A 115,343-nucleotide genomic window follows, 5' to 3' on the forward strand; every position below is an offset into this window, starting at 1 on the left:
ACCATAAGCCTGATACAAGGCATATCCACTTTTAAATATGTGGAGTGTATGGGAAGTAAGCTTGTTTTCAGGTATTGATAATTCTGCAAGTGCTTCTTCGTCCAGTTTCACAAAAGACCATATTCTACCCTCCAATAACTCTGTGGAATCGGGGCATATCTTATCATCATCTTTATAAAATGTAATAGATGCATCCGAGTACATCATCGAAAGAAGCATATAGTCTTTAGAAAAGGGTTTAATTTTATCAATCCGTTTTTGTTGTTCTTGTTTCCAGTCCTCAGAAAGAGCAATGATGGCAAAATCACAACAGTCCCATTCGCTGTTGGTGTTGGCTTTTATCATTAAATATGATGTTGGTTTATCTGATCGTTTCATTTTTTATTTTTTTATATTATGAGTGATTATTTTTCAGGAGTAAAAACTCCATTGATATAGTAGCCTATGAGAATTTCCCAAAGCCGTATTAAGCCATTAGTATCTACATAGTAATTTTCTGACCTGCTACAATAAATGATATACACAGGCATACCCATGTAATCTTTATTATTACTATATGCCTTTGCTAACTTATTAGCTTCGGTTCTTGATGGTGTTTTCATAATCAGGATTTTTCATAGATGTATGTTCCGCTACTTTTGAAGGGATCAGTTCCCTGTGTCATTCTTATTTCCATGTCGAATTTCTTTGATAAGCTTCTTGCATAATATACCGCTGTTGTCCTGTCACAATGGATTTCTAGGTATACTTTTACCTGCTCCCATTCTTTTCGGTCACTACGGGATTTCATTTGAAAATTATATTGTGATTCCATAAATGCTTTTTTTAATTAATATTGAGGTAAACATTAAAATGGTAGATCATCATCTGTATCGCCTGCAAAAGGATGGATTGTTTCCTCCCCTGTATTTTGTTTCGGCTCACTTTCAGAATTTTTTCCACTGCTATGAAGCTTAATTGTTGATGTATGAAAATTCAGCCCTGAACGGATTTCTCCGTCTTTGCCTATCCACGCACTTGAGCTTATTCTTCCTGATAACTCTACCAATGTCCCTTTAGTAAGGATTTTGGCTACATTTGAGCTTACCCAGTAGGAACAACTATAATAGGTAGTTAGATCCCTGCGCTCTCCCTGTTTGGTCCTGTAGCTGTCATTGATGGCTACTGAAAAGTTCACAACCTGTCTGTCGTTTTTCAATGTGTTGATTTCTGCGTTTTTGGTAATTCTACCAATAATTGTGTTCATAATATTTTGTTTTAATTGTTGAGATTTCTAGGTTAATTGATTGGGTATCGAGGAAACTTGGCTTTTCTAATTCTTTATTCTAAATAGAAAAGGCAGTATTTATCCTTGTTTTTATTTATTTCTCCGTTGATGTCAAAGAACGTCTGCCATCTAATTGATTGGTTTAACTGAGGTTCCGGCTTTTTTCTTTGCCCATGATCATAGTATAGTATCAGGCACTTAAAACCGAAATTGAAAGCATTGAAATGGAGGCTCCTAAATCTTTTTGTCCGCAGGATTTAGGAGTGTCTGGAAAAATTATTGGAGTGAAACGGAAAGAATTTTTGTAGAAACCCAAAAAGATTTTTTTGAGTGCCTGACACTGTACTACATTTGCAATAGTAAAAAAGCCCTGAATCTCAGGCAAAACTTAAATTGAGCAGCGTGGTGTCATCCGGAAATAAGGAAAATCATTAATAAATACCGCCCATTCCTATAAATTAATTTTGAAATAGGGTTTTTACTTCGGAAAAGATATTCTGTAAACGATTTTAAAATAATACTTGCCTATAAAATCTATTATTTTAAATTTGCAGGCTTAAAAAACGATCTTTTATGAAAGAACTATTAGAAAAAATTAATGCAGAATTCGAAACTTTTAAAGCGGATTCAGGTCTTCAGTCTGAAAAAGGAAATAAGGCAGCCGGAATGAGGGCTAGAAAAGCAGCCTTGGAATTAAGCAAGCTTTTAAAGGATTTTAGAAAAATTTCTATTGAAGAAACTAAGAAATAGTTAAAAGCTCCCGAAAAAAATTCGGGAGCTTTATTTTTGATATACACTTGGGTATTCTTAAATGAATGATTCAATATTTTCTTTGACAAAACCATTCATTAAGATCCTTAAAATCTCTGTAAATTAGAGAACAGTCTTCTGCATTTTCATATTTCATTATTATTTTTTCCGTGATCTGTTTTCCGTTAGCGTCATTATCAAGGAAAAGTGAAATTTTATGATACTCACTTAATTTTTTTTCAATTTTAAAAAGCATTGCCGTAGAATTTAAGATAAGATAATCTGAAAGATGACTGTCTCTATTTTTCATATTCATATAGGTCAGAAAATCAAAGAAGCCTTCAAATACAGCAATATCATTAGCGTTATTCTTAATCAGTGTTATATCTTTATCCCCTAAGCAGATTTTAAAGTACTGATTTCTGATTTCAACCCCTCCGGAATCATTGGTAAAACCGACTGCAAAATAATTTTTCGATTTTAACCGAAAATGAATTTCCTTTACTAAGTGTTTCTGCTCATAAACTTTTCTCTCTTTCAAATACCTGACTAAAGCGGGGTGAATAATCTCTCGCATTTTAGAGATCTCATAAGTCCTTGTCCCCTGAGTTTCTTTTTCTTTCTCTTCAATTTTACACTGTGTAAAATCCAGCCTTTCAAGATATTTTAAGGCATCAGACACTGAGCATTTATTAATAGCCTGGACAATTGAGATTACATCATAGCTCTTCCCTGTTCCAAAGTCAAATGCTCTATTTTTCATAAAATCGACAGAAAGACTGGGCGTTTTTTCTTCCCGATCCAATGCAAAATAGAAAGCTATTCGAAGGTTTTCTTTTGTCGGAAACAAATTGAAGGATTCCAAAACCCTTTTGATTCCGATATTCTTTTTTATTTCTTCACAGTTCATTTTTTCTTTTTTCAAAGCAAATTTTCCTGTCTCTTTTCCTTTTAAATAAAAAAAGACTTTTAATTACTTTTAATATACTTTTAGTGATTAGCCACACTGCCCTATAACAAAGCATCCATCTTCAATCCGGAATGAGTACAATTCCGAATACCCCATGAGTACAATTCCGAAACAAAAATGAGTGCAATTCCGAAAAAACTGCTTTTACCAGATGAGTACAATTCCGAATCTGATTTTGTTTTCTTCTGCTATTTTTACCTTATCTACAATTTTTATAGGATTTACAATACCTACATGAGTGCAATTCCGAAATCAGCCTTATCAAAATCTAAATTTTAACATTTTCTTAACTTCAGCGAGTACAATTCCGAATTCCGAATGAGTACAAATCCGAAATACGGATGAGTGCAATTCCGAAATCAGAGAATAACAGGATAACCGTTTGGCAGTATTTCCGCCATCTTCGTTTCTCCATATAATTGTATAATATGTTCCTGTATTTTGCTCAAAAAAGCCACTCCCTGAAAATGTGTAGATTGTATCCCTTTCAGTCTGTTAATTCTTATGAATTCACTGAAAGCCTTTTCTATGAGCTTACGGGTTTGTGGTATCATCTTGTACTGATAGGAAAACTGAAGCATTTCTTGCTCCTGTAAACCATATCTTTTTCTGAAATAATATAACCTTCTTGTAATTTTTGACTTTTCTGGTGTATTCTCCAGTATATCTTTATCAGTTATCATTCTAATATAAAAAGGATGAATGAAAATAGAATCCTCTTTATAATGATAGTTGAATGAAAGGTTATTGTATTTGTTGAAATTTATTTTTGCAGTTTTGAGAAACTTGAAACAAAAATCATTAGCACTTTTATAGTTCAGTCCAAACTTTTTATTCAGTGAAGAAAGTTTCATCATTGTCCCTCCTTCAGGAAGCTTTGAAAGCCAGATGGCAAAAATAATATGTTTGTTGTTTCTGATATTATAAACCAGATTATAAAGGATATAGTTATACTCAGGAATAATCATCAGCTTTTTTAGCCAGTAGCTGCTGATCAGAAAGCTTGTATATCCACGCTGGTCATAACTTGGTGTGGAAATAAGCCCTCCAAAGGTTTTAATCTCCCTTCCCCCGGAGTTTAGTGATTTATACCAGCCCATCTTAAATCGGGCCAAAAACTCATACGCTTCTATAACTTGTTTTGTCGAGCCACTTGGAGATATTTTATTATTCCTGATCTTAATAGATGCAAAAATATTATTTTCAGTTTCAAACTCTTCGTCAAACAGAGAAAGCTGCTTCGGGCGGTCTTCAGGGCGGAACTGTTCACTACTGATAATCGAAATAATATTAAAAATAACACGAAGTGCATTAATAGGAATATCGGCAGCCTCCTGGTCTTCAAAAATAAAATCGTCTACAAAATGATTTCCAAAGCGTATTCTATCGGGATTTTTTTCGCCTTTATCTTCAAATTTCTTCCTGACAAGCCTCAAATCTTTTTCCAAAACAGCCATAATCTATATTTATGTGTATTAATGTTGTTTTCTTTGCAGAACGTTATTTTCATTGGGTTCTATAACAATTTAATACCCAAACTTTTGAGTGTTTTTGTTCCATCAATGATATTATAATATATATACTCTCCTGTTTCATCTGCTCTGAAAACTCTTTTTTCTACTTTCCCGAAGTTTGGAATTTTAACTTTGCGGATTCCCTGATACTCAGAAGGAATACCATTTATACTTACTTTTTGCCCGAGTTTTAAATCTGATAATTTCATTTTATTATTTTTTTAAATTTTAATAGATAAACATTTGTAATTTTACTGTTTAAGAGTTACTTTGGGTGTTTAATATTAGGTATTGACTCTATGGAAAACAGTCCGTTATCAGTTTTGTTTTTCATATAGGGTAAAATATTTTTCAATGAGGATTTCCAGTTGGTTATGGGTTTCCCCAAATTATTTCGCCAGCCATTACCCGCCCATAAAGCGTATTTATCCTCAATATCTGAATCCATAGAAGCTTCGTAAGCATCTAATGTATGTGCATACGCCATAAATTCTTCCAAAGAAGGTCCCTTGGTTGTTTTAAAAGGCTTAAGGGCACTATTGTAAAGAAGTGTACTCTCTTTTTGCTCTGTAGTTTTGGGAATAGGTATTTTAGATGGCTCTGCCAGAGGGGAATTCTCACTTTTTTCCACGATTGGAGCCTGGATGTTCTTTCCTTTCTGTTGAACTTTTTCTTGACCGGGGACTTGTAAAGGATAATCTAGTACGATTCTGTAAGAACAGGAAAGTCCTTTTCTATTTTCATACTGAATTAATCCTAAATTCCGTAGCGCTTCTTTAGCAGGTTTTAACGTTTTTCTCGTTAAACCCAATCTTTCACTCAGCATTACATCGGAAATGACGACATCGTATCCGTTATTATCACTTGCTTGCTTAAGAAGATAGAGATACACAACAGTAGCAGTAGTACTGAGCCTTGCTTTTGGACCAAATTCCCAAAACCTTTGTATGAGCTCCAAATAATACACCATTACTTCCCGGCTAAAAGCTCCAATACTTTTTGCTTATCAATAATGATAATCTTCCCCTTTTGAATAATAGCTTCATCCAGAATTCCTGAAGATTTTATTTCAGAAGCTTTTGATACAGAACATCCAAGAATTTTTGCCAATCCTTTCAGTCCGTATTCGTATTTACTCTCTAAGCCAAGACTTTTAGCTATTTCCAAAAATTCCTCAACCGTCAGTTTCCAAATAGGTGTTTGTGGATCTATCTTTTTCATTCTCTTTTTCTTTTACTGAAAATCTTAAATTTTAGCTCCCTTGCCTTCCCTCTTTAGCAATCCAGTTCCTTGCAGCAGCCTGCCAGCTGTTCATTAATTTTCCTCCACTTAATTTCCAATCCCGAGAATCGTAAAAGGAATAGAACTCATTTGCCTGGGAGGAAAGTAAATCACGTTCTTTAAAATACAACTCTACCTCACAGAATTCCGGTATACAAAAGTGATTTTCCTTTTGTATCGATAGTTCTTGCTCGCAAAATGCTGTATTTGAAAAAATTTCAGGATTGTCAAAATCAATAATCTCAACAAGACTTCCCTTATAAGCGTCATAACTGGGAGAATAAACAATGAATCCTGCCAAATGTAGTTCTTTGATACACCTGTGGTAAGTTCCAAAAGATTTTATCTTACCTAATTTCATGACCTCCGAACGGCAAATACGAAAAGGAGTCTGAAACCTGTTTTTACTCCAACACTGAAAAAGTGCAACATATATACTGATGTGAGAAGGATATAACCTATTGTCCTTAATGACATGCTCAAAAAAATTGATAATATCTTTAGTTTGGTTCATGATTGCCTTTTATCTGTTATTTTTTAGAATCCATAAGTAGCTTCTCAATATCTTTGTAATTATAATACAAGAGTCCCCCTATCTTCGTATAAGAAAGGGTTCCGTTAACCCTGAGATTCTGCAATGTGCCTGAAGAAATATTAAGCAACTTTTTAACTTCAGCAGTCCGAAGCCATAGTTTCTGCTCTGTTGTTCTTATCTGAAGCAGTTCTTTAATACCTTCCAGCAGTTCTATTTTAAACTGCTGAAGGTCTTCTTTGGTGATGATTGATATTGCCATGATTTCAAAAATTATTTTATGAGGCAAATTTTCGGAATCAGGCAGAATTTCTTTCGGTAGTTCTTCGATACTACCGAAAGATTTTATACCATACATTATGAATAAAGGGATTCAAGAGAAAGACAATTGGTATTATCTATGAAATCAGGAAAACTATCAAAATACTAAGCAACAATTTCATGATTTACCCTTTAGATCTATAAAAAAATCTAAAATGGATACTGAAATATTTTTAAATATCCAAATTATCCAAATATTGCTCTAAATTATTCTTCAGTAATATCAAAAATTTGGTTCTTTCAGATTTTCGTAATCGTATCTCTCCTAAAGTTTTGTGATAATTTCCCAAATTAATATTTAATGAGTGCTCAGCCCAACGGAAAAGTTCTGCTAAATCAGAATGCCCCCCATTAAAACATCTCGTCTGGTGAAGAGCATATAACAACTCTATAAGCGCAACTTTAGGAGCCGTCCATTCAAGATTTCTAATTTCGCTGATTGATTTTTCATCACTCCCCTCTGCATTAATTTTATTTGTCAAATAATAATCTAAAAGGTCGTTGGCAAGAATCTGAGAAACAATGTGATCATGTGAAGTAGAAAACTCCTCATCATAGCTGTAAAGCTCAGGACTTAGCTTTAATTTAAAGTCAAATTTAAAGCGAACAAAATATTTTTTATCCAAATAAGTTGATTTTCGGCGATAATAACTGATGAATTCTTTTTGCTCGTTATAGAAATACAAAAGATTAGATCTTTCGTTATCGTAATATGATTTTAATGCATGAGGATCAGCATAAGGTTTTGAGGCTTCTATTGCCAGGACTTTAGAATAGTAAATATATACTGCCGTAAATTGTGGTTTAGTATTTTTAAAAAAATGGATCTCATCACTCCAATCCGAAAAACGATATTGTTTCAGAAGATTCTTTAGCTCTCGAATGACCGTATCTGTCTCCATAAGGATTTCTTCACACTTAAGAACAATATTATTACTCCTTCTATTAATTTGATCTACAGTTGCTTGTAATTTTTGCCAAAGCTCATCAATTTTTTTTCTGAAATTTTGTCGATTCATACGTTATTTTTTTAATTGTGACGTAAAAATCGGCTTAAAATAAATCTTAAAGTTTCTTTAATTCCTCTTTTCTCTTCCTAATAAAGTCAATAGGTCTCATACCATTGATCTCCATAAAATGCTTGGAAAAAACCTGTCGGTTGGCCATTCCACACATTTGAGTCAACCCATCAATACTGTAATTAAGATATTTGGAATCTTCAAGCAAAAGATTGGTAATGTAGGTAATACGTAAAGTTTTTAGATACGCAGTAAATGTAAGATGATGGTGTTCGTTGAGAACATATGATAAGTGACTTCGGTTACTGCCAATCATTTTAGCAACAATCGGTAGTGTCAAATTGCTTTGGAGAAACTTTTTACTACTTTCAAAATTTTTTAGTTTTAATCTGACCTCTTCTATGAGTTCTAAACTGTAACCAACTTTTTCAGTTAAAGAAACGGGTAAAGATCTGTCAAAAGGTTCATATACAAAGGAATTATTGAATCTATCTAGTAATTCCTGATACTTTTTATTAAGTTCATTCTCTTTCTTTCGAAATCTTATAATTAAAAAATACAATATGATCGAACCAGAAATGACAGAGAAGCAAAATATGATAACACCAATATTTTGTTTTCTTTCCAGACAATATTTTTCTTTCAATAAAGTATCTGTATCATATTCACGGTGAATTTTTGAAGAAAGCATTGCAAAATCAGTATTAATAATGGAATCCGCCTTCAATAATTGATTAGTATAGTACAATTGTTTTGGGGAGTTTCTGCTTTGCTTGGCGTCATGAATTAAATATTCATAATTGGCTTTGATTTCAGGGGTAATAACCCGGAATCGATTCACCAGAGAATCAACTTTATTTAAGTAAAGTAATGATTCTGCTCTCTCCTCTTTTAACCAATAAACTTTTCCTATATAAAAATAAACTGTGATTAACGATGCGAAATCCTGATTATGACTTAGGATCTTCTCAGAAAGCTTTAAGTACTTTAATGATTCAGCTAATTTATTTTCTCTTAAAAGCTGTATTCCTTTACCTTTTTGAAAAAGACCATACTCTAAAGGTAACTGTTTAGTATCATACAATCTTTCCAAACCAATATTAATAAGAGAGTCTTCCTTATAGAATAACTGTAGGTTTTTATAACAGCTGCTTAAGCGGTAAATACTATTGAAATATCCGGATTCATTATTAAGCTTAAGATTATGATGAACGTTTTTCATCATTTCTTTTTCAAAATATCGGGCAGATATTTCAAAGAGTTCAGCTGCCTCTTTATAATAGCCTAAATAGCTTTTCACCATTCCCAAATGATAAATAATTTTGTTTTTAAGATAATTATCCTTCGAGTCCTTTGAAAACTGAAAAGCCAGTAAATACTGCTCAAGAGCAGGTTTGTAATGCCTTTTGTTATAATAATAAATAATTCCTTTACCCAGGTAGGCCCTGGAAATTTGGTTCGGATTATTGTATTTTTTAGCGGCTATAATAGCACTATCTGCATAAATGAGCTTATCATGAATGTCTTTACTATAGTAAATCGCCTCTTCATATCCCCAAATTAACTCTTCATAATTATCTTCTTTCCTTGCTTTATCAATATACATTCTCACAAATACCAAAGCCCTTTCATCGTTTTCAGAGTAAGCATCTATTAAACCCAAAATTTTCTTATAAGATTCTATCTGAGGTTTTTCAATGTGTTTTTGCCCTTGTATTAACAGCAAAAAACAATTAAAAATCAGCAATAATATTTTATTATTAGTAGACATATCAAAAAAACGTACACTAATTTAATTAAAATCATTAATTGGAGACTTATTTCTAACTTAAAAATAGACAAACATAAATTAAATACTGATTTTCAAACACATATAGTTTAAAATCATGGGTAGAATTGATCAATTCTTACGGAATAATTGATCAATTCTACCCACTATTGCTTTTTTCAACCACTTAGCCATTCTAATTTAGACCTCAGAATTCTAATAATAAAACCGGCCGGGATAACTTTTAAAACCATCGTTAATAATCATGAAAAAGTATATCTCCATTTTAAGTTTAGCTTCTGTATTATTTATGTTCTCCTGTGAAAGAGATGTTTTGGATTTGAATAATCCACAACAGAAAGAAAAGAGTATAAAAATACAAAGCGATAAAGTATCAACTGGGACCCATAACCACACTTCGCAAAAAATAGATCAGAATCTGGCAGCAAACAATAAAGAAGAGCCTAAACGAGACAAGCAGCATTGGAGGGGTAAAAACGATACAGTAAGATAATACATATAAATGTATTTAATCTTTAATAGCATAGGAGTGGAAAACAAAGAAATATCATTGAGCACCGGAAAAAAATGCACAGTTAGCGGGGAATGGGAAACTGAAGGAAAAATCAGCACAATCGTTTATGTCTCAAAAGGTGAAATAATGCCACCATATTGCGGTAAGAATGTAAAATGGATTTTAGTTAAAAAAGGATAATTTTTTCGATAATGGAAACAAATAAAATCAAAACAATACTTGTACAGTTTACGACTTTTTTTTTCATATCGCTGTTTATTTATGCCGCTATGAGTAAGCTCATGGATTTTTCTAAATTCCAGATGCAATTAGAGCAAGCATTTTCATTTCATAACTATGCTGCTATTATTTCATATGCTATAATTATACTGGAATTACTAATTGTCGGGCTACTGTGCTACCGAAGAACCAGAAAAACCGGTTTAGTATTTAGCCTCGTATTAATGACAGTCTTTACCTGTTACATATTTGTAATCTTAAATTTTAAAGAACACATTCCTTGTTCCTGCGGGGGAATTTTAGAAAAAATGGGATGGACAGAGCACCTATATTTTAATATTGCGAGCGTAATTTTAGCCAGTGCCGCCCTACTGGTAATAAATAAAAATAATTTAAAATCTTATTGAAACTCTTCTATGATAAGAGTTACGGTAAGAATTTATATGTGTCCTTAAATTTATTGTTTAACCTTAAAATTAGGCAGTCGAAAACTGTTTAAACCTAAAACTTAAATGTATTTATTAACCACAATTTGTTTGAAAAGTTTGAGGAATAAATAAAATTTGGTGTAGCAAGGTTTACTTATAGCCTATAGATACAAAGGATATATCTAATTTGTTATCTCATTGCTTAGCAGACAAATTTCTAAAGTTTTTATGGTAATCTTTTTTGATCGAAAAAAAGACCTGAATTATGAAAATTAACCAATTTTTTAAAACTAATGCTTTAGCTATTGCTGCCATCATCTTTGCTGGAACTACAATGTCATTCAAATTGGCTGAAAAGAAAGCAGCTCCTGTAACCTATTTTTATAACAGCTCTTTAACTTCAGCTGGTGCATTTGCTGATCCAAGCCATTGGCAAGCTACAGACCTTCCAGGTTGTGAAACTGAAGGAGAAAGACCCTGTAAAATAATAGTTCCTGATGGTTCTTCTATAAATGCCGTACTTTCCGGTAAGACAAATGCTCAGGTACTTTCGATCAGTATGGATCGTAGACCTTAATTTATAACAAAGGTTGGCAAAATTGCCAACCTTTAATTTTTTCAAGTAAGTCTATTATATATAATCACAATTCATTATTTCATCTGTGATTCTGAGGCATCCCCGACAATTTAATAATTTCCTCAGAAATAGCTACAGCATAGCGAGGATCATTAGGAGGCAAAGAATATTGTTTATTTTCAATAGTTCTTGTTAAGGTAATATTAGCTCCATCACGGTTGTATCTTTTTAAATCCGACCAACGAATTCCTCTGAACAATAGTTCCTTTTGTCTTTCTTTCCTAATAAGCTGTAATGCCTCTTCTTTGGAATTAGCCATAAAAGGGATAAATGTTTCAGCTTTCCATCTGGTGATTAGAAGATCATTAAGCATTTTCATAGATTTGGTAACATCACCAGTCTGAACGTAAGATTCTGCTGCTATCAAATATAACTCATCCACTGCAACACTGGTCATTTTCCCTGAAGAACCTCCTGTATAGTTTCCTTTAAATATAATATCCCCATTAGGGTTTACCCTAAAGTAAATCAGTTTTCTAAGATCATTTTCATGATATAATTGAAATAGATTTAATGGAACCTTAGCTACAGCAAAACGTACAGGTCCTGAAATACGCATCGTTGTTCTTAATAGAACCTCAGAATTCATATCCTTAATAGGATAAGTATCTGATGATTTCAGTTTATTAAAATCCATTAAAGTATTTTGCAGCTCTAATGCCTGCGATGCATATTGTAAAGCTTTTTCATAGTCTCCTATAAATAAATAGGTTCTGGCTAGATACCCAAGTGCCGTAATCTTTGAGGGTCTGCTGGCAGCGACCTGCTTTACAGGCAGTAATTCCACTGCCTGAATTAAATCCTTTAAAATCTGATCATAAGTCTGTTTAACCGAAGACCTTACCGAAGTTTGGTTCATATCAGAATCTAACCGGAGTGGTAAACCTAAATCCTGTCCTGCTGTTGCCTCATTATAAGCCACACACCATATCTGCGCAGCATCCAGATAGCGTATGGCACGCAGTGCTAATGCCTGACCTTTTACATTCTCAGCTCCTGAAATATGATAGGTTTCCAGATTGTCAAGCACTGCATTACTTACATAAATAGCCTTGTAACAAGAATACCAGTCATTTCCTACCCCTTGATTGGTTGACACATAATCAGGCTGCCACGTATACAATCTTTTATCCTCATTATATTCCAAAGCATTATAATCGCTATCTGATAAATAAAATTCATCAGAGGAGGTCATCCCGCTGGAAGCAAAATCTCCTAGTACATCTGTTATTCTATCCAATAATGCCTGATTATCTTCAAGGGTTTGGGGAGTAGCCAACTGTGAGTCAGACTTTTCATCTAAAAATCTGCTACAACTCGTTAACACTACTAATACAGATAAAAATCTTAATATTTTTTTCAATGTTTCTTTCATAACATAATAATATAGTATTGAAATAATCAGGTTAGAATTTGGCACGAAGCCCTATAGTATAAACAGCGGGAGGTCTCAGTCCGTTAACACCAAGGTTATAATCCGGATCTATTCCGCTTTTATTAGCCCTCCATAAAATACCCAGATTGCTTAGGTTCACAAATGCACTCAAGTTTTCAAAAACAGAAGACCCAAAAAGAGTCTTATCAAAAGTATATGTGAGGTTGATATATTGTAATCTTATATGGTCTCCTTTTTCAACAAGTACGCTTGATCCGCTATAGAATGCATCCCTGTTTGCATCACTCTGATAATTATTGGATGGAACATTGGTAAAGGCTTCATCACCCTCTTTTTGCCACCTGAAGGCATAATCACTATGCCCCGACCAACTGGTAAATAAGTTGGTATAGTTTATTGAATTTCTTCTAAACCAGTATCCAAACTTGTAAGAAATACCTATATCCATACTAAAGTTTTTATAGCTAAAGGAGTTCACAAATGAGCCATAGACTGTAGGAACCGCTGAGCCGTAGAACTCTAAATCCTGAACTGAAGTACCTACACCTACCATTTGAGAATAATCCTTACTAACCTGTCCGTTAAGATACCCTTGCGGGTCTCCGGTTTTAGGATCTAATCCAGCCCATTTATACGCAAATATGGAATAGACAGGTAATCCCTCTACTCCTGATATGGGTACAGAAGAGCCATTCCCTATGAATTGACTTGCCAGAGGATCTGCCAGATAATATTTTGTGACTTTATCCCTGTAAGTACTGAAGTTTAGAATAGTATTCCATTTTACTACTCTGTCAATATTCATGGTCTTTAGTTCAACGTCTATTCCATGTCCGCTTGTCTCTGCTACATTGGAAAGCATATAGTCTATACCTGTTGTGTAATCCATTTGTCTGGGGCCAAAAAGGTTGGTTCCTTTTTTGGTAAAATACTCAACAGAGCCACTTATTCTGCTGTTTCGAGAAGAGAAATCTACACCTGCATTAATCATTCTGGAAGTTTCCCAACGCAGCCTTGGATTAAAATAATTGTCAAAACGAGCCACTGATGTTCCGGTATAACGGGATTTATCCGTATCAAAAGCGATGGTACTTACAGCGACCATTGCTGGATCTATATTTCCATTAAACCCATAAGATGCTCTCAATTTTAAATAAGGAAGCCATTCTACGTGATAAAAATTCTCTTTGGAAATTTCCCATAGCGTTCCCACTGACCAAAAGGGGTTCCACTGGTCATTGGTATTTAACCCAAACAAATTACTGGCATCCCTGCGAAAGCTTCCCGAAATAGTATACTTGTTATCAAAAGTATAGGCAGCATTTGCAAACAAAGAAACAAAACGAGTTGTTCTCTTTCCAAGGGATTGCCCTCTCTGGATAAATTCCATATTACCCGTAGGAAGAAGTGTATACTGCCGGGTATAATCAACACTACTGGAAGCCATACTATTTTCATTATACCCATAGTAACGGTTATATTCGTAGCTTCTTACCGCATCACGGCTCTCTGCTCCTGCAATTGCTGTGACTCCGTGTTTATGCCATTTACCTGTATAGTTTAGTTGTCCTCTTACATTATTGATAATAGTTAATGCTCCTGACTTGTCTAAAATCCCGCCCTTTGGAACAATGAAATTTGTATTTCCGTTGGTATCCACCTGCGCAAAACTGTTTACATAATTTCTGGCAAAGTAACTTTGCGAATTATGAAGGTTTTCCGTAATATCATTCTGTCTCTGATATTGGTATTTAAATTCGGCTTCAAATCCTCTTATAATTTTATAATTAACAGAAGCATTAATCATCACTTCCGTTCCATTAGTCTTTGCACGGTCATTCTGCCAGTCTAAAAGTGGATAATAGTTCCAATCTAAAAGTTTTCCTAATCCAAAACTATCTTTATAATTCTGATCATAGCCCTTTGTCACTATACTCGGATTACCTTCGCTGTCTGCCAACTGCATATAAGGTACTGCTGAGTTTCTTGCCATTATAATCCCACCATAGCTTATGCGCCCACTTTCTGTACGGGTATCTGTATAATATATTCCGGTATTTACAGTTAATTGTTTTATTGGACGCCATATATTCTGAAAGCGAAGGTTGGTTCTGGTATATTTCTCTCCGAGATTTCCTTTGTTATCATCATAACCAATTCCGGATGTCCATGAAAATTTTGGGGCACCACCTGCAATGTTTAAAAAGTACTGCCTTTTTTCAGAGGGCAGATACATATACCGCCTGTACTGGTCTTTGGCATCAATATTCCTTAAAGCCCCAATCTGACGGTTAACTTCCTCCTCACTCATAAGCCCCTTTTTCTGCTTATTCAGTAGATCTACCACCGGAGATAAAGCCGGATGTGATGAAAAGTTAATATCACTATCATAGTAACCTCTTTTAAAGAGTTCCGTTTCAACATCTATAAAATCAGATGATGAAATGGTCTTTAGGTAATTGAAATCAGGTTTTGGACTTATGCTTGTATTAGCCGTGAACTCTAGTGACAATGGCTGGCTGAGTTTTCCACTCTTTGTTGTAATGACAATAACCCCATTGGCAGCTCTCGCTCCCCAAATACTTGCCGCAGATGCATCTTTTAGTACCGTAATACTTTCAACCATATTGGGATTGATATTACCAATGTCTCCCTCATAGGGAAAGTTATCCACGACAACCAATGGTGATTTAGGACCATTGATTGTACTGATGCCCCGAATCATCAATTGCGCAGTTCCTGAGGTTCCCCTGTCTATCGTTACTCCACTTATCATATTGGAGAGACGATCCAAAACATTGGTTCCAACCTGTTGGTTTAAAAGTTTGTTATCTGCATGAGAATAAGATCCTGTGGCTCTTTCCTTTGAAATTTTCTGATATCCGGTGGCTATATTAACAGTTTCTATGTCCGTAAACTTAGCTGTTAGCATAATTTTTACGGGTATGCTTTGAGGAAGGTTTAATTCTATAGTCTTGGATTCATATCCCAGAACTGAGGCCACAAGCTCAATTTTGTTTTCTTTTGTCTGAAGCCCGAAAAAGCCATTACTATCTGTGATTACTGCGGTACTGCTATTTTTTAGAGCTATGGTAACATTCCTTAGTGGCGACTGACTCAACTGATCAAGTACCTGTCCGGAAATAGTATGTTGAGCCATAAGTGATATACTACTGCATAGTATCAATGGCATGAGTATTTTTTTCATAGTATATTATTAGAGTTTTATTATTGAGGGCTAAAGAATAGTGGGTAGTCTCTTTATGATTTGTCCTTAATGACAAGTACATCTATATCCCTGTCAGCCTCAATGAGATCAAGATCATATTTTGAGAGTTCCTTACTTAAGGAAGCAGAATCTGAAATACCCAATAACTTTAAATCCACATTTCCGGTATATCCTGTTTCGTCTATAATGGGCAGTTTTATTTCAGAAATTCCATTAATACTGTTGACGAAAGCATACATGGAAATATTTTGTAAGTCTGATTCAGAGGTTGAAAATCTATATTTCATTTCACCTCCTTTGGTGGCAATCTTATCTTTTTGTGAGGTTCTTCTAAGAATCAGACATTTCACCTTTCTTTTTTCTATACTGGCGGAATAATCTGCGAATTGGCTAAGATTTTTAAGCATCATCGGATAGAGTGAATCGGATAGTGATACCGGAACAATGTATTCGTAATTATAAAGGTTATAATCCTCTACACGTCCTTCTGAATTCTTTATATAATCCAGTGCAGTAGGATTCTTCACTTCCATAACTATTCTTTTATTACTAAAAGATTCTTTACGTTGTTGAAAGATTTCATCGGTAATAGCGGTAAAGATCTCAAGTAAGGAGAGATTGGTAAACTGACGGCCATATACAATATTTCCTTTTCTATGGAAGCCTGAACCGAAACTTATACTTCTTATCCTTCCTTTTGAAAGAAGTGAATAATTTGTAAGGCTGGTCCCTTTCTCCTGATCGAAACTTTCTGATAACATTAAAGGTCTTTCCCTACTCATGTATACAACGGTCTGAAGACTGGAACTTTTTCCTTTTAATACTTCATTTATGGTATTTTCATTTACCTGAGCCCCATCAGTGGTATTAAGGAGTTTTCCGTCCTTAATCCATATAATATAGGGGACTCCTTTATGAGGAAATTGAGAATGCAGAATTTTATCTCCTGCTACGGAAAGTATCTCTTTATACCTTTGTCCGTTTTTAGAGGCAAAGAATTTTTCCAGAGTGGCTCTATCCTGATTGCTGACAGCCAGTATTTTTATCTTGCCACTAAACTTCTTTTGAAGTTCTTCCATTTTAGGAAAACCTGTAAGGCACGCACTGCACCATGTATTCCAGAAGTCAAGTAAGATCAATTTATCTTTATCTTCGGATAATTTTATAGTTTTCTGTGAATGATTGACAACCTCCATTGGGGCTGTCCAAACAGAATTTGGTACAGCATCACCTATTTTCAAAGATTTTTTTTGTGAATATGTTGTAGTAGCTATGGTTACGGCTAAAATAAGGGACACACGTTCCCTGCAAAAGAAATTTTTCATACTTTTACTTAGATTATTAATAATAATTATGACCAGCTCTTCTATGTGCTGAAGTAAATGAGAGGACTATAGCACAGGAAGGGCTTTTTTAGGGTTTGATTAGGATAAATGACTTAAGGACATAATAATTCCTTAAGTAAATGATGTTCATAGGCAGTTGAAATTGTATTTTGAAAAAGCAGGGAAAATATATCTCATAACTACATTTCCCCGCTAAATGCAAAAAATCTGGTTGATAAGAATGAAAAGAAAGATTTCATAAATAAGGATTGCTCCCGCAATGGTTGTACACCCATTGTAACTGTCCACAATGATACTTTTACGGTAGGAGCGTCTTAGAGGATTGTAGAGAGTGGACTGCATAGGAAACAAAAACGGCATGGGAAACTCTACAATATCCGTACTAGAGGCACTGGTATACCTTACATGCAGACAAGAGAGAAACCCACGCCTAGGTCGTGAGCCTCATTACTTATCATCTCGCATGTTAAAAATTACCAGTTTTCTAGCACAAGAATCTAAGCAATAGCTTCTATTTATTAATCGTTGAAGTATCGCAAAGTTACTGTTATTGTAACTTATAATGCAAATATAATAAAAATAACGACATATACGTCGTTGAGAATACAAGTTTTTATGAATTATTTTATAAAATGAATTATCAACTACAATCTTTTAGATACAGAGTAGCTGTAGGAATCACTTTCAAAAAATTGAGAGTGGCAATAAAGATTGATAATAAAGCGATGACTCAACAATACCTAAATAACGATATTTTTATTAAGTATTCTAAATCTTGGAATGCAGCAAGAGAAGAAGCATTACCAAATACAACACTTGAAAATCTTTTTATCATTGCTAATTACTTTAATATTAGTATTGAAGAATTATTTGAGCAAGTTGCTAAAGTGTCTAAAGCTGAAATTGATTCTGCTATTAGAGAAAAAAAGATCTTAAGAGAAAAATATAATATATTGAAATGAAGCCTATTATTCTGAATTAGGCCAACAGAATCCTGATGCAAGTTAGGATTTAATTTTTTATAGATTCCTATAAATACATCTATAAAATATTTTCTATATATCAACTATCTGAAAAAAGATAAGTCTTCTGAATCAAAACTAACGAGATAAAGATATTTAATGCTTGCCTGAATTTAATATATTGGAGTCTCTGACTAATATAAGAAGAGCTTAGAAGTCAGAATTCGAAGAAAAAAAATATTCCTTTCAGAAACAAAAAACATTATTGATGATTTTCTTCAAGAAATAGTGCATGGAAATTATATGCATTAAGGTTATCTTTCTATATAGATAGAAGGTTCGAGTTATATGGATTCGGGCTGAGCTTTTCTGATGGTCAGAGTTCTTCGCAGTACCTCCTAAACAATAGACTATAGCCCAAAGCTTTTTCTATTGTACCAAGTTCCTGCTTCTATTATTTATTCTGGATTTTATGATTTTGTATGAATTAAAATAAAATACGACATCCTTTGTCGCTTTGCTATTATAGCTTTGTTTTAATCTTAAGAACTGAAATACAAATTTTAAAAACTAAATTATTATGAAAACACTGTACCAGTCAGGGTAAATCAATTACCGTAAAAACCCCATATGAAAAATGGGGTTTTCCCCATAGAGGGAGCAATCAGCAATTTTTAAATTCACATCAAATTTCAAATGCCAATGAAAAAAATTTATTTGGGTGCATATACCTTATGCACAGTCCTGAGCATATCAGCTCAGGAAGTTGTCTGGCAGAGAGACGTTAAATTCTCTACACAAAATTTTCTTAGCCAGGTGATCACCACGATCGATCAGCAATATCTGATCACCGGAAGTTCTATTCGGCCTGACAAACTTCAGCTGGAGAACAAGCAAAACAACGGCTTTGATTTCCATTTAATCAAACTCGATCAGCAAGGGGAACAGGTTTGGGAAAAATACTTTTCCGGACAGAATCATGATTATTTATCGGCAACCGTACCAACACAGGAAGGAGGATTTTTACTTGCCGGAACATCCTATTCTGGAAAAGGGTTGGATAAAAAAGATGGTACCAAAGGTGGCTCAGACATCTGGCTCATTAGGGTTAATGAATCTGGAGATGAACTATGGCAAAAAACGCTGGGCACCACTGCAGATGAAGAAGCCAGAGCTGTGATCCAAACTACAGATCTGGGATTCTTTATCGCCGGAAACGTTCAGAATGCCTCAAAAGGATATGGTTCTAAAGATGTGTTGATCACTCGCCTAGATAAGAATGGAAAAATCCTTTCTGAATCTGTCATTGGCGGAAGAGGACTTGATGAAGTGGAAAAAATGATTCCAACCAAAGATGGCGGAGCATTACTTGGTATTTATTCCAGAAGTATGGCCAGTGGGTCAAAGAAAACCGAAAACTACGGTGAGGGTGATTACTGGATTGTAAAGCTGGATAAAGAAGGAAAGGTTCAATGGGAGAAAAATTACGGTGGTAAAAGTGATGACCATGTCCGGACGCTGGCATTAACCACATCCGGTTATATTGTAGGTGGTGAATCCCGCTCTGAAAAATCAGGCAACAAATCAGTAGGCGTTGAAAAGGGGACGGACATCTGGGTGGTTTCCTTGAATGAAAGAGGTGACGAGCTATGGCAGCAATCTTATAATTTGGGAAATCGTGATCTTTTGATGGGTATGAGCGTAATTAATTCCGCTGATGATAAGGAGACCAGGGGCGTACTAGTGGGTGGTTATACCCATGCAGAGCAACAGATAGAGAAAGATGATGAAACCTTCTGGATGTTGTATATAAACATCGACGGTAAAGAACAGTGGCGAAAGCATGTGACAGGAGAATCCCGCAAAAAGGAGGAAAGGCTTTCGGATATTAAGATGAACCGGGATGGCTCCATCATTCTGGCCGGAACCAGTGCTGAGGAACTGGGTAAAGAAAACTGGAAGATTATTAAGCTCGGCGATAAACAGGTGGATCAGCTTATTGAAAAGAAAGACATCAAAATTTATCCAAATCCGGTATCAGATTACGCTTATGTAGAAATTGGAATTGATTTCAAAGAAGCAGATATTCTTTTGTATGATATGAGCGGAAGACAACTTCAAAGTTTGAAAACAAAAAACAGTGTTACAAAATTGAATACCCAATCCCTTGTACAGGGTGCTTACCTGGTAACCATTAAAACAGACCATAACAAAACGGCGAGTGCCAAACTTATAAAAAAATAACACAATGAGAAAACAAATCATAACGGCTCTATTCCTGTCTACGATCTGCAATCAGCTCTGGGGACAGGTAGAAGGTAGATTTAATAAGAGTCTGGACAATATCAATAAGATGTTTCCGGCAGCCCCAACGGCTAATAACCTTATGAAATTTGAAGAGGTTCCCGTAAGCTACTATACGGGTATACCCGACGTGAGTATTCCTCTTTTCAATATGTCTACAGGTAATGAAAATGTTAATTTAGATGTAAGCCTGAAATATCATCCTTTAAGTGCAAAACCGGATGATAAAGCGGGAGAAGCCGGATTGGGCTGGAATTTATCAGCGGGAGGAACCATTACCCGTACAGTCCGGGGAGGTGTGGCAGATTCAAAAGTTGATCCTATTCTTTTCTCAGCCGTTCCAAGGAATAAATATGGGATCTATCACCATGACTACAACAATACATATAAACTCGTTTACGATGATACTGCAAATTTTGATTATCTCGAGTATGGGTACAATGCGGCAACCGGTAAAATAGATACAGAATATGATCTTTACCAATATAATTTTATGGGATATGCAGGAAGGTTTATTATTAAGAGGGGACTGAACGGTGTCTATAATGTAGAAAAGCTAGATAGGAACAATTTAAAAATAACAGTAACACAAGATTCTAACGGGGAGGTACAAACAGTAAATATTACCGATGATAAAGGTATTCAATACCTGTTCAGAGGTATGGAAGAATCTTCAAAAGATATTTCTAACATAAAGACCGGATTGTTACATAATACCAGTGATCTGATTAGCAGTGTCAGTGGAGGACAGTATTTTAGTGCTTATCATATCGAGAAGGTTGTAGATCAAAATAACAAGATCTTATTAACCTTTAGCTATGATCTTTCTCCAGTTGTAAAATACAAAGACCCTGAATCGAGAACCTCACGCCTTGCTTCGAATATTACGCATGATTATTTTAATATAGGTGCGATCGTTAACCCTGATATGCAAATGCCCGGAGCATTGGATGTTCAATATGTATACAATACCGCTTATACTAAACTCCTGACTGCAATTACGATTACTGATCGTGGAATTATAAAATTCAGTTACGAAAAAGGCCGTAATGATAGCAATTATGAAAATGCCGCTGATCTTTATAAATTAAAATCTGTGGAATCCTTTGCTGCGGGTGTGCCAAATCTGAAGGTGGATCAATTTATTTTTGACTATGGATATTCCAATTCTATGATGCAGGATGGACAAAATCCGATACTCAGCAAATTGCTTCTAAAAAAAGTGACAAATATTGGCCAACAGGGAACGAATACAAATAATGAATACACAATCAGTTACAATAACTTCAATAAGTCATTCAAAAGGGATGACTGGGGATTCTATAAAGAATCGCAACCGTCTGATATTACCCAGGATGTTTTGAGTTCTATCGTTTATCCCACAAAAGGTAAGGTCCAGTTTGAGTTCGGAGAAAATGATTATAGTTATTTTGCCGGATATACCGATCCTGTAGAAGAAGTTAAAGGGAAATGGGTCGATCAGGAAAATCACTTTTCCTTTAATGAGCTGACCGCTTTTAACTCAGCAGCCAAAGGGGAGTTTTTTACGATTCAGTCTCCTCAGGAGGTAATCCTTCATTTGGATCTGGGGTCTTTAACGTATTCAAACTGGAAATTCAGACTCTATAAGAAAAATTCGGATGGAACATTTTCACCAGAAATTGTAAGTTTTGAATATAGCTATCAATCCTGTGATAGCCCACCAGGAGGGCCTGCCTGCCCTAGTCAGGGACCAGGGCCAAATGGAGAAGCTATGACGACTTATGATCAGCCGACCCCTCTTCTGCAACCCGGCACTTACTTTGTTTCATTGGAAGCATCTCCGGGTATTACCTATAAACCTATTTCATACATTCTTTCCACTAAAACCAAGGAACGCTATTTTAATAATTATGCAGTTGAAAAAGGTGGTGGATTGCGCATTGACAATATTAAATATTACGATAAGCCAACGTCAACTATTCCTGCAAAAGAATATGTTTATGATTATAAAGATATAGATAGTCCGGGAAAAAGTAGCGGAGGTCTTGTTTTTCCACGTCCGGTCTTTAATTATAATGAAAGCATCAATTATTTTTATCAGAAAAGAAATGCGCTGGGATATGCGAAGTTTAGTTGTACAACAGCCACAACCACCAATGTAAATATCATTCCTACAGAAAAAACTCAGGGCTCTGATGTTGGATATAAATATGTGTCTGTAAAGCAGGTCGGCAAAGGACCTAATAATAGTACCATTGATAATGGAAGTACGGTGTATAAATTCCGCTCACCCGTAGAGTATGCCAATTATGAACGGATAAATCCGACCATGCCAATCATGCCGATCACAAATCAGGACTATTTAAGAGGGCAACTGATTTTTGAGAAAAAATATAACAGTGCCGGACAGATACTGTCAGAAGTGAACAACCAGTATATTACCCTTAATACACAAAAACTCGAAGGAATAAGAGTAAGAGATTATTTTTATAATAATATCAATCCTCGTTTTTACGAATATGAGAATTATGGTGCATTCAAAATTGAATTTCCCAATGAAACCTTATCTGAACCTTATAAATACTATTCTACATATGGTATTGTTTTGCCCGTAAAAAAGACCGAAACCTCATATTCTTATAAAAATGGTGTTCAGAGTTCTATAAGCAGTATAACGGAAACCAGTTACAATGCAAACGATTACCCTTCTATTGTTACTGACATTCATCCTGACAAATCTGCTACTGTAACCCGTACACTTTATGCCCTGGAAAAGCAAAATCTGGGTCTAACAGTGGCCAATATGATTGGAATACCATTAGAGGTAGAAACGATCGAAAAGCAAAGCACAACATCTACCGGGAAAACAGTAGCGAAAACAGAAGTGACGTTTAATCATTCTGCTGGCCTTTATCCTGATGTACTCAAATCTCTTAATACAGCTACAGACATAATGGAAAGCAAAATAAAATATGACCACTATGATGAAAAGGGTAACCTACAGCAGTATACCATTAATGATGGAACCCCAGTTACGATCATCTGGGGATATAATAAAACACTTCCTATTGCTAAAATAGAAGGTATAAAGTTATCAGATATAGCTCAGTCCACTATAGATACTTTAGTATTGGCATCTAACGAGGATGGAATAGACGGAATTGGAAATACAGAATCGGTTTTTCTTTCAGCCTTAGAGCAATTCAGAAATGATCCTGTATTGGAAAATACACAGATAACCACCTACTCTTATGATCCTTTGGTAGGGGTAAGAAGTATGACATGGCCTTCTGGCATCCGTGAATATTATACCTATGACCAGGAAGGCAGGCTTCAGGATATAACCAAGGAGCAGAAGAATGGCACTGGTAATATTTATATGAGGAAGGTTAAGGAATATCAGTACAATTTAAAACATTAAAAAACAGATGAAAAAAATAATAAGCGTTTTCGCAAGTATATTGCTGACCGGCAGTTTGAGCGCTCAGCTTAGTTCTACCGAAAATTATGTTTCAACAAAGACCTATCTGGATTACCCTGCGGGTGGATCTGTTAAGACAGCGCAGAAGGTTGAGTATTATGACGGGATCGGAAGATCCAAACAAGTGGTTGATGTACAGGCTTCTCCCGGGAAAAAGGACGTTGTTACCCATTTCGAATATGATTCTTTCGGGAGGAATGTCTATAATTATCTTCCCATCCCACAAGTAGATACCCAATATGGAGGTATATATACAGCTCCTCTTGTCAATGCCCCATCAGTTTATGGGTCTGAAAAAATATTTTCTGAAAAAGTATTGGAGAATTCACCATTAGGTAGAATACAGCAGCAAAAGCATGAAGGCTGGGACTGGAGTACTCGTCCTGTTTTCTTTGAAGAAGGGACCAATGCTGATGGAGAGGTTAGAAAGGTTGTGACTTCTACAGAAATTATTAACGGAATAATTATAACCAATATAGATTTTAATCTAAGTGGGGGAACTTATAATCCGGGGGAATTATATAAGAAAACGGTGATTGATGAAGATGGTAACAAAACCACAGAGTTTACCAACGGAAAAGGACAAAAGATTCTTTCGAGAAAAACAACAGGTGGTTCGGATACAGCAGACACCTACTATGTCTATAATGAATATGGGCAGCTTGCTTATATCTTTCCTCCTCTGCTTTCTATAAAAACAAGCTGGGGACCTAAGGATATAAATCCGGCGGCCTATTCTTATCGTTATGATGGAAGGGGCAGAATGGTGGAGAAAAAGATACCTGGAAAGGGAATTGAATCTAGGGTCTACAACAGACTTGACCGTTTGATTTTGGCTCAAGATCCAGCGCTTGCCGGAAAAAATGAGTGGCTTTTTACCAAGTATGACAAGTTTGGAAGAGTAATTTATACGGGTACTATCTCCAATAGCCAGACAAGAGAGGAGCTACAGGAATTGGCAGACAATGACACAGGTCCAACTGATGAGAACAGAAATGAGGCATTTGATCATTCAAATATAAAAGTTGAATATTCTAATAATGCCTTCCCAACAGATATAAAAGAAGTATTGACTATCAAATATTACGACAAACATATGGGGTTTGTAGATGATACATACTTTCCAACAGTAATATTAGGTCAGGAAGTCATATTAAGGAATTCACAGGATCAGGCAAAGGGCTTACTGGCTGATTCATTTATGAAAAATCTGGAAGACAATGAATGGACAAAAACGTTCTATGCCTATGACAATATGGGCCGGGAAATTGCTTCCCATTCTATCAACCACCTAGGTGGTTATACAAGAAAGGAATCTCAACTGAGCTTTTCCGGTACTGTAAAAAAAATGATCACTTATCATAGAAAAACCAAGTCCGGAAAAGAGAAAAAAATTACTGAGGATTTTGAATATGATCACCAGGACAGGCTTCTAAAACATTGGCATCAGGTAGATAGTGAACCTGTAGAACTGTTAGCGGAGAATACCTATAATGAAATATCTCAACCTGTCAATAAAAAGGTAGGAAATAATTTGCAAAGTATTGATTATACATACAATATAAGGGGATTTAGGACAAAGATCAACGATCCTGAAAATTTAGGCGGAAAGCTTTTTGGCTATCATATTAAATATGAAAAACCGGAAACCAACCTGTATCTCGCAAAATACAACGGAAATATTTCTGAGATAGATTGGAAAACAGCTGATGATGGAACTTTCAGGCGTTACAACTATACTTACGATGGTTTAGACCGTCTCACGCTAGCAGCCTATACAGAGCCGAACATCACTTCCCCATATAATAATGCCTACACTGAATCTCTTTTTTATGACCTGGAAGGAAATATTCAGAACCTGACAAGGAATACATATATACCGGGTCAGGGAGTAAGGCCGATGGACAATCTGACTTATAAATATGCTGCAAGAAGACTTCTTTCTGTTACTGATAATTCCGGGGTTTATGATGGTTATCCGGATAGTTCTGGCATTCCGATGACTTACGATTTGAATGGTAATATGAGTAGCCATGAGGATAAGGGTATTCTCAAAATTGGTTATAACCATCTGAACCTACCTAATAAAATTACTTTCAACAAAGCCTTTCTCAGTCATGATATGACGAATAGTTATAAGAGCTACTCCAAATATATCTACAGAGCAGATGGTATAAAAGTAAGAAAGGAGTTTGTCTATGGAACTGGGCCATCCAGTTTAGAAACTCATAAAATAACGGAATATCTTGATGGTTTCCAGTATACAGACGATATACTGAATTTTATCCCTACTTCGGAAGGCTATTATAATTTCGAGCAAAAGAAGTATATTTACAATTACACAGATCAGGTAGGAAACGTAAGGCTGTCTTTTTATAAAGGGGCAAATGGAACTGCTGAGATTGATCGTGTAACCAACTATTATCCCTTCGGGCTAGAGTTTAATGAGAATATAGTTCCTGTAAATTCAATTACTCAGAATTACAGGTATTCTACACAAGGGCAGGAAAAGCAGGAGGATACCAAGTGGAGTTCTTTTAAATGGAGAAATTATGATCCAACTTTTGGAAGGTTCTTTAATGTAGACCCACTTGCAGAAAGCTACCCAACATGGTCAACCTACGCTTTTAGTGGTAACAGAGTTGTAGATTCCAGAGAGTTGGAGGGCTTGGAGCCTTTACCAACCAATATGGCAAGGGTATATGAATCCCACTTAAAGGATGCGGATAGACTTGATCGTCAAGGAAGAAGTTATGAGGCTGCCAAAATTAGGGAACGTGCAGATCTTATGCAGGAAGTCAACACTGCTATAATATCTGCTCCTATATTTGAAATCGAAGAGGTTATTTTAACTTTTAGAGCAGCACAAGGTGCAGGTTTCTTTGCCAGAGCATGGAATGCCATTAAAGGAATTGTTACAGGAGCTGAAGCAAGTTCGGGTATTGCAGAAACAACCATTGGAAAAGTGCCGAACCCGTATGGAAAAGCAGGTGGCCCATTACACCAAGCAAAAATAGAAGAAGTTGGAAAAAAATTAGATGCTGATGGATTTACCGAAATAAAGACCGAGGTAAAAATAGATACACCACTTGGAAGTAAAAGTAAAAGGTTTGTAGACATTCAAGGAACTAATCCAAAAACAGGAGAAGTAAGGCAAGTTCAAGTTGGAAAGCAGAACCAAAATGGGACTCCAGTTTCAAGAGAAAGGAAGGCGCTTGATGACATAGAGCAAGCCACAGGAAAAAGACCTGAGTTTGCTCCATATAATCAATTAAAACCAAAAATAAAAATGGAAGAAGATAGAGTAATTCGTAATTAACTAAGACTATGGCCTCAAAACAATTAAATTTTTTTATTACACCTGATAACTTTGATAGAATCAATGATATGATTTTAGAAAGAAATATTGTAGTGCTTCTTAAGGAAAACATCTCAGATACTTCCGAGATTATTACAACTAAAACTTTACCTCCTATCGAGGATGAAATATTTCAAGTATATTTATCAACACCTCAATTCTTAGATAAGATAATAGTTCTTTCAACAGACAATGGAAAGAGATCCTTTGATGTTCTTAGAAGCTATTTGCTGGAATTCAGTTTAGGAGGCTTTTATCCTTATGATATAAACCTTTTGCAACGTGCAAGATTCTATTATGTAAAGTCCTTTTTTAATAAATATGATGAATTGGAAAAAAAATCTAATTCTTTTTGCGAGTGGTGTGACGACATAATTAGAAGCTTTAAAAAAGAGTTTTTAAAGAGATATTCTAATGATAAGGAAGACTTATATTCTCAATCTGCTATTGAATGGATTGAGAAAAATAATGCAGCAAAAACAGGTGGTGGACTTGGGTGGAGGAAGCCTTAATAATTTACTATTGGCCAAGCAGATAAAGTAAATTTGTTTGGCCATTTTTCATCAAATTAATGTATAATGTAAGTGATGGGAAAATAAGCTAATCCGTAATCAATGAAAAATATGGCCTCAAAACAATTAAATTTTTTTATTACGCCTGAGGAGCATAATAGAATTAACAATATGATTTTAGAAAAGGGAATAGTTGTATTACTTAATCAAAACATCAATTCGACAATCGAATTTAAAATTTTAAATCATTTGCCTCCTATGAATAGTAATATATTTCAAATATACCTTTCAACCACTAATTTTCTGGATCGAATTATAATTAATTCAGTAGATGAACAAATGTATTATTTTAATATTGATGAAAGTTATTTGTTAGAATTCAATTTAGGTGGATTTTATTCTGATGATGACAGCTTTTTAAGGCGTGCAAGATTTTATTATGTAAAATCATTTTATAATAAATATGATAATCTAGAGAAAAAATCTAATTCTTTTTGCGAGTGGTGTGATAGTGTAATAAGGGATTTTAAAAAGGAATTTTTAAAAAGACATGCTAATGATAAAGACTTCTTTTATTCTCAATCGGCCATCAATTGGATAGAAGAAAACAATGCTGTCGAAACTGGTGGTGGACTTGGTTGGAAGAGGTCTTAATTATCTACTATTGACCAAACAGATAAAATAAATCTGTTTGGTCATCTTCCATTAAAATATATGAAGTAAATAGAAGAAGATAGAGTAATTCGTAATTAATTAAAGGCATGGCATCAAAACAATTAATTTTTTTATTACTGGCAGGTCTTATAACGAGTTAATGTTCCTTTAGTGACATTCTCAAGAGGTTTTTTGTTGCAGAACACTCTTAGAGTTGACATATTTTTTATCCAGAATCTTTGCGTAATACTGTATAGTTCTAATGTTAATTATTATTCGAAGGATTACTTGAATTTAAATAAAATTTAGTTTTATAATACCTATACAAATAATCATAAATTACCATTTCAAACAATCGTTGTTGAGAAGTAAACAACCTATTTATAGACATATGAAATATACATTGAATGAAATATTGTAATGAAGTTGATACCGAATTTTGATTATAGACATTAAGAATATTCTGTAATGTTGTTTTACTAAAGGTAAGATTTTCCATAACCAAATCTCTGAACTCTTTAGATTCTAAAGACTGTGTGAACTCTAAAAATTTTGGATAGAATGTCCTGTATTTTTTATCCAATTGCCTGTTTAGATTTTTGTCCGCATTAAACTCTTCTTTAAAAGAAGCATCGTAGTCTTTTATCCATTGTAACTTTTGGTTTATAGATAGGCCAATTTGCGAAAGTAGCTGATCTATATAAAAAAGAATGACTATAATTTTTTCTTCATCATTAAAATGTAAACAATTTAAAATTAGTTCACTGTTCCTATGAAACAAACATTCGGCATACTCTATGGTCCCTCCTCCATATCTTTCTATTTCCCTATTATATGTGTCTAATTGGATATTGGCTATTTCTCCAGAGTAGAAATACGGTTGTAAAGCTTGATTTATAGAATTAAAAATAAAAGGATAATATTCTTGCTTTTTAAGATGAAATCTTATTCTAAGATGAGGCTTCGGATCAATATAACGAATAAAGAACCATCTTAAAATAAAATCATTTTCCTGAAAATATTGACTAAGTGGCAATATTACTTCTTCCAAAATATTGTCGGCAGTTTTTAGACCAGTATACAACTTTATATATAGCCATTCATTTCCAGGAATAAAGCTTCTCTCTACTATCATAAACTATAAGATACTATTTGGTTATTTATAAGTTTTATATATTGGAAAAACAAACTGCCGTATAAAATCATCATTGTTATTGCATAAGAATTCTTCTACAATAACTGATTTATGTTTTTTTATAATGTCTATGAAAATTTTGACCATGTCATAATTTTGCAAATTAAGAGTAAGCTTGTTATCTGCCTGTGCCCATTGTATCCATTGAGGAATCGACCTCTTATCTCTCCATATTTTAAAATTTGATAATATTTGTTCCCTATCATCTTCATTGTCTCTCAACAAACTAAATCTGATTATTTCTTTTTCAGAAATCTTCCACCGTGCTTTTGAAATGATTATATTTTTATATTCAACTCTTGGAAAAAAATTATAAAATTGTTGTAAATCCCCCCAATCAAAATGTAGTTCGGTTCTCAAATTCTGTGACTGGAGATCTGAAAGAAAATGATAAACTGGCAGTGTATTCGTATAATAATTATGGGCATTTGTCAAATATGGTTTTATCTCTTTATTGAGTTTCTTAGAACGAATAATTATCTTCTCATTTCGCAAAGAAATATACAGATCGTCAATATTTACCTTATATTCTGGAGCAACAATAGACTGTGCCAGATAAGGGATTTCATATTTCCTCAATGTAGGGCGTCTTATTATATTTCCTATACGATCATCTGGTAAATGAATAATTTCAGCCAAAATATACTCTGAATTAAGATCTTCTTCTACATGTGTAATGGCCCTGGTTAAAGTATGGACTTTTGATTTCTCAGAACAAAATCTCCCTAATAGATTAGCTGCACTACTACCATGACTCCCGTTTAATAATAATTGCTTCCCTTTATCTGTTGAAACTATCTCTCCTACAAATGACATCGTATCAGGAAGATCATTCCAGGATTCATTGAAATCTTTAAAGTCTTCATCAAATAGTTCAATTACTAATTGATTTTCCAACAAAGATTCCTGCAATTTATCAATAAGAATCTTATGAAAATCAGAAATCTTAATATTATGGATGACCTTAGAAGGAATATCCAAATCCTCTATATAAGGATGAATCCCTTTTATGTGTACATTTTGCTTATATCCAATTCCAAGTTCAATATCTAAAGCATATAATAATGATACCTCTTGATCTTCAAACCTATCTCTAAAAGCTTTTTTGAACTGTTCAAAGTCAATATCTTTCTGAGGCGAAACAATCTTATTTAGAAAAGAAATTCCCTTTCTTAATTCCTTTTTCAAATGTAAAGGTAGTATATGCTCGCTATTACTGTATAAATCCGTCTGAAAAAGATATTGTTTTTCGTATCCTATTTTAAATTTTTTAATCAGCTCTTCAATTTTAGAATACATTGAAATTCCATTTCCAAACTGTTGATCTAATTTTTCTAATTCTAATTTTATAGAGGTTAGAACTGATATTTGTTCTTTAGCTTCAATTCTTTTAAAAATACTAATTAGTGTATCAAGAAAGTCCCTTCCCGAAACATTAGGTTCGATTTCGCTAATTAACAACTGATTTTCTATGAGTTCCTGTATATATTCTCTGGCATCATACTCCGTTATTTCAGAATTTACCAAAGACTTTATAAGAGATTGCATATTTTCTCCATTTTTTGAAGCCTCTAATATCAATTTCAATTCTTCCGATAATGGAGCTGAAGAAATACTATAGCTCTTTTTTCCGTTATTACATTCGTATTCAATATACCGAATTTTATTTCCTATTTGATAGATACTATTATTGGGATAAAATAAAAGATTATCCCTTATTTCAGGAATTTTCAAAAAATGTCGAGAAAGCGCTACCAGAAAATGCATATCAAGTTTGGTCTCTCTTACATAACTCAGCGGTATATTTTTTTGGAGTCCCTCTATCCTGTTTGATTTGGATGATAAAGATTCTATATTGTTTTCGCCAAACTTACCTAAGCCAATCATTGAAAATAAACCGAAGGGTGTACAACGTGTGCCCATTCGAACATAGTACTTTAATAAAGTATTTCTAAGCTTTCCATATTGTTTTGTAGATAACTTCTTTCCTGAGAGCCATTCAATAGTAATTCCATAGAAATCAGGGGATGCTAGATATATAGCTTCGAGAAAGACAGGATCTTTGCAAATTTCTTCCAGCTCTTTATCCGAGACCTCTTCCTTATCAAATATTTTTTGAATTTTTTTATATGAAAACATAGGTGTACGGAACACATATTCTTCAAAGAACAGATAAGGAAACTGTGGCATTTTATTTCTTTATAGCTTTCTTAGGTTGATAATCTGGAAGTCCTAATTGCCATAGCGCAAAAGCAAACATATCACTTAGATTGGCATAACGCTGTGCAATAGGAACATTTCCTGCGTGGCCACCATCGTAATCAATTTTTAATAAGATGGGGTTCTTAGAAATATTATCCGCCATCAATTTGGCTGCAAACTTAGTAGGTTCCCATACAATTACTCTTTGATCATTAATCCCTCCTGTTATAAAAGTAGCCGGATATTTTATATTCTTTTCTATATGCTGATAGGCATCCATTTCCAACAATGCTTTAAATTCTTTTGAATCTTTTATTGTTCCAAACTCTTTAGGTTGTGCATTAGGAGTTGTTTCATCCCGAAGTGGATTCATTACACCAACTTCAGCAATAACAACTTTAAAAAGATCTGGTCTTTCTGTCATTGCTCTACCAACTGTAATTCCACCAGCACTTGTTCCCCAAATAGCAACCCTATCTTTTGAAGTATAATTTTCTTTGATCAAATATTCTGTACAATCAATTAAATCACGCCAGGTATTTGGTTTTGTTTCTTTAAAACCAGCCTTATGCCACTTATCTCCTTTTTCACCGCCTCCCCTAACATGAGCCACAGCTACCATTCCACCTTGATTAACCCACAACAGAAATGTCTTGGAAAATGAAGGACTATTTGATATTCCATAGGAGCCATAACTATCTATTAGCAGAGGATTTCTACCATTTTTCTTTATATTTTTATGATAAATCAGCGATACAGGAATTTCTTCTCCATCTCGCGCCTTTATCATAATCTCATTAACAACAATATCCTTAAATTCAGGATACTCAGTAATAGGTGTAAGATTTTCTGGTTTAAAAGACTTGTCCTTTGAATTATAAAGAAAACGTTGCTCTTCATTTGCCCAGCCTGAACATGTTATCCATAAGTTAGCATCCCCCCTGCTATTGCTTTGTAAATTTAAAGATCCTGAAGGATAAGGAAGCTTAATAGACTCAATTTTTCCATTTTTATGTGAATACAACTTAGCTTCAACCCCGTTTTTTGTTGTAGTATAATATATACCATCTTTTGTAAAACGATAGCTTTTAAGCGCTTCACCTTCTTTTTCAGAGACTAAAACTTCAGGTCTTTTAAAATTTGGATTACTTATATTAGTCTTGCATAGCTTATTAGCAGATGGATCAATGCCAGATAAAAAGAGAACAGAATCATTATCTATTATTTGTAGATTACGAACCTTATCTTCGGGAAATGAAAATGATTTCCAATTTTTTTTACCTTTTAATAAATCATCTTTTCTGATAATATATGTCTTTCTGTAATAATTAAAATCTACCAACATTCCTATGTAATATTGATCCTGAATATCAAAATCAAGAATCATAGGAAATTGATCTTCTGTAATATTTAGCTCAGGATTGTTGTTTGCAGAAAAAACATCTGTAATCTTCTTAGGATCTGTTCCTATTTTGTATAAAACTGTTCGTGTATTTTTATAAAAATCTTTAGATGTAGGGTCTGTTACAGTATAATACATATAAAAGAAACCACTATTATCATCTAACCATTTCATTCCTCCGCCACTAACAGGTTCAATATTAGTGATAGTCTCAGGATAAATGTATTTTTTCCTTATATCCATAATGATGACTTCTGAAAGTTCTTTGCCTTTTTCGGCCAAAGAAATGGCAATCTTACTTCCATCCCAACTCGGACTAATATAGTTGATTATATAATTATGTTTCTTTTCAGCATCTTTATAGTTAGCAGGGTCATAAAGTAATTCTTCATCTCCCTCAAAACCATTTCTGCTGTATAATTTGGCGACCTTTTCGTTGCCAGCCTTTTTTAAATAAAAATATTTATCATTACCCACTATTTTCAAATTAGATACCGAAAAGCCTTGTCTCTTATCCAATTCTAATCTTTTTTCTAAATAAAAGGTTTTCTTGGGAATCTGACTTAATACAGAGTTAGTGTAATCTGTTTGGGATTTCATCCAGTTAATTGTAGCCGGATCTTTCAAATCTTCAAGATTTCTATATTCGTCTACTACTTTGATCCTGTGATACTCATCTGTAGCAGGTATAGATGGAGCATTTTTTTTTATTTGTCCATTTACAAACAAAGTACCAAAGCAAGTAATGATAAATATTACAAATTTCATATAACCTTATAATTAATATGTTATTCTTAGTGGACTCGGAAGGGGATCATCATTACCATCCGCACCAGCATTACCACCACGAACTGTTTTCATATTACCAATTGTCATAATTTTAACTTTTCTTAGAGATAGTTTTTTTCCTGATTGCTCTTGCTCTTCTTGTTTTTTTTTCATTGCTTAAACTTTTATGTTAATTATTAGACAAATTAAAGCTTTTTTCTAAATTTTAAAAAAACATATCTATGGATTTATAAATCTATAGACAGAAAAACGACATAAACAACTGGTTTTAAAGTTAAAAGAAATATTTCCCCATAATAATCATATATCATTTTTTTACTACGGAAAATGATATAATTTTGTAAACCAATTCACTTTCTGATGAAGCATCTATTTCTTTTATTAGTACTAATATTTAGTAATTTATTTTTTTCACAAAGCAACATAACTGACAGCTTAAAGAAATTCAATTATAATGAGCTCAAGGAAAAATTTGATTATTATTATAATAATGATAAAAGCCTTGAAGCAAAAAGAATTGCAAAATATTACCTTCAAAAAGCAAAAAATGAGAAAAATACACTTCAAATAGCAGAAGGATATATTCTTATTCACTTTAATGAAGATTTTTCCACAGCCCTAAAGTATATTGATAGCCTTGGTATCATTACCAAAAATATAAAAGGCAGTCTTTATCCGGCCAGAACATATCGATTAAAAGGAAATCTTTATTACAAAAACGATGATTTAAAGAAAGCTCTTGAAAATTATTTTATAAGCTTAAATTATGCGAAGCAGCAAAATGACGAAAAACAAATAATGTATGTTAATCTCAATATCGCATATATCGATACCTACATGGGAAAAAATGAAGAGGCTGCTAAAATATTTAAACAATATTATAATTCTAAATTACTCTCGAAAGTAGAAAACAATCAAACAAGAATAAATCTGATTAATTGTTACATTGAACTAAACAAATTAGATTCTGCGAATATTTTAATTAAAGAAGGGATTAACATATCATTACCTACTAAAAATAAATATAATATTAGTCAATATTCCTATTTATCAGGCCTTTCTAATCTTAAACAAAAAAAATACGAATTAGCTATTTCAGATTTATCTAAGGCTTATAGTTATTTTTCAACCATTGATGATACTAATGCAAATTATGCTTTGTATGCTCTGGGTAAATCTTATGATGGACAGCATGACAAAGAAAAGGCGATCCAGCATTTCATTAAATTAGATTCCAACATACAAAAAACAAATAATTTATTTCCTGAACTTAAAGAAGTATATACCTATATTATAAATTATTACAAAGAAAAAGATGATAAAGAAAAACAACTTTTTTATATTGACCGCTTTCTGAAGGTTAATACAAAATTAGATGAACAGTTTAAATATTTGTCGACTGAATTACATAAGAAATACGAGATACCTAATCTTATTCATGAAAAGGAAAATATTATCACTGATCTTAAAAATAGAAAAATAACATTATGGATTTTCATTGGTGTTATACTAACTTCTGCTTTTATTTTGATCACATACTTTTATCTCAACTTAAAAAAAACTGAGAAGAAATATAGGAAAATAGCACAAGACTTGATTAAATCTCTTGAAGAAAAGGAACCCATAGTTAGTAACAGCAGTAATGATGTCACAAAGGTTTCTCAACCTAAAACTATTATAGAAAACAAAGTAGGGAAATCAATCCCTGAAGACGTTATACAATTCATTCTAAGAGAATTAGATAATTTTGAGAAACAAGACCTTTTTTTAAAAAAGGGTATTACATTAAGCAGTTTATCAAAACAAATAAAAACTAACTCTTCTTATCTATCTGATATTATCAATTCTTACAAAGGAAAAAACTTTGCAACTTACCTTAATGATTTACGAATTGACTATGCAATAGACAAACTATTAAAGGATAGAAAATTTCGTTCTTATAAGTTAACTGTAGTAGCCGAAGAATTAGGTTACAACAATGAACAAGCTTTCGCCACTGCATTTAAAAAGAAAACCGGAACAACATTTACCATATATATTAAAGAAATTGAAAATAGAAACCTTCCATAAGAATATTTACGTATAGATACATGAATTTATAGGCTAGGATTTATAAATCTATAGAGTATACATTTTTTTCTCTAAAAATTCTCCTCTATGTTTGTTTCGAAAAGCAAACAATTTATTTTTCTGTTTTTGTAGTGGCCAATACAAGAGAGGGAAACAATTAATGCTCTTCATTAATTTTTAATCATTAAATATTAATCTTATGAAAGCAAAAATTTCAACAATTCTTTTTTCAGGTGCTGCTGTTTTAGCAACAGGTGCAGCATTCACTTTATCGGTTAAAGATTCTTCTCTTGAGAGTCTTCGTGCTAATGCATTAATGGCTGCGGGAACAAAGTGCGTTGCAGCAAGTAATAGCGATTGCTTATCACCATCTACAGGAAATATCTATACAGGATATAAAGCTGGAACAATTGGAGGAAAAGCATTTGAAGAAGAACTTGCCAATTAATTGAAATAATATAATCCAATAAAATTTCAATAGAAAATTCTTGATAAGGAGATAGTGACTATCTCCTTATTTAAAATTTAAGTAATGATTCTTAATATCACCCAAACTATCTTAATCACAAATATAATTATTATGAATAAAAAGTATTTTAAAATTTTATTATCATGTTTTGTGTTAATTACTATCACAATCTTTTCTTTATCAGTAGATAATTCCTCTTTAGAAAGTCTGCGGGCAAGCGCAAAAATTGCTCCGGCTTACTGTAATTGTCCTTCAACTAATTCTGATTGTTTATCTGTAGAAACCGGTGCTCTTTATCCTAATCTTAAGAGGTGCACATATCAGCATGGGATTGAGTAAATATATATTTATTTTCACTAATACTTTTACCATTTATTTATGCTAAAATTCTCGAATCTTGTTCCTGTTTTCTTTACTTTCTTATTCATATCATGCAATAATGAAAATCCAAAATTAATTGAATTTAAAATCAATGATGCAAAATCATCCATTTCTATATTTCAAACTTCGGAAAGTAATACTAATAAAATAGTTCTACATCCAATAAATATTCACGGAATTTTTACTGATATTATAGCTGAAGATAGTTTATTAATATGTGGTAATTTAAGAGATCCTAAGCTTATTAATTTATATTCATTGAAAACGGGAAAATTATTGAATGAAATAATTATACGTGGTACAGGATCGAATGAAGGATTATCGGTAGCAAAGTTAGCCATAGAAAATAATTCTTTTTCATCTATATGGGCTTATGATATAACTTTAAGCAAATTTTTTAAAATTAGTAAAGATCGTTCGGTAAATTCTAAAAATTATATTCCTGAGAAGGAGTTTATTCTCGGTAAAGAATTAAAAAATATAATTTCACCCAATATTATTAATGATAGCTTGATATTGGCAACAACATTTTCATTCGATGATAACCGATACCTATATGCTAATACTGAGAAAATTATCAAAAAAGTGGGAACGCTTCCAGATGTTACTAATAGTGATATGCTTCTTGACCGTCCAAATACTAAATTTCCAAATAAGGCATTTATCTTTAAAGCTATAAGTATTAAGCACCCAACTGAAAATAAAGTTGCTGTTTTTTATAATAGAGCTGACAGAGCCGAATTTTATGCAAATGATAAATTAATAAAAATATTACATAGCCAAGAAAATTTCGGTCCAATTATGACGGTTACAAAGCTTGAAAGGGGATTTTCCATTGAGGAAAATGAAAAAACCAAATATGCTTATTTATCTATTGCCTCTAATAAAAAATATATTTATAGTTTGTATTCTGGAAATTATGAAGGGAAAACAACATCAAATAGAATTTTGATATTCAATTGGGATGGTAAATTTATTAAAGAGGTGATTTTAGATAGGGAGGTAAGCAAAATACATATTGATAGTAAAAACAGTATACTTTATTGCTATGATGACAAGGAGGCAAACATTTTTTCAGCAACATTAAATTTCTAAAAATGAAAACATTAATACCTTTCTTACTCGGTTTCATACTTCTATTTACTTCCTGTAAAAATGAGTGTGATAGTACAAGATCAGAAATTAGAGGAATAATGAAAACATGGTACAAGAAGAGAGTTGAATTCCCCTCAAATATGGAAATTTTAACCAATAGCTTAACTTCTGATCATCAAAATATAGAAAAAGCTCTAACAACAAAAAAGAGCTATACGATAGTTCATTTTTTTACAGCCGATTGTGACAAATGTGTAAATGAACTTAAAATGATACAATCGGGACTAAAGAATATGCCAGAAAATAAAGATGTTGATTATATTTTTATTGCAAGTGCACCGACTAAAACTTATGTTTTAGATGCCATAAAAAAAACTAACTTTCCTTACCCCATTTATTATGAGCAACAATACTTTTCTTTTAAAACAATAAACAAATTTGTTTTGTTAGATGATATTTATAACACAATGCTCCTTGATAAAAGCCAAAATTTAATTTTATTTGGAGCATTTTATGATAATGATAAAGCAAAAAGATTGTATTCTAAAGCTATTGAATGTGGATTATGAAAAAAAAGGTAATATTTTTTATTCTCTTTTTCTTAGTATTGATAGTACTCAGATTATTTTTTATTGAAGTATATACTATTAATCAGAGTTCAATGAAAAACACATATGAAGATGGAGATAGAGTTCTGATTTTAAAAAATTTATACACCTTAAAGCAGAATGATATTGTAATTTTTAGACGAAACAAAGAAAACCTCATAAAACGCTGTATTGGCCTGCCAGGAGACTCGATTAAAATAATAAATGGTAAAATATACTTAAATAATAAATTTGTTTCTCCTCCGGCAAGTGCCATCTTAAAATATAGTTTAGGTATCGATATATTTACAAAAGCTGACATTTATTATAATTTTGGTAAAAACTGGACTCCCTATAATATGGGAACATACAAAATACCCCAAAAGGGTATGAAAATTAAATTAACTCCAGAAGTAGTCTCTTTATACCAAAATTTAATCAATTCTGAAGTAAATAATAATTTAAATGTAACTAAAAACAAAAACTGGAAGAATAATAAATATTATACATTTCAAAATGATTATTACTTTCTTATAGGAGATAATAGAGCAGGTTCCATAGACTCCCGTACTTTTGGGCCTATCAATATTTTAGATTTAAAAGGAAAAGTAATCATCAGTTTATAAAAATTATTTAAAATGAAAAAAATATTTACACTCATCTTTATTATTATCTATGGCTTCGCAATCTCTCAAACACATAGATTTATTTATGAATTGGCAATTCAAAAGAATGGAGAGATTAACAAAACCAATATGGTACTTGACATTGATAAGAATTTTGTCAAATTCTATGATTATGAATTTCTTCAGGTTGATTCTCTCCGGAAAAAAAATGGAGAAGATATACAAACTAATTCTGAAGTGGATCAATTGATATTAAGAGGAACCAATAGTCCAGATAATAAATCTTTTCATACGCACACATATGACTACTTTGTCGTATCATCAAAAGATAAGATAGATTGGAAATTACAAAAGGAAACAAAAAAAGTCGACAATTATACACTACAAAAAGCAAGTACAAATTTTGGTGGAAGAAAATGGATAGCCTGGTTTAATTCTGAAATTCCATTTCAGGAAGGACCGTATAAATTTACGGGCTTATCTGGATTAATCTTTGAAATATATGATTCTGAAAATGTTTTTCATTATTCTTTAATAAAAAGCCTTAATCTTCCTGAAACATTTGATACAAATAGTTTTTTAGAAACACATTATGGAAAAAAACCAATATCTGTATCACTAAAACAGTATCAAAAAATCAAATTGGATTATTATACCAACATTGTTGAGGTTCTTCAGAGCTTTGCTAAAAAAGGAGGCACTATAGATTCAGAACAAAGTCTAAGTACCCCTGAAGAAATTAGTAGAAAAAGAAAAAGTTTACAAGACAACATAAAAAAATACTATTTACCAATTGAGAAAGATAATGCAATCCCTTATCCTTAGATAGTATTTTAATAATTGTATGAAATGTGATGGAATGACCGTACTGATTGATTCAATACGGTCTTTTATTATCCAAAAACGACAATCATATTGGGTAGTCTCACTAATCAAGTTTTATGGAAAATTTACCATTTGAAATAAGATCTCTTAATTATCATTTTTTAAATTAAATAAATTCCCTTTTTTTTATAAATTTCTGCTTTAACAATATCATATCCTCACTTACTTTTCTGTCCAAAATTTTTGCATAATGCTGAGTTGTTCTCATATTTTTGTGTCCCAGCATTTTACTTACACTCTCAATGGGAACTCCATTTGACAAAGTAATCGTTGTTGCAAAAGTGTGACGTGCTATATGATAGGTTAATTCTTTATTAATACCGCACAGATCGGCAATTTCTTTCAGATAAGCATTCATTTTTTGATTACTGAGAATAGGAAGTAATCTTCCACTATTTATACAAGACGGATGATTCTTATATTTTTCGATAATGTATTCAGCTTGAGTGAGCAATGGAATGTTAGAGGTTGTTTTCGTTTTTTGTCGTTTGGTAAAAATCCAACGAGCTCCATCTAATCCAACATTAATGTTATTGGTAGTTAACTGTCTTGTATCAATATATGCCAACCCCGTAAAGCAGCTAAATAAAAAAATATCTCTTACTAATGATAAACGCTCATTTTTGAAATCTTTGGCGAAAAGCTTTTCAAGCTCCTGATTATTGAGAAATATTCTTGTTACTTCATCAAATTTTGAATCATAATTTATAAACGGGTCTTTTTCTAGCCAGCCATGCGCCAAACAGATCCTTATGATCTTCCCAAAATTCTTAATATACTTTACTGCCGTATTATTACTACAAGATTTTTCAGTTCGTAGAAAAAATTCAAAATCATTGAGAAAAGCATAGCTAATATTTCTAATATCAATATCAGAAATATTATATTTCCATTCTAAGAATTCCTTAGCATGACTTAAACAGGTTTTATAACGGGTTAATGTTCCCTTGGCGTACTCCTTCCCCACTAACTTTTCCATTCTATCATTATGATCCTGAAATATAGGGACCAGCATTCGATTCTTTTGATCCTTCCCCAATAGTTTATTCTTAAGAATTCCACTACTTATCACCTCGTTTTCTCTTGCTAGTTTGTGATAAATATCAAAAACTTTCTGTTCAAAGGTTTTAAGATAAAAATTAAGAGATTTACATGCTTCTGAAGATCCTTTTACACTTTGAGCTTGGGAAACCCATTTTGAGGGCAATACAGTACGTTTTGTACTTACTTCGGAAATTTTACCATCAATAGTAATTCTCATGTAAATAGGGACTTCTCCCTGAGAGTTAGCTTTAGCTTTTTTGAGATAAAAAAGAAGATTAAATGTCTTGTTCATTTTGTGCCGTTTTTAAAAATTTTAAACATAAACTCATTAAAAACTTCCCACAAGATGTTCAATTTCTGAATAGGCCCATGAACAGGACTTTTTCTTACTTTTTAGTGACCTCTATTCTACCTTTTCAACAGGTCACTGAATAGGTCACTTTCATATTGTGATTTTTTAGCTCCTTTTAGAATCAGCATAAAACAAAAAAAGCTTTAAAACATCTGTTTTAAAGCTTTTTGTACTATTATGATTAAATAGTTGCGATCCGGACGGGACTCGAACCCGCGACCTCCGCCGTGACAGGGCGGCATTCTAACCAACTGAACTACCGGATCTTTTTAACAGTGCAAAATTACACTTTTTTTCATTAAACTCACAAACATATTTGCGATTATTTTACATCAACCAATCTCTGTGAAGCTTGTATTTGTGAGGTTTTCAAACCTAACTTAAACTTCAGGTTATCTTACATATTGTAAATATGGCATTTAGCTTAAACTGTTGCTGTAATAATTATTTTTTCGGATTTCTTTTTTTAGGTTTATAAATGAAAAGTCAAATTGTCTGGTTATGTCATCAAAAGTAAGGCATCCTTGATACTTCTTCCCGCTTTTATCTATAAGTCCGTTAACATATATATTGTTTCGTTTTTTTTAAAAATTTATCCGTCTGCTATGACTTTAATTTTACTCCTCTTAATTTTGTAGGAACTTCTTCTTGTAGACCTGTTTTTAAATCATTTACTTTCCGGCTTGGGATATTCTTTCTCAATAAAAATTCTACATACTGGTAATCAGTATTAAACTGGACGTTTGCATTGAAAAGTGTCCCTCTATTGGATAGCATATTTTCAATATAGAGAGGTTTGCCTTCTTTAAGGGTTTGTTGTTGCTTTGCATTTAGGGTAACGCCTTTTATTACCAATGGAATTTTGACAAATTCCAAACTTAAAGGGATTAATTCATTGGTAAGTCGGTCTCGGCTGATTAAAGAGGATGTTTTTTCTCCTGTAATAGGATGAATCAGATCCACTACTCTTCCCATATTACCGTTTTGCATTAGGTTTGACTGATCTTCCTTTGTGAAGTGGTGACCGTAGAACGGTTTACTGAAATCATAATCTTTTCGGATGGGGTGAAATCGGATTTCAAGAGTTCCTGTGATATTAGGTACCAGAGATAAACGAGCTTCCATATGACTTGTTGTCGATCCCAGTGAAAAAGCAATGGGTAAAAGCATAGGGGTTTTATAGCCTTTTAATAATGGCTCCATGGCTCCTGCTTTTTCAAGTTTTTCCTTAGAAAGGCCAACCTTATTAATTATGTTCCAGTCAATCTGTTTTATATCATAGAGGTAACGCTGTTTTTGATCAGCAGATAAAGGTTTATCTTGCTTTTGCTGACTTCGATAAGATTCTACCACTTCGATTGAAACCTCATATTCTTTGAGTTTTTCTTTTTCTTCAGCTGAAGCTGAATTGATATACTGTTGTAAGTCTACTGCAGTTTGCTGAGCCTCATATTCAGTTACTTTAAAAAAGGAAAATTCTGAAGGGTCTTTTAATTGATGATAGAAATGACTAAACATCTCTGTAAATGAATGGTCATCAATACTGTCATCAACAAGTTGAATGGCATTGTCATTATTCTGGCTATCAACTTTACAAATAATTTCTCCTAACTGATTAACACCATTTACTATTCCTATACTATTATTTTTGTGGTTTAATACCAGTAGTGAATCTTTAGTTTTGTTTGCTTGCTGTAAGCTACGATCTGTATCCATAAATTATTATTACTACCACTGAATTTAGGTGGTTTAGTCATCAGGTTCATAAGAATCATTATTTGAGGCATTATTTGGCTTAAGTTGTTCGTTTAAATTTCAACCGATAAAATAATTTTGAAGGAAATTTACAATGAAATGATATAAAATCTTTTCTTCAGGGCTGTAGAACAATAGGTACTTTTAGGTATATTTAGATTTTAAAAAAGATGGAAAAATACGATGAGATCATTGTAAACATAATAGAGTCGAAAGAATTCCAGACAAGATTGGAACAAATTAATTATAACTACAGCAATTTAAAACAAGAGAGTTTCATTCGAAATTATGTTCTGGAGAAAATTAATGAATACTTTATTTCAAAAGAAAAATTAGATATAAGGGCATTTGCTGAGCATCCACGGCTTAATAAGACTAGAGTTGATCTTTCGATAATTGATCAGAACAAGATCTCAGAACCTTTCAAAATAGAATTTAAATATCAATTTTCTGGTGATGACAGCAATATGGTTGGCTATTGGAAAGTTATAGAACATTCGTATGAATTTAGATCAAGTGACCTGTTCATACTTATTATCGTAGACTGGGATAAAAAACAAAAATCAGACTACGATAAAAAATGGGGAATAACTTCAAATTTAACTCGGTATATTTCAAAAAATGATGATTGGAAGCAAAATATTAGAGAATCATTCAAGAAGTTTACAAGTGGAATTTTGATTGAAACAGAGGTCTTAAAATTGAATACCCCTTTTTCAGCAGAATATTCCTTTTATATCCTAAAAAGAACCGATTATTAACAAAAATTAAATAATTCATATATGCAAAAAGCAACTATATCATTTTTGATGTTTGATCAGTTAATTCAAAATTATGAACAGGCTAAAGAAGCCAAGGCAAAAAATCTTGTAGATGTTGAAATACAAAATTGCATGTCCTCCATCCTCTTATTAGGTATTGTATTGGAAGGTATTGTTAATGAATTAGGTCATAACATATTAGATACATGGACGTATAACCATTTTGATAGAGGCACTCCTCAATTGAAATGGAAAATGATCTCAGATAAAATTGGTTTACAATTAAATCCGGGTTCCAAGCCTTTAGATGTTATAGATACTATTTTTAAAATTCGAAATAGAATTGCACATCTGAAGCCTTCTGCATTAGAAAATGATATCATTCTAACGACACAAAACGAACTTGTTAAGGATCCGGCTAACGACTATATTTTACCCGATGAGGATATCAATATCTATTTAGGATATGGTAAATTACATGATGATTTCAATATCAAAAATTTAAATTTATATATCACGGAAATTTTTAAATTTCTAAAAACTTTAAGGGATAACAATCACAAGGTTCTATTGGACTGGTTAAAACAATATGAAGAAAAAATTACTCTAGTATGAAAAACGAATTAGATATACATCAGTCTTTAAAGGATATACATCTTGCTATTGGTCAATTTATTGAAAAAGATTTCAAGTTATTACAACGAGGACTTAATGAAATAACATTCAACCGACAGTTAGCCGATTTTCTAACACCATTATTTCCTGATTTTAATGTTGACATTGAGTATAATGGAGATATTAATAAACCAAATGATAGAAAAGCTTTAGAAATAGCAAAAGCTGAAATGGAAAAAATTGGTATAAAACCAAATAGAAAAAACTATTATAAAATTAATCCAGATATTATAATCCATATCCGGGAATCTAACGACTATAACTTAGCAGTATTGGAAATCAAAAAAGACTCTAATCATAAAAAAAGGAAAGAATTTGATTTGCTTAAGCTTACACATTTAACAACGAATTATTCAGGCAATCACTACAATTATAGATTAGGAATGGCGATTGTCTTTGGAACTAAAGGAAATGCTGGAAAATATGAAATTAAATATTTCCAAAATGGACAGAATAGAGAATTTGAAGAACTTATATAAATAAAAATTAGCTCGAATAGTATTTTCTTTATAATGTAAATAATTTAATTTTTTCAAATATAAAAGCTTAAGAAATGGAGAAAAGAGATTTGATAATAATACAATATTTATCAAAAGGTTTTAGGATAACTGAAATTAAAGAACAGATAGAAAAAGACCATGCAATAATTATGAGTGAAAGCCTCATTGAAAAACGCCTGAGTTTAATTCGAAAACAATACCAAGCGAAAACACTTTTCCATTTAGCAATTATTCTTAAAAATAAAAAAGTAATATAAAATAGGTCGGAGTGTAGTTTGGAAGAATGTTTAAAATATTTTAGCAATCACAAAACCAATAATAAGAGCTATTACAGCAGCAATAATGACTTTTGTAAAATTATTTTTGTTTTGCTCTGATTCTGTTTGCAGCCTGTTGTTTTCTCTTTGTAAGGATTCCATTCCGGCTTTTAAAGAAGCGGTCTTTTCATTGATGGCAGATTGCATATTCTTTTCATGAAGATGGGTGATCTCTTTTTTATAGTTTTCCATTTCTGCCTGGCGTTGCTTTTGCTGATCAGTGAAGTTTTTATGAACATCCTGAAGTTGTTTGGTGGAGGATTCCTGAAGTTTTTGGAATTCTTCATTCCTTTTTAATAACTGTTCTGATAAGGTTTTTACCTGCTCAGAAAATTGTTTGCTGACATCTTTCTTAACCTCATCAATCAACAATGCCCTAGAGTTTGATTTCTCATGGGATAGCTTTTCGACGATCGCATGAAGACCTGCTCCATAATCATGTGGAAGATGAAATCTTTTATCAGCGAGCTTATCAAGAAGGGTTTCATCAACCGTATGACCAATTGCCGTAACTGTTACTGTTTCAAGATCAATGAACAATTCTGATAAACGGATATTGTCAAATGTTTCCATACTCTGTCGGTCTCCTCCTCCCCTCACTATTGCAATCACATCATAATCCAATTGGGAAATCTCTTCAAGCTTGCTAATAATGGACGTGGCAGAGGTTATACTACAGGTATATTCCGAGATTTGAAAATACTTTTGTGAAACATCTAATCCTTCTGCAAAGTCACGCTGTACAATAGCATTGTTTCCGTAAACATTGGCGATCTTAATAGGTTCATTTTTAAGTATTTTATTTCTTATTACCGTTTCCAAATCAGTGGATCCTTTCTCAAGTTTCTTTTGAATCAGTTCGTACCGTTGCAGCTCTTCCTCTGAAATCGCTCTTTCTTCCTGCTGAATAATTTCGTCTACAACAAATCTAAGCTCAATGGATGAGTTCTTCATACTTTTCTCAATGTACCCCCGAAGCGTGTAAATTTCATTATTTTGAATTTTCATTCGCAACAATGCAGAAATACGCAATCCTATAGAAATAGTATCAGACTCGGAGAACAGATGATCATAATAGTAACTTCCATATGCTTTACCTCCACCAAACGAATATCTTCCCTTTAAATAAATAAGGTTAATGGTGGCATTCAATTTTAAAGCATTGCTAAAAAGACCTAATACTGATGAAGGTGAATAAATTTGATACGTTTGTTCAGAAGGCTGCATATTGAAAATTGATTGTTCTGCAAAGTTATTATATTTGGATAGTAACATAATAACTGATAAACAATAATTACAAACTGATGAATGAACAGAATAGTCTGGATTGGAAAAAATATGAATCGATCACAAAATATATTTACCAGACCTTAGGTCAAGAATATAATATACATATTGAAGGGCATGGAAATGATTGCAAGGTGAAAGGAGGTTCAGGTGTATCTCATCAAATCGATGTCTTAACTTCAGAGTCCGACGGAATCAATACTTATCGAACAGCAATAGAATGTAAATATTGGAACAAAAAAATTAATAAAGATATCGTAATGAAGCTCTGGGCAATTGTGCACGATGCTCAATTAAGCCAGGGTATCATTGTATCGAAAAGTGGCTTTACTCCTGACGCTCAAAAATTCGCCGATTTTTACAATATTAAACTTGTTGAGCTTAGAGAAATCGGAGAACAGGATTCTCATATGGAAAAAGAAGTGGAACTGGGAGTAATCGAACTGTCTTTAAATACCCATCTCAGAAGACCCGAGGTAACAAAAATGATTGTTCAAACTACAGATGGTAGAGAAATAGTATTATTGGAAAGAAAACAATATCAGGTGTTTATTGAGGACTTAAATGGTCAAAAAAAGAGATTGTTTGATACCATCATGATTTTTAAAAAATATCTTCATCAACAAATTCCATTTCAATCTGTTACAAAACGCTATGACCATCTAGATCATACTTTATATCTTGAGGAAAGCTCATTTAAGATCAAAAATATAAGCTATACTGGATTATTAACCGTTATAAATGAAAATCATAAACGAACATTCTCTCTGGTTGATCATGTGTGGCTGATTATGAAATCTATTTTTGAACGACAGACTTTTTTAATTACTGATTATGGAATGATTGTAAAAAAGGAGGGGTAAAGAAAGAGCCTTAATCAAAAGATTATACGTAATTTTAAGCCAATACTTATGGGTGAAATTTACATGATCTTCCTTTTTTTCTGGCATTAAAGTTTTATCAATTGGTATTATTAAAAAATCCAATGAAAACTTCTAAAATTAAATATGCATACAGGAATCTTATACAACGATATCGAATTGGGATATTCTCCAATTAGTTCTTATCATTTAGGGTTATTAACACGTAGCAAAAAGTTCTTTGAAAGTGTTGATGATAGTCATTTATATATTATAGTGCAAAGAAAAGAGATGACATTCCACCGATTATCTTTCTCTAAAAATCGTATCTTAAAATTTGAAATTCGTCAGAAAGATAATGATCAGATCATTAACTGTGAGCTTCCGCTTGACCAAGATGGCTTTAGGCTAGATTTTAAAAAAGAGATACAACTTCGAGTACATGATAGAAGAAATACTTTAGAAAAAAAACTAGAATATCCTTTTGATGGAATGCAGGCATTTTCTATCATAGAAAAAGATCCCTCAACACAAAAAAGTGAATTAGCAGTTTGGTTTTCACCTGATAAACTTTTTTATCATCATTGGAAAGGTGATCTTATCGCTAAATTTTCCGATGACTATCGTGATATGCTTAATTTCAAGATACATTATGTAGGCAAATCTACTGAACAGAATATTTGCAAAAGATTGTCAAATCATTCAACTTTTCAGGAAATATTAATCAATGAGACTCCCTTCAGTTTTGGTAATATTCCATCAAATGAGATTATGGTTCTGCTCTTGAGAATTTGTGATAATAACAGTATTGTTAGCTGGGGTAATGAAGCCACGCCGGAGGAAATGGCTGACTTTATCCTAAATTATCAACTTCCTAGTGATAAAACGGTTTCATTAGATGCTGAAAAAGCTTTAATAAAACATCTACAACCTCAATACAATAAGATTCTTTATCACTCCTTTCCTCAAAACAATGATCTTGTTAATATGGATTATCATTCTGTAATCTTATATGCTTTCTGTGATCCGATTTCTTTATTATATAATCAAGGAGTTATGAAAGGTGGAAAATTTGGAGAAGAGCGGGACTATATAGCTGTAGAACGATGAACTAAAAATTAAATACTACTTTTATAGATAAAAAAACTAATCAATCAATAGACTACTTCTGTAGTGGTTCAAAATTTAATTAAAATATGAAATTTCAAATCCCACCCGTTGAAAATGCTATAGACTTTGAAGATTTGATATGTGATTTATTCAATGTAAAATACAATACAGATACTTTTAAAAAATTTGGTAAACAAGGTCATAATCAAAAAGGCATTGATATTTTTTCTGTTGAACATGATATCGCTATCCAATGTAAAAAGAAAGACTTGTCAAGAAAACATTCTCTTTTGAAAAAGGAACTATTTGATGATATCGAAAAGGATGTAAAAAAAATAATGAGCAGTGATCTCAAGATCAAATTTAATAAGCTTTTCATTGTAACTACTTTCGAAAATCATCCTGATTTTGATGAATTATGTGAAGATATAAAGCAAGAGTACAACTGTCATTTCGAAATCATATTTTGGGGCTGGAATACCATTCAGGATCTTATATTAAAGCATGAGATCATACTGCATCAATATTATCCTAAGTTTATAATCAAAATCGACCATGAGGAGCAGAATTTTTTACGAAATCAGGATTTGAAGAAACAGATAAAAAATGATTTTAAAGATTGGCTAAGCTATTCCATGGATAAAAGAAAAAGAAAGTCAAAAATGTTAATCAGAAAGTTCAATGGTGAAGGATATCCCTCGATTAATAAGCCTAATGAATTTGGAAATTACGATTGGTATAATGCAGGCATGTACCAAGAATATCATAAAGGATTAGAATTTATTGACCAAATACTTGAGATTGTTAGCCTTCCCAACGGTAAATGGAGATTTGCAGAACATGATGAAGTATCGGATGACAAATATATAGTCTATAAGATTGGAAGAATTAATTATTCTGATATTGTCAGCTATGATATTGATGGTGATGAATTCCATCTACAACCACATATTTTTTGTAGGTTTTTATATCAGGGTACTCCTTATGAAGAAATATATTATGTTGATGTTGATAAAATTTATAACAGATTTGAAGAGCAGGATCAGGAAAAAGGAAATTGAGTTAACATTAATTTAACTTGCTTGTAAGCCTATAAATTCACATCTTTACACTTTATATTATAGAAATTATGAGCAAGTCAGAAGAAATGTTTAGTGATGAAGGTGAAAAAATCATAAAATGTATTGATACTAAAATTGAAGAATTAAACGAAAAACATAAAGATTTTCTTTCACAAAACAATATTGATCATCTTAAAAACTCAATTATTGTATACCACCAAGAAAATGGAAGAATAGGTCTTGATAGGCTTCAAGACTTTTCAGATGAGATTGACAGTGAAATTAATAAAATCTTTCATCACTGTGGAAAGAAGTACATGAAAGAGGTGTAAAACACTGACTTTTTATTATATGGAATGTTGTAATTAACATTCCATAAATTTTGTCACAAAAAAATTAATCAAAGATTTTGCTCTGATTAATTTTTACAAGCTCTGTAGCTTCCATTCTCTTAATTACTCTAATTCTCCAACTATAGCCGTTTAAAATGATCTGAACTTTATCAATTATCATCTAAGATTATTTATTGAAAGTTTTTTAATTGCTTTTACTGCTGCAACACCATAATTATGATGCATAGAGAGCTCAAATAGTAAGTTGACATCATTACTATTTCCGAACCTTTCTATTAATGAAATTGCTTGTTTCATTGTATCATCTTTTCTACTAAAACTAAATATGTTCTTTTGTTTTATTATGTTAGAGAGAAAATCTCTTACTATGGGTAGTATTTTATTTTTATACTGTTCATATATAGTTACTAGGCTATCGTTTGGAAAACGTTCATTAATTGAATAATCAATTAACGCGTGATGTACTTCCGAAAGTGCATCAATTACAAATATTTGCTTTTCATCAAATAACAGGTCTACCAATTGTTCACAGTTTTGCTTTCTTTCTTCTATTTCCAAATCGCTTCTATTGAGCCAGTAAAATACTTGACCACACAAATGAATTACATTATCTTCCTCATTGATTTCAGTAGATTCTATTTTAAATAATGGAAAATTATAAATTCCGAGGATTATGTATGCCAAAAGACAAGATTTAAGAGCATCATAAGGAACAGTAGATTTGGAGATTGGGTGATTAAAGAATCTAGCTAAAAAATGACAACATTTTTCTTTTAATATTTTTTCAGAATCTATTAATAGACATACAGAAAATAGATCAGGATTCATTCCTTTTAGACACATTTTATAAAAAACTTCAGTCTCACTTTCTGATAGTTTTGAAATCGCTAAGAAAAAAGCATTTGAATAAGGATGATCAAACTGGCAGTAATAAAGATGATATGCTTCTTTACAAGATTCTTCATCGTTTATTTTAGGAATAATATTCTGTAGTTGAACAATTACCGTTTCTTCGTAAGCTTCTTCATCATCATTTAATGCTCCAAGTTCGGATAATGCATCAAATAACATTGTTGATGTAAACGCGTTCATAGTATTACGATGAACCGTTTGAAGATGTTCAATGATTTCTAATCTTTCTTCATTATTGCTATAACAAAAAGGAGCCACATATATAATTTCTGATGTCAGAAGAGAAGGACATCGCTTCCAATTTTTTATAGCTTCGATTATTTTAGGAAATAATAATTTTAATGTATCATCCAACCTACATAGGAAAAGCAATAAATAAAGCTGACCATTACTTATATTTCCTCCTTTTATTAGTTCAGCTATATCCTCGCTTGAAATTCTGTTTTTATTATAAAAAGAGAAAATACCTGAACGAAAATTAATAAATAAATGATTGATGATAGGGCGTGGCTTTGGATCATTTGAGAAACCAGAATAGCAGAGCGAAAAGATTTTAAAATAATCACCAAATGTAAATTTCTTTTCATTCTCAGAAAACAGATTCCCGGGATTAGTAATCGTTTGATCCATCAATCCAACGACCTTGAAAAATTCATTTAGCAATAGCCCCTTACTAATAAATTCAGGTATCGCTAACGCAAAAGCCTGTTCTTGAGATGTCCATTCAAGAAGCGATTCAGGAACCACATTAATTGGACTATACTCATCATTTGAAAAAGTAAACTTAATATTCTTGCACTCCTTTTCCATTTTTAACATGACGTATTCTAGCTTAGATTCTCCCCACTCCTTTGCCAAAACACCGCATTCTCCCATAACAATATCAACAATCAATTTCGAACTTGTTATTGAGTCAAATACATCTTTAAACATAATCCTGTTTTCCAGACCTCCTAATATCAGAATTTGTATAGGATCATTCTTAGGTAAAGTGAGTTGATAAATGAAATCGCCTGAATTTTTTGAAAATCGACTTACACTTTCAGCTACAAAGAAATTAAGAAAAATCTCGTGAGAAAAACTGAATTGATTAAGGCTTTGTTTTAGCAAACCGGATTTTAAACATTTCTGCAAGATATTTTTATCCGCTCCAATCTTTAAAAGAATATCTTCGATTTGGCGCTGAGAAATCACAAATGATATATTTTCAGATAAAAATGCTGCTAATGTTGATAAGAATGGTAAGCAATCAATATTGTTATTGAGCTTTTTTCTTACATAAAGTTCAAGGAGATTAAATCGTCCTGTATTTTCTAGTATTTGTAGGTTTAGAGAGCCAATCATAGCTGCTTCATAATTTGTTTCAGCGGTAATCAGCATAGATTCTACACTTTCATTGACTGCACCATTATTTTCAGCAATGGCGATTTTTGTTTCTAGTGTAGGAATATCAATTGAAAGAACAGAAGCTCCTATATCATCTAAAGCGGCATCGTATTTCTGAGTACTAATTATCAAATTGACACCGTGTTGTTTGTATATTTCTATCAGCTGTACAATTAATTTGGCTTTCTTAATATCATCACATTCATTTAATCCATCAACTATTAGAAATATTTTTTTATTTATTCTTCTGCAATCTTGTAAAAATAAATCTACGTTCTCATAGCCTAATATTTTAATGTCATTGTATATCAAAGACTCAATATTATCATCAAAATATTTTGCTTCAAAAAATAATGGTACACCCCCTCTATCCAATATTTTCAATCCAAACCCCTTAGATAACATTGATTTTCCTAAACCAGATTTACCTACGATAACAATTTTTTCTGCAACTAAATTTCCATTTATAAAATCAACAGCATTGATTTTATTGTTATTAAAATGGCAAGAACTTGGAAAAAAACCAACGAAATCAGCCTCATACATTTTCTTAAAGGTCGTACTGTAAAAATCTAATTTCGAAGAAATCTCAGAAAAGACCAATACATATTTTAAAGTAACCCTACCCTGATCACCAAATTCCTTATTTAATAGATCATAAATTATAGTAAATTTTGAAAAATCATGGTCATAAATTTTTTCAATTTCTTTTATTAAATCGCTAAAAGTGATAATATCTTCATTTCGGTTAAATAAATGATCATAACCTTCAAATTTATATGCTTTTTTGGCTGACAAACTGAAAATAAAAACTTTAAGACCATTTAGGTAAATTTTATCAAGATCATTTTCGTAAAATTTATCAAGACTATCTTTAATTTTTTTTGCAGTCCTTTGTGATGTAACTTGAATAGCAATTCCCTTTTCTTTATCTCCAAGATCAATTCCAGGAAAATTCACTTTTATTTCGTTTAGATTCAATAGTTTGTAATCAAAAACTAAATTCAATAGTTTCATAATCGTCCCTTCCGAAACTTTATTTACATCATAGTAGGTTAGTGCATTTGACAACTCTATTTCAGCCATCCATCTTGTTAAAAAAATAATGATCTCAGTAATTTCAATTCTTTTTTTTGACATAAGATTCTTTGTTAATCTTTATTATATAATAAACGGAATGTCAGGTTAATCCTTTCTTTCATATGTACATTTGATTTAGCAATACGATGCTCCCAGTTCTCTTGTAAGTCTCCTTTCATAATGAGTAATGATCCGTGAGGAAGAGGTAGACTGTATTTGCTTGAATGGTGATCTTTTTTTCTGAAATCAAAGTTTCTTGTTTGCCCCAGGCTTATTGAGGCAATAACAGGACGCTTTCCATATCGGCTTTCTTTATCCCTATGCCAGGCAACCGAATCATTATTATTGCGGTAAAGGTTGAGCAAAACCCCATTGAAACGATATCCAAACTCCTGCTCGATTCTTTCTTTTAAGGACAGTAGTTCTGGTGTCCATGAATGGGCTCCTGAAACATTTCCATCCAAATCATAAGAATGATCATCGCCATACCAAGCAGTGAGCCGTGGTGTTAAAACCGTTTTGTCATACATTTTCTGAGTCCTCTGCTCCCAAGGTGTATTCTTCAGCAGCAATTCTTTGAGCAGATCCGCCTCTTCCCTGCTCAAAAAATGCTCTTTATATTCCAAAAGATCTTTTGGAAACTCATATAATTCTTCAGCATCAAATAAACTCAATTGCCCCATTGTATTATTATCTCTAAAATCATTATCTTTATGACATCCCGATTATTCGGGATTTTTTTTCATCATTTGTGTTTTTACTTCCCTTCGGGGAAGTTTTTATACCTTATTTTTCAAATTAAGAAGCTTATTTTCCAGATTACTGATACTGCGCTTAGCCTCATTAACCAACCTTTTCAAGCTTTCATCATCAGGTAAATAATTGGGTTTGTAATCCTGTGGCAGAATTCCTCTTACATAACGCCATATTTCAACAATATCCTGTAAAGCAATATCATAAGGTTCATAAAATATATTGTCTGCAGCAACAGTAATCGCTCTTGAACTTGCCTTTACAAAAGTTTTATAGGTGATCCCCTCCGTAGTGACAAAAATATACTCTTTATGAGCTTTCAGATCCTCAGTCCTTTCAACATACTCACCGATAATAATCGATTGATCTGCAAAAGGAGGCATAGAATCTCCATCTGCAAGAAATCCTCTAAACTTACCATTCTTTAAAAATGGGAGTTGCATTTTCTGAAGACTCTCCATATACTCAGGATCACTATAACCGCTTAGATATCCCATGGATGCTTTTTGAGGGACGATTTCAATAAAATTGTTACCCTCCGAATCCACAACAACAGGGAGAATAATTTTATTCCCCGGCAGATTGACCATTTTCTCTAACGGAAACTTTCGGATATCAACCGTTACCAAAAGATCAATACTGATCTTGTAATAATTGGATATTCTTATCAGAACTTCAATAGGAGGTTCTGTTCTTCCATACTCATAGGCTACATACCTGGAACGGGTAAGAATTAACAAGTCCGCCAGCTCCTGCTGGGTCTTATTTTTTTTGCCTCTTAAAAACACGATGTTATCTGAAAAAAATGACATTGTTACAATTTGTAACAACAAAAATACAAATTTCGTTTCATAACGTAACTAATTTTGTAACATGGAAAGAGCAATTGTACATATGGATCTGGATACTTTTTTTGTTTCCTGCGAACGGAAAAAGAACACTGAGCTACTCGGAAAACCTATTATCATTGGAGGCGGTGACCGTGGTGTAGTAGCATCCTGTTCTTACGAAACAAGGTTATTTGGTGTACGTTCTGCAATGCCGATAAAAATGGCTCTCCGCCTATGCCCGGAAGCAATGGTCATCAAAGGTGATATGGATTTGTATCTCAAAATGTCTGAGCTTGTCACCGAGGTGATCAGAGATAAGGTTCCTGTAATGGAAAAAGCAAGCATCGATGAATTCTATCTTGACCTGTCTGGAATGGATAAGTTTTTTGGATGCTATAAGTGGACACAGGAAGTAGCGCGAGCAGTGACAGACCATACAGGACTTCCTATTAGTTTTGCATTGTCAACCAATAAGACAGTTGCTAAAATAGGAACTGGAGAAGCTAAACCTGTAGGAAGACTTGAAGTCAAAGAATCTGAAGTCCAGCCTTTTCTCAATCCTTTATCTATCAAAAAGATTCCTATGGTAGGAAGTGAAACTTTCCAGCTGTTGTCGAGACTTGGGGTACGAACAATCCAAACCCTGTCTCAAACTCCCCCTGATATTTTACAACAGCTGATTGGTAAAAATGGGAATGTTCTTTGGAAAAAAGCCAATGGTATCGATGAAACCCCGGTCATGCAATATTCAGAAAGAAAATCCATTTCCACTGAAGATACCTTTTCACAAGATACCATCGATGTGTTTGCCATAAGAAGTATTCTTTCCGGAATGGTAGAAAAACTTTGTTACCAGTTGCGGGAAGAAAAATGGCTCACCTCTACTGTTGCTGTAAAGATTCGTTACTCCAATTTTGACACGGAAACAAAACAATGTCGCATCTCCCATACTTCTGCAGATCATACGCTTCTTAAATATGTACTTGAGTTGTTTAATAAGCTTTATACAAGAAGGATCAGGATAAGAATGGTTGGGGTTAAATTTACCAATCTTGTTCATGGATGCCACCAGATGAGCCTTTTTGAGGATACTGAAGAACAGATCTCACTGTATCAGGCAATGGATAAGATCAAAAACAGGTTCGGAGTTTCCAGTGTGTGTAGAGCCTCAGGTTTAATGCTTTAATATCTTATGATCATGTTTCTCAACTGTCATACTTACCATAGCTTACGTTACGGAACCATTTCTGTCCCGGATTTGGTTTTGCAGGCTGCTCACTATCAATTAAAAGCTCTGGCACTAACCGATATCAATACAGTGACAGGAATTTATGAGTTTTATAAATTATGCAGAGAAAAAGGTATCAAACCTATTGTAGGAGTCGATGTCAGGGTTGACCATACTCCCTATTATGTTTGTCTGGCAAAGAATTCAATGGGGATTGCAGAAGTTAATAAACTGTTGACAGATTACAATTGTGAAGGTATTGAAATTCCGAAATTCAATCCTAAGCTTGATTATAATTTTATCATTTATGCATTACACCGTATTCCTGAAAAGTTAGCGGAAAACGAATTCATAGGAGTTCGGACTAATGAATTAAATCTTTTGATAAAACCTGAATGGAAAAAGTGGATTCATAAAATGGTTATTTTACACCCTGTTACCTTCAGTACCAATCAGGAGTACAAGCTTCACAAAGTGTTGAGAGCTATTGCAGGAAATACCCTGATAACCAAACTAACAGAAGATGACTACTGTCAGGCTAATGAGGCATTTATTGGCAAAAAAAGTCTATTGGAGCAATATAAAAATTATCCTCAGATCATTGAAAATACCAAATTCATTGTCAATGAATGCAGTTTTGATTTTGAGTTTAAAACACCAAAGAATAAAAAGCATTATACCGATGGCAAGGAAAATGATTTTAAACTATTATCCCGACTAGCTTACGAAGGTTTGGCTCAAAGATATCCGGGTAATAACAGCCAGGCTATTGAAAGGGTTAAAAAAGAATTAACGGTGATTGACCAGTTAAACTTCTGCGGCTATTTTTTAATTACCTGGGATATTATTCAATACAGCAAAAGCATGGGCTTTATGCATGTCGGAAGAGGAAGTGGAGCCAACAGCATTATTGCTTATTGCTTAGGAATTTCTGATATATGTCCCTTAGAGCTGGATCTATATTTTGAGCGGTTTCTAAATTTGAATCGTAAGACACCACCCGACTTCGACATCGACTGGAGTTGGAAGAACCGTGATACAATCTTAGAATATATCTTTAAAAAATACGGAAAAGATCATGTTGCTTTTTGCGGAACCAATGTCGAATTTAAAAAAAGATCAAGATTTAGAGAACTCGGAAAAGTATTTGGACTTCCTAAAGATGAGCTGGACCAGCTTTCCAAAAAGCCTAAAGAACTACATGATCAGAATTCTGTGGTTCAGGAGATTTATAAATATGAGCAGTTAATGATAGGATTTCCCAATCAAAGAAGTATGCACTCCTGTGGAATTCTGATTTCTGAAGAACCGATTACAAATTACTCGGCTTTGGAGTTTCCTCCAAAAGAGTTTCCAATCGTGCAATTCGATATGTACACAGCCGAAGATATTGGACTTGAAAAATTTGATATTCTATCACAGAGAGGATTGGGAACGATTAAAGACACAGTCAATTTGATTGAGGAAAAAAGGGGAATAACTGTGGATATTGAAGATACCGGAATTTCAAAAAATGAAAAGCTATGCAATGAGTATCTCAGTATCGGTAAAACCATCGGCTGTTTTTATATTGAATCTCCTGCCATGAGAGGCCTACTCAGAAGGCTCAAATGTGACAATTATAAAGTATTGGTTGCAGCATCATCGATTATCCGTCCAGGAGTAGCACAAAGTGGCATGATGAGAGAGTATATCTTTAGACACAATCATCCCGGACAGTTTGAATACTTTCATGAAGTTTTTGAAAAAGAATTGGGGGAAACCTATGGCATAATGGTATATCAAGAAGATGTTATCAAAATTGCCATGCACTTTGGAGGTATTTCAGCTGCTAATGGTGATGTTCTCCGAAGAGCCATGAGTGGTAAAAGTCGGTCTCTTTCTGCGTTACAAAAAGTTCAAAATGACTTTTTTGAATCCTGTAAGAAAAAAGGGCATCCTGCTCAACTATCTCAGGAAGTTTACCGACAAATAGAATCCTTTGCTGGCTATTCATTTTGTAAAGCGCATTCGGCATCTTATGCTGTAGAAAGCTATCAAAGCTTATATCTAAAAGTCTACTATCCTATTGAATTTATGGTTTCGGCAATTAACAATGGTGGAGGATTTTACAGAACGGAAGTCTATATTCACGAAGCTAAAATGTCAGGTGCTGTGATCCACAATCCCTGTGTTAACCTCAGCGAATTCAATACGACAGTATATGGAACAGATGTTTATTTAGGATTAATGCATATCGAAAGATTGGAGGCAACCGTTAAATTATTTATTCCTGAAGAAAGAAAAGAAAATGGTGATTACAGATCACTGGAAGATTTCGTCAAAAGAGTAAATATCGGTATTGAAACTTTACAGATTTTAATTTTTGTAGGTGCTTTCGGATTTACCGGGAAACAGAAACACGAGTTATTAATTGAAGCGAGATTTCTTTTATCCAAGAATCAATATAAAACGAAAATCATTTCCTTGTTTGAGGAACCTCAAAAGGATTATGAGTTACCTATGATCGAAAGAAATCCGTTTGAAGATGCTTTTGACGAAATTGAAATATTAGGATTTACTGTCTCATATTCTATTTTTGATTTACTGAAAACAAAATACAGAGGTCATGTTTTGGTAAAAGACCTTTTAAAGTATCATAAGAAACAGGTAAAAATGTTAGCTTATCTTATTTCCCGAAAGCACGTTCCTATTAAAATGAGAAACCATCCTGATAAAAAAGATGATATGTATTTTGGAACTTGGATTGATGCTGAAGGACAATATTTTGATACCGCTCACTTTCCTGATAGTCTTAAACAGTTTCCTTTTAAAGAAGGTGGTATTTATCTTTTATTGGGAACTGTTGAAGTAGATTATCATTTTCCAACTATTACTATTACGAAAATGGCAAAGATGCCACTCATAGCAGATCCCAGATATTCTATGGATGAAGAAAAGGCTCAAGAAGTTGCAAAGAAACTTAAGGAAGACGTAAGTCTAACGTTTAGAGAACCATACCCTAAAAAAAACGAAATTAAACTATCCAGATATAAGTCTGGATAAAATATTTTTTAATTAAAAAGCTGCGTTAGAATTTATGGAAATAAGAATTATTCAAGCCAAAATTTATTTACTCCCTCAATAAAATCCTCTTCAGTATAATCATAAACAATAGCGACACTATATCTTGCTCTAGTTAAGGCTACATAAAATTTAGCTATATCCAATGTATCTTTTTCTACAATTTTGCCTGTAGTCTTATTTTTTATGTTTTTTTTTAGAATACCTGTCTTTAAATATTCTATTATTGGTTTTGTGGGATAAATTAAGACTCTATCAAATCCTAAGCCTTTACAATTACCAAAATTCCATTCAGGCGGAACTGCCAATTGATGTCTTAATACAACAGGTTGATAAAGCAATCTGTATTTTTCAACAATAGTACTATTAATTACAAAAACTCCTGAATGATTATTAATGAAATTTCTGCATTCTGGACATTGACAGGGTTCACTTTTTTCCAAATCAGGAAATAATCGAGAAGAAAAACTACAGATTTCTGCATTGTTTCTATGAGAAAAATGCAGAGTTGTTTCATCAATGGTACAGTACTTAGCGCAAGTATCTATAATAAACTGCTTAATATTTCCATCCTTGTATTTATTATTCTTACGTTCGTTATGTGTTAGATAAGTAACTTGCCTTGGATCACCCACCAAAATAGTTTTTATCTCAGTTTTAAAGATCAATTTGAGAAGCTCAAGGTCATTACCTGCAAGATCTTGAACTTCATCTACGAATACATATTTAAAAATCTTAGAGAGCCTTCGAATCACCATGCCATTCGATTGTTTGTTACAGCGGATAACAAATTTTGAAAGTTTATCCGAATATATCTTTCCATTGGGTGAAAAATAATGTTTATAGAAATTTTTTTCTTCCGCAAATGGAATAGCAACTCCTAATTTATTAACGAACTGAATGCCTGAGGCTTCGTTTACCAAAAGTAAACCATTTATTTTTCCATCATAGACTGAACCTTGATATGGTTTTGCGCCATGCTGTATTAAAAAAGAAAACCAGGTTTGAATAGTTACATTCGCCGGAATACTCCCGTTGATTTCGTAAAATTTCTTGCGAATCTCCTTTTCGTTAGCCTCTGTGTAAGTAGTTATTAAAACAGGATCTTGAATGTTCAGCGCCTGCCGAACTAAATAGGTTGTTTTACCGGATCCTGCAACGGAAATGATTAACTTATTTTCCAATCGCATCAAGAATATATTTTGGAAATTTTAGCTTCTCTTTTGTTTCAAAAATTTTTAATGCACAAGCCGTCTTATAGCTTCGCATGTGTAAATGTAATTCATCTAAGTTCTTATTTAATCCTAAAATTCGGTTGACTGCCTTTACCCCGTTTGCTTTTAAAAATTTGGGTTCTAAAGTATTATAATTAAAAGGCTTTCCTTGACTGATAGTTAATTCTCCTGAATCTATAATATCATCAAAACAAATTTTTATAAAGTCTTTCGCATTGCTATCTATATAGTCTTTATACTTAGCTTTTAAAGCCTCTAAATTACCATCTGTATCAGTGACAACACAAACAGGTTTGTTAATTCTGGTAGCAATCTGTAAAAATCTCAGAAAGCTTGTACCCACGGATATAACATCGATTTGATCCTCAATAGGTAATCTGCCGTTATTATTATCCATATAAGCTCGCTGAATCAAAAGCTCATCACAGTCACCTTCAACAAGTATTGCTTTTTTGCACAATATCAATCTAAGGGTATCATATCCTGGAAGCTTTTCAAAAAATTCATGAGTTTTTTCTGAAAGATTATTGAGCCTGAGCGGAATTTTATTTTCAATAATGATGAGCTTTTCCAATCCAAGCTTATTGGCAACAAAACTGCTGTGTGTTGATATAAGAATTTGTTTATCTATACACTTTTCATGAATATCTTTAATTAACTGATTTAGTTTTGAATGTGATAAATGATTTTCCGGTTCCTCAATGAGTATGATATTGGCCTCTCGGGACTTTTTATGCTCTAATGCCAATTTTGTTTTTATAACTGCCTGCTCCCCCTTTCCAATATGCTGAAACGGTATATCTTCAACAGATGTAAGAAAACTTGATTCCCAGGCATCCTTGGATGAAAGATCGATTGTTAACTTTAGACGCTTATCAGTTGAACTGTCAACAGCCAACGAACTGATGATGTCATTTACCTTTTTCACGGATAGATCATTGATAAATTCTGTCTGCAGTCTACGATGAGCCTGCGTTAATCCATTTTTATCTTTATCTTCCAGATGGTTTCGTACAATATGAGAAATATAAACATCAGAACCATTCTTATAGCGGGTTGAACTAGAGTCAATTAAAGCAGATTTTACAGGAATTTTTCTTGGAGTTATGGATTCTCTCGCACATGAAGTCCAATTGACTTCGTAAAATTCAATAGGAAGTGCGGATATGTTTCCTTGAGCTACATATTCATTGTATTCAGAGCGGTATTTATCCGCTAATCCAATTTTAAAACATATTCCACACTCATTTTTTTTGGTGCTGTTTCCATCCCCTTCAAAAAAAGGAAGGTCTTCTCCTGCAATAAATATTTCTATATTGATTTCTGGTGGAGGCAGCGGTGATGAAGTACTTAAACTTGTAAGATATTCCTGCACCGCATCAAAATTAAAATAATATTCTGAAAGATCATTAATGAAATATCTCCCGTTGGATAGACCGGAAAGAGCCAGATGGATAGCCTCCAATATTGTAGATTTTCCGGTTTCATTGTTACCAACTAAAATATTCAGACCTTTATTCAATTCAAGATGGAAAGGTTCTCTATATGACTTGAAGTTTGAAATAATTACTTTACTGATATGCATAATTAAGTTTGGTTATTAGTGAATCTTATTTTTAATGAGAGTACTATTATTCGATAAAAGCAACAATATATATCGTTATTCAAATCTTTTGAGTTTAGCAAATAAATTAACCAAATCTTTTTCTGAATCTCCAAGTCCTCCATTTCCTATAATTAACGTTGGATTTGTAGGCATTATCTTCTTAATTTCATCTTCTACCATATTCAAAATTGGTTTTAAAATTTTCATATCGCTGTAAAATCTCTTTTCCATTTCATCAACATTCGCGTATGTACCGTATGTAAATCTGGCAATATTAATTTTCAATTCTAATAATTTTTGATCACCAACAAAAGAGGAAAAATCGTTATTCAAAACTTTTTGACCAACTTCCAATCCATAGTTTTTATGTTCTTCTAGAGTTTGGTACTTATAAATTAAGGAGTCTTTTTTTACTTCTTCTTTTATCTTTGAAGCTAACATCCCTGATTCAGCAATATTAAATTCTAATGCGTATTTGTTAAACAAATAAGGTTGCATTAAAGATTTGGTAAAGGCTGAAATGTCAGACATTCCACTAATAAAGACGAAAATATTTTTTGATATTGAATCTTGGAGATAATCAAGAAAATTTCGGCTTAGTTCTGATTTTAATTCTGCAATTTGGTACATTAAACTTTTACCATTTAAAAGTTTTTTATAAAATCCTTCATCATATCCATATAAATCAAATAATCCAAAATATAATCTGTTCTCTTTTGGTATATTTTTTAGTTTTTGTCTTATTTTCTCTAGGTCTTCATCACTTTTAAATCCCGTGAACTCCTCAAAAACATCCCTAAGCATTTTTTCACTGGCAACTTTCTCAACATCGAAAAACATCGATACAATATGCTTGTTATTTTTAAGTTTTAAATCAAGATCAACGCCTTGAATTGGCTCTATCTTAATTTGACTTAAAATAGAAGTAAGTTGCGGGAGAACATTTTCATAATTCATATTTTTAAAGGAAACATTATCAGAAATTACCTCCAAAGTCCAGTTTTGAAGGTAGGTACTGTCAATTGCTTCCTTATTAAAATTACTCAGAAATTGTGTAGCACGCTCGTTAAATCCTTTCATAGCAACAAAATAATACACAAAATTTGTTTGATCGGTGATCAGCGTCTTGTCTTGAATTGCATGAAGAACGAACTTAATAATTTCTCTGGCAATTCCTGGCTTTGTCAATAAGCTATCGTAACGTTTGCATTGGATAACACCAACATTTTGATCGTCAAATTGTAAAAGTAAATCCCTGCCTCGATCGCTTGTGCCTTTCATCAAACGAACTGTATTATACTTATTCGTATTTATTCCTAAATCAATATCACTTTTAAAAATAAAGTAACACATCAGCTCAAATTCTCTTGAGTTCAGGTATTCAATGGGATAATTCCTTCCATTAAATGCAGGAATCTTATCCTTAGAAATATCCAGTTCTTCCGTGATTTCCCGTTCACTAACTATCTGCATATCATTTTTTTTATACTATAAGTTTTTGTTATTTAAGAAAGTCTTATCAACTCTAATGCGCGGGCGTAAACTTCCTCGTATTTTACAGGAGAATTTTTTTTCAGATTTGCATGAATATCTGCATGCATATTTTTATCAAGATTATATTTTTCAATACCAAACCGAGCCAAAATATTTTCTAAAGGTTGTTTACCGAAAGAATCTTCAAACTGCCCATCAGCATGAATGTTAACGCTGTGACAATATCCTAATTTTGAAAGTGCATATTTTGATGAATATTTCTCTGCAACTATCGCAATTGCCCTGATATTCTTTACATCTTCTAACGCTTGAGCCAAAACTGCACAATGACCAAATGAAAAGCTTGCAGCTAAGTATGCGGGTACTGAGGGATTTAATCTTTTGGGAAGCATTTTTAAAAATACAGTACTTTTTAAAATAAGTTCTTCAGCTCTTAGAATCTTTTCTTCATTAGGTTTTATTCTTAAAGGTAACTTCCAAATTTGATCCTCACTATAATATTTAGTTTGAACACCACCATAAAAAGCACCCCCTCTTTTCTGCACAATCGGAGATATAATATTTTCACTGAATTCTTCTGCTGGTTTTTTACCTGTAAAATCAAAGACATCATCGTTATCTGTTCCTACATAAACCCGCAGTGATTTCATCATGCTTTCTGGAGCACCTTGAAAGGGAGTCCACCAATCTATATGCAGTAACCAGCCACTTACTCTTGCTAATGCTATAGCAAAATTAACCCCGTCTTCTTTTTCCCATTCTTTCAGAAAAAAATCTGGGAAAAACTTTTTCGAAACACTCTTACTTTTCATTACCTCTATATTACAATCAAGTTTTATCTAAAAAAATATTAACAATGTAATAGTCAAAAACACCGAAGTACCTTTCATTTTATTATGTCTACGATTTCAGTATATAAATTACATTATTATGAATTCTGTTAAAATAAAAATACTAAAAATATTGGACAATAAATTATTATATTCATAATAGATAATCAAATATATAATAAGGATTTCAAGATAAATTATGGTAAACCATAATCGCATTATTTAATATTAAGTCCTGATAAAATCCTGAACAAATAAATTAAGTTGTTGAGCCTAAAAAACAGCAGGACTCTACAAGATAGACAGATATCTGTGTATTACTATATTTGAGAATATCCTAAAATCGTTATATGCCATTCCATACTATTAAAGCTTTCATATTTACATCTCTCTTTTTACACGCATTTACAATAGTTTCTGGTCAGCAAAAGTCTGATTTTGAAAAAGCTAAATATGGATTCCTAAATCTACAAGATAGTACTAGAACAAAAGTATGGTGGTTTCACGGTGAGACAGAAACTACAAAAGAAGGAATTACGGCAGACTTAACTGCATTCAAAAAACAAGGCGTCGGAGGTGTTGTTTACTATGACCAGAGCCACGGCAAAGCAGAAAACGCATTAAAGGGATTTTCAAAAGAATGGTGGGAAATGCTGAAGTTTGCCTCATCAGAAGCGAAACGTTTGGGATTAAACTTTGAACTTCACATTTCCAACGGCTATGTCGCAGGAGGACCTTGGATTACTAACGAAACAGGAATGAAACGCCTTACCGCTACTGAACTTTTAATCAATGGTGGTAAAAAATTTAGCGGAAAACTTCCTGAACCTAAAAACAAATTTAATTTTTACAAGGATGTTGCTGTTCTTGCTATTCCAGCTTACAGAGGAGCGGGCAAAACTTCTTTCACAGAAAATGTAAAAATCACCTCCAATATCAAGGGATTAGATATACCAAAACTTTTTGATCCTTATTCGGGTGCTTCGATTAGGATTCCAAGAAATAACTCTGGATATTACATAGACATTGAGTTTCCAGAAAATTTTGAAGCCAGAAGCATCACCTACAAAATACAACCGAGAGGAAAAGCAACGACCAGTGCCACCAATATTCCTGCTCCACCATCAGATATCTTTACTGGTACAGGATACAGAGTTTTACCTGATTTTGGACAGCTGGAATTTTCAAATGACGGAATCCACTTTCAGAAAGTATGTGATTTAAAACCAATCTATAAAGCACATGAAAGCTGGAGACAAAAAACAGTTTCTTTTAATGTTGTAAAAGCTAAATATTACAGGTTGAATTTACACAACTGGTGGGAAGAATCTGAAAAGAATCAGGAACTACTCTTAAACTCCATCGTCTTGAATTCAAGTGCAATGGTCGATCAATATGAAGAAAAAGCAGGTTTGTTTTCTGAATATATTGAAAAGGACAGAACGCCCGAATTTAAAACTGATGAAGTAATCCGTTCAAAAGACATTTTCAATATAACTGATAAATTAGATTTAAACGGGGTTTTAAATTGGAATGCTCCTAAAGGTGCTTGGCTCATCATGAGATTTGCATACGAACCTACGGGTGCAAACACCAAACACGGACGCTCAAATCTTATCGGAAAGGAATGTGATAAATTATCTGCTGAAGCCGCAACTTTGCATTGGAATAATTATGTTGCCGTTATTGCAGATTCTTTGAAAGCATCGGGAAATAATAATCTTTCGGGAATTGCAATGGACAGTCACGAAGCTGGTGCTCAAAATTGGACAGATACATTTATCGAAGAGTTTAAAACAAGAAGAGGATACGATCCTACCTTGCTCCTACCATCTATGGTTGGTTATGTCGTTGATGACGTGAAAAAGTCAGATGGATTTCTATTTGATGTCAGAAGAAACATTGCTGATATGATTTCAGACAACTACTATGGAACCTTCGATAAGCTAGCCAGACAAAGGGGACTTGTTTTTACAGCACAGGCTATCGGAAATGCATTGTGTATCGTCGGAGATCCAATTCAGGCAAAAAGTAAAGTCGAAAAACCACAGGGTGAATTTTGGGTGATCCATCCGGATGGAAATTATGACATCAAAGAAAGTTCGTCAGCAGCCCATCTGTATGGAAAACCTATTGCTTCAGCTGAAGCTTACACAGACGCAAAATATTCAACGTCTTTGGCAGAATTAAAATCTCTTGCAGATTATGCCTATGCTTTTGGTATTAATGAATTTGTAATCTGTGCATCCGCATACCAACCCTGGTTAGATAAATTCCCGGGAAGTACTGGCGGAGGCCGACAATATGCAATCAACAGGAATAATACTTGGTGGGACTACAGCAAACCTTTTTGGGATTTTCAATCCCGAAGTGCCTATCTTATGAGAATTGGTAAATATGTTGCAGATATTTGCGTTTATCTCGGAGAAAATGCTCCCGTGAAAATCCTAACCAATCGCTTACCGGACATTCCCGGAGGATTTGATTTTGACGCATTCTCAACCGATGCTCTTTTAACAAGAATGAATGGAAAGGATGGAAAGATAATTTTACCTGATGGAGTTGCTTATAAAATGATGGTTCTTCCAAGAAACGGAGACATTACGCTTACCGCTTTAAGAAAAATAGCTGACATTGTTTATAAAGGAGGAAATGTCTATGGTCCAAAACCTTTAAAATCAGGTTCAGCAGCAGATATAGGAAAAGAAGATGAGTATCAACAATTGACCGATAAGTTATGGGGTCAAAATCCTTCAGTGATTGGTTCTAAAAAATATGGAAAAGGTTCTGTCTATTGGGGAGGTAATTTAAAATCTACTTTGGAAAAAGCAGATATCAAGGCTGATCTGTCCTTAGAAAAATCTGATACTAAATCTTCTAAAATTTACTTTAGCCATAGAAAGTTTAATGATGCTGATCTATTCTTCATAGACAATCATAAAGATATGGAAGAGCAAAATGTTTTCACGTTTTCTGCAAAAGGAAAATATGTGCAAGTATGGAATCCTGCAAACGGTGAACGATTTTCTGTTCCTGTAATAAAAAAAACAGGTCAATCTGCTTCCATTAATATCACTTTAGCACCGAAAGAATCATTATTCATTATCATAAGTGATATCTCAGAGGTATTGCCTCAAAAACCTACAGAAAAACTAAGTGAATTTCAGCCTGATTTGCTAAAAAATTCGTGGAATGTATTATTCGACAAAAGCAAAGGCGGAGCGGGAAAGGTGAAATTTAATGAGTTAAAAGACTGGACAAGCTTCGACGATTTTAAAATAAAATATTACTCTGGAACAGCAGTTTATGATAAAACATTTATCTATAAATCTAAAAGCAAAAAGGTATTTCTGGAATTGGGTACTTCAGGTGCTGCTGCACAGATTTTTATTAATGGGAAAGTTGCAGGAAATGTATGGTGTTCACCTTGGAGAATAGAGATTTCAGATTTGCTAAGAAATGGAAAAAATCATATTGAAATCAGAATTACAAACTCACTGATGAACAGAATGATCTATGATGCTAAAATTCCGGAGAAAGAGCGCGTAACTTACTCCTATCCTGAAGTTATAACTGCAGAGGATAAATTAACTCCATCAGGACTGACTTCTGTAAAATTACTAATTCAGGAAAAATAGATAATTGAAATAAAAAAACTTCCACAGTTTAATCTATTGTATAGTTTTTAGACTGTAATTTCATAATTTTGCAATACGTGCAAACAAGGCTAAAGTTTTTTCTACTCATTGTTGCCCATATAATATTTATGGGACACAATTCTGTTTCGCATAATCACTTATCTTTTCATAATTTTCCAGAGGAACATAATCAGCAGCATCACACTGGTTTTTTAAACGACAATCCTTTAGAATTCATATTTTCCGGAATAGCACATACGGGTGATGAATTAACTTATGAAAAAAGTGATATTTCAGATCTGTATTCCCACGAAAAACAATCGCAAGACAATCACGATTTTCTTTTAACAGATCATTTTGATTGGAAGCCTAAGCAGAAAGACTTTGTTTATTATCTGTTTGGGGAAAATGAACATTTTAGCATATTTTCTAAACTTCAATCCCCTGACTTTCTCAGGGGACCACCTTCTCCGCACATTTGTAATATCCTCTTAGTTAATTTTCTTTCAGAAAGTTAACTATACCCTGTGAAATCATAAGCTGTTTTCAGTTTTAGTTTTATGGTTATATCAATCGTAATCCCAAATTTTATTTAAATGTCATACAAAAGAAGAATGAGGAGAGCTACACTTCGGCTGGAATCACAAAATGTTCAACCTCCTCAACAAAAGAAAAGTAAAAATTCAGTCCTTAAAATAATCTCAATCATTTTGCTTATTCTCGGATTTATAATTTTTGCCGCATATGAATTTGTAATTTTCTGGTTGAAAAACAGATCATAATTTTTTAAGTAATTTTACGTTATACTACTATTTAATTCCCTATTTTTGTGGAAAGGATGCCAAAATCAATTAAACTTTTATTTCTCATTTTAGCCCACTTTATTTTTGTGGGGCACAATGTTGTTGCGCATCATCACCATAATCCTTCCTATTCTCAGCAAGATCACCACCACCATCAATATGATAATGGTAATGAACATCCTGAGAATAATGTCTTAGAAGTTATATATTCCGGGTTAGCACATACGGGCAGCCATGCCGTATATAGTAATACGGATAGTAGTTATATATCTCACGTAAATAAAAATCAGAATTTAGACGTTCAATTTACTTTTGAAAATTGGAATTGGAAGCCTGAAAAAGGCTTTGTGTCGGATTCTAAAATCCATACTGAAAATTCTGAAGATTATCTTTTTAAATACAATTCAACCCTCTACTTACGGGGACCTCCAAATTTCATTGTTTAATACTCAGGAATAGATATTTATCATATCTGTTCAAAATTTTCTTTTCCTATTTTCTACAATAGGAGTTATCAACTTATTTAATAATTTAAAATAAAACAATGAAAAATATATTTTTAGCAATCACTGCATCTTTAGCAATAGTAGCTTGTAACGAGAAAAAAGAAACAACAGAGACTACAGATACCACTGAATCTCAATCTGTAAATAATCCAGATTCGACTTCTGAAGCAACTCAGGGTTTGAATGAAAACACACCAGTTTTGGATTCAGCTACATCAAAGGCTAAAGAAGATAGTATAATTAAAGCTCACGGTCACAAACATTAAAATTTCATTAGGTTAAAAACTGATTTTAGCCTCGAAATATTTTTATAAAAGTCCTCTTTACAGAGGGCTTTTGAGACGTTATGTTTAATAATTATACTAAAAATGAAATTAAAAATAAGGTATTTATTACCAATAATACTTCTATTAATCTTCTCAGGGTCAGTGTTTGCTCACGGTGTTGACGAAAATACACAAGCCTTTTTAGAAGAAAATACAGGTTCTGCTTTCATTCCTTTTCTTTACATCGGAGCAAAGCATATGATAACGGGATATGACCACTTATTGTTCTTAGTGGGAGTTATTTTCTTTCTGTATAAAACAAAAGAAATTTTACTCTATGTAAGCTTCTTTACAATAGGTCACAGTACTACTCTATTATTAGGAGTTTTAGCTGATTTGGAGATCAACTCTTATCTCATAGATGCAATCATTGCCCTATCAATTATTTACAAAGGGTTTGATAATCTCGGAGGGTTTAAAACATTTTTCGGAAAACAGCCAAATACTAAAGCTGCGGTATTGATCTTCGGTCTCTTTCACGGTTTTGGATTGGCAAGTAAGCTTCAAGAGCTGTCCCTTAATAAAGACGGTCTTTTTGTAAACCTAATTGGATTCAATATCGGAGTGGAGATTGGACAGTTCATTGCTTTGGCATTGGTTCTTTTCATTATTACGCAATGGAGGAAATATCCAAGCTTTATGAAGTTTTCAACCTTAACCAATACCATTTTGATGGCAATGGGTTTTCTCTTATTCGGTTACCAGCTAGCCGGTTATTTTAATTCTTAAAAAAAGAAAAATGTCAGAATTACAACATCAGATTTTAGATAAAAAATCTATTATAAAACAAGTAGTTATTGCCGCAATCATTGGTGCTGTGCTTTTAGTAAGTGCTGTTCTGCCGGCTGAATTCGGAATCGATCCATTGGGTATCGGAAAAGTGACGGGATTTGATAAACTTTATATTCCCGAAGATGAGAACAAAGGGTCAAGTTCGAATACTCCTCACGAAACTTTAACAATGTCTAAATTGGGCTCAGGAAAGGATGTTCCTCGTCCTAAAGAAGCAGATAATCCACCTCCTGCACAGCAGTTGGCTGTTCGTGAAGATGAGGCAAGTGTTTTGGTTCCTGCAGGAAAAGGCTTAGAATACAAGGTCAATATGCTTAAGTACGGCGTTTTGGAATATGAATGGAAAACCGACAAAGGCGAAGTTTATCTGGATATGCACGGCGAAGTGAAAGACAATCATAATTTTTTCGAAAGTTATTTGATTGCTTACTCCAATAATATGACCGGGACAATTATTGCTCCTTTTGAAGGGCCACACGGATGGTATTTCAAGAATAATGGTACTGAAGATGTAACGGTTAAGATTCGACTAAAAGGGCAATACCTGCCAAAAGAATAGATTGGAGAACATGTTATTGCTGTTTTTATAAAAAAACATTCATTTCATCCGGTTGTTGCCTCAATACTATTATTGGGGTGACAACCTTTTCAAAGCATCAATAACATAGCCAATGTAGTACAAGTCAACATATCGCATATGGAAGATTTAAACAAATCGTTCTCTAAAAACTTCATTTGGAGACTTTCAGGCATAGTCGTGCTGACTATCGTTGGACTATTTTGTTATTATAAACTTATTGCTGACTATGCTGTTTTCTGGGTAATAATTGTCGGAATATTTCTGCTGCTCAAAGCGGCAATAGAAAAATTAATACATCGTAACAAAATAGGTTATGAATTTTTTATTACAATCGGCGTCATATTGCTGTTGTTTGAAAAAGAATATGAAACAGGAATAATTATTTTGGTTATTACTCTTGTCAGATCTCTTAAAGATTTTGTACTCACTAAAACAATCGCTCTGATTGAGGATGATTATGAATATAAATCTTCATTAGAATACTTAACTGAAAACACATTAACCTGGCTGGCTCCAGTTGCCATACTTATCACTGGTATTTTGTATATAGTGACCAGTGATATTAATCTTGTCTTGACATTATTGATTTTTATTTCTTTTCCAGACGTTGGAATAATGAGTGCCTCCGTTAAGATGTTTGCCAGAACACGAGCTATCCGAGATAGAATTCTTATTAGTGATAACGAGATTTTTGATGAAATTGCTGAAGTTGATACGATTATTTTCACACAGGATGTCCTGTATGTAGATGGTACACTAAGGATCGAACTTGAACATATTTTTTCTACCATACAGGAAAAAGGAAGATATGGTGTAAGTATTTTGGTAGATGATAAAAGAAATTTTGAAGATACTTCAAAACTTCTTGAAAAGATGGATTTGGCACCGATAGCAATGCAGGATACCGTTCTCACTAACAATAAGTTAATGATTGTTGGAAATGAGAATGACTGTCAATCGATATATCCTTATTCTCATCTAAAGTTCTTAGTGGGTTTTTCAAGTTCATACTATTCTGATATTAGTACGAGTATCATTTCATTGGACAACCATCTTTTAAGCTTGATCAGAATTCTTAACATATCTGCACTGTCCGAAAAGATAATTAAACAAAACATATTTTTAATAGTTCCTCTCTACTATATTTTGGCAGTTATAGCAGTACGTTATTTTGATTTAACAATTATACAGACAATCATATTATTTTTAGTCCCTGAAGCATTGGTTTTTCTGAATTCCGTAAAACTTTTAGGTATAAAAATTAAAGATTAAAAAAATCCCATATATGTTATTAAAAAGAAGAATATCAATCACCTACTTTATAAAACAAATCAAATGGCAGATACTATTCATTGTGGTTTTTGCATTGACTATCGGTTTTGCTCATAGAAGCTCAGTTTTCTCTCACGTGCAGATTCCTTTAAGTGTACTTGCTTTGGTTGGTACGATCGTATCGATTTTACTGGCTTTTAGAACTTCACAGTCTTACGAAAGATGGTGGGAAGCAAGGATTGTCTGGGGAGCTATTGTCAATGATTCTCGATCAATTGTACGAGAAATGATGCAGTTTTTAAAATCTGAAGATTCTCTTGATTTAGAAGTATTTGCAGAAAGACACATCGTCTGGGTAAATGCTTTGGGAGAATCTCTGAGAAAAGTACCTTTTTCAACTAAAGTTGCTGTTTATTTAAAGGAATATAAATTGACGGAATCTAATATTCCCAATTCAATTCTAACGGAACATTCTAAGCAGATTAAAAAGCTTGTAGAAAATGGTAAAATCTCCGAGTTTAATCAGTTACAACTGAACCAAACATTGAGCAGACTTTGTGACAGTATGGGAAAATGTGAAAGAATAAAAAACACCGTTTTTCCGAGATCGTACAGCGTGATGCTCCACTCACTAATTTATGCATTTACTGCCATCTTACCTTTTGGCTTAGATCATTCGCAGTTGGTGATTGAGATTTTGTTATCCATCTTAATCCCTATAATGTTTATCTCAATAGAGAAAACAGCAATCATTATGCAGGACCCTTTTGAAAATTCTCCTGCCGATACCCCGATGACATCAATAGCTCAAACAATTGAAATTAACATTCGCCAAATGATTGGTGATGAAAACATTCCTGTAAAAGTCGATACAGGTTTGTATTATGAAATGTAAGCATAACCACTTGATTAATAATCAAAAAGCTCCCAAATCTGGGAGCTTTTACTTTTTAAACAAAGATTCAACTATTAGTCTTCAGTATTTTTCATTGCCATTAAGAGATTGTACGCTCCTTTTGTAACAAACTGTTTACCCCCCAAATCAGTCTGCAGTATCTCTGTAAAACCATTTTCGGAAGTTCCTGTTTTTACTTCCTTCATTTCAAATTTGTTTTTACCTTTTACTTCAAACACAAAGTTCTTATTCTCAAATCTTACGATGGCATCATTCGGTAATGCAGATGAATTGGTTGTCTGAGCTTCAATATCAGCGTTCATATACATTCCCGGAATCAGCTCTTTATCATAGTTATCAAAATGACAGTGTACTTCTACCGTATTATCTGCAGATACATTCTTGCTGATCAATATAATTTTGGTATTATATTTTTTATCAGGATTAATGTTGGTGTAAGCCAATACGGTTTGTCCGATGGATAATTTGTCAACGTCCTTTTCATAAACATCCAAAGCCAAATGAATATCAGTTGGGTTTACCAGTTCAAAAAGCACTTCAGTCGGATTTACATATTTTCCAATGTTCACATTCACTGCCGATACAAAACCATTAATAGGGGAATAAATATTAACTGTTTTAGAGATATTATTCGGTGATAATGTGGAAGGATTAATCCCAATTAATCTGAGTTTTTGTTCCAAAGATTTGACCAAAACATTCTGTGTCTGATAGTTTGACTTCGTCTGTTCATATACTTTATCACTTGTTGCTTTGCTTACATTCAGCTGCTTTTGTCTGTTGTACTCACTATTATTGTAAGCATATTGTGCTTTTGCCACAAGATAATCCTGTTGAATCTGAATATACTGCGGATCTTCAATAACAGCAATGATTTGGCCTTTTGAAACCTGCATTCCAGGAAGAAGTCGGGTATTTTTTAAGTATCCTCCTAAAGGTACACTTACAGAAATCTTATTTTGAGGGGGAACATCGATTTTTCCATTAACTTTAAGTTTAGTTGCGATGGTTTGATTTCCGATAGCTCCAACTTCAATACTTGCATTTTTATACTGTGCATCGGTTAAAGTAACGATATTACTTTCTGTCTTTGCCGCCACTTCCTCTGTTTGTTCTTCTTCCTTGTTTCCTTTGCAAGAACCAAGTACAAGTGCCGTGCATATAATGAGCATTAATCTGTTCATAATTAGTTATTTGATTTTGAATTAAATTTAAATGATGGTTTAAAAACCAGTATAGCAATGATGGCAAGTATGATTGTCATAATTCCACCGTACAAAAATTCCTTTTGAGGAAAGTTGGACCCTAAAAAACCAGCAATCGGATAAGCAATTGCCCACCATAGATGCGAAAATGCAAAGTGAGCTCCGTAGACTTTTCCCTGATTCTCGGAAGAGATGTTTTCCGCAATAAGTGTTTCTGAAGGCATTTCCGCAAGACTTTGACCTAATCCTGCAAAAACCCACAAGATCATCAACATACTGAACGATGTCCAATTGGCAAAACTCACAGCAAAGCCTAGTAAGAATACTCCTAATATCAATGATATAGCTCTTGTTTTTGATCGGTCAAAGCTTCCTGCAATAAAAGCTGATATAGATGCTCCTATTCCAAAACCTGCCATTATCCATCCGTAATATTTATCATCCAGCAAAAGGGTTGATTTTACATATCCGATAGTGTTGACCAAGATCATTGCTCCTGCAACGGAAGAAACGAACTCTATACTGAGTGCAAACTGCAAAACTTTGTTACCAAATAAAAGACGTATTCCCTTCCAAACATTTCCCCAGGTATTTGAATTTTGGGAATCTTCACTCACTCCTTTTTGTAATGCTGAAGCAGGAATGGAAAGAATAAAAACTGCTGCAATTATAAAAGTGATTCCATCTACAATGAAAATATCCCTTGCTCCTAAAAAAGTAGCCACTACACCTGCTAAAGCTGGTCCTAAAATTCCTAATAATTGGTAAGTTGCTGTTGATAATCCAACGGCTTCTCTGTAATATTTACCATCAACTACTTGAGGAATTACCGTTCTGTAAGTTGGTGTGAAAAAAGCATTGAAGACATTTAAGAAAAATACCAATACATAGATCTGCCATTCTTGGGTAATAAATGGAAGGCAGCACACAATGCCCATCCTGATAAAGTGGGTAACGTACAATATTTTTTTTCTTGATACTTTGTCTGCCAATACTCCTGCAAAAGGAGAAAATATGATAAATGCAGTTACTCTCAAAGTCAATGCACTTGCCAATATGATAGCCGAACGCTCTTTCCCGAATTGGTACGCTAAAAGAGCTAAACCAACCCAGGTAAATGCATCTCCGATCAGACTTATGGTCTGTGCGAGATAGAGCTTTGCAAAAGCTTTATTTCTCAAAGCCAGAAAAGGCTCTGTCAGCTTTTGGACAAACGTTCTTTGGTCTTTAGTTTCCATTGCTGTTAAATTTTGGATCGAACGAATTGATCTCGATCAAACTATTGTTTCGGCTTTTCAGTGCTTCGATATACTGGTTCTGAATATCGATAGCCTGATTGGTTAAGATCACCCATTGAAGATAATCTATATCACCACCTGCAAACTGTTTCTTAGCGGTGGAATTGATGGTTTCCACGTGCTTCATCCCTGTATTCTGAAAGTAATCTACCGCTTCGCTATATTTTTGAAAATCTACTAAAGCGGTCTTATAATTAACTTCAAAATTTTTCAGATTGTATTCATACTCCGCTATAGCGATGACCTGATTAGCTTCCGAAGCTTTAATCTTCGCTTTCTGCCCACCATTGAAGATTGGGATTCCAACCCCAACTAACACGGATTGAAAACGGGGTGTGCTGTTATAATTTTTATTATCAGCTCCCATACCTTTCATTCCCATAATATTATAACCTAAAGAAAGACTTGGCAAAAGCTTACTTTTTTCCACTTCTGTTTCAGCGACGGAAATATCTTTTCTCTGTTTTAAATATTGCAGATAAGGATGTTCAGTAATTGAAACACCATTTAATGAAGTTTTTTCCAACAGATTATTATCCTGAATATCGGCAGTGTAAGCCGTTTCGGTATTTAATAACAATTGAAACTGAAGCTGGGAAATTTCCAGATCTCTTTCCAATTGTTTTAACTGAATGGCAATCTGTCCACGCTGATTCTCAGCGGTTGTCTTTTCCAGAATATTACTTTCCCCAACCTTAAATCGAAGATTGGCTTTACTCAGAAATTCGGCATAGAATTTATCATTTTCCTGTAACAGACTTTTCTTTTGCTGAAGGTAAACCAGATTGTAGTAGACCTGTGCAACGCTTTTACGAAGCTGTGCCTCTTGAACACCCACGTTCAATACACTGTTTTTCCAAACTTCAGTCAAAAGGTTTTTATTTGCGGAATATACTTTTGGAAAATTAATGGATTGAGAAACTCCTGCTCTTACATCGGTATAGAAACTGTTGATTTGTCCAAATTCAGCGGTCACATTCGTAGCCGGAATAATCGTACTCGATTTAATAAGTAATTTATTGTAATCGGCTCTCAATTTCTCATTCTTCACTGACAAATTATTTTCCAAAGCGATGTCAGTCGCTTCTTTTAATGAAATAACCGATTGACCATTTGCATTGAAAACTCCTGCAAAAAGTAAAATAACGATGACAGCTTTTCCGGGTTTTCTTTTAAAGGTAAACTTTCTTTTTTCTACCATAATATAAAGTATTGGTAATACAAAAAGGGTAAGGAATGTAGCAACCATCAATCCTCCGATAACAACTGTTGCCAAAGGTTTTTGTACTTCTGCTCCTTCTCCTGTACTTAAAGCCATTGGTAAAAAACCTAACGAAGCAACAAAGGCAGTCATCAAAACGGGTCTTAAACGGACTTTAGTTCCTTCAAGAACGATATCTCGCAGATTGGTCATTCCTTCTTTTCTTAACCTGTTAAATTCTGAAATCAAAACGATCCCATTCAGTACGGCAACACCAAATAGTGCGATGAATCCAATTCCTGCTGAGATACTGAAAGGCATTCCCCTTAAAGCCAATGCAAAGATTCCACCTATCGCCGAAAGCGGAATAGCGGTGTAAATCAAGAACGCCTGCTTCATCGAACTGAATGCGAAATACAATAGAATCAGGATTAAGGCTAAAGCAACCGGTACCGCAATAAATAATCTTGATTTTGCTTCCTGTAAATTCTCAAATGCACCTCCATAAGTCACATAATAACCCGGTGGAAGTTTCATCTGTTTTCCGACTTTATCCTGCAGTTCCTGAACCATACTCTGAACATCTCTTCCTCTGACATTGAAACCGACTATAATTCTTCTTTGAGAATTTTCCCTTTGAATCTGGTTCGGTCCTTCAATAATGTTGACGTCTGCAATGGAACTTAAAGGAATCTGCTGCCCGTTTGGTGTTGCTACCAATAAGTTTTGGACATCCTCAAGATTTTGTCTTTTATCTCCCAATAATCTTACAACCAGATCAAAACGCTTTTCTCCTTCGTAAACAGTTCCCCCAACAGCTCCAGCGAACGCAGAGTTGACTATGTTATTGACATTTTTAATGTTCAGACCATATTGAGCAATCGTCGCTCTGTTGAATTTGATAACGATCTGTGGCATTCCGGTAACCGCTTCGACATATACTCCACTGCTTCCTTTTACCGAGCCAACAATTTTACCTAATTGGTCTGCATATTTTGCTAATACATCAAGGTCTTCTCCATAAATCTTGCAGACAACATCCTGTCTTGCTCCTGAAATAAGTTCATTAAAACGCATTGCTACAGGATACTGAAAACTGAATGTCACTCCCGGAACGGCTTCTAACTCTTTAGCCATCTTTTCTTCTAATTCTTCGTATGAATGAGCCGATGTCCATTCTTTTCTGTCTTTAAGAATGATCATCATATCCGTAGCATCAATCGGCATTGGATCGGTTGGCACTTCACTGCTTCCCGTTTTTCCCACCACTTTTTCAACTTCCGGGAATTTATCTAAAATGATTTTTGAACCTTTAGAAACGGCATCGATAGAAGTATTGACATTACTGCCGGGTAAAACACGGGTTTCCACCGCAAAATCTCCTTCTGGTAAAGATGGAATAAATACCCCACCTAATGTTGTTAGGATAAAAATAGCAACGACGAACATTGCAACAACAGAAACCAGAATAACTTTCGGAATTCCAAGAACTCTTTCCAATAGACGTTTGTAGGATTTTTCCAGCCTACCCATAATCTTATCCGAAAAGTTCTCTTTAACCTGCACTTTTTTACTTAAAAACAATGCAGTCATCATCGGAATATAAGTTAAGGACAATACAAATGCGCCTGCCAATGCGAAAGCTACGGTCTGTGCCATTGGTGTAAACATCTTACCTTCAATCCCTTTTAAAGCAAAGATTGGAAGATATACAATCAGGATAATTGCTTCACCAAACACTGCTGCATTTCTCATTCTGGTTGAAGTTCCCAATACTTCAGCATCCATTTGCTTTTGAGAAAGGACATTAATACCGGCATAGGCTTTTGAGTGCCTTATTTTATGCATTACAGCTTCAACAATAATTACCGCACCATCGACAATTAAACCGAAGTCTAAGGCTCCTAAGCTCATCAGGTTTCCGCTGACTCCGAATGTATTCATCAGGATCACCGCAATCAACATTGATAAAGGAATAACGGAAGCGACAATAAGTCCTGCACGCATACTTCCTAAGAAAAATACCAGTACAAAGACAACAATTAAAGCTCCTTCAATTAGATTTTTAGTAACGGTACTAATGGAATTATCAACCATTTTGGTACGGTCAAGGAATGCATCAATGACCACACCTTCAGGAAGAGTTTTCTGAATCTGGTCAATTTTTTCTTTGATATTTTTGATAACTTCATTACTGTTTGCTCCTTTCAGCATCATAACAACAGCTCCGGAAACCTGCTGTTCTCCATTATAGGTCATTGCTCCATATCGCGTAGCACTGCCTAATCTAACCTGTGCGATATTACCAATAAGTAAAGGGATACCACTGTCAAGATTTCTAACGACAATATTCTGTATGTCTTCCTGAGTTCCGACAAGACCTTCACTACGGATAAATAAAGCGGTGGGTCCTTTTTCAATGTAAGCACCTCCCGTATTTTGATTATTGTTTTCTATGGCAGTGAAGACATCGCTGATAGAAATATTATTGGCTTTAAGTTTAGCAGGATCAACAGCAATTTCATATTGTTTTAGAAGTCCTCCAAAGCTACTTACCTCAGCAACGCCTTTTACACCAATCAACTGACGACGTACAATCCAATCCTGTATTGTACGAAGTTCCATCGCATCATATTTGCCTTCATAGCCTTTTTTAGGCCGTACAGAGTACTGATAGATTTCTCCCAGACCAGTTGTCACAGGCGCTAATGTCGGCGTACCAAATCCTTTTGGTATTTGATCCTGCACTTGCTGAAGCCTCTCAGAAACTTGCTGTCTTGCCCAATAGATATCAGTATCATCATCAAAAACGATGGTTACTACTGACAGTCCGAATCTGGAAAAGCTACGAAGTGATTTTAATCCAGGAATATTGTTGTTGACCTGTTCAATAGGGAAAGTAATAAGTCGCTCTACATCGGGAGCTCCAAGAGATGGTGCCACGGTAATGACCTGCACCTGATTATCTGTGATATCGGGAACCGCATCTATGGGAAGTTTTTTCACCTCATACACGCCATAACCTATTAAGGCTACGATAAACAGCCCGATAATGAGTTTATTCTTAATTGAAAACTCAATTATTTTATTAAGCATATTTTATTTGTTAAGCATTAAACATCCGAATCGACATAGCCGAACGGGTTATAACTCAAAAGAAAATTTCTTATGAGAATGTCAAATGATTAACAAAAACGAGGGGGTTGCCATATGCCTTCGAGTTGGGCAGATGGAACAAAAGAATTGGTATTGGATAAAGGCTGTTCCTTGATTTCTGGAACAATCTTTAGAAATGTAAATGTATTGACTTGAAAATTAAATACAGTGATAGTTGGCGCATGTACATCTACCGTTTTAAATGGTAGATTTTTATGGCTTTTATTAGCTAAATTATTGTGCTGACTATTGTAAGAATAATGTTCTTTTAAGAATCCTATAAAAGTCTCAGATTCATCATCGTGTTCTTCTTGATGTGAAGTGAAGTGTTCAATAAGATCAGGTATTTTCACAAGCTGACTTCCCACACTAGTTGTAGATAGGAATACAATCAGAAGAAATATGGAAAATACTTTTTTCACTTTTGCAAAGTTATGAAAAGAAATTAGTTTATTTCTAATTTTCGTAATTTTAAGTGCATCCAAGACATTAAATATTAGAAATAATATATTTAAATGTATTGATTTAATTAAAATTTGGCAATTATATATTATAGTGTACCAGATTATATCTATGTAAATTTTCTCCATTATCTAACAAATTAAATCTCTATCAAATTCTTCGCAAAAATATGCTTGTAATTATACAAGACACTCGATCAAACTAAAGATTAATAATGTAAATATCTATTATTTCAAATACTTGAAAATTAAAGGGCATCATTTTTAAAAGTGTATTATGCCACTACTAAAAATATTCTATTCAAGCATTCGAGTTTTTTAATTCTTCATTTTTTTAAGCAAAGGAATATAAGAACTGTGTTCTAATAAAGTTAACAACTCCAAAAGCTCTGCGCTACAGCATTTTCATAACAATTTCCTTTTCTACTCATGCTTACCGTGCATTAATATATAATTATCATTGTTGTAAGCAGAACAACACTTATTTACTTATATTTGATAAAACGTAAATATAACTATGAAGACATCTGGAGAAGAAAAAATTGTTGAAGAAATTATTGAAGAACTTACTACAGAAATTATTAAAAACCGTGATAATGTATTAAAAACGGCATCGTTAATTTTAAAAAGAGATGTTTCAATTCAATCTCTTCATGGAATTATTGGAGGTAAAAATAATACTTATGTTGATAGCGTCAGAACCCGATTTTCTGATTTTAATGATTTTTTCTCAAACTGGCTTAAAGGGTTAAATGATGATTTTGAGGAGAGCCGAAAAGCGTATCTACGTCGAAATGATGAATTTGATTGGGATGCTAAAGCTGCATTTCGAAATGTGCTACTACTTCAAAATGAAGATGTCTACTACTATACTCAAAAATTTTTAGAGAGAAATTTTTTCAAAAATCTTAATGAAAGACTTAGATTAAAACCCGATGAAAATTTATGGGCAATTTGGTTTGGATACGAACTCTCCTATGGTTTATTAATTGCCCCAAAAATGATCAATGGTGTTTGGGGAACTGATAAAAGTGACATTAGAAAAGTAAAATTTAATTATTGGACTATTGGTCACATAATGGAAACAGGATTGATTGATCCCACATTAAGCACACCCGTTAAATTCAAGTCTTTGGAGGACTTATATACTTTTTTTCAAAGTGTATTAAAAAGGTTATCTAAATCTGAATATGAACAACAGATTTTTGATATGTATATCGAATATATTAAATCGTCAGCAGATCCTTTGAATGAGCCTTTTTTAATCCCTGAATTTAGATATGCCGGGTTAGTCAAAAAACATGAACACAGGCTTGATTTTACAATTTTACACCAACATAGTATAGATTTTATTGGTATTGAAATAAGCCCAGCATCATCACACATGCAAATTTCTAATTTAAAGCAAAAACAAAATTTAGCCAATGAGGAATTGAAGAAGAAATGGGAAAAAGAAATGACTAAAAGAAATAAGTATTTTGATAGTTTTGGAATAACAACCAAAACATTTACCGATACCGATTTAAAAGATATTCAACAGTGTTTCGAACAAATTAAGAATGTATTAATCAAACGTCCTACTGACCCTACTTGTGTAAATGACCAAAGAGTAAGACTTCACTCATTTGATCACTGATTATAAAAAATTTCTTCAGAATACCAATAAACAATTTTGTCAAAAAATAAGACCATAAAACTTTTTTTTAATGCACGAGAAAAGAATAGAGTTAATAAAAGCGATCCGGTTATGGATGGAAAAAAATGATCTCACGAGAGATACAACTATTTACACTATTGAAGAATGGAAAGAGCGTGAAGAATCATACCATAATGAAAGTGATTTCGTTATCTCTACTGAGGGAGAACTTTATCATATTCTTAATTTTGGTTCAGTTAACCAACAAATAGAGTTTGAAGATTTAGTTGATTCGTTTGGATTCTTTTACGAATTTGGTCACTCATGGAATTTGGGGTTCTACTATAGTCAATCAGAAGAGGAAGTTAAGACAACAAAATTAATGTCATATTCCGAAAAACTTAAGGATCAAAGGTGGCTTGAAAAGCGAGAACTCGTAAAAGAGAATGCCGAATATAAATGTCAGGATTGTGAATCAACTACTGCGGCTCTTGAGGTTCATCATTGTTATTATCAATTCGGAAGAGAACCATGGGAATATCCTTTGGATGCATTGAGATGCCTATGTCGTTCCTGTCATGAAAGAAGGGGGAAGTTAGAAACTGTTTTACGTGCAAAATTTGCAGATCTTTCTTATGATGAACTAGATGTTTTTAGAAAATTGATTTCAAGCTCAATTTTATCCTTTAACAGACATGCATTCTTTTCATTTCTTTATTCAATGGGTTCTGACAAAGATCTGATGGATTATAATTACGAAGATTTGAAAACCAGAAAAAGATTTGAAAACACATAAATTTGTAAAGATAAATTAATTTGAGTTTCATCTTTACTACTTAAAAATTACACTAAATAATGGAAGATAAATCATTGGATATTTTAGGAATCAAACCTTATGGAGAAATTCTTAAGATTGTTACAAAAGAAAGCGTAGAGGGCGTTAAAAAATTTTTAGAAATTGTCTGCAAACCAGCGGCTGAAGAATTTGGTTTTCTTCTCTCTGATAAGATGAGGATATGGAGGCTTAGTAATATTATAAAAATCCTTGAGAAAAGCAATGGAAAACTGGAGTTTGACGGTGAAAAAATTCAATTAAAGAAGATACATCCAAAATTGGTAAACAGAATATTTGAAGACGGTTCTCTAGAAAGTGATGAACAAATTCAAGAATTTTGGGCAGGCTTAATTGCATCTTCGGCAGAAGAATATCCAAATGACAATAATATTATTTACTTTGAGATTCTGCGCCAACTTACCAAAAGTGAACTGTTGCTGTTGAAATATTTTTGTGAAAATTCAGAAATAGAAACCAATCCTCATGGAATAGTACAGACTAGGTTAGGCATCATCATGGACGCTGAACAGTTATTCTCTATTGTTAACTCTAATGACTTAAATCAACTCAATACCGAAATAAATCATTTAAAAGGACTGGATTTAGTTGAGCAAGGGTTTGGACTTGCCAGTGGATTTTTCGAAAAGGAAGATGTATTAAAGGTTGGACTGAAAATGTCTCCTCTGGCTATTAATTTATTAAGAAAATGTTTTTAATATCTAAAACTTGTCGTCTTATCTCGTACTAAATATTATATATTAGTTAACACCTTAATTATTAACTCAGTACATGTTAACAACTATTCCCAGAACTGAAATTGAAAATAGAATCAAAGAAATTGAAAATGATAAAAATGCGCCATTGATTTCGAAAAGGCTCAATTCTGCACATATTATCACATTAAATACAAAAACCTGGTTTGAATCTTCAGATAAATATTGGGAAAGAAAAACAAAGAAGGATTACACCTTTCCTCTCTCTATTGACAAAAAATATTTACCAAGAGCCCTATTAATTGTAGATTCAATTATAAAACTATTAGAATATCGAGGCCATCAGTTCAAAATAAATCAAAACGGTTGTTGTGTAGTTTTAATGTCTGGTAGAGAAATTACTATGAGCTTGAGAAATGTTGGAAAATATCAAGATAACAATATGGGTTCGTACAATTCAAGAGAATTTGTATTTACAGAGAATTTGTGTATCCAAATTTATGAAGATACCTGGAACCGGAAGGAGTGGAAAGACACCCCATATGTTCCTTTAGAAGAAAAAATTGTTAGAGCCGTGGCATATGCTGAGCTCTACGGTGAATATTCAAAACAGTATCATCTTGATTTGAAGGTGCGATGGAGAGAGCAAGAGATCATAAGGCAAAAAGAAATTGAGAAAAAGAAAGAAATTGAAAGAGAACAGAAGGAGATTGAAAATCTAAAAATCGCGGCCAATAACTTTGATGAAGCCAAGAAAATTGAAAATTATTTACAGGAAAGGAAAAAATACTTAATCAGCAATAATCTTTTCACTAAAGAGGAACAAGATTATTATGAATGGGGAATGAAGCAATACCAAATTTTGAATCCTCTATTAAACATAAGAAAGGTTGATTAAAAATCATCTATTTATTCAACAACCAATATGACAACAAAAGACAAAAGCTTATCTTATTATACCAAAAATCAGGAATAATAATTAGATCACATAATTTCATTGTCTAAAATTATATGAAATGGAGATTATAACTAATAACGATCTTGATTTACTAAGATCCAATTTGATTAAAGACTTTGAAAAAATATTAGATCTAAAGCTCAATTGCCAAGAAAAATTGGTAGACTTTGATTGGTTAAGAAGTAGAGTCGTTCGAAAACTACTGAGTATTTCCCCAGCTACCTTACAAAATCTAAGAGTAACTGGAAAAATAAGGTATAAAAAAATAATGGGATCATATTATTACAATAAATACGATCTTCAAAATTTATTCAATGATGTCAATTGATATATCAAAAAAAGGATTACTTTATCTTGACATCATTACAAATGATGCAAGGCTCAATGTTTGGCATATTAGTTTACTAGTTGCAATTGTAGTCCTGGCCTATCGGCAAAATGAGAACCATAATATTCGTGTCAGCAGAAGTAAATTAATGTTGCTATCTCATATTGATACCGCTCCTACCTATCATAAATATTTTAAACAGTTGCAAGAGTTTGGGTACATAAAATACACCCCCTCCTATCATCCAGCATATCGAAGTACTATAAAATTACTAAATCCCTTTTTCAGCTGTATAAAAGACTAAAACTCAATATATTTTATATTGAGTTTTTAAATGCTAAAATTTCAGCGGGAGAAATTTCTCAAAATAGCTTCATTGTAACAAGCTATATAGTGCTGGGCTTCGGAATAGAAATGTGGAAAATGACCATTAGCTCTAGTCATCAAAGATAAAGCATGTGCTATATCCTCAATTCTCACATCTCCTTTTCTTGGGGATAATGGAATAAACAAAACTCCGTTAAAAGTTATAATTGAATCTACCATAATATTTAATATTAATTAATAATTCACTGTTCAATCGATTTTAAAATCAATTAAATAGCGTAATTATGATAATCAACTATTATGTTGGTAATTGGTGAATACACCCAGCCTTACTATGGACTTATATCATTTTTGAAACGCAACAAAAGTTCATAATTAATTATTAATGTTTGCATTTTAAATAATTTTATAATTAATTTCATACAGTCAAAAATGCTTCATGGCACACAGATATTCAGATACGGAAAGAATTGATTGGCTAAAATCATTGAATAGTAATTTCAATAAACAAAACTGGCATAAGGATACTGTTTTTCATCCTAGTCATATAAACCATTTCAGCTTTTTTAAAAAACTGAAACGGTAAAAGAATTTATAAATCCTGGTAAGATATGTGGAATAGAATATGCTTACGCTTACAATTGTCCTTCATATAAACATAAGAACTGGCGATATCAATGGTTAGAGTTTTTTACAGATTTAAAAAGATTAGATCGTGTAATTGACAATTTTGATACATTACAAAAAGTATCCGACCATATTCATTATGCTGAAGAACCTAAATTAGTTCATCAGTATGGAGATCATTATTTTACAATGGGAGGGCAACATCGTTTATGCTTAGCCAAATTTTTGGAAATTCCGAAGGTCGAAGTACTCGTCACAAAATATACATTAGACAAAGAACTGTTTACAAGAGAAATGAGATTTGTCAAGCATATTCCCCAACTAATAAAAGAAAAATTTTTAACTGAAAAGTTTTCAACTGAAAGTCAATATGATTTTGCTCTTTTACAAATCGCTAATGACAGTATATATGTAAAAAAGCGCCATATCGATTATCTTCTAAATCGTTATGAAATATTAAAAAAAGCGCCATTTAAAGGATATTATAATGTTTGGCGCTCGTTCTCGATAGAGGATTATAAAAGAAATCACATCGATGATGATAATTTACTTTATTTACTGGACGCCATTTTATTAAAACATAAGTCATCAAAATTTTAAATATTATTAACTAATGATTATCACACCTTAAGAATATCTTAATTATTTTTTTTGAGATTCCCGATATTCATCAAACTCTCGCTTAAATTGTAATAGAATTGTTTTAAGATCATCATCCCTTATTTCATCTTTATGTGTATTCAATTTGCTTCTAAGTACCTTCATTTCATGACCGATTGCTTCCTGCTCTGTAATAGCATATTCTTCGGTTTGCTTTACTGAATGATGACCAAGCATCTCTTTAACAACATGTATTGAAACTCCATTATTAAGTGTTACTGTACTGGCAAATGTACGACGAGCTTTATGGGTATTAAGAGTTTCGTATATTCCACAAAGCGCAGCAATCTCCTTTAAATACTCATTCATTTTCTGATTTGAACGGACAGGAAGTACTGTCCCTTTTTCATGACACGTAGGATGATTATTGTATTTTGCTATTATTTCGAGTGCTTTTGGAAGAAGTGGAATATCAGTACTAGACTTTGATTTTTGTCTGTTTGACATGATCCACATAGATCCATCGTTACCTTCTTTGATATCTTGCCACCTTAAATTAAATACATCAATATACGCAAGCCCCGTATAACATTGAAAAACGAAAATATCTCTAACTACTGATAAACGATTAGATGAAAACACTTTTTCTTCGATACGTTGAAGCTCCATTTTGGTTAGAGGCTTTTTTTTCACTTTTGTTTTTTTTCCACTAAACAGTTTAAAAGGATCTTTAGGAATAATATCTTTGGCAATAGCTCTGAGAACAATTTTTTTAAAATTACTGATGTATTTCAGTGAGGTATTATTGGAACATGCTCTTTTAGTACGTAAATAATGATTGTAGTTTTTGATAAACTCATAATTAAGTGAGGCAAATGTAAGATCATCACGATTAAATTTGAACTGGATAAATTCTTTAACATGTGAGCACGCAGTTTGATATCTTTTTAAAGTACCTTCTGCATATTCACCTTTTTTAACAAGATCAGCTATTTCATTATTATGTTCCTGAAATTCTTCTAAGACTTTATTTCTACGCTTATTCTTTCCGTTAACATAATCAATTAACTCAATTGCACTTATTTCTTTTTCTTGATTTAATAATTCAGTTCTATAGCTATTAATTTTTGTGGTAATAGAATCTAAAAAGAAATTTAACTCCCGTGCATCTTCCTTTGTTCCTAAGGCTCTTTCTTCTTTCTGGTTCCACCTTGATATCTCCCATCTTCTTTTTGTTGAAGTTTCCTTTGCTACTCCATCAACACTAATTCTCACGTAAACCGATCTATTGGTCTGTAATTTGTTTTTCGGACTTTTAAGAAAAAAATTCAGTCCATAACTTTGTTCTAACATAAATTAAGCTTTAAAGATTCATAAATATCGAACCAAAGCTTAAAGTAGTCAAGTCGTTAATCTATTTTACAAGTTGAAAATCAGTGATTTATTTTATTTTTTGTGGCGCCTTTTTCAAAAATCTGAAAGTGCCACGAATGTGCCACAAACATTAAGACTATTTTTGAAAATTTTGCAAATAGGTATGCACAAAAAAAATCTCGCAAATCATTGATTTTGCGAGATTTAAATATTTTTTAATGCTTTTTAAAAAGTTTTTAATTAGCATTCTGCGGAGAGTGAGGGATTCGAACCCCCGGACCTGTTACAGTCAACAGTTTTCAAGACTGCCGCAATCGACCACTCTGCCAACTCTCCCTAAACCCCGGCTATACCGTTGTTTTCAGTGGTGCAAATATAGAACGATTTTTAATCTCTGCAAAACTTTTGTAACACAAATTTTAACAAAACTTAATAATAGACTAGAAATCAAGGGAATTATTTTTCTCTAAAAGATTAGACTAATAGGCACAAAATGAGTATTTATTAAAATATACTGAAAAGTAAATGCTCGGAAATTTATATTTTTACATATTTATCAATCCTATAATGCAATAAAAACTATCCATGAAAAGTGAAAAAAACAGATTAATAGCATTAGAGAGAATAGCAGAAGTACGCAAAAACAAATCTTTTTATTTAGATCTAAGTGCCTTAAATTTATATGAGCTTCCTGATGATATTTCAGATTTAAATCACTTAATCGAAATTGATTTGAGTTATAATTTTCTAATAGAGATGCCGCAATCTATAGCAAATCTTTCAAATTTAAAAGAACTAAACTTATCAAATAACTACATATCTACAATAGAATTTAAAGACGGAGTATATTATTTACTTAAAAAAGTAGATATTTCAAATAATTATATTTATAAAATTCCAGATAGTTTAAATTTATTAATAAACTGTGAACAAATTATCTTTAAAAACAACCCTTTTTTAAGAGGTCTTCCTTTATCTTTTCAAAATTATGATATTTGGTATATTCAAGAGTTTTTTAATTTAAATAGATATAAAGAAACACAAAGACTTTATGAAACAAAATTAATTTTTGTTGGAAGAGGAGAAGTGGGTAAAACAACATTAATTAAAATTTTAAAAGACAATTCTACAGAGGTACATCTTGGAAAAGAAGAAACAACCCACGGAATTACAATTGATCACATCAACATTGATGTCTTTTTCCCCGCACGTCCACCACATTACAATCATCATTCCGAAATGACAGATATATATTCAGTTTATACTTACGAAGAAGTGGATGAGTATGAGATTGACTATGATTATAAAGTCGGAGACAATTATTATGAAAGCTATCACCCTATCTTTTCGGAACTAGACGAAGAAGACAAAATTGAGTTGATACAATATAAGGATCTAGGGAATGACTATGCAATCAAAAAAGAAATTAAAACAAATTTATGGGATTTTGGTGGTCAAGAAATATATCATTCAACTCATCAATTTTTCCTAACCAAAAGATCTATATATATTTTTGTATGGGAACCTAGAAAAGATGGTGTAGAAGAAGAGTTTGAATATTGGTTAAATATTATAAAATTATTAGGACAAAATAGTCCTGTTATAATTATTATGAATAAATCAGATATTAGATATTACCCTATTGATGAAAATGTTTATCTTGAAAAATTTCCTAACATAAAAGGCTTCTTACAGATCTCTTGTATTAAAAAACGAGGTATCAAAGACTTGAATTTAAAAATAAATAATTGTATTCGTGAGTTACCCCATCTAGGAGATGAGTTACCAGCAAACTGGATTGAAATCCGTAATGAATTAAATAAAATAAATAAAGATTATATAAATATTTCTGAGTTCAAAAGTTTATGCAGTAATTATATAAGTAATTTAAATGGTAGACATATTGAACTTATTAGTGACTATTTACATGATGTTGGTGATATTATTCATTTTAAAAACTCTCCTTTATTAAGAAATATACTTATAATAAATCCCCAATGGGCCACTAAGGCTGTTTACTCATTAATAGATACTATTCCTATTCAAAAAAAACATGGCATTTTTGAGTATGAGGATATGGAGAAATATTTAGATTTACAAAAATACCCAGTAGAGACTCATATCCAGTTACTTGAGCTAATGGAAAAGTTTGAGATTTGTTTTAAAGCAGTAGGAGCATCAAATATTTATATAATACCGGAACTTTTGAGTAGTGAAATTCCTGATAAACAAAGTGTAGAAAGAATAAAAATAGATAAAGAGTCTCTTAGGTTTAGATTTAAATTCAACTTTATGCCAACTGGCATTTTAAGCAGATTAATATGCAAATTATTTTATTTATTAAGCTCCGAAAACTATTGGAAAAATGGAGTTATTTTTAGCTATGAACAATCTAGTGCTTTAATTATCTCTGATAAATTAAACAAGATTCTTGATGTATATATTACAGGTCAAAATAAAAGAGATTTATATGGGCTTATTAAAAATGAATTAAGTCAGATATATAAAATTTTCAATATGGTAGAAGGTGAAGATTTTTATGAAGAAATCCCTTGTAACTGTGAAATTTGTAGTGTAGATAAAAATCCACATTACTTTCGAAATTCTATTTTAAAAATGTTTCTTGAGAGGAATAGAGATACAACAGATTGCTTGAAATCTATTCTACCTATTAAAATTAGTGATCTTTTATTTATATATAGAAATTCAAACCCTAATAAAAGTTTAATTTATAATATATTGCCTATAATTTCAAGACTTCAAGGCCTATCCAGATCTATTGAAACCTCCGAAGACTCACGTAATTCATATGTAAGTGATGCACTCTCACAATTAGGATTAATAAGTAAAGATCAATCAAGATGGGGTTTATCTTCATCTGGGAAAAGTATGGGAGAAATTGATATAAGAATCGAAGAAAAAGAAGGTGAATTTTTAACATTTTACGAAGGAATAAATTTACATTATCTTAATAAAAATACAATTACTAGTCATATCGAAAAAGTTATAAATAAATATGATGTTTTAGGTGTTTCTGAAAAGTTTTTATGCTGTTATTGCACTTGTGTAGATTTTGCTACTTTATCAAATAATTACTTTGAATTCTTAAATAATTTTGATCATGAAAATATTACATTTACTGATATATTTGATGCTACTTCTGAATTTACAAGTCGTACTGAATTAAGAATTTTTAAAACATACTATTATAAATCAGAACGCAAAATTTCATTAACCCATATTTTAATTAATCTCCAATAAGTTGTTAGCCTAAAAAAGGATAAATGTAAAAATCTTACAACAAATATTTTTCACTACATTTGTAAAAAACACACCCACCCTATGACAATGGAGAAACTAAGAACTATAAGAAAGCAGAGAGGTTTTACACAGCAGCAGATTGCTGATATTATCGCGACCGATGTCTCCAACTACAGCAGAAAAGAAAGTGGAGACGTTAAAATATTTGATGATGAATGGGAGAAAATAGCCAAAGCTTTGGATGTTTCCGTAGAAGATATTAAAGAAGAGCGAACTGCTCAAAATAATCAAAATACGACACTTAATGACAGCGCAAGCTTCAATGATAATGCAAGTATAAACTATAATCAGTTTTGTAATATCCCAAATTATCTATTAGAAAGTCAGCAAGAATACATCAAACTTTTAAAAGAACAAATCACCATTTTAAAGGCAGAAAATGCAAAATTAAAACAGGGATAATCCTCATAAAACATACAAGTAACGGCTTCCAAAATGGAAGCCGTTCTTCGTTTAATATCCTCCCAAAAGCCACTACCCTTTTCCTCAACCCTCTCTCACCACTTCTATAAGTGTCCGGAGGGGGTTCAGAAGTCCCGATCCCCCCTTACCCAAGGGGGTAAAACCACTTCCTCAAGGGGCTTCCTCCTCTTCTGAAGCGGCCAAAGGGAGTATAGAAACGGCTTCCAGAGGCTTTGATAAGTACCCGGAGACCGTTCAGTAAGTGTCGCGAGCCCCTTTTGAAAATCATAAGAGAGGATTTGGAAGTACTTATGGAGATTTAATACTAAAATATAAGAAGTGTTCTGCCTTGCTTTAAGAATACATTATATTTGTAGTGTTCATCTATTGTATGATGAATCGTATTAAAAACAATAACTATTTTCAAATGTTCAATCCATCATTTAAACAATCGGTTCTCGCCGCCTCTGCATTTCTGTATTCTGTGACTGCATTTGCGCAAAAATCGCCAGTCAATATACTACCTTCCGGCCACCTTGTTGTGCAAGCCGAAGTAGAAGGCAAAAAAGGAAATTTCATCTTCGATACGGGTGGCGGAGTGAATCTTTTCCTGAATAATTTTTCTAAAGATCTTAGCCAAAAGGAATCTTATAACTTCCTGACGGCCTTCCGTGCTACCGGAGAACAGCTCACCGTGCCGATGTTCAAATCAAAGGAGATTGTTTTTAACGGTAAAAAATTCAAAGATAGCTGGTATGCTACCCACAGTATGGAGATCAAGGGTATTGATGGGCTGATCTCCCTGCCCATGTTCTATGACACAGAATTCATCATCGATTATACCACTAAGGAAATCATATTTCCAAAAGAAAAACTGAGCGGAAAGAAAGTTGTAGATATTCAATTGTCTACCAATGCAGATCAGTCTCTGGATATAACCACTTACATCAACGTGAACAATATCAAGATCAACGTTCTTCTGGATTCCGGTGCCGGCAATGATTCTTTCTGGCTGAATGAAAGGCTGATGAATACTTTGGGAATAAAGAAAGAGGGACTTCAGATGATTGAAAAGAAAAGCGAGTTTAATCCGGCAATCACGAGTAAGTTTTACAAAGGAAGTGTAAACACCATTTCCAATTCGTTTGCAAAGGTAGATCAACCAAGCGTATTCTTTGTTGAAGGCCTCATCTACGAAGGAAAAACCAGTATCAACTGGCTTGGGAAAAAGCTTGGATTCAACCTTAAGGAAAAGAAAATCTATATTCTGGATTAATCATTTTTCGCTTTACAGATAAAACAAACCTGCGTCTTTCGGAGACAGGTTTTATGGTATCGGGAATCTGTAAGATTTTATATTTTCACCTCAATATGATTGATCCAGACTTGCTTTCGGTCTTGAGTTTTATAAAAATTCTCAAGTAAAAACTCACGGTTATATGGTATTTTTTTGTCGAAGTATAGCTTGCCGTTCACATACACTTTTACGTTTTCTTTAAGATCCACAACTTCCGGTGAGATATTGATGGAAAAGGATTGAATATCGGAAGCCTCAATGCGGAAAACATTCCCGTCATATTCAGCTTTTATCTTACCGGAATTTCTCGGAAAATCAAATGCATTTTTATCCACGTCCTTCACCTTCAAACTGTCGTGGTCATCATAAGCCAGCCATTTATTGATCTTAAAATTCAGCTCTTTGCGCCCGTTGGCATTCCCGCTCAAAGTGTCTAATTTTATATTGGAAATCCAATCAACATTTCCGTATCTGTCATCATCAAATTCCCATGAAATTGCTTTCGGAAACGGGTTTCTTTTCCGGCTGTTCAGATCTTTAAAGAGAATCTCATACGCCGGTTCCGATTCGTCAAACTGTGGAAACCAATGCGGAAATCCGTTGTACCGGTATTCTTTGTAATCGGCAGATATACCCTTCATCAATTTTGTAAAATCATCATTGGCATTGGGTGGATAATAGTAGTCTTCATCTGTTGAGAAGTTAATAAACGAACGGTTTTTAATATTCTCTACAAAAGTTCCACCTGTAAATACTTTTGGATAGGTATTGAATCCGTAAAACCCGGCAAATGAAGTCGGCTGCTTCATCAGATAAGAAAAAGAACCGGTGCCCCCATTAGAATGCCCTGCAATAAAGACATTATTATCATCGATATTAATGGCCTTCTTGATCTGTTTGAGCATTTCAGGAATCATAAAAAATCCATCATCAGACAACATCCAGTTATATTGTTTACTCGCCCTTGGAAAAACCAGGATCACATCATCCCGGTCCGCATATTTTGTATAATATCGGTTCCAGCCCCCTAAATTCCAGCCAGCCATCTGATAATCGATAAGCTCATTATTTCTTACCGCACCATGAAGGAAAAAAAGTAAAGAATACCTCTTTTGAGGATTATAATTTGATGGCAGATGAATAAAGAACGAAGTTCTAGCAGAATCATTGATCTTAAACGCAATAGAATAATCACGCTCTTTTTTCGGTTGATAAGGATTGAAATTCCTGATTTCTCTATACAAAGCCTCAGGATTTCGGACGTTCTTCAGTGTATTTTTATTGATGCTGTAAAATTCATCTTCCCTTTCCTGCAAGTCTTTATAAAACTGTTTTTTATATTCGGCAGCCTTTTTCGTTAATGTACGCCACCTTGGATCTGAAAGCAAATTTTCATATTCTTTTTCAGAGTCATTTCCCACAATATAGCTCCATCCTGGAAAATTATCATCATCTCCTTTTATTAAAGAAAGCGACATAAGGTACTGAAAGGCCTTATCATTATTTTTCAATTTTGAAGCGAGAACCGATGCATCATGCAATCCTTCACCATCAATATTTTCAGGATATATTCTGAATGCCTGCTCATATCCTTCAAGAGCTTTTTTATACCCTGTTTCATCTTTAGCTTCCTCCATCAATTCCGAAGCCTTTTCAGTTAATGCTGCGTAATTTCCCTGTGCTTTCGCAAAAAAAACAAACAGGAGAAGAAGCATCGTTATACAATATTTCATCGATACAATTTATGAAACAAAATTAGCAACAAACCATCAGAAAAACTTGTAAAAATGGGACATTACAAATGAAATGGGTCTAAAAGTATTTTTCGTCATGCAATTTCTTTTGAAACAATATGAGTTCAGGGTAAGAAGACTTGTTTTTTAACGCCAGGATCGCAATTTTTTTTAATTAAACTTAAATGAATTCGTTCGCAAGGGCGTTGCACTCAGCAAAAAAAAATCAAGTGCAAAAGCTGGGGGATAATATTGTTTGTGTTTATGGAATTTAATTGACGCAAAGGTTTTTAGCATCTTATCCCCTATTCTTAAGGGAGCAAAGAATGGAATCAATGAAATTGATTCTTTCTAAGCGAATGTATATCCATAAAGCTTCTTCAGCGACAAAGTCGCTCTTCTTTGCTCCCTAAAATAAAACATTCAAATGAACTTTCTTTGCGTTTTTTAAAATACATTGCTTCATTCAGCAAAAATAGTGTGTGTTTTGTACTGGTTCCCCCAACTTTTGAACCTGCTCAAAAAATTTTATCGAAAAGGGCAATCACGCTTTGTCGAATAGAGTGTCTTTGCAATCGGAAAATAAAAGTATCTTTCGCAATGCAATTTCTTTTAAATCAATATGAGTTCAGGGTAAGGAGACTTGTTTTTTAACGCCAGGATCGCAATTTTTTTTAATTAAACTTAAATGAATTCGTTCGCAAGGGCGTTTCACTCAGCAAAAAAAAGGATCAGGTGCAAAAGCTGGGGAATAATATTGTTTGTGTTTATGAAATTTAATTGACGCAAAGGTTTTTAGCATCTTTATCCCCTATTCTTAAGGAAGCAAAGAATGGAATCAATTTCATTGATTCTTTCTAAGCGAATGTATATTCATAAAGCTTCTTCAGCGACAAAGTCGCTCTTCTTTGCTCCCTAAAATAAAACATTCAAATGAACTTTCTTTGCGTTTTTTAGATATTACCCCCATATTTTGGCAATAAAAAATAAAAACTGCTCCTCTTCAGAAACAGTTTTTGGTATGGTATTCAGCAGACTTCTACTCTCCTGCAGGTTCAAATAATTCGATTTTGTTGCCTTCCGGATCCATGATATGAACAAACTTTCCATATTCGTAGGTTGCAATCTCATCCAGGATAGTAACACCTTCTTTTTTCAATTCTTCTACCAATGCTTCAATATTGTCCACATGATAATTGATCATAAAATCTTTTTCTGAAGGCTCAAAGTATTGGGTAGATTCTTTGAAAGGGCTCCATAGGGTATATCCTTTTTTGTCAGAATCTACTTCCTTCCAGTCGAATTTGGCTCCGTATGGGCTGGTTTCTACGCCAAGATGGGTTTTGTACCAGTCGTTTACCTGTTCAGTATCTTTGCATTTAAAAAAAATTCCTCCGATAGCGGTTACTCTTTTCATTTTTTATACGTTTTTGTTCAGTTTATGGGATCGCAAATACAAATTTGGATCGTTTTATAATTTCACAAATATATTAATGTTTTTATTAGATTTTCTATAGCGTTAGTACAAATTTATAATTAGAAAAGTAGATGAGTGTACATGGAATGTTTAAACACAAATAGCACTAATGTTTTCACAAATAACACAAATCGTTATTGTGGGTAAAATAAGCTCCTAATGATGTTGGAGCTCGCAAAGGCGCAAGAGGAGACAAAAAACAGGCTATCTTTAAGGCGCAAGGATTTTATCTACGATAAAATTGAAGACTGTTTTTTTTATATGCGCAAATACTTTTTATTAGTGCATTCGTGGCAAAAAAAAAATAAAAAAAGCGCACCCACCGGGTACGCTTTGTATTGTATAAACTGAATACGATTAGTGTAATTCTGCTAAGTATTTCTCTGCATCCATTGCAGCCATACATCCGCTTCCTGCAGCTGTAATCGCCTGTCTGTAGATATGATCCTGAACGTCACCCGCAGCAAAAACTCCAGGAAGATTCGTTCTTGAAGATCCTTTTTCTGTAAGGATATATCCGTTTTCATCAAGATCTACCTGCCCTGCGAAAATATCTGTATTCGGCTTGTGACCGATAGCAATGAAGATTCCTTCAACATCTACTGTAGAAGTCTCATTAGTCTGGTTGTTGATGATCACAGCTCTTTCTACCAAGCTGTTTTCTCCTTCAATTCCGATCAGCTCATGGTGGAATTTCACCTCAATGTTTGGTGTATTTTCTACTCTGTGAACCATTGCTTTTGAAGCTCTGAAAACATCTTTTCTTACCAATAAAGTTACTTTTCTGCATAATTTTGCAAGATAAGTAGCTTCCTCAGCAGCTGTATCACCAGCTCCTACTACGACAACGTCTTTTCCTCTGTAGAAGAATCCGTCACAGGTAGCACAAGCAGAAACTCCACCGCCTGCATATTTCTTTTCGTCCTCAAGTCCCAGGTATTTTGCAGTAGCTCCTGTAGAGATGATAACTGATTTTGCAAGGATTTCTTTATTCCCTGCATATAATTTGTGAACACCGCCTACTTCTTTAGAGAATTCAGCTTTAGTGATCATTTCGTAATGTACTTTGGTCTCAAATCTTTCTGCCTGTTTCTGCAGATCCATCATCATTTCAGGACCTGTAATCCCGGCAGGATACCCTGGGAAGTTATCCACTTCCGTAGTGGTTGTTAGTTGTCCACCCGGTTCCAGACCTGTATACAATTCAGGTTTAAGGTCTGCTCTTGCTGCATAGATAGCCGCTGTGAAACCAGAAGGGCCAGATCCTACGATCACGCAATCTAAAATGTTTTGCTCCATAATTTATTTTGTTCGAAAAAGATTTACTAGAATTAAGACCGCTAATTTCGTAATTTTTACCGGCTTTTTAAAGTTATTTTAATGATACTTGTCAATATCAGATATGCGGATTGTCAATGAAGAGATGAGATCTTCCTTTAGACGATACAAAATATGAACTCAAGATTTAAATCCATCCATATATTTTCAAAACACCTATTCCCTATCTATTATCTATCCGTCTATTACCTATTGTCAACGATCTTACTTCTCCCCCTCAGTCCAACATCCATTTCACCAACTCTCCCTGTTCCACAATATTCCAGGAATGAGGATGTTTTTTACCATTGGCTCTTATCCCGCGATTCTTTGTTTCTATATATTCTGTTGCAGGGTTCCCAAGGTTCAATAAGGCTTCATTGGCTTTTTTAAGGACAAAAGCATTAAGGTTTTCAAACGTTCTGCCTTTATTCTGCTGTTGCCACTCAAGATCCGGTTCGCAATAGAATCTGATTTTGGTATCTTTTAAATATTGGATATTTTCAACCGAATTGGAGGAAATCAGATAAGGTGAAGCGCTTTTATAGGCTTCCGGATGTTCATCAGGCTTTCCCAATTCTTTTTCAAAAAGGGACTTCAAAAACTTTCCTTCTTCTACGGCATCAGGGTCTATATTGGCGGCCACATCTTTTTCAGCATTATGGTAAAGCTTCTCCAAATCGATAGGTGAATCTACTACAAGGAGACCTTTAGGATGAAGGGGATTGTGATTTTTTTTCAAAAATGCGGAAAGCAAAAAAGCGACATTCCCACCACCGGAAAAACCACCGATGAAAATATTCTTCTTTTCTATATGATGTTGGTCTAAGATTGAGTTTAATCTTCCTGCTATTTTTTCTTTTTCAGTCTGCGTTAAAAAAAGCTTTTGATTATAGTCTAAAAGTAAAGTGGTAATTCCTTTCTTTTCTATGTCTTTTAAAAAGTAGGCTTCAGTTTTTGTATGCTCACGATCACAAGGAAAACAGGGAAATAAAATGAGTACAGCTTTCTGCTCCGCGGCTCTGTTCAGCTCATAATCCTCTTTTTTCACAGCATTTCTACCGTTTCGTGCAGCACAATTCAGCAAAAACATAGAAAATACAATCAGAAAAACCCTATTTTTCATCACTCAATACAATACATGTAAAAAACTAAAAATCCCTGCCTCACTCACTCATACTCCTACTCTCTAACCCTCAAACACTCCCACTCAAAAACCCCTCACCTACACCTTCATCTTAATCTTGTCCACATTAATAATCTTATAGACAAGTTCCTTGATCAGTTCTGCCTCTCCCATATTCACAGCTCCAAGCCCCTTTCCTTTCATATCAAATTCTCTCAGAATAGAGATCACTCTGGTAGCGTGCTTCAGCGGATAAAGCCTTGCACTTTCTGCATAATCTTTGATAAAATAAGGGTTTACTCCCATTTGGGAAGCAATCGTCTGCGGGGGTTGCCCTGCCATTGTCTGATAGATAATGACATTGGAGAAATAGTTGTAAAGACTGGCCAGCATCATCACGAAAGGATTGTTCTTCGGATTCTTACCCATAAAATGAGCAATTTTAAAAGCTACGTTGGCATTTTTCGTTCCTAAGGCTTTCTGAAGTTCAAAAATATTGTATTCTTTGCTGATCCCGATATGATTTTCGATGATGGTACCATCCAGAATTTCGCCTTCTTTAAGGATAATCTTCAACTTATTCAGTTCATTGGCAATTCTGGAAAGATCATTCCCCAGATATTCAGCCAAAAGATGGGAAATATTGGGTGCGGTTTTGATCTTAAGCTGTATACATTCGTCAGCGATCCATTTTGGAAGATTGCTTTCCTTCACCGATTCGCTCAGGAAAAGAGCTTTGGCCTTGTCCAGAGCTTTGGCAGCCTTCTTTCTGCTGTCCAGTTTCTTATGTTTATGAGCAAAAACCAATACGGTAGAAGGTACAGGATTTTCTACATAAGCCTCCAGAATTCTGTTTTCCTCTTCATTGAATTTCAGATCCTGCGCTTCCTTTACAATGATTACCTGCTTGTCTCCCATCATCGGAAACTGTCTTGCCAGGGAAAGTACTTCCTGATAAGAGGTATCTTTTCCGTAGGTAACCGTTTGGTTGAAAGCTTTCTCATCTTCCTCCAAAAAGTTGTGTTCAAGGGCTTTTACGGCAACATCAATAAAATAGGCTTCTTCTCCATGGAAAAAATAAATAGGTAAAACTTCTTTATTTTTAATATTTTTGAGGATTAAATCTAATTCTTTCATCTTATAAATGGAACTTCCAAAACTGAATTTTCAGGAAACTTTTGATTTTAAATTCAAGAAAGACAAAGATAAGTTTTTTATTTATGATTTGGTTCGTAAAACTTATCTTCTGCTCACTCCCGAGGAATGGGTCAGACAGCACTGGATCCACTATTATCTTACGGTAAAATCCTATTCTACCTCCGCATTGATCACTGAAAAAAAGATTGTTCTGAATGGTTTGACCAAAAGAGTTGATCTTCTGGTGACCGAGAAAACAGAGCCAGTAATCCTTATTGAATGTAAGGCTCCACAAATCAAATTAACAGAAAAAACATTTGAGCAGACGGCCAGGTACAACTCCATTATCGGAGCGAAAGAGATTATTTTGACGAATGGACTTCAGCATATTAATGCGTATTATCAGGATGGACAATATCAGTTTTATAGACCGGAGTAGGTAAAGGGAGCTGGGAAGGCGAAGGAAGCGAAGGAAGCTGAGAGAGCGAAGGAGGTGCTGTAGGCAAGGAAGATTGAGAGTTGATACTGAAGCTTAGTATAATTTAATGGTAATTTTATTTCAATGCATCATTTCCCATCAGAACTGCAACAAATAATAAACAGTTTTACGCTCATTTTAATAATGCCTGAGGCCCACGAAAATAAAAAAACTACATGATCATGAAAAATCTAATTTTTGTAAGCCTTATCTTTCTTGTTATCTCATGCAAAGAGAATCCTTCCAGTATAGACCCTACCGGAACTTATGAGTTGAGGGGTGAAAATATTGATGGTGAGATAAAAGGATATTCCGGAGAAATTAAAGTTAAACTCATTGAAAACAAAAAAATAGCTGTTAATTTTTATATTACGAAAGGACACCCCAGTTATAATGAAGGGACTTTCAGAGATACTTTAAATTACGACCATAACAGAGCTGTTTATCAGGACAAGGATCCGAAAACAGCATGCACGCTTACTTTAGACTTTTCAAAAGAAGGAGTTCAGATAAAGGAGAATGCAAACTATGAGTACGGAAGCTGCTGGGGCAATGGAGTTGTTGCTCATGGATTTTTCAAAAAAACTTCTGCAAAGATTCCGGGCAATCCTGAACTGATGGAAGAATAACCAACTCAACATAGTTTTGAACTCCGATAAGATAAAATTCTTACTGTTGAGCTAAAAATAATAAAATTTAAAAACTCATATGAACATTAAAAATATCATATTCGATTTTGGAGGGGTACTGATGGACTGGGATCCGAGATATTTTTTCAAAGATTATTTCAATGATGATGAAAAAATGGAATACTTCCTGAAAAACATCGCCCAGGATGAATGGAATGTCGAACAGGACAGAGGAAGAAGTCTTGCAGAAGGAACTGAAATTCAGGTGAAGAAATTCCCTGAATGGGAAAAGGAAATCAGGGCTTTTTATGATAACTGGACGGTAATGCTGAAAAGTGATATTCCTCAGAATGTAGAAGTTCTCAGAAAACTGGCTCATACAGATTATCATCTTTTCGGATTGACCAATTGGTCTGCAGAAACCTTTCCCTATGCGCTGGAAAATTATGATTTCTTCCAAATTTTTGAAGGAAAGATTGTGGTTTCAGGAACAGAAAAGCTGATTAAACCTGATCCTAAAATATGGCACGTTTTAATGGAAAGATATAATATCCGTGCTGAAGAATCAGTATTCATTGATGATAATCAGAAGAATATTGAAACGGCAAAATCGCTGGGATTCAAAACAATTCATGTTCAACCTCACACAAATTTGAAAGAAGAATTATCTCATTTGGGCGTCCAACTCTGATTATTTAAATTATAAACAACAATAATCCTCAGTTAAGTTATTTTCATTAATTTGGCTGAGGATTTTTTATTAATATGAGAAAAAATTTACTTTTATTACTATTTTGTAGTGTAGGATATAATGCTCAAACCATCCAGGACCAAGAAGCCTTCAAAAAATGTCGTAAAGAGTTTAATAAGAAGATATGTCTTTCGGATGAAGACAAAGATGATATTCCATATTATCTTGATAAATGTCCAAAAGAAGGAGGGCCAATTGAAAATAATGGATGCTTATGGCCTGATGCAGATAAAGACGGGACCCCTGATAAAGATGATTGGTGTCCTACTTTTGCAGGTCCCCTTGAAAATAAAGGCTGTCCGTGGCCAGATACTGATGGTGATGGCATTTTGGATAAAGATGATGCCTGTCCTACTGTTCCTGGTCGTGCCAATGCCAATGGTTGTCCTGTAATTTCCTGTACATTCGGTAATGACCCCAATATCCGTATGAAAAAAATCGATATGGATGTTCAGGATATTGAAGCACTCTACGATCTCATCAATAAAAAAGCTTTTGATAATATTGTACAAAAGATTCCGAAAAAGGATTTTACAGATCACAACGCTTTCTTTTATATCAACTATATAGATCACAAATCTTATATTGATGAAAATACACCTGATGATGGAACATTACCAGGATATAATTTTCTGATCACCAGATTCTGGAATAAAAATATTCTTGAATACATTCAGAAAAAATACGGAAAGAGCATCTATATTTCAACAGCAATAACATCTGATACCCTTGAAAACTATCATAAAATAGTAGGTGACAAAACGTTTGATTATATGATGAAATATTATGATCCAAAAATCGGCAGAATAAGGATACAAAGAAAACAAAGTCCTACTCCTATAAATCCTATTACTATTTCAATAGAATTTGTTACCCCTCATATTATACAGATTAGCTACAACCAGACCAGCATAACGTATGAATATAAAAACAACGAATGGCAACTACAGAAAAATAAATAATCATTTAAGCAGGACATGAGGAAAGCTATTTTTTTCCTGATATTTGCAGGAACTTATTTTCAGGCTCAGAATATTGAAGATAAAGAAGCATTTAAAAAGTGCCATAAAGAATTCAGTAAAAAGATCTGTCTCTCGGATGAAGACCAAGACGGTATTTTGTTTTATCTGGATCAATGTCCTAAAGAAGCAGGCTCATTAGAAAATAAAGGATGTCCATGGCCGGATAAAGATAAAGACGGAGTATTGGATAAGGATGACAAATGCCCTGAACTATCTGGTCCTGTTGAAAACAACGGCTGCCCATGGCCGGATTATGATGGTGATGGAATTTTGGATAAAGATGATGCCTGCCCCACGATTCCAGGAATTACTGAACTGAATGGATGTCCTAGTAAAAAAAATGACTGCACGGAGTATTGGGAAAAGGCAGGCATAAGATTGAAGAAATTCAAAACTGATTATACTGATATTGAATCTGTTTATGATAAAATCAACAAAATAGCCTTAGATGCTGTTATTAAAAAGGGATATACCAAAGCTCTGACGGACAAAAAGACTTATCTCTACATCAAATATATAAATAATATCGCCTATCTTGATCAACATTCCTGCTATGACGGAACTGATCCGGAATACAATTTTTTGATCTCAAAATTCTGGAACAAAAACGTTCTTGAATATGCCCGTAAAAAATATGGTAAGGACATCTATCTTTCAACCAAAATTCCTCCTGAAGATCTCAAACTGTATCAGGAGATTGGTATGAGTAATGAAACTTTTGATTATATCACAAAATATTACGACCCGGAGACTATGAAAGTAAAAATACCGGGCAATCATACAAGTGAGATTGGTGCTGCTCATTCAATCCCCTTCGTTATTACCTTTATAACTCCTTACCGAATTAAAGTGGAAGACCCTAAAACAAATATCATCATCCTATATGAATATAAAAACAACAATTGGGAATTGATCAAAGAATAAAATTCACAACAAATTATTTTCACTACCTTAGATTATCATTTATTACCGTTATAAAGAAAATGTTTGTGGGTCACAGAAATACCGAACCATAAACAATTTCAACATTTCAAAACCCTTTACAAAATCAAAAATATGATCCGCTCAATCTTATTAACCGCATCTCTTATCATCTCAGGAAGTCTTGTCAGTCAAAAGCTTAAAACGGTTTCCTATCAGGATGGTTCACAAAAACTGAATGGCCTCATCACGTCCAATGCAGGAAAAAAACTTCCCGGAGTTCTGATTCTCCCTGCCTGGAAAGGAATTGATGAAGAAGCCAAAACGGCAGCTATTGAACTTGAAAAACAGGGCTATATCGCCTTCATTGCTGATATTTATGGGGAAGGAAACATCCCGGCAGATAATGAAAATGCTGCTAAAACCTCAGGATATTACAAGAAAAATTATGATGCCTATCAGAAAAGAATTTCACTGGCATTGGAGCAGCTCAAAAAAAACGGAGCTATTCCGGCAAAGATCGCTGTGATTGGGTATTGTTTCGGGGGAACCGGAGCATTAGAATCTGCAAGAGGCAGCTTACCGGTTGCAGGCGTTGTTTCCATCCACGGAAGCCTGGCCAAAGATCAGACGAGGAAAAACGGTTCCATCAGTACCAAAATCCTTGTTGAAAATCCTGCTGACGACAAAAGCGTAACCCCTGAAGATTACAACAACCTCATCAAAGAAATGAATGAAGGAAATGCCGACTGGCAGATCATCACCTATGCTCATTCAAAACACACGTTCACCGATCCGAAATCACCGGACTATAATGAAGTAATGGCCAAAAGAGCCTGGAATCATACGTTGATGTTTTTGAAAGAAGTTTTGAAATAAAAATTAAATGTAGAAGCCTAACAACGGATTTACCCTAATTTAACCTTATAATTTCATTACATGAAGAACACCACCAATATTTTTTTGTATCGTCTTGTAATTTAGTTTTTGTCCTCTTGCCACAGCTTTCACAAATACATTCATCCTTCTCGTTTTCCAGAGCAGAATAATTACAATGATAGCAGCTCCAACTTGTAAGATCAGAGATTTCATCGTCAATATACCACGTGAAAAAATCTTTTTTACATTCAGGACAAATCTGTGTAGCCATTCAATTATATATTGGGTTTATTTTTACAAAAAACAATAATGCATTTAACACTAAAAAAAATAATAAATAACGTAGAAATTAGAGACCTATTCTACAATGGAGCTTATATTTATAATTTCGAAAACAAAAATATATATAAAACATTAGATTTTGATAATAGCATCTGGGAATCTTCCGATATTGTTGGGAGTATTATTCAGAATGGTAACTCAGAAATAATCAGTATAGGAAATAATCAGACACTATTTATAGATGATATAAATGGGAAGACTTTAGGATATGGAGAATTTCTAGCATATAATATTCAGCTTACATCAGATGTTAAAAAGGATTTTATTTTTGGATATAAGAATGCAGTTTATAAAGAAGGTACTTTTTATAAAGATGTAGGGTATTTTTCTGTACCTGAAAATAAATTTATTATCCTAAAAGAACAATATGAAAATGGAAGAATTATATGGTTATCAAAAGAATACATTTTGTTTTTAAAAAAAAATTCAATAGAATTTTTAGATTATAAGTTTGATAAACTGTGGGATCTGTCTTTTGATACATTGAACATTCAAGAGGTAACTGATAGTTTTGATTATCTTGATTTCATATATATCATTGCAAATGAAGGAAAGGTTTTAAAGATTAATAAAAAATCTGGCGAAATTTCAAGCATGTTTCAAAACAAGGAGATGGGTAACTTTTACCGCAATTATTTTATTAATGATGATGGTAATATCCTTTTTTTAGGTCATAAATCTTATATGGAAATCTCTCCATCTGATTTTACTGTTCTGAATGAGATAAACTTTGCTGATAAAGACGTACACGTTAATGAATGTTTTTTTTCCAAAGAGAATCAATGTATCTATTTCTTTGGCTATTATGGTGATACCTTTCCCAATCTTATTGGAAGTTTTGATTTGAAGACCCTTAGTTTCACCTGGAGCTATGTCTTAAAAGATGAGGATACAGATAATTATTTTTTTAACAGTCCTATGATTGTAGGTGATTATACTGTTGTAGGTGATGGATTGCAAAACATATACATTTTTGAAAAGAATTAATATTTAAATACCAAGCTACACAAGAAGTAGGATCGCCTTGTTTTAAAAAAAGGAAAGCCTTAAAAAGCTTTCCTGATGAGTTAATGTGCTGTAGTGATGCATTCACTTAAGAATCAACCTACTTCCTCTTCCCTGTTCACCAATTCCATAGAAAATGCAGGAAGACAGATTGCAAGATATTCACAAGGATCTGAGAATGGGTTACTGTAGCGGATTCGGGCTCCTTTTTCAATAAGAATGCTTTGTCCTTTTTCCAGTACCACAATCTCACCGTCTATTTCAAACTGTTTTTTTCCTGAAATGATATAGGTGAATTCATCAAACTCAGGTGTCTGATGAGGTTCGCTCCAATCCGGAGGTGCTACCATATGAGCAATGGAAACATTAGAATTGCCTGTAGAGTTTCCCCAATGTTCTTCAATAAGCTTTCCGTCTGTAGTAGGCACTACAAATGGTGATTGCTGAATCTTATATTTTTTCATTTCCAATCTTCTTTTTTTATTTCATATACAAAATTGGTACGGCTGGGCTCAGCGAAATAAGCGACTTCTTCCTCTGCTATTTTTATACCTCCCAGTCTTTCCAAAGCGGTTTGTGAACGGAAGTTTTCTTTCCCGATATGGAAGTGAACTTTGTCTACAAACTGGAAAATATAATCCAGCATCAGTTTCTTTATCTGTGGATTGATTCCTTTCCCCCAGGATTTGGTGCCGTAAAAAGTATAGCCAATGAAAATATGATTATCATCTTCATCGAAGTTATAATAACGGCTGCTTCCCAATACTTCTCCGGTTGCTTTTTCTACAATTTTAAAAGCTCCCTTACTCTCCATAGCTCCCTTGAAAAAGCTTTCAAAAACTTCTCTTTTGTATCGATCCTTATTGGGATGCTGTTCCCAGACTCTAGGATCGGAAGCTACTTCATATAAAGACTCAAAATCCCCTTGCTGTAAGGGGATTAATTGATAATCTTCGTTCTCTAAAACAGATTGAACAGAAAAATTCATCTTAGCTCTTTTTAGTAGAATCTGATTCTATTTTTTTGATCTCTTTCAATTTGTCAGAAATCTTGATCACCGTATCCAGTTTGGAAGGCTTCAATGGAACTTCAGCCTGAGCCATATCCCATTTGATCACAAGGTTTCCTGAGTTTTCATCGGTAGGATTCAGGGTAATTTCAAACCACTCCTGTTTGTCTGCTAGTTGGTTTACTGGTACCGTAACGTCTACTACGTCCTGTTTAGGATCGTAGGTATAAGCACCCCATTGCTGGAAGTCTTTGTTCAGAATAACTTTCCATTCCTTTTCTGTAGGAACGATGAATAGTCCGTATGTTCCTGCAGGAACTATTTTCCCGCCAAAACTAACAGCCTGCCCGAAGGTAATTTTTGTAGAAGAGTTCGCTCCCGCTCTCCAAACCTGTCCATAAGGAACCAGCTCTCCAAATATCTTACGTCCTTTCACTCCCGGTCTTCCGTAGTCGATCGAAATTTTGGACATTGAAAACTGCTGTTCCACTTTCTGACGCGGACTCGCTGCCGGTACAGAATAGTCCTGTGCAAAACTGAATGCTGAAACTGAGATGCAAACTGCTGCTAATAACTTTTTCACGTGTAAATTTTTGTTTAAAATTACAAAAATCAAAACGAAATAGCTTTCTCTACATTCAATATTTTTTTGTTTTCGATATTATTCTATCCGTAAATTGTTTTAGAAAAATTCTTTTTAGAATCTATGACTAACTGTTGAAGATTTTACTTTTCCTGATAGGTTTTCCTTTTCTAAGTTGTATTGAATGATAAACCGAAGGAACATCATTGGTCCATTCTTTCAGTATTAAAAGAATCGCAATAATTTCCGCTCTGGTCAGCAATCCGATCCAGAAGCAAAGGTTAAATAATACAACTGACTGACATTGTAAAATAACCTGAATAAGGGTTGCAAAAATTAATAATGTCCAGATCTTGGCTCCTATGGAATGAGTCGCTACCTCTTTTTTGAACTTTAAAAAACTGACGACATAAATCAGGCATTCTGCCCCTATAAGAATGATAAGTTTAGAGGCATTGGTATTGAAAAATTCTGGACACTGGATATAAGTGGCAACTCCAACCGAGATAAAGAAAACCTGATCAACGGTAGAATCCAGACGACGGATCTTCTGGGTTGAAATATTGAGATGTCTTGCTATAATTCCATCAAAAATATCTGTTAATAATCCAACTGATAAAAGAACAATAGCGATGGTTTGATAATATTCAATTTTAAGGATGCTTAGGGCAATCATGACAAAACCTATGACAAGCCTTGAAAAAATTAAGAGAACGGGAATTTTTGATTTCATAAATAAGCAGAATTCGGAAACTGTAAAAGGTTAATGATAAAGCAATTTCAAAAAAGGTTAGAATAAAATGGCTTTTTCCAGTTCCAGAAGCTTTTGTTTTCTCCAGATTCCGCCTGCGTAGCCTACCAATTCTCCATTTGAGCCTATCACACGGTGACACGGAATTAAAATGGCAATTTTATTGATTCCATTAGCTGTTCCTACCGCACGTATCGCCTTTGGATTGCCCAGGAGTTCTGATTGTTGTTTGTAAGTCCGTATTTCACCCATCGGAATTTCACGCAGCAACTGCCATACTTTTTCCTGGAATTCGGTTCCTGTGGTAAACAATGGAATATCGAAACGGCTTCTTTTTCCTTCAAAATATTCTTTCAGTTCTTCTTCCAGCTGTCTGAAGTGGGGATGCTCTTTTTCTACCATATCAGCTTTCAGAGCTTTGGACAGAGCTTTTAATTGCTTTTCAATAGTCTTACGGTCTGTGAATTCCAAAAGGCAAATGCCCTGGTCTACGGCACAAGCTACCATTTCCCCGAGTGGAGTTTGTATTGTTTTCTGATGTATTTCCATTGCATTTAAAATTAAACCTTGTAAGCTTTCTTACAAGGTTTAAATATATTATTTTTTTAGAGTTTAAAATCCAAAGGTTGCAGAAGTCTGGATAGGAATACCTCCGGGACCTTGAGGATAATGATAAGTAATTGTTGCAGGAAAACCATTGTTTTGATAGGTATATTCGAATTCAAATCCATACATAAGATTATGGCTTCCATTTGAATCTATCGAATACCTTTCCCATTTTACAATATTATTTTTTGAGATTTGAACATAATTATTCAGAAGATGAAGGTTAAATGCATATTCAGGTAATCCTAAGATCAGGCTTCTATCCATATTAAAGTTCGGATTGAGTTTCTGATCATATTCATACTTTGTAACAGCTTTTAACACAGAATTTTCATATTCTTCTATCTTGTTGACATTCTGATTAACAATATATATATGATTTGTCATTTTCAATTGTATATTATCCGACCAATCAACCTTGCCATATTGTTTCATTACAATCATATCAGATGATGGATACTCAAAGGTCGCATAAGGATCTATTAGCATATTATTATAAAGTGTTTCCGATTTTATAATTTTTCCACTGCTGTCATAAGACAGTTTTCTGCTTAGACTGAATGGGTATGGAATTCCCGGATATTTAAATTTATTTCCTTGGATATCGATTCTGGAAATCAAGCCATTTGTATAAGTTAGATTTTCTGTAAAATTACCATGGATGTCCCAAACCTTAACCAATTTATCCTGATTATATTCAAATTTAAAATCATATACATCAGCATATTTAGCCCCATCATTGTTTATATCCTCATCCACAACCTTAAGAGTCTGAAGTTTGGGTAAGGGAGGATCATTATTTGTTATTATATTTTCAAGATTATCTGAGTGGCCACATGATACAATGGAAAACAATAAAATTCCAAGCAGATATTTTTTCATATAAAGCTATTAGCCCCGCAAAACTATGAAAATTCTAATAGACTAAAGAGTTGAAGAAAATATTTTCTGAATCTGTAAAATATGTCTTTCATTATGATAAATCACAAAACGGAAGGTATCTCCCAGTTTCAGTCTGATCAGTTTTGAAATACTGATGCTGGTTTTTGTTTTTTCCAAATCAACGTGTTGGGCTTGGTCTAATAACTGAAGCATTTGTTTCTGCTGTTGAATGAATTGATCGATCACATTTTTGTGCAGTTCGCTGTGGATAGGATTCATTGTTTTAAGCGTTTTCATCCTATTCAGTTTCTCTTTTGGAAGCATACTTTTAGCAAAATAGTTTCCAAGAATTCCGGGTCTGAAATAAGACTGGGAAGTTTTTCCGGCTGAAGAGATATTGCGTTTTATTTCAGGAATATAAAAATCTCCATATCGGTTGAGGTGTTCCAGACATTCCAATGCACTCCAGCTGTCTTCGGAAACTCTGAAATTCAGCTCTGACTCTGATTTTACCGACAGTGTTTCAGCAAAGTATAAATGTTGTGTTGTTCTGTTTTTTAATTCATCCAATAATTCTGAAGTTAACATTTTCATTATTTTTTTATACAAATATCCTGATATGATGTTTCTTAAATCTTGACTGAACTCAAGATTTTTTGAGTCTTGACAGAGTTTCCGGTGACATTCTCAGATAATTGGCAATGTATTTATTGGGAACTTCCTGAAACAGTTTGGGACTTCGCTTCAAAACACGTTCATAACGTTCCGCAGGGGCATTGATCAGCAGGTCTTTTTCTCTTTCCAGCTGTTGAAGTACCAGATCTTCCAGGACGTTCATCCAAAATTTCATGGATTCTTCACCGGATTGGACAAATTCATAGAAATCTTTTTTGGAAGCCATTTTTACTGTAGTCTTTTTTATCGCCTGAATATAAAGATCCGAAGGTTTTCCGGAAAGAAAAGAATCCAGAGAAACAATAATGTTTCCGGTATATCCGAAACGGATGATTCTTTCCTCCTGATCATCGGTCATATAGATTCTTACACTCCCATTTTCTATAAAATAAATATGGGTATCCGTGCTTCCTGAGATCTTCAGAAATTCGTTTCTTCTGAACTCTTTTTTTTCCCAGTGAATCCCGCTTTGAAGCAATTTTTCTACCATTTCATTTTAGTATTTGCTATTCCAAAGATAATGGGTAATTTTAAAGGTTTAAACACTAATCACTAGAATGCTCAAAAAAACAGCCTTTTTTATGCTCCTTTCTGCCGGATTTTTTGGTACAAAGGCTCAGCAAAAGATTCCTTTCCGGATTACAAAACAGAATAACATCATTGTAAAAACTCTGGTCAACCAAAAAGACTCTCTTCATCTGATGTTTCAGATCGCAATGAAAGACTGCGCTATTTCCCCTGCCCGACAGCGAAAAGCAGATCATATTATTTTCAACAAAGAGGAAATCAGTGATGGTAATACAGTACAGATTGGAAAACTTACACTGAAAAATGTACGCTTTTTTGACAATGAGCTAAGCGGAAACGAGTCTGACGGAAAAATCGGGACCGGGCTTTTTGAAGGAAAGATGTTTAAAATAGACTATGACAACAACCAGTTTGTGATTTATGACCAGAAACCGGATCTGAAAGATTTCCAGCCTATTCAGACCATTTTTGATCATGATGCTTTTCATATTTCCGGAGATAATGTTATTGACGGAAACCGGCAGCAGGAAGAGTATTTTGCCCTTCAGTCCGGCTATTCGGGAGGAATTCTGTACAGTAACCGTTTTGCTGAAGAAAAAGAACTGGATACCAAACTGAAAGTAACAGGTGAAAAAACACTGAAAAATTCCAAAGGCCAGAGTCTGATCACAAAACAGGCTGTTCTTCCATTTTTTAAACTGGGCAATATCGTGTTTAAAGATCTCTCTGTAGGATTTTTCGCAGGTGATCTCAAGACACAGAATGTAAGCTATTTCGGAGCAGATATGCTTCGTCGGTTTATATGGATCTTTGATGCTGACAGAAAAATGGCCTACATCAAGCCAAGTAAATATTTCTCAGAACCTTATTACAAACTATAAAATAATTTAAAACAATATTAATGCAAAGAAAGCTTATGAAGATCAGAACATCCATATTGCTTCTATCCCTCCCACTGGCTATTATCAGCTGTAGTAAAGAAGAAAAGAAAGCGGCTGACAGTACAGCAAAACCCACGATTGATTCTATTAAAACAGCAAAAGTTGAAGACAAAATAGACTATACTCATTTTAATATCTATAATGTCTCCATGATGTCTTCTGCGCAGAACAATGAACTGGCAGATGTATTTATCTCCGTATCAGACCTCTATAATGAACCTCAGTCTATACAGGAAGACCTTTTTAAAAAACAAAAAACTGTTCCTTTTGATCAGATGCAGTGTCTGGAGCTGGATCCGGCACACAGAAAGAAAATGCTGAATGGTCTTCATCTTGCTGAAAATGACTCTTTGTTCCTTTACAATTATGAATTCAACAAGCTTCAGAAAATACCGTTAAATAAGCTGAAAGCCGTTGCCTATTTAAGTCCTTATACCACGGAAGGGGAAGATCTGGACGCTTCTTACTATATGCTTGGATTCCAGCTTGCCACCAAACAAAACAATGAGGTCTATGACCAATATAATAATGCCGTGGCTTATTTCGGGAATAAAAATCCATTCGTTGAAGGTAAAATGAAAGCCATCCCATGGAAAAAAGCGGCTGCTGATATTTCAAAAAAGTATTTTACCCAATCGAAGCTGAAATTCGGGAAAACCTACCAGGCTCAATATGAAAAACTGAACTATTATCTGCAGGATTATCTTGAAGAAGAAATGGTCATGGAGCGTAAACTGGTTGTCATCAACGATCACAATGAGAAAATATTTGAAAAAACATATACAACAGCAGGAAGTGACGGTGCAGAATTTTCTCCGCTTAACGCAATAGAAACCGATGGGGCCAATGCTATTCAGTGGACCGGCTATCTTTTCAAAGGAAAACCGCCTGTAGCTTTTGGATTCCTAACTCAATCTTTCGGGTGCCCTGCGATCACATTTTTGGATAAGAAAGAGAAAGAGCTTACGATTAATTGTGATAACAGGCATTAATCTTTCAAACTGAATAGTCTTACGCAAACCTTGCGAGATAAAAAAATACTTCAAAAAGCAAATCTGTGAATATGCAGATTTGCTTTTTTATTTACAGAAGCCTAATAAACACCATTTTATCATCAAGTTTTAATTTATTTTTTTTAATTTGCATTTAATAAGTACACTTACTATATTTGCGCATATAAAATATTATTATGTGGAAAAAATCATATTCGGTACTGACTCAGGAAGTTTCCAAAGAGCAAATCTGGAAATTAACGACCCATATCGATCATTGGAAAGATTGGGATGATACTGTTGAGTATTCAAAGCTATTGGGAGAGTTCAAAGAGGGATCTTTCTTTATTTTAAAACCCAAGGGAGGTCCAAAAGTCAAAATAAAATTGGTTGAAGTCATTCCATTTCAGAAATTTACAGATCTGACTTCTTTTCCATTCGCGAAAATGTATGGTGAGCATACTTATGAAGAGACAAAAAATGGTTTAAAAATCACCATTACTATGACTGTTACAGGTTTATTATCGAGGCTTTGGATCAAATTAGTCGCGCAGGATATTGTAGAAAATCTTCCGGAAGATATTGCCAATCAAATTAAAAATGCAAAAAAATTATGATACAATACTGGATGGCCTCTGTTTCTAAAGAACATGCTGAACGTGGTGTGGAAGGCAAATTTATACAGGTTTGTCATGGAAAAAAAACGCCCTTGCAAAAAATGAAAAAAGGAGATTATATTATTGTTTATTCCTCCAAAACAACAATGAGCAGCTCGGAAAAACTGCAGGCTTTTACTGCAATTGGAAAAGTTATGGATGATGACATTTATTCTTTTCAAATGACAGAAACTTTTATTCCGTTCAGAAGAAATATTGAGTTTTATGATTGTAAAGAATGTTCTATTATTCCACTGATTGATCAGCTTGATTTTATTGAGAATAAAAAGTTCTGGGGTTACCCTTTTCGGTACGGGCATTTTGAAATTTCCGAAAAAGATTTTAAATTAATCGCTTCAAAAATGTTCTAAATGAGTAAGGATAATACATTCAGTGTAGAGAAAGCCGAGGACAGTTCGGGATTTTTATTATGGCAGGTTACCAATCTTTGGCAAAGGGAAATCAAGAAAGCTTTACTGCCTTTTGACCTTACTCATTCACAATTTGTTATTCTGGCCAGCACTCATTGGCTGTCTATTCAGAAAACCGAAGCTACTCAAATCATTCTTTCTCAGCACACTAAGATTGATCCCATGACGACTTCGCAGGTATTGAGAGCATTACAAAAGAAGGAATTTATCAGTCGAAAAGAGCATATCACAGACACAAGAGCTAAGACTATTGAAATAACAAAACATGGAAAAGAAACGATAAAAAAAGCTGTTATTGCTGTTGAAGCTTTTGATCGTGAATTCTTTTCAAAGCTTGATAGCCCTCAACAGGAGTTCAACAGGAATCTGCAAAGTTTATTAAAGCATCAATAAAATAAAGGTCTATATAAAAAATGGGGTACATTGAACACTTGTCAATCTACCCCATTTTATCAATTATTTAACTTTAGGATAAAGCTTGTCTTTCTGCTTCATAAAATAAGCTTCAGGTTCTTTGAAATCATTGCTTTTCATAAATTTAAGAACAACGTTCAGATAGGTTTCTGAAGGAATGAATTCTGCCCCCATTTTATCAGAAAACCTTTTATAATCTTCTTCAAGCAGTTTGGGGTTTTTAGCCAGCTGTTTTATATCGGTTCTAAAGCCTTTAAATATAAACTTCAGAGCTTCATAATTTCCCGGATAGGAAACCGTTCCATGCACTTCACCCTCGAAAAAGCGGTGCCTGTAGTTCAATGAGCCGCTTTTCTCAACAATTCCTTTGAACTCTTCAATAGCCTGCGTCATATCGGAATTCCAGTTTTTCTGCTGTTCTTCGTTGTCTGCCTGAGAAACATACAACGATTTTTTTGCGGGAAATGATTTATTCTTTTCCAGATAATCCGTGGTCTTTGAGATCAGAACCTTATTGTCCCACCAAAGACTGGGATCATTGGCTACATACGCATTGAAATATTCCGGATGGGTAAGAAAGGTATTGATCGCAAATAATCCTCCGAAGGAATGCCCTACCAGAACAGAATAATTCTGTGTTCTGTAATTTTTCTCTATAAAAGGTTTCAATTCTTCCTGTATGAATTTTACAAAATTTTCACTGCCACCACTGTCTGCAAAAAGAGTAAGATTGGGATTTACGGGACTTTTCTTCTGGGATTTTGTAGGGGTAAGGTCTCTTGTTCTTTCTGTATTTTTAATGCCCACTACAATACATTCCGGAATATC

103 protein-coding genes, 2 tRNA genes and 2 pseudogenes (2 of these 107 cut by a window edge) are annotated in these 115,343 nt (G+C 33.6%); 56 read left to right on the plus strand and 51 right to left on the minus strand.

The window, feature by feature from the left end:
- The 4 genes in view from AC106K_RS00245 to AC106K_RS00260 are tightly spaced (at most 33 nt apart) and all read right to left on the minus strand, a layout consistent with a single transcriptional unit that may run on beyond the window.
- Positions 1–378, minus strand: the 5' portion of a protein-coding gene (locus AC106K_RS00245) for a hypothetical protein (RefSeq protein WP_104916146.1). It extends 81 nt beyond the left edge of the window; 378 of the gene's 459 nt are visible here — the first part of the coding sequence; its start codon is at positions 376–378; its stop codon lies off the left edge, out of view.
- Positions 379–404: 26 nt separating this feature from the next.
- Positions 405–602, minus strand: a complete 198-nt coding sequence (locus tag AC106K_RS00250; RefSeq protein WP_078771549.1) for a DNA-binding protein — start codon at positions 600–602, stop codon at positions 405–407.
- 2 nt (positions 603–604) lie between these two features.
- Positions 605–814 carry a hypothetical protein gene (locus tag AC106K_RS00255; RefSeq protein WP_104916147.1) on the minus strand — a complete coding sequence of 70 codons (210 nt, stop codon included), beginning with the start codon at positions 812–814 and terminating at the stop codon, positions 605–607.
- 33 nt (positions 815–847) lie between these two features.
- Positions 848–1,246 (minus strand): single-stranded DNA-binding protein, encoded by a 399-nt coding sequence (locus tag AC106K_RS00260; RefSeq protein ID WP_104916148.1) that lies wholly within the window; start codon positions 1,244–1,246, stop codon positions 848–850.
- A gap of 594 nt (positions 1,247–1,840) precedes the next feature.
- Between AC106K_RS00260 and AC106K_RS00265 the strand changes: the two genes are divergently transcribed.
- On the plus strand, positions 1,841–2,017 hold the full coding sequence (locus tag AC106K_RS00265; RefSeq protein WP_104916150.1) for a histone H1: 177 nt from the start codon (positions 1,841–1,843) through the stop codon (positions 2,015–2,017).
- A gap of 70 nt (positions 2,018–2,087) precedes the next feature.
- Here the strand turns inward: AC106K_RS00265 and AC106K_RS00270 are convergent, their stop codons facing one another.
- The 9 genes from AC106K_RS00270 to AC106K_RS00310 all read right to left on the minus strand — a co-directional run bounded on the left by AC106K_RS00270 (position 2,088) and on the right by AC106K_RS00310 (position 9,317).
- Entirely contained in the window at positions 2,088–2,927 is an 840-nt protein-coding gene (locus tag AC106K_RS00270) for a toprim domain-containing protein (protein ID WP_104917224.1), read from the minus strand.
- Positions 2,928–3,346: 419 nt separating this feature from the next.
- Positions 3,347–4,444, minus strand: a complete 1,098-nt coding sequence (locus AC106K_RS00275) for a hypothetical protein (RefSeq protein WP_104916151.1) — start codon at positions 4,442–4,444, stop codon at positions 3,347–3,349.
- Positions 4,445–4,503: 59 nt separating this feature from the next.
- Entirely contained in the window at positions 4,504–4,710 is a 207-nt protein-coding gene (locus AC106K_RS00280) for a hypothetical protein (RefSeq protein ID WP_078677469.1), read from the minus strand.
- A gap of 56 nt (positions 4,711–4,766) precedes the next feature.
- Positions 4,767–5,459, minus strand: coding sequence for a hypothetical protein (locus AC106K_RS00285; protein ID WP_313611487.1), 693 nt, complete (start codon positions 5,457–5,459; stop codon positions 4,767–4,769).
- Between the two features lie 11 nt (positions 5,460–5,470).
- Positions 5,471–5,722, minus strand: a complete 252-nt coding sequence (locus AC106K_RS00290) for a DUF3853 family protein (RefSeq protein ID WP_104916153.1) — start codon at positions 5,720–5,722, stop codon at positions 5,471–5,473.
- Between the two features lie 31 nt (positions 5,723–5,753).
- On the minus strand, positions 5,754–6,296 hold the full coding sequence (locus AC106K_RS00295) for a hypothetical protein (protein WP_104916154.1): 543 nt from the start codon (positions 6,294–6,296) through the stop codon (positions 5,754–5,756).
- Between the two features lie 16 nt (positions 6,297–6,312).
- Positions 6,313–6,576: a helix-turn-helix domain-containing protein gene (locus AC106K_RS00300; protein WP_104917225.1), complete on the minus strand. Its 264-nt coding sequence runs from the start codon at positions 6,574–6,576 to the stop codon at positions 6,313–6,315.
- Between the two features lie 232 nt (positions 6,577–6,808).
- The gene (locus tag AC106K_RS00305) at positions 6,809–7,654 is read right to left on the minus strand and encodes an RteC domain-containing protein (protein ID WP_104916155.1); all 846 of its coding nucleotides are present in this window, start codon (positions 7,652–7,654) and stop codon (positions 6,809–6,811) included.
- Positions 7,655–7,700: 46 nt separating this feature from the next.
- The gene (locus tag AC106K_RS00310) at positions 7,701–9,317 is read right to left on the minus strand and encodes a helix-turn-helix domain-containing protein (RefSeq protein WP_482442789.1); all 1,617 of its coding nucleotides are present in this window, start codon (positions 9,315–9,317) and stop codon (positions 7,701–7,703) included.
- Between the two features lie 370 nt (positions 9,318–9,687).
- Here AC106K_RS00310 and AC106K_RS00315 point away from each other — a divergent pair, with 370 nt between their 5' ends.
- The 4 genes from AC106K_RS00315 (at position 9,688) to AC106K_RS00330 (ending at position 11,181) form a co-directional block, all read left to right on the plus strand.
- Positions 9,688–9,936: a hypothetical protein gene (locus AC106K_RS00315; protein ID WP_104916157.1), complete on the plus strand. Its 249-nt coding sequence runs from the start codon at positions 9,688–9,690 to the stop codon at positions 9,934–9,936.
- 36 nt (positions 9,937–9,972) lie between these two features.
- The gene (locus AC106K_RS00320) at positions 9,973–10,137 is read left to right on the plus strand and encodes a hypothetical protein (protein WP_155248867.1); all 165 of its coding nucleotides are present in this window, start codon (positions 9,973–9,975) and stop codon (positions 10,135–10,137) included.
- An 11-nt stretch (positions 10,138–10,148) separates the two neighbouring features.
- Entirely contained in the window at positions 10,149–10,583 is a 435-nt protein-coding gene (locus tag AC106K_RS00325) for a MauE/DoxX family redox-associated membrane protein (protein ID WP_104916158.1), read from the plus strand.
- Between the two features lie 286 nt (positions 10,584–10,869).
- Positions 10,870–11,181, plus strand: coding sequence for a hypothetical protein (locus AC106K_RS00330; RefSeq protein WP_024566458.1), 312 nt, complete (start codon positions 10,870–10,872; stop codon positions 11,179–11,181).
- 79 nt (positions 11,182–11,260) lie between these two features.
- On the opposite strand, the gene AC106K_RS00335 is transcribed toward AC106K_RS00330, so the two are convergent.
- From AC106K_RS00335 to AC106K_RS00345, 3 genes are read right to left on the minus strand one after another with little or no spacing between them, the layout of a single operon-like run.
- Positions 11,261–12,604, minus strand: coding sequence for a RagB/SusD family nutrient uptake outer membrane protein (locus AC106K_RS00335; RefSeq protein ID WP_313611484.1), 1,344 nt, complete (start codon positions 12,602–12,604; stop codon positions 11,261–11,263).
- A 43-nt stretch (positions 12,605–12,647) separates the two neighbouring features.
- Entirely contained in the window at positions 12,648–15,845 is a 3,198-nt protein-coding gene (locus AC106K_RS00340) for a SusC/RagA family TonB-linked outer membrane protein (RefSeq protein ID WP_104916160.1), read from the minus strand.
- 53 nt (positions 15,846–15,898) lie between these two features.
- A complete protein-coding gene (locus AC106K_RS00345; protein ID WP_104916161.1) occupies positions 15,899–17,191 on the minus strand; it encodes a TlpA family protein disulfide reductase in 1,293 nt (430 codons plus the stop codon).
- A gap of 653 nt (positions 17,192–17,844) precedes the next feature.
- Here AC106K_RS00345 and AC106K_RS00350 point away from each other — a divergent pair.
- The 6 genes from AC106K_RS00350 (at position 17,845) to AC106K_RS00375 (ending at position 28,465) form a co-directional block, all read left to right on the plus strand.
- Positions 17,845–18,174 carry a hypothetical protein gene (locus AC106K_RS00350; protein ID WP_104916162.1) on the plus strand — a complete coding sequence of 110 codons (330 nt, stop codon included), beginning with the start codon at positions 17,845–17,847 and terminating at the stop codon, positions 18,172–18,174.
- A 702-nt stretch (positions 18,175–18,876) separates the two neighbouring features.
- Positions 18,877–20,418 carry a T9SS type A sorting domain-containing protein gene (locus tag AC106K_RS00355; RefSeq protein WP_104916163.1) on the plus strand — a complete coding sequence of 514 codons (1,542 nt, stop codon included), beginning with the start codon at positions 18,877–18,879 and terminating at the stop codon, positions 20,416–20,418.
- Between the two features lie 4 nt (positions 20,419–20,422).
- Positions 20,423–23,881 (plus strand): hypothetical protein, encoded by a 3,459-nt coding sequence (locus AC106K_RS00360; RefSeq protein WP_104916164.1) that lies wholly within the window; start codon positions 20,423–20,425, stop codon positions 23,879–23,881.
- A gap of 7 nt (positions 23,882–23,888) precedes the next feature.
- The gene (locus AC106K_RS00365) at positions 23,889–27,260 is read left to right on the plus strand and encodes a DUF6443 domain-containing protein (RefSeq protein ID WP_104916165.1); all 3,372 of its coding nucleotides are present in this window, start codon (positions 23,889–23,891) and stop codon (positions 27,258–27,260) included.
- 8 nt (positions 27,261–27,268) lie between these two features.
- Positions 27,269–27,811: a hypothetical protein gene (locus tag AC106K_RS00370; protein WP_104916166.1), complete on the plus strand. Its 543-nt coding sequence runs from the start codon at positions 27,269–27,271 to the stop codon at positions 27,809–27,811.
- Positions 27,812–27,922: 111 nt separating this feature from the next.
- Positions 27,923–28,465 (plus strand): hypothetical protein, encoded by a 543-nt coding sequence (locus tag AC106K_RS00375; protein WP_309047001.1) that lies wholly within the window; start codon positions 27,923–27,925, stop codon positions 28,463–28,465.
- A gap of 265 nt (positions 28,466–28,730) precedes the next feature.
- On the opposite strand, the gene AC106K_RS00380 is transcribed toward AC106K_RS00375, so the two are convergent.
- The 4 genes from AC106K_RS00380 to AC106K_RS00395 are packed head-to-tail and all read right to left on the minus strand — an operon-like array spanning position 28,731 to position 34,206.
- Positions 28,731–29,600, minus strand: a complete 870-nt coding sequence (locus AC106K_RS00380; protein WP_104916168.1) for a thiopeptide-type bacteriocin biosynthesis protein — start codon at positions 29,598–29,600, stop codon at positions 28,731–28,733.
- Between the two features lie 21 nt (positions 29,601–29,621).
- Positions 29,622–31,850 carry a lantibiotic dehydratase family protein gene (locus tag AC106K_RS00385; RefSeq protein WP_104916169.1) on the minus strand — a complete coding sequence of 743 codons (2,229 nt, stop codon included), beginning with the start codon at positions 31,848–31,850 and terminating at the stop codon, positions 29,622–29,624.
- Position 31,851: 1 nt separating this feature from the next.
- Positions 31,852–34,032: a prolyl oligopeptidase family serine peptidase gene (locus tag AC106K_RS00390; protein WP_104916170.1), complete on the minus strand. Its 2,181-nt coding sequence runs from the start codon at positions 34,030–34,032 to the stop codon at positions 31,852–31,854.
- 12 nt (positions 34,033–34,044) lie between these two features.
- Positions 34,045–34,206, minus strand: coding sequence for a hypothetical protein (locus tag AC106K_RS00395; RefSeq protein WP_185117413.1), 162 nt, complete (start codon positions 34,204–34,206; stop codon positions 34,045–34,047).
- Positions 34,207–34,413: 207 nt separating this feature from the next.
- Between AC106K_RS00395 and AC106K_RS00400 the strand changes: the two genes are divergently transcribed.
- The 6 genes from AC106K_RS00400 (at position 34,414) to AC106K_RS00425 (ending at position 40,106) form a co-directional block, all read left to right on the plus strand.
- Positions 34,414–36,123 (plus strand): helix-turn-helix domain-containing protein, encoded by a 1,710-nt coding sequence (locus AC106K_RS00400; RefSeq protein WP_104916171.1) that lies wholly within the window; start codon positions 34,414–34,416, stop codon positions 36,121–36,123.
- Positions 36,124–36,322: 199 nt separating this feature from the next.
- Positions 36,323–36,571, plus strand: coding sequence for a hypothetical protein (locus AC106K_RS00405; protein ID WP_104916172.1), 249 nt, complete (start codon positions 36,323–36,325; stop codon positions 36,569–36,571).
- Between the two features lie 399 nt (positions 36,572–36,970).
- The gene (locus AC106K_RS00410; RefSeq protein ID WP_104916173.1) at positions 36,971–38,068 is read left to right on the plus strand and encodes a BF3164 family lipoprotein; all 1,098 of its coding nucleotides are present in this window, start codon (positions 36,971–36,973) and stop codon (positions 38,066–38,068) included.
- A 2-nt stretch (positions 38,069–38,070) separates the two neighbouring features.
- Positions 38,071–38,637: a hypothetical protein gene (locus AC106K_RS00415; RefSeq protein ID WP_104916174.1), complete on the plus strand. Its 567-nt coding sequence runs from the start codon at positions 38,071–38,073 to the stop codon at positions 38,635–38,637.
- Positions 38,634–39,281: a signal peptidase I gene (lepB, locus tag AC106K_RS00420; RefSeq protein ID WP_185117414.1), complete on the plus strand. Its 648-nt coding sequence runs from the start codon at positions 38,634–38,636 to the stop codon at positions 39,279–39,281. The genes AC106K_RS00415 and lepB overlap by 4 nt, the downstream gene beginning before the upstream one ends.
- A gap of 12 nt (positions 39,282–39,293) precedes the next feature.
- Positions 39,294–40,106 carry a GLPGLI family protein gene (locus AC106K_RS00425; RefSeq protein WP_104916176.1) on the plus strand — a complete coding sequence of 271 codons (813 nt, stop codon included), beginning with the start codon at positions 39,294–39,296 and terminating at the stop codon, positions 40,104–40,106.
- Between the two features lie 166 nt (positions 40,107–40,272).
- Here the strand turns inward: AC106K_RS00425 and AC106K_RS00430 are convergent, their stop codons facing one another.
- From AC106K_RS00430 to AC106K_RS00440, 3 genes are all read right to left on the minus strand, one after another.
- A complete protein-coding gene (locus AC106K_RS00430) occupies positions 40,273–41,502 on the minus strand; it encodes a site-specific integrase (RefSeq protein WP_278379719.1) in 1,230 nt (409 codons plus the stop codon).
- Positions 41,503–41,754: 252 nt separating this feature from the next.
- Positions 41,755–41,828, minus strand: a tRNA-Asp gene (locus tag AC106K_RS00435).
- A 337-nt stretch (positions 41,829–42,165) separates the two neighbouring features.
- Positions 42,166–43,278, minus strand: a complete 1,113-nt coding sequence (locus tag AC106K_RS00440) for a DUF3945 domain-containing protein (protein WP_482442794.1) — start codon at positions 43,276–43,278, stop codon at positions 42,166–42,168.
- 209 nt (positions 43,279–43,487) lie between these two features.
- Between AC106K_RS00440 and AC106K_RS00445 the strand changes: the two genes are divergently transcribed.
- The 4 genes from AC106K_RS00445 to AC106K_RS00460 all read left to right on the plus strand — a co-directional run bounded on the left by AC106K_RS00445 (position 43,488) and on the right by AC106K_RS00460 (position 45,510).
- Positions 43,488–44,078 carry a hypothetical protein gene (locus tag AC106K_RS00445; protein WP_482403417.1) on the plus strand — a complete coding sequence of 197 codons (591 nt, stop codon included), beginning with the start codon at positions 43,488–43,490 and terminating at the stop codon, positions 44,076–44,078.
- Between the two features lie 21 nt (positions 44,079–44,099).
- Positions 44,100–44,693, plus strand: a complete 594-nt coding sequence (locus AC106K_RS00450) for a hypothetical protein (RefSeq protein WP_482442795.1) — start codon at positions 44,100–44,102, stop codon at positions 44,691–44,693.
- Positions 44,690–45,232 (plus strand): hypothetical protein, encoded by a 543-nt coding sequence (locus tag AC106K_RS00455; RefSeq protein WP_482442797.1) that lies wholly within the window; start codon positions 44,690–44,692, stop codon positions 45,230–45,232. Before AC106K_RS00450 ends, AC106K_RS00455 begins: the two co-directional genes overlap by 4 nt.
- 74 nt (positions 45,233–45,306) lie before the next feature.
- Positions 45,307–45,510: a hypothetical protein gene (locus tag AC106K_RS00460; RefSeq protein WP_482442798.1), complete on the plus strand. Its 204-nt coding sequence runs from the start codon at positions 45,307–45,309 to the stop codon at positions 45,508–45,510.
- A 30-nt stretch (positions 45,511–45,540) separates the two neighbouring features.
- Here AC106K_RS00460 and AC106K_RS00465 read toward each other — a convergent pair whose 3' ends face one another.
- Positions 45,541–46,845: an exodeoxyribonuclease VII large subunit gene (locus AC106K_RS00465; protein ID WP_482442799.1), complete on the minus strand. Its 1,305-nt coding sequence runs from the start codon at positions 46,843–46,845 to the stop codon at positions 45,541–45,543.
- 29 nt (positions 46,846–46,874) lie between these two features.
- On the opposite strand from AC106K_RS00465, the gene AC106K_RS00470 reads away from it, so the two are divergent.
- From AC106K_RS00470 to AC106K_RS00485, 4 genes are all read left to right on the plus strand, one after another.
- Positions 46,875–47,720 (plus strand): restriction endonuclease, encoded by an 846-nt coding sequence (locus AC106K_RS00470; protein ID WP_482442801.1) that lies wholly within the window; start codon positions 46,875–46,877, stop codon positions 47,718–47,720.
- Between the two features lie 144 nt (positions 47,721–47,864).
- Positions 47,865–48,827, plus strand: coding sequence for a hypothetical protein (locus AC106K_RS00475; protein ID WP_482442803.1), 963 nt, complete (start codon positions 47,865–47,867; stop codon positions 48,825–48,827).
- An 86-nt stretch (positions 48,828–48,913) separates the two neighbouring features.
- Positions 48,914–49,888 (plus strand): hypothetical protein, encoded by a 975-nt coding sequence (locus AC106K_RS00480; protein ID WP_482442805.1) that lies wholly within the window; start codon positions 48,914–48,916, stop codon positions 49,886–49,888.
- A 68-nt stretch (positions 49,889–49,956) separates the two neighbouring features.
- Positions 49,957–50,220, plus strand: coding sequence for a hypothetical protein (locus AC106K_RS00485; RefSeq protein ID WP_482442807.1), 264 nt, complete (start codon positions 49,957–49,959; stop codon positions 50,218–50,220).
- 177 nt (positions 50,221–50,397) lie between these two features.
- Here the strand turns inward: AC106K_RS00485 and AC106K_RS00490 are convergent, their stop codons facing one another.
- The 3 genes from AC106K_RS00490 to AC106K_RS00500 form a co-directional block, all read right to left on the minus strand.
- Positions 50,398–53,679 (minus strand): SMEK domain-containing protein, encoded by a 3,282-nt coding sequence (locus tag AC106K_RS00490; RefSeq protein ID WP_482442808.1) that lies wholly within the window; start codon positions 53,677–53,679, stop codon positions 50,398–50,400.
- A gap of 11 nt (positions 53,680–53,690) precedes the next feature.
- Complete coding sequence (locus AC106K_RS00495; protein WP_482442810.1) at positions 53,691–54,302, minus strand: alpha-ketoglutarate-dependent dioxygenase AlkB family protein; 612 nt, start codon at positions 54,300–54,302, stop codon at positions 53,691–53,693.
- 96 nt (positions 54,303–54,398) lie between these two features.
- A complete protein-coding gene (locus AC106K_RS00500; RefSeq protein ID WP_482442812.1) occupies positions 54,399–55,184 on the minus strand; it encodes an XRE family transcriptional regulator in 786 nt (261 codons plus the stop codon).
- 61 nt (positions 55,185–55,245) lie between these two features.
- On the opposite strand from AC106K_RS00500, the gene dinB reads away from it, so the two are divergent.
- Positions 55,246–56,388: a DNA polymerase IV gene (dinB, locus tag AC106K_RS00505; RefSeq protein ID WP_482442814.1), complete on the plus strand. Its 1,143-nt coding sequence runs from the start codon at positions 55,246–55,248 to the stop codon at positions 56,386–56,388.
- A gap of 12 nt (positions 56,389–56,400) precedes the next feature.
- The gene (locus AC106K_RS00510) at positions 56,401–59,475 is read left to right on the plus strand and encodes a DNA polymerase III subunit alpha (protein ID WP_482442816.1); all 3,075 of its coding nucleotides are present in this window, start codon (positions 56,401–56,403) and stop codon (positions 59,473–59,475) included.
- A gap of 47 nt (positions 59,476–59,522) precedes the next feature.
- Here AC106K_RS00510 and AC106K_RS00515 read toward each other — a convergent pair whose 3' ends face one another.
- The 4 genes from AC106K_RS00515 to AC106K_RS00530 all read right to left on the minus strand — a co-directional run bounded on the left by AC106K_RS00515 (position 59,523) and on the right by AC106K_RS00530 (position 64,640).
- Entirely contained in the window at positions 59,523–60,677 is a 1,155-nt protein-coding gene (locus AC106K_RS00515; protein WP_482442817.1) for a UvrD-helicase domain-containing protein, read from the minus strand.
- Positions 60,667–62,313, minus strand: coding sequence for an ATP-dependent nuclease (locus tag AC106K_RS00520; RefSeq protein ID WP_482442818.1), 1,647 nt, complete (start codon positions 62,311–62,313; stop codon positions 60,667–60,669). Before AC106K_RS00520 ends, AC106K_RS00515 begins: the two co-directional genes overlap by 11 nt.
- Positions 62,314–62,388: 75 nt before the next feature.
- Entirely contained in the window at positions 62,389–63,807 is a 1,419-nt protein-coding gene (locus tag AC106K_RS00525; protein WP_482442819.1) for a restriction endonuclease, read from the minus strand.
- 32 nt (positions 63,808–63,839) lie between these two features.
- Positions 63,840–64,640 (minus strand): hypothetical protein, encoded by an 801-nt coding sequence (locus AC106K_RS00530; RefSeq protein ID WP_482442820.1) that lies wholly within the window; start codon positions 64,638–64,640, stop codon positions 63,840–63,842.
- A 368-nt stretch (positions 64,641–65,008) separates the two neighbouring features.
- On the opposite strand from AC106K_RS00530, the gene AC106K_RS00535 reads away from it, so the two are divergent.
- The 8 genes from AC106K_RS00535 (at position 65,009) to AC106K_RS00570 (ending at position 73,470) form a co-directional block, all read left to right on the plus strand.
- Positions 65,009–68,296, plus strand: a complete 3,288-nt coding sequence (locus tag AC106K_RS00535; RefSeq protein WP_482442821.1) for a glycosyl hydrolase — start codon at positions 65,009–65,011, stop codon at positions 68,294–68,296.
- A 128-nt stretch (positions 68,297–68,424) separates the two neighbouring features.
- Positions 68,425–68,814 carry a hypothetical protein gene (locus AC106K_RS00540; protein WP_482442822.1) on the plus strand — a complete coding sequence of 130 codons (390 nt, stop codon included), beginning with the start codon at positions 68,425–68,427 and terminating at the stop codon, positions 68,812–68,814.
- 320 nt (positions 68,815–69,134) lie between these two features.
- The gene (locus AC106K_RS00545) at positions 69,135–69,545 is read left to right on the plus strand and encodes a hypothetical protein (RefSeq protein WP_482442823.1); all 411 of its coding nucleotides are present in this window, start codon (positions 69,135–69,137) and stop codon (positions 69,543–69,545) included.
- A 98-nt stretch (positions 69,546–69,643) separates the two neighbouring features.
- The gene (locus tag AC106K_RS00550; protein WP_482442824.1) at positions 69,644–69,871 is read left to right on the plus strand and encodes a hypothetical protein; all 228 of its coding nucleotides are present in this window, start codon (positions 69,644–69,646) and stop codon (positions 69,869–69,871) included.
- Positions 69,872–69,973: 102 nt separating this feature from the next.
- The gene (locus AC106K_RS00555; RefSeq protein WP_482403363.1) at positions 69,974–70,660 is read left to right on the plus strand and encodes a HupE/UreJ family protein; all 687 of its coding nucleotides are present in this window, start codon (positions 69,974–69,976) and stop codon (positions 70,658–70,660) included.
- A 10-nt stretch (positions 70,661–70,670) separates the two neighbouring features.
- Positions 70,671–71,282 (plus strand): hypothetical protein, encoded by a 612-nt coding sequence (locus AC106K_RS00560; protein ID WP_482442826.1) that lies wholly within the window; start codon positions 70,671–70,673, stop codon positions 71,280–71,282.
- Between the two features lie 138 nt (positions 71,283–71,420).
- A complete protein-coding gene (locus AC106K_RS00565; protein ID WP_482442828.1) occupies positions 71,421–72,575 on the plus strand; it encodes a hypothetical protein in 1,155 nt (384 codons plus the stop codon).
- A 13-nt stretch (positions 72,576–72,588) separates the two neighbouring features.
- Complete coding sequence (locus tag AC106K_RS00570) at positions 72,589–73,470, plus strand: bestrophin family protein (RefSeq protein ID WP_482442830.1); 882 nt, start codon at positions 72,589–72,591, stop codon at positions 73,468–73,470.
- A gap of 74 nt (positions 73,471–73,544) precedes the next feature.
- On the opposite strand, the gene AC106K_RS00575 is transcribed toward AC106K_RS00570, so the two are convergent.
- From AC106K_RS00575 to AC106K_RS00590, 4 genes are all read right to left on the minus strand, one after another.
- Positions 73,545–74,675, minus strand: coding sequence for an efflux RND transporter periplasmic adaptor subunit (locus AC106K_RS00575; RefSeq protein WP_482442831.1), 1,131 nt, complete (start codon positions 74,673–74,675; stop codon positions 73,545–73,547).
- 2 nt (positions 74,676–74,677) lie between these two features.
- A complete protein-coding gene (locus AC106K_RS00580) occupies positions 74,678–75,934 on the minus strand; it encodes an MFS transporter (protein ID WP_482403357.1) in 1,257 nt (418 codons plus the stop codon).
- Complete coding sequence (locus AC106K_RS00585; RefSeq protein WP_482442833.1) at positions 75,924–80,291, minus strand: CusA/CzcA family heavy metal efflux RND transporter; 4,368 nt, start codon at positions 80,289–80,291, stop codon at positions 75,924–75,926. The genes AC106K_RS00580 and AC106K_RS00585 overlap by 11 nt, the downstream gene beginning before the upstream one ends.
- An 89-nt stretch (positions 80,292–80,380) precedes the next feature.
- Positions 80,381–80,836 carry a hypothetical protein gene (locus tag AC106K_RS00590; RefSeq protein ID WP_482442835.1) on the minus strand — a complete coding sequence of 152 codons (456 nt, stop codon included), beginning with the start codon at positions 80,834–80,836 and terminating at the stop codon, positions 80,381–80,383.
- Between the two features lie 493 nt (positions 80,837–81,329).
- Here AC106K_RS00590 and AC106K_RS00595 point away from each other — a divergent pair, with 493 nt between their 5' ends.
- The 6 genes from AC106K_RS00595 (at position 81,330) to AC106K_RS00620 (ending at position 86,836) form a co-directional block, all read left to right on the plus strand.
- Positions 81,330–82,448, plus strand: coding sequence for a hypothetical protein (locus AC106K_RS00595; RefSeq protein WP_482442837.1), 1,119 nt, complete (start codon positions 81,330–81,332; stop codon positions 82,446–82,448).
- A gap of 70 nt (positions 82,449–82,518) precedes the next feature.
- Positions 82,519–83,244, plus strand: coding sequence for an HNH endonuclease (locus AC106K_RS00600; protein ID WP_482442838.1), 726 nt, complete (start codon positions 82,519–82,521; stop codon positions 83,242–83,244).
- Positions 83,245–83,303: 59 nt separating this feature from the next.
- Complete coding sequence (locus AC106K_RS00605) at positions 83,304–83,999, plus strand: Abi-alpha family protein (RefSeq protein ID WP_482442839.1); 696 nt, start codon at positions 83,304–83,306, stop codon at positions 83,997–83,999.
- 73 nt (positions 84,000–84,072) lie between these two features.
- Positions 84,073–84,894 (plus strand): hypothetical protein, encoded by an 822-nt coding sequence (locus AC106K_RS00610; RefSeq protein WP_482442840.1) that lies wholly within the window; start codon positions 84,073–84,075, stop codon positions 84,892–84,894.
- A gap of 374 nt (positions 84,895–85,268) precedes the next feature.
- Entirely contained in the window at positions 85,269–85,586 is a 318-nt protein-coding gene (locus AC106K_RS00615) for a hypothetical protein (protein WP_482403335.1), read from the plus strand.
- Positions 85,587–86,425: 839 nt separating this feature from the next.
- Entirely contained in the window at positions 86,426–86,836 is a 411-nt protein-coding gene (locus tag AC106K_RS00620; RefSeq protein ID WP_482442842.1) for a hypothetical protein, read from the plus strand.
- A gap of 42 nt (positions 86,837–86,878) precedes the next feature.
- On the opposite strand, the gene AC106K_RS00625 is transcribed toward AC106K_RS00620, so the two are convergent.
- Both AC106K_RS00625 and AC106K_RS00630 read right to left on the minus strand, forming a co-directional pair.
- Positions 86,879–88,189 (minus strand): site-specific integrase, encoded by a 1,311-nt coding sequence (locus AC106K_RS00625; protein ID WP_482442844.1) that lies wholly within the window; start codon positions 88,187–88,189, stop codon positions 86,879–86,881.
- Positions 88,190–88,461: 272 nt separating this feature from the next.
- A tRNA-Ser gene (locus AC106K_RS00630) sits at positions 88,462–88,546 on the minus strand.
- Between the two features lie 249 nt (positions 88,547–88,795).
- Here AC106K_RS00630 and AC106K_RS00635 point away from each other — a divergent pair.
- From AC106K_RS00635 to AC106K_RS00645, 3 genes are all read left to right on the plus strand, one after another.
- Positions 88,796–91,471: a COR domain-containing protein gene (locus AC106K_RS00635; protein ID WP_482442845.1), complete on the plus strand. Its 2,676-nt coding sequence runs from the start codon at positions 88,796–88,798 to the stop codon at positions 91,469–91,471.
- Positions 91,472–91,558: 87 nt separating this feature from the next.
- A complete protein-coding gene (locus tag AC106K_RS00640) occupies positions 91,559–91,933 on the plus strand; it encodes a helix-turn-helix domain-containing protein (RefSeq protein WP_482442846.1) in 375 nt (124 codons plus the stop codon).
- A gap of 427 nt (positions 91,934–92,360) precedes the next feature.
- Positions 92,361–93,209, plus strand: a complete 849-nt coding sequence (locus tag AC106K_RS00645; RefSeq protein ID WP_482442847.1) for a hypothetical protein — start codon at positions 92,361–92,363, stop codon at positions 93,207–93,209.
- Positions 93,210–93,286: 77 nt separating this feature from the next.
- Here the strand turns inward: AC106K_RS00645 and AC106K_RS00650 are convergent, their stop codons facing one another.
- From AC106K_RS00650 to holA, 5 genes are all read right to left on the minus strand, one after another.
- Positions 93,287–94,963: an alpha/beta hydrolase-fold protein gene (locus AC106K_RS00650; protein ID WP_482442848.1), complete on the minus strand. Its 1,677-nt coding sequence runs from the start codon at positions 94,961–94,963 to the stop codon at positions 93,287–93,289.
- A 1,039-nt stretch (positions 94,964–96,002) separates the two neighbouring features.
- The gene (locus AC106K_RS00655) at positions 96,003–96,380 is read right to left on the minus strand and encodes a VOC family protein (protein ID WP_482442850.1); all 378 of its coding nucleotides are present in this window, start codon (positions 96,378–96,380) and stop codon (positions 96,003–96,005) included.
- 417 nt (positions 96,381–96,797) lie between these two features.
- The gene (gene trxB, locus AC106K_RS00660; protein WP_482442851.1) at positions 96,798–97,739 is read right to left on the minus strand and encodes a thioredoxin-disulfide reductase; all 942 of its coding nucleotides are present in this window, start codon (positions 97,737–97,739) and stop codon (positions 96,798–96,800) included.
- Between the two features lie 256 nt (positions 97,740–97,995).
- Positions 97,996–98,883 carry a hypothetical protein gene (locus AC106K_RS00665; RefSeq protein WP_482442853.1) on the minus strand — a complete coding sequence of 296 codons (888 nt, stop codon included), beginning with the start codon at positions 98,881–98,883 and terminating at the stop codon, positions 97,996–97,998.
- 99 nt (positions 98,884–98,982) lie between these two features.
- Positions 98,983–100,020, minus strand: coding sequence for a DNA polymerase III subunit delta (gene holA / locus AC106K_RS00670; RefSeq protein WP_047094892.1), 1,038 nt, complete (start codon positions 100,018–100,020; stop codon positions 98,983–98,985).
- A 7-nt stretch (positions 100,021–100,027) separates the two neighbouring features.
- Here holA and AC106K_RS00675 point away from each other — a divergent pair, with 7 nt between their 5' ends.
- The 7 genes and pseudogenes from AC106K_RS00675 to AC106K_RS00705 all read left to right on the plus strand — a co-directional run bounded on the left by AC106K_RS00675 (position 100,028) and on the right by AC106K_RS00705 (position 106,029).
- The gene (locus AC106K_RS00675) at positions 100,028–100,459 is read left to right on the plus strand and encodes a type I restriction enzyme HsdR N-terminal domain-containing protein (protein ID WP_047094893.1); all 432 of its coding nucleotides are present in this window, start codon (positions 100,028–100,030) and stop codon (positions 100,457–100,459) included.
- A 221-nt stretch (positions 100,460–100,680) separates the two neighbouring features.
- The gene (locus AC106K_RS00680) at positions 100,681–101,127 is read left to right on the plus strand and encodes a hypothetical protein (protein ID WP_482442854.1); all 447 of its coding nucleotides are present in this window, start codon (positions 100,681–100,683) and stop codon (positions 101,125–101,127) included.
- 79 nt (positions 101,128–101,206) lie between these two features.
- Positions 101,207–101,818: an HAD family hydrolase gene (locus AC106K_RS00685; protein WP_482442855.1), complete on the plus strand. Its 612-nt coding sequence runs from the start codon at positions 101,207–101,209 to the stop codon at positions 101,816–101,818.
- Positions 101,819–102,012: 194 nt separating this feature from the next.
- Positions 102,013–102,267 (plus strand): annotated as a pseudogene (locus AC106K_RS00690) (thrombospondin type 3 repeat-containing protein); the annotation flags it as partial.
- Positions 102,268–102,975: 708 nt separating this feature from the next.
- Positions 102,976–103,230: pseudogene (locus tag AC106K_RS00695) on the plus strand (thrombospondin type 3 repeat-containing protein); the annotation flags it as partial.
- Positions 103,231–103,956: 726 nt separating this feature from the next.
- A complete protein-coding gene (locus AC106K_RS00700; protein WP_482442857.1) occupies positions 103,957–104,700 on the plus strand; it encodes a dienelactone hydrolase family protein in 744 nt (247 codons plus the stop codon).
- A 309-nt stretch (positions 104,701–105,009) separates the two neighbouring features.
- Positions 105,010–106,029 (plus strand): hypothetical protein, encoded by a 1,020-nt coding sequence (locus AC106K_RS00705; RefSeq protein WP_482442858.1) that lies wholly within the window; start codon positions 105,010–105,012, stop codon positions 106,027–106,029.
- 113 nt (positions 106,030–106,142) lie between these two features.
- On the opposite strand, the gene AC106K_RS00710 is transcribed toward AC106K_RS00705, so the two are convergent.
- The 8 genes from AC106K_RS00710 to AC106K_RS00745 form a co-directional block, all read right to left on the minus strand.
- Positions 106,143–106,511, minus strand: a complete 369-nt coding sequence (locus AC106K_RS00710; RefSeq protein ID WP_482442859.1) for a cupin domain-containing protein — start codon at positions 106,509–106,511, stop codon at positions 106,143–106,145.
- The gene (locus AC106K_RS00715) at positions 106,508–107,035 is read right to left on the minus strand and encodes a GNAT family N-acetyltransferase (RefSeq protein WP_482442860.1); all 528 of its coding nucleotides are present in this window, start codon (positions 107,033–107,035) and stop codon (positions 106,508–106,510) included. The genes AC106K_RS00710 and AC106K_RS00715 overlap by 4 nt, the downstream gene beginning before the upstream one ends.
- 1 nt (position 107,036) lies before the next feature.
- Positions 107,037–107,639, minus strand: a complete 603-nt coding sequence (locus AC106K_RS00720; protein WP_047094900.1) for a DUF2911 domain-containing protein — start codon at positions 107,637–107,639, stop codon at positions 107,037–107,039.
- Positions 107,640–107,766: 127 nt separating this feature from the next.
- Positions 107,767–108,372 (minus strand): CDP-alcohol phosphatidyltransferase family protein, encoded by a 606-nt coding sequence (locus AC106K_RS00725; protein ID WP_482442862.1) that lies wholly within the window; start codon positions 108,370–108,372, stop codon positions 107,767–107,769.
- Positions 108,373–108,429: 57 nt separating this feature from the next.
- A complete protein-coding gene (locus AC106K_RS00730) occupies positions 108,430–108,939 on the minus strand; it encodes a methylated-DNA--[protein]-cysteine S-methyltransferase (protein ID WP_482442864.1) in 510 nt (169 codons plus the stop codon).
- A gap of 63 nt (positions 108,940–109,002) precedes the next feature.
- On the minus strand, positions 109,003–109,878 hold the full coding sequence (locus AC106K_RS00735) for a hypothetical protein (RefSeq protein ID WP_482442866.1): 876 nt from the start codon (positions 109,876–109,878) through the stop codon (positions 109,003–109,005).
- Positions 109,879–109,920: 42 nt separating this feature from the next.
- Complete coding sequence (locus AC106K_RS00740; protein WP_482442867.1) at positions 109,921–110,466, minus strand: DinB family protein; 546 nt, start codon at positions 110,464–110,466, stop codon at positions 109,921–109,923.
- A 58-nt stretch (positions 110,467–110,524) separates the two neighbouring features.
- Entirely contained in the window at positions 110,525–111,043 is a 519-nt protein-coding gene (locus tag AC106K_RS00745; RefSeq protein ID WP_482442869.1) for a Crp/Fnr family transcriptional regulator, read from the minus strand.
- 67 nt (positions 111,044–111,110) lie between these two features.
- Here AC106K_RS00745 and AC106K_RS00750 point away from each other — a divergent pair, with 67 nt between their 5' ends.
- From AC106K_RS00750 to AC106K_RS00770, 5 genes are all read left to right on the plus strand, one after another.
- Positions 111,111–111,962 carry a hypothetical protein gene (locus AC106K_RS00750; RefSeq protein WP_482442870.1) on the plus strand — a complete coding sequence of 284 codons (852 nt, stop codon included), beginning with the start codon at positions 111,111–111,113 and terminating at the stop codon, positions 111,960–111,962.
- A gap of 20 nt (positions 111,963–111,982) precedes the next feature.
- Complete coding sequence (locus AC106K_RS00755; protein ID WP_482442871.1) at positions 111,983–113,014, plus strand: hypothetical protein; 1,032 nt, start codon at positions 111,983–111,985, stop codon at positions 113,012–113,014.
- 197 nt (positions 113,015–113,211) lie between these two features.
- The gene (locus AC106K_RS00760; RefSeq protein ID WP_482442873.1) at positions 113,212–113,631 is read left to right on the plus strand and encodes an SRPBCC family protein; all 420 of its coding nucleotides are present in this window, start codon (positions 113,212–113,214) and stop codon (positions 113,629–113,631) included.
- Positions 113,628–114,041, plus strand: coding sequence for an EVE domain-containing protein (locus AC106K_RS00765; RefSeq protein WP_482442875.1), 414 nt, complete (start codon positions 113,628–113,630; stop codon positions 114,039–114,041). Before AC106K_RS00760 ends, AC106K_RS00765 begins: the two co-directional genes overlap by 4 nt.
- Positions 114,042–114,494: a MarR family winged helix-turn-helix transcriptional regulator gene (locus AC106K_RS00770; protein WP_482442877.1), complete on the plus strand. Its 453-nt coding sequence runs from the start codon at positions 114,042–114,044 to the stop codon at positions 114,492–114,494. It abuts the gene before it with no gap.
- Between the two features lie 63 nt (positions 114,495–114,557).
- Here AC106K_RS00770 and AC106K_RS00775 read toward each other — a convergent pair whose 3' ends face one another.
- On the minus strand, positions 114,558–115,343 hold the 3' portion of the coding sequence (locus AC106K_RS00775) for an alpha/beta hydrolase (RefSeq protein ID WP_482442879.1). 273 nt of this gene lie beyond the right edge of the window; 786 of the gene's 1,059 nt are visible here — the last part of the coding sequence; the start codon falls outside the window, past its right edge; it ends in the stop codon at positions 114,558–114,560.

The sequence above is a fragment of the Chryseobacterium sp. FR048 genome, assembly GCF_056844665.1.

Bases quoted from the DNA above. Each gene is read 5' to 3' on its own strand.
- AC106K_RS00250 (WP_078771549.1), bottom strand. From the start codon at position 602: ATGAAAACACCATCAAGAACCGAAGCTAATAAGTTAGCAAAGGCATAT.
- AC106K_RS00255 (WP_104916147.1), bottom strand. From the start codon at position 814: ATGGAATCACAATATAATTTTCAAATGAAATCCCGTAGTGACCGAAAA.
- AC106K_RS00260 (WP_104916148.1), bottom strand. From the start codon at position 1,246: ATGAACACAATTATTGGTAGAATTACCAAAAACGCAGAAATCAACACA.
- AC106K_RS00265 (WP_104916150.1), top strand. From the start codon at position 1,841: ATGAAAGAACTATTAGAAAAAATTAATGCAGAATTCGAAACTTTTAAA.
- AC106K_RS00270 (WP_104917224.1), bottom strand. From the start codon at position 2,927: ATGAACTGTGAAGAAATAAAAAAGAATATCGGAATCAAAAGGGTTTTG.
- AC106K_RS00275 (WP_104916151.1), bottom strand. From the start codon at position 4,444: ATGGCTGTTTTGGAAAAAGATTTGAGGCTTGTCAGGAAGAAATTTGAA.
- AC106K_RS00280 (WP_078677469.1), bottom strand. From the start codon at position 4,710: ATGAAATTATCAGATTTAAAACTCGGGCAAAAAGTAAGTATAAATGGT.
- AC106K_RS00290 (WP_104916153.1), bottom strand. From the start codon at position 5,722: ATGAAAAAGATAGATCCACAAACACCTATTTGGAAACTGACGGTTGAG.
- AC106K_RS00295 (WP_104916154.1), bottom strand. From the start codon at position 6,296: ATGAACCAAACTAAAGATATTATCAATTTTTTTGAGCATGTCATTAAG.
- AC106K_RS00300 (WP_104917225.1), bottom strand. From the start codon at position 6,576: ATGGCAATATCAATCATCACCAAAGAAGACCTTCAGCAGTTTAAAATA.
- AC106K_RS00305 (WP_104916155.1), bottom strand. From the start codon at position 7,654: ATGAATCGACAAAATTTCAGAAAAAAAATTGATGAGCTTTGGCAAAAA.
- AC106K_RS00315 (WP_104916157.1), top strand. From the start codon at position 9,688: ATGAAAAAGTATATCTCCATTTTAAGTTTAGCTTCTGTATTATTTATG.
- AC106K_RS00325 (WP_104916158.1), top strand. From the start codon at position 10,149: ATGGAAACAAATAAAATCAAAACAATACTTGTACAGTTTACGACTTTT.
- AC106K_RS00330 (WP_024566458.1), top strand. From the start codon at position 10,870: ATGAAAATTAACCAATTTTTTAAAACTAATGCTTTAGCTATTGCTGCC.
- AC106K_RS00340 (WP_104916160.1), bottom strand. From the start codon at position 15,845: ATGAAAAAAATACTCATGCCATTGATACTATGCAGTAGTATATCACTT.
- AC106K_RS00345 (WP_104916161.1), bottom strand. From the start codon at position 17,191: ATGAAAAATTTCTTTTGCAGGGAACGTGTGTCCCTTATTTTAGCCGTA.
- AC106K_RS00350 (WP_104916162.1), top strand. From the start codon at position 17,845: ATGAATTATCAACTACAATCTTTTAGATACAGAGTAGCTGTAGGAATC.
- AC106K_RS00355 (WP_104916163.1), top strand. From the start codon at position 18,877: ATGAAAAAAATTTATTTGGGTGCATATACCTTATGCACAGTCCTGAGC.
- AC106K_RS00360 (WP_104916164.1), top strand. From the start codon at position 20,423: ATGAGAAAACAAATCATAACGGCTCTATTCCTGTCTACGATCTGCAAT.
- AC106K_RS00365 (WP_104916165.1), top strand. From the start codon at position 23,889: ATGAAAAAAATAATAAGCGTTTTCGCAAGTATATTGCTGACCGGCAGT.
- AC106K_RS00370 (WP_104916166.1), top strand. From the start codon at position 27,269: ATGGCCTCAAAACAATTAAATTTTTTTATTACACCTGATAACTTTGAT.
- AC106K_RS00375 (WP_309047001.1), top strand. From the start codon at position 27,923: ATGGCCTCAAAACAATTAAATTTTTTTATTACGCCTGAGGAGCATAAT.
- AC106K_RS00380 (WP_104916168.1), bottom strand. From the start codon at position 29,600: ATGATAGTAGAGAGAAGCTTTATTCCTGGAAATGAATGGCTATATATA.
- AC106K_RS00385 (WP_104916169.1), bottom strand. From the start codon at position 31,850: ATGCCACAGTTTCCTTATCTGTTCTTTGAAGAATATGTGTTCCGTACA.
- AC106K_RS00390 (WP_104916170.1), bottom strand. From the start codon at position 34,032: ATGAAATTTGTAATATTTATCATTACTTGCTTTGGTACTTTGTTTGTA.
- AC106K_RS00395 (WP_185117413.1), bottom strand. From the start codon at position 34,206: ATGAAAAAAAAACAAGAAGAGCAAGAGCAATCAGGAAAAAAACTATCT.
- AC106K_RS00400 (WP_104916171.1), top strand. From the start codon at position 34,414: ATGAAGCATCTATTTCTTTTATTAGTACTAATATTTAGTAATTTATTT.
- AC106K_RS00405 (WP_104916172.1), top strand. From the start codon at position 36,323: ATGAAAGCAAAAATTTCAACAATTCTTTTTTCAGGTGCTGCTGTTTTA.
- AC106K_RS00410 (WP_104916173.1), top strand. From the start codon at position 36,971: ATGCTAAAATTCTCGAATCTTGTTCCTGTTTTCTTTACTTTCTTATTC.
- AC106K_RS00415 (WP_104916174.1), top strand. From the start codon at position 38,071: ATGAAAACATTAATACCTTTCTTACTCGGTTTCATACTTCTATTTACT.
- lepB (WP_185117414.1), top strand. From the start codon at position 38,634: ATGAAAAAAAAGGTAATATTTTTTATTCTCTTTTTCTTAGTATTGATA.
- AC106K_RS00425 (WP_104916176.1), top strand. From the start codon at position 39,294: ATGAAAAAAATATTTACACTCATCTTTATTATTATCTATGGCTTCGCA.
- AC106K_RS00430 (WP_278379719.1), bottom strand. From the start codon at position 41,502: ATGAACAAGACATTTAATCTTCTTTTTTATCTCAAAAAAGCTAAAGCT.
- AC106K_RS00440 (WP_482442794.1), bottom strand. From the start codon at position 43,278: ATGGATACAGATCGTAGCTTACAGCAAGCAAACAAAACTAAAGATTCA.
- AC106K_RS00445 (WP_482403417.1), top strand. From the start codon at position 43,488: ATGGAAAAATACGATGAGATCATTGTAAACATAATAGAGTCGAAAGAA.
- AC106K_RS00450 (WP_482442795.1), top strand. From the start codon at position 44,100: ATGCAAAAAGCAACTATATCATTTTTGATGTTTGATCAGTTAATTCAA.
- AC106K_RS00455 (WP_482442797.1), top strand. From the start codon at position 44,690: ATGAAAAACGAATTAGATATACATCAGTCTTTAAAGGATATACATCTT.
- AC106K_RS00460 (WP_482442798.1), top strand. From the start codon at position 45,307: ATGGAGAAAAGAGATTTGATAATAATACAATATTTATCAAAAGGTTTT.
- AC106K_RS00465 (WP_482442799.1), bottom strand. From the start codon at position 46,845: ATGTTACTATCCAAATATAATAACTTTGCAGAACAATCAATTTTCAAT.
- AC106K_RS00470 (WP_482442801.1), top strand. From the start codon at position 46,875: ATGAATGAACAGAATAGTCTGGATTGGAAAAAATATGAATCGATCACA.
- AC106K_RS00475 (WP_482442803.1), top strand. From the start codon at position 47,865: ATGCATACAGGAATCTTATACAACGATATCGAATTGGGATATTCTCCA.
- AC106K_RS00480 (WP_482442805.1), top strand. From the start codon at position 48,914: ATGAAATTTCAAATCCCACCCGTTGAAAATGCTATAGACTTTGAAGAT.
- AC106K_RS00485 (WP_482442807.1), top strand. From the start codon at position 49,957: ATGAGCAAGTCAGAAGAAATGTTTAGTGATGAAGGTGAAAAAATCATA.
- AC106K_RS00490 (WP_482442808.1), bottom strand. From the start codon at position 53,679: ATGTCAAAAAAAAGAATTGAAATTACTGAGATCATTATTTTTTTAACA.
- AC106K_RS00495 (WP_482442810.1), bottom strand. From the start codon at position 54,302: ATGGGGCAATTGAGTTTATTTGATGCTGAAGAATTATATGAGTTTCCA.
- AC106K_RS00500 (WP_482442812.1), bottom strand. From the start codon at position 55,184: ATGTCATTTTTTTCAGATAACATCGTGTTTTTAAGAGGCAAAAAAAAT.
- dinB (WP_482442814.1), top strand. From the start codon at position 55,246: ATGGAAAGAGCAATTGTACATATGGATCTGGATACTTTTTTTGTTTCC.
- AC106K_RS00510 (WP_482442816.1), top strand. From the start codon at position 56,401: ATGTTTCTCAACTGTCATACTTACCATAGCTTACGTTACGGAACCATT.
- AC106K_RS00520 (WP_482442818.1), bottom strand. From the start codon at position 62,313: ATGCATATCAGTAAAGTAATTATTTCAAACTTCAAGTCATATAGAGAA.
- AC106K_RS00525 (WP_482442819.1), bottom strand. From the start codon at position 63,807: ATGCAGATAGTTAGTGAACGGGAAATCACGGAAGAACTGGATATTTCT.
- AC106K_RS00530 (WP_482442820.1), bottom strand. From the start codon at position 64,640: ATGAAAAGTAAGAGTGTTTCGAAAAAGTTTTTCCCAGATTTTTTTCTG.
- AC106K_RS00535 (WP_482442821.1), top strand. From the start codon at position 65,009: ATGCCATTCCATACTATTAAAGCTTTCATATTTACATCTCTCTTTTTA.
- AC106K_RS00540 (WP_482442822.1), top strand. From the start codon at position 68,425: ATGGGACACAATTCTGTTTCGCATAATCACTTATCTTTTCATAATTTT.
- AC106K_RS00545 (WP_482442823.1), top strand. From the start codon at position 69,135: ATGCCAAAATCAATTAAACTTTTATTTCTCATTTTAGCCCACTTTATT.
- AC106K_RS00550 (WP_482442824.1), top strand. From the start codon at position 69,644: ATGAAAAATATATTTTTAGCAATCACTGCATCTTTAGCAATAGTAGCT.
- AC106K_RS00555 (WP_482403363.1), top strand. From the start codon at position 69,974: ATGAAATTAAAAATAAGGTATTTATTACCAATAATACTTCTATTAATC.
- AC106K_RS00560 (WP_482442826.1), top strand. From the start codon at position 70,671: ATGTCAGAATTACAACATCAGATTTTAGATAAAAAATCTATTATAAAA.
- AC106K_RS00565 (WP_482442828.1), top strand. From the start codon at position 71,421: ATGGAAGATTTAAACAAATCGTTCTCTAAAAACTTCATTTGGAGACTT.
- AC106K_RS00570 (WP_482442830.1), top strand. From the start codon at position 72,589: ATGTTATTAAAAAGAAGAATATCAATCACCTACTTTATAAAACAAATC.
- AC106K_RS00575 (WP_482442831.1), bottom strand. From the start codon at position 74,675: ATGAACAGATTAATGCTCATTATATGCACGGCACTTGTACTTGGTTCT.
- AC106K_RS00580 (WP_482403357.1), bottom strand. From the start codon at position 75,934: ATGGAAACTAAAGACCAAAGAACGTTTGTCCAAAAGCTGACAGAGCCT.
- AC106K_RS00585 (WP_482442833.1), bottom strand. From the start codon at position 80,291: ATGCTTAATAAAATAATTGAGTTTTCAATTAAGAATAAACTCATTATC.
- AC106K_RS00595 (WP_482442837.1), top strand. From the start codon at position 81,330: ATGAAGACATCTGGAGAAGAAAAAATTGTTGAAGAAATTATTGAAGAA.
- AC106K_RS00600 (WP_482442838.1), top strand. From the start codon at position 82,519: ATGCACGAGAAAAGAATAGAGTTAATAAAAGCGATCCGGTTATGGATG.
- AC106K_RS00605 (WP_482442839.1), top strand. From the start codon at position 83,304: ATGGAAGATAAATCATTGGATATTTTAGGAATCAAACCTTATGGAGAA.
- AC106K_RS00610 (WP_482442840.1), top strand. From the start codon at position 84,073: ATGTTAACAACTATTCCCAGAACTGAAATTGAAAATAGAATCAAAGAA.
- AC106K_RS00615 (WP_482403335.1), top strand. From the start codon at position 85,269: ATGATGTCAATTGATATATCAAAAAAAGGATTACTTTATCTTGACATC.
- AC106K_RS00620 (WP_482442842.1), top strand. From the start codon at position 86,426: ATGGGAGGGCAACATCGTTTATGCTTAGCCAAATTTTTGGAAATTCCG.
- AC106K_RS00625 (WP_482442844.1), bottom strand. From the start codon at position 88,189: ATGTTAGAACAAAGTTATGGACTGAATTTTTTTCTTAAAAGTCCGAAA.
- AC106K_RS00635 (WP_482442845.1), top strand. From the start codon at position 88,796: ATGAAAAGTGAAAAAAACAGATTAATAGCATTAGAGAGAATAGCAGAA.
- AC106K_RS00640 (WP_482442846.1), top strand. From the start codon at position 91,559: ATGGAGAAACTAAGAACTATAAGAAAGCAGAGAGGTTTTACACAGCAG.
- AC106K_RS00645 (WP_482442847.1), top strand. From the start codon at position 92,361: ATGTTCAATCCATCATTTAAACAATCGGTTCTCGCCGCCTCTGCATTT.
- AC106K_RS00650 (WP_482442848.1), bottom strand. From the start codon at position 94,963: ATGAAATATTGTATAACGATGCTTCTTCTCCTGTTTGTTTTTTTTGCG.
- AC106K_RS00655 (WP_482442850.1), bottom strand. From the start codon at position 96,380: ATGAAAAGAGTAACCGCTATCGGAGGAATTTTTTTTAAATGCAAAGAT.
- trxB (WP_482442851.1), bottom strand. From the start codon at position 97,739: ATGGAGCAAAACATTTTAGATTGCGTGATCGTAGGATCTGGCCCTTCT.
- AC106K_RS00665 (WP_482442853.1), bottom strand. From the start codon at position 98,883: ATGAAAAATAGGGTTTTTCTGATTGTATTTTCTATGTTTTTGCTGAAT.
- holA (WP_047094892.1), bottom strand. From the start codon at position 100,020: ATGAAAGAATTAGATTTAATCCTCAAAAATATTAAAAATAAAGAAGTT.
- AC106K_RS00675 (WP_047094893.1), top strand. From the start codon at position 100,028: ATGGAACTTCCAAAACTGAATTTTCAGGAAACTTTTGATTTTAAATTC.
- AC106K_RS00680 (WP_482442854.1), top strand. From the start codon at position 100,681: ATGAAAAATCTAATTTTTGTAAGCCTTATCTTTCTTGTTATCTCATGC.
- AC106K_RS00685 (WP_482442855.1), top strand. From the start codon at position 101,207: ATGAACATTAAAAATATCATATTCGATTTTGGAGGGGTACTGATGGAC.
- AC106K_RS00700 (WP_482442857.1), top strand. From the start codon at position 103,957: ATGATCCGCTCAATCTTATTAACCGCATCTCTTATCATCTCAGGAAGT.
- AC106K_RS00705 (WP_482442858.1), top strand. From the start codon at position 105,010: ATGCATTTAACACTAAAAAAAATAATAAATAACGTAGAAATTAGAGAC.
- AC106K_RS00710 (WP_482442859.1), bottom strand. From the start codon at position 106,511: ATGAAAAAATATAAGATTCAGCAATCACCATTTGTAGTGCCTACTACA.
- AC106K_RS00715 (WP_482442860.1), bottom strand. From the start codon at position 107,035: ATGAATTTTTCTGTTCAATCTGTTTTAGAGAACGAAGATTATCAATTA.
- AC106K_RS00725 (WP_482442862.1), bottom strand. From the start codon at position 108,372: ATGAAATCAAAAATTCCCGTTCTCTTAATTTTTTCAAGGCTTGTCATA.
- AC106K_RS00730 (WP_482442864.1), bottom strand. From the start codon at position 108,939: ATGGAAATACATCAGAAAACAATACAAACTCCACTCGGGGAAATGGTA.
- AC106K_RS00735 (WP_482442866.1), bottom strand. From the start codon at position 109,878: ATGAAAAAATATCTGCTTGGAATTTTATTGTTTTCCATTGTATCATGT.
- AC106K_RS00740 (WP_482442867.1), bottom strand. From the start codon at position 110,466: ATGTTAACTTCAGAATTATTGGATGAATTAAAAAACAGAACAACACAA.
- AC106K_RS00745 (WP_482442869.1), bottom strand. From the start codon at position 111,043: ATGGTAGAAAAATTGCTTCAAAGCGGGATTCACTGGGAAAAAAAAGAG.
- AC106K_RS00750 (WP_482442870.1), top strand. From the start codon at position 111,111: ATGCTCAAAAAAACAGCCTTTTTTATGCTCCTTTCTGCCGGATTTTTT.
- AC106K_RS00755 (WP_482442871.1), top strand. From the start codon at position 111,983: ATGCAAAGAAAGCTTATGAAGATCAGAACATCCATATTGCTTCTATCC.
- AC106K_RS00760 (WP_482442873.1), top strand. From the start codon at position 113,212: ATGTGGAAAAAATCATATTCGGTACTGACTCAGGAAGTTTCCAAAGAG.
- AC106K_RS00765 (WP_482442875.1), top strand. From the start codon at position 113,628: ATGATACAATACTGGATGGCCTCTGTTTCTAAAGAACATGCTGAACGT.
- AC106K_RS00770 (WP_482442877.1), top strand. From the start codon at position 114,042: ATGAGTAAGGATAATACATTCAGTGTAGAGAAAGCCGAGGACAGTTCG.